The sequence below is a fragment of the Dissulfurirhabdus thermomarina genome, assembly GCF_012979235.1.
Lineage (GTDB): Bacteria > Desulfobacterota > Dissulfuribacteria > Dissulfuribacterales > Dissulfurirhabdaceae > Dissulfurirhabdus > Dissulfurirhabdus thermomarina.
On the sequence record NZ_JAATWC010000004.1, the window covers coordinates 1 to 115,343 of the forward strand.

The 115,343-nt window shown below is 67.8% G+C and carries 92 protein-coding genes, 4 pseudogenes and 1 riboswitch (1 of these 97 running past the window's edge); of the genes and pseudogenes, 44 read left to right on the plus strand and 52 right to left on the minus strand.

Annotation, left to right across the window (positions count from 1 at the left end; all coding sequences use genetic code 11):
- The 10 genes and pseudogenes from HCU62_RS12560 to HCU62_RS05990 all read left to right on the plus strand — a co-directional run.
- The coding region (locus tag HCU62_RS12560) for an RHS repeat domain-containing protein (RefSeq protein WP_169755502.1) at positions 1-492 on the plus strand (492 nt) is incomplete at its 5' end.
- Positions 493-976: 484 nt separating this feature from the next.
- Positions 977-1,109 (plus strand): annotated as a pseudogene (locus HCU62_RS12905) (RHS repeat-associated core domain-containing protein); the annotation flags it as partial.
- Between the two features lie 396 nt (positions 1,110-1,505).
- Positions 1,506-1,793 (plus strand): hypothetical protein, encoded by a 288-nt coding sequence (locus HCU62_RS05955; RefSeq protein ID WP_163299422.1) that lies wholly within the window; start codon positions 1,506-1,508, stop codon positions 1,791-1,793.
- A gap of 52 nt (positions 1,794-1,845) precedes the next feature.
- Positions 1,846-2,442: pseudogene (locus tag HCU62_RS05960) on the plus strand (transposase); the annotation flags it as partial.
- 147 nt (positions 2,443-2,589) lie between these two features.
- Complete coding sequence (locus HCU62_RS12835; protein ID WP_484482062.1) at positions 2,590-3,264, plus strand: RHS repeat domain-containing protein; 675 nt, start codon at positions 2,590-2,592, stop codon at positions 3,262-3,264.
- Positions 3,264-3,725: a hypothetical protein gene (locus tag HCU62_RS05970; RefSeq protein WP_163299425.1), complete on the plus strand. Its 462-nt coding sequence runs from the start codon at positions 3,264-3,266 to the stop codon at positions 3,723-3,725. Before HCU62_RS12835 ends, HCU62_RS05970 begins: the two co-directional genes overlap by 1 nt.
- Positions 3,726-4,094: 369 nt before the next feature.
- Complete coding sequence (locus HCU62_RS12910) at positions 4,095-4,598, plus strand: RHS repeat-associated core domain-containing protein (protein ID WP_163299426.1); 504 nt, start codon at positions 4,095-4,097, stop codon at positions 4,596-4,598.
- Between the two features lie 101 nt (positions 4,599-4,699).
- A complete protein-coding gene (locus HCU62_RS12915) occupies positions 4,700-5,311 on the plus strand; it encodes a CPBP family intramembrane glutamic endopeptidase (RefSeq protein WP_374001949.1) in 612 nt (203 codons plus the stop codon).
- An 86-nt stretch (positions 5,312-5,397) separates the two neighbouring features.
- Positions 5,398-5,955, plus strand: coding sequence for an RHS repeat-associated core domain-containing protein (locus tag HCU62_RS05985; protein ID WP_246325325.1), 558 nt, complete (start codon positions 5,398-5,400; stop codon positions 5,953-5,955).
- Between the two features lie 436 nt (positions 5,956-6,391).
- On the plus strand, positions 6,392-7,081 hold the full coding sequence (locus HCU62_RS05990) for an RHS repeat-associated core domain-containing protein (protein ID WP_169755520.1): 690 nt from the start codon (positions 6,392-6,394) through the stop codon (positions 7,079-7,081).
- 390 nt (positions 7,082-7,471) lie between these two features.
- On the opposite strand, the gene HCU62_RS05995 is transcribed toward HCU62_RS05990, so the two are convergent.
- Positions 7,472-8,422 carry an IS30 family transposase gene (locus tag HCU62_RS05995; RefSeq protein ID WP_163298507.1) on the minus strand — a complete coding sequence of 317 codons (951 nt, stop codon included), beginning with the start codon at positions 8,420-8,422 and terminating at the stop codon, positions 7,472-7,474.
- Positions 8,423-8,582: 160 nt separating this feature from the next.
- Here HCU62_RS05995 and HCU62_RS06000 point away from each other — a divergent pair, with 160 nt between their 5' ends.
- Entirely contained in the window at positions 8,583-9,056 is a 474-nt protein-coding gene (locus HCU62_RS06000) for a hypothetical protein (RefSeq protein ID WP_163298508.1), read from the plus strand.
- Here the strand turns inward: HCU62_RS06000 and HCU62_RS12925 are convergent.
- The gene (locus tag HCU62_RS12925; protein ID WP_220096259.1) at positions 8,982-9,332 is read right to left on the minus strand and encodes a transposase; all 351 of its coding nucleotides are present in this window, start codon (positions 9,330-9,332) and stop codon (positions 8,982-8,984) included. The two genes, HCU62_RS06000 and HCU62_RS12925, sit on opposite strands and share 75 nt — an antisense overlap.
- A 53-nt stretch (positions 9,333-9,385) precedes the next feature.
- Between HCU62_RS12925 and HCU62_RS06010 the strand changes: the two genes are divergently transcribed.
- Positions 9,386-9,598, plus strand: a complete 213-nt coding sequence (locus HCU62_RS06010; protein ID WP_258539254.1) for a helix-turn-helix domain-containing protein — start codon at positions 9,386-9,388, stop codon at positions 9,596-9,598.
- 777 nt (positions 9,599-10,375) lie between these two features.
- Here the strand turns inward: HCU62_RS06010 and HCU62_RS12570 are convergent.
- The 4 genes from HCU62_RS12570 to polX all read right to left on the minus strand — a co-directional run bounded on the left by HCU62_RS12570 (position 10,376) and on the right by polX (position 16,893).
- On the minus strand, positions 10,376-11,941 hold the full coding sequence (locus HCU62_RS12570) for a methyl-accepting chemotaxis protein (protein WP_163298510.1): 1,566 nt from the start codon (positions 11,939-11,941) through the stop codon (positions 10,376-10,378).
- 186 nt (positions 11,942-12,127) lie between these two features.
- The gene (locus tag HCU62_RS06020) at positions 12,128-13,396 is read right to left on the minus strand and encodes a glucose-1-phosphate adenylyltransferase family protein (protein ID WP_163298511.1); all 1,269 of its coding nucleotides are present in this window, start codon (positions 13,394-13,396) and stop codon (positions 12,128-12,130) included.
- Between the two features lie 118 nt (positions 13,397-13,514).
- Positions 13,515-14,591 carry a DHH family phosphoesterase gene (locus HCU62_RS06025; RefSeq protein ID WP_220096260.1) on the minus strand — a complete coding sequence of 359 codons (1,077 nt, stop codon included), beginning with the start codon at positions 14,589-14,591 and terminating at the stop codon, positions 13,515-13,517.
- A gap of 571 nt (positions 14,592-15,162) precedes the next feature.
- Positions 15,163-16,893, minus strand: coding sequence for a DNA polymerase/3'-5' exonuclease PolX (gene polX / locus HCU62_RS06030; RefSeq protein ID WP_163298512.1), 1,731 nt, complete (start codon positions 16,891-16,893; stop codon positions 15,163-15,165).
- A gap of 159 nt (positions 16,894-17,052) precedes the next feature.
- Between polX and HCU62_RS06035 the strand changes: the two genes are divergently transcribed.
- From HCU62_RS06035 to HCU62_RS06085, 11 genes are all read left to right on the plus strand, one after another.
- A complete protein-coding gene (locus tag HCU62_RS06035; protein ID WP_163298513.1) occupies positions 17,053-17,481 on the plus strand; it encodes an NIL domain-containing protein in 429 nt (142 codons plus the stop codon).
- Between the two features lie 28 nt (positions 17,482-17,509).
- Positions 17,510-18,547 carry a tRNA 2-thiouridine(34) synthase MnmA gene (gene mnmA / locus HCU62_RS06040; RefSeq protein WP_163298514.1) on the plus strand — a complete coding sequence of 346 codons (1,038 nt, stop codon included), beginning with the start codon at positions 17,510-17,512 and terminating at the stop codon, positions 18,545-18,547.
- A complete protein-coding gene (mtaB, locus tag HCU62_RS06045; RefSeq protein WP_163298515.1) occupies positions 18,538-19,845 on the plus strand; it encodes a tRNA (N(6)-L-threonylcarbamoyladenosine(37)-C(2))-methylthiotransferase MtaB in 1,308 nt (435 codons plus the stop codon). The genes mnmA and mtaB overlap by 10 nt, the downstream gene beginning before the upstream one ends.
- Positions 19,846-19,901: 56 nt before the next feature.
- Positions 19,902-20,915 (plus strand): tRNA (adenosine(37)-N6)-threonylcarbamoyltransferase complex transferase subunit TsaD, encoded by a 1,014-nt coding sequence (gene tsaD, locus HCU62_RS06050; protein ID WP_163298516.1) that lies wholly within the window; start codon positions 19,902-19,904, stop codon positions 20,913-20,915.
- A 169-nt stretch (positions 20,916-21,084) separates the two neighbouring features.
- Positions 21,085-21,666 (plus strand): DUF2062 domain-containing protein, encoded by a 582-nt coding sequence (locus tag HCU62_RS06055; RefSeq protein WP_169755504.1) that lies wholly within the window; start codon positions 21,085-21,087, stop codon positions 21,664-21,666.
- Positions 21,663-22,475: a 16S rRNA (adenine(1518)-N(6)/adenine(1519)-N(6))-dimethyltransferase RsmA gene (rsmA, locus tag HCU62_RS06060; protein ID WP_169755505.1), complete on the plus strand. Its 813-nt coding sequence runs from the start codon at positions 21,663-21,665 to the stop codon at positions 22,473-22,475. The genes HCU62_RS06055 and rsmA overlap by 4 nt, the downstream gene beginning before the upstream one ends.
- 249 nt (positions 22,476-22,724) lie before the next feature.
- Positions 22,725-23,273, plus strand: coding sequence for a hypothetical protein (locus tag HCU62_RS06065; protein WP_163299883.1), 549 nt, complete (start codon positions 22,725-22,727; stop codon positions 23,271-23,273).
- A gap of 103 nt (positions 23,274-23,376) precedes the next feature.
- A complete protein-coding gene (gene mfd / locus HCU62_RS06070) occupies positions 23,377-26,880 on the plus strand; it encodes a transcription-repair coupling factor (protein ID WP_169755506.1) in 3,504 nt (1,167 codons plus the stop codon).
- A gap of 17 nt (positions 26,881-26,897) precedes the next feature.
- The gene (locus HCU62_RS06075; RefSeq protein WP_163298982.1) at positions 26,898-27,875 is read left to right on the plus strand and encodes a peptidylprolyl isomerase; all 978 of its coding nucleotides are present in this window, start codon (positions 26,898-26,900) and stop codon (positions 27,873-27,875) included.
- A 33-nt stretch (positions 27,876-27,908) separates the two neighbouring features.
- On the plus strand, positions 27,909-28,700 hold the full coding sequence (recO, locus tag HCU62_RS06080) for a DNA repair protein RecO (RefSeq protein WP_163298983.1): 792 nt from the start codon (positions 27,909-27,911) through the stop codon (positions 28,698-28,700).
- Entirely contained in the window at positions 28,697-29,389 is a 693-nt protein-coding gene (locus HCU62_RS06085) for an LOG family protein (protein WP_163298984.1), read from the plus strand. The genes recO and HCU62_RS06085 overlap by 4 nt, the downstream gene beginning before the upstream one ends.
- 10 nt (positions 29,390-29,399) lie before the next feature.
- Here the strand turns inward: HCU62_RS06085 and cobI are convergent, their stop codons facing one another.
- The 3 genes from cobI to HCU62_RS06100 form a co-directional block, all read right to left on the minus strand.
- On the minus strand, positions 29,400-30,143 hold the full coding sequence (gene cobI / locus HCU62_RS06090; protein ID WP_163298985.1) for a precorrin-2 C(20)-methyltransferase: 744 nt from the start codon (positions 30,141-30,143) through the stop codon (positions 29,400-29,402).
- Positions 30,140-31,081 carry an ABC transporter substrate-binding protein gene (locus tag HCU62_RS06095; RefSeq protein ID WP_169755507.1) on the minus strand — a complete coding sequence of 314 codons (942 nt, stop codon included), beginning with the start codon at positions 31,079-31,081 and terminating at the stop codon, positions 30,140-30,142. The genes cobI and HCU62_RS06095 overlap by 4 nt, the downstream gene beginning before the upstream one ends.
- A gap of 106 nt (positions 31,082-31,187) precedes the next feature.
- Positions 31,188-31,399: riboswitch (cobalamin riboswitch) on the minus strand.
- Positions 31,400-31,416: 17 nt separating this feature from the next.
- The gene (locus tag HCU62_RS06100) at positions 31,417-33,210 is read right to left on the minus strand and encodes a DUF6178 family protein (protein WP_163298987.1); all 1,794 of its coding nucleotides are present in this window, start codon (positions 33,208-33,210) and stop codon (positions 31,417-31,419) included.
- 371 nt (positions 33,211-33,581) lie between these two features.
- Between HCU62_RS06100 and HCU62_RS06105 the strand changes: the two genes are divergently transcribed.
- The 3 genes from HCU62_RS06105 (at position 33,582) to HCU62_RS06115 (ending at position 36,709) form a co-directional block, all read left to right on the plus strand.
- A complete protein-coding gene (locus HCU62_RS06105) occupies positions 33,582-34,259 on the plus strand; it encodes a response regulator (RefSeq protein ID WP_163298988.1) in 678 nt (225 codons plus the stop codon).
- 80 nt (positions 34,260-34,339) lie between these two features.
- Positions 34,340-35,914: an HD domain-containing phosphohydrolase gene (locus HCU62_RS06110; RefSeq protein ID WP_169755508.1), complete on the plus strand. Its 1,575-nt coding sequence runs from the start codon at positions 34,340-34,342 to the stop codon at positions 35,912-35,914.
- Between the two features lie 24 nt (positions 35,915-35,938).
- Entirely contained in the window at positions 35,939-36,709 is a 771-nt protein-coding gene (locus tag HCU62_RS06115) for an ATP-binding protein (RefSeq protein WP_163299416.1), read from the plus strand.
- Between the two features lie 189 nt (positions 36,710-36,898).
- Here HCU62_RS06115 and HCU62_RS06120 read toward each other — a convergent pair whose 3' ends face one another.
- The 17 genes and pseudogenes from HCU62_RS06120 to HCU62_RS06200 form a co-directional block, all read right to left on the minus strand.
- The gene (locus HCU62_RS06120; RefSeq protein WP_163299417.1) at positions 36,899-37,081 is read right to left on the minus strand and encodes a hypothetical protein; all 183 of its coding nucleotides are present in this window, start codon (positions 37,079-37,081) and stop codon (positions 36,899-36,901) included.
- A 242-nt stretch (positions 37,082-37,323) separates the two neighbouring features.
- Complete coding sequence (gene fdhF / locus HCU62_RS12575) at positions 37,324-39,864, minus strand: formate dehydrogenase subunit alpha (RefSeq protein ID WP_343066725.1); 2,541 nt, start codon at positions 39,862-39,864, stop codon at positions 37,324-37,326.
- Positions 39,865-39,981: 117 nt separating this feature from the next.
- Positions 39,982-41,445: pseudogene (locus HCU62_RS12580) on the minus strand (FAD-dependent oxidoreductase); the annotation flags it as partial.
- Between the two features lie 69 nt (positions 41,446-41,514).
- The gene (locus HCU62_RS06135; RefSeq protein ID WP_163299406.1) at positions 41,515-42,405 is read right to left on the minus strand and encodes a dihydropteroate synthase; all 891 of its coding nucleotides are present in this window, start codon (positions 42,403-42,405) and stop codon (positions 41,515-41,517) included.
- 29 nt (positions 42,406-42,434) lie between these two features.
- On the minus strand, positions 42,435-43,784 hold the full coding sequence (gene acsC / locus HCU62_RS06140) for an acetyl-CoA decarbonylase/synthase complex subunit gamma (RefSeq protein WP_163299407.1): 1,350 nt from the start codon (positions 43,782-43,784) through the stop codon (positions 42,435-42,437).
- Between the two features lie 62 nt (positions 43,785-43,846).
- Entirely contained in the window at positions 43,847-46,051 is a 2,205-nt protein-coding gene (gene acsB, locus HCU62_RS06145; RefSeq protein ID WP_163299408.1) for an acetyl-CoA decarbonylase/synthase complex subunit alpha/beta, read from the minus strand.
- A 41-nt stretch (positions 46,052-46,092) separates the two neighbouring features.
- A complete protein-coding gene (locus HCU62_RS12585; protein WP_169755510.1) occupies positions 46,093-48,972 on the minus strand; it encodes an acetyl-CoA decarbonylase/synthase complex subunit delta in 2,880 nt (959 codons plus the stop codon).
- The gene (locus HCU62_RS12050) at positions 48,969-49,637 is read right to left on the minus strand and encodes a methylenetetrahydrofolate reductase C-terminal domain-containing protein (RefSeq protein ID WP_163298663.1); all 669 of its coding nucleotides are present in this window, start codon (positions 49,635-49,637) and stop codon (positions 48,969-48,971) included. The genes HCU62_RS12585 and HCU62_RS12050 overlap by 4 nt, the downstream gene beginning before the upstream one ends.
- On the minus strand, positions 49,634-50,239 hold the full coding sequence (locus HCU62_RS06160) for a hydrogenase iron-sulfur subunit (RefSeq protein ID WP_163298664.1): 606 nt from the start codon (positions 50,237-50,239) through the stop codon (positions 49,634-49,636). Before HCU62_RS06160 ends, HCU62_RS12050 begins: the two co-directional genes overlap by 4 nt.
- Entirely contained in the window at positions 50,229-50,798 is a 570-nt protein-coding gene (locus HCU62_RS06165; protein WP_163298665.1) for a 4Fe-4S binding protein, read from the minus strand. Before HCU62_RS06165 ends, HCU62_RS06160 begins: the two co-directional genes overlap by 11 nt.
- Before the next feature lie 385 nt (positions 50,799-51,183).
- Positions 51,184-51,582, minus strand: a pseudogene (locus HCU62_RS12840) (hydrogenase iron-sulfur subunit); the annotation flags it as partial.
- The gene (locus HCU62_RS06175; protein ID WP_163298667.1) at positions 51,579-54,644 is read right to left on the minus strand and encodes an FAD-dependent oxidoreductase; all 3,066 of its coding nucleotides are present in this window, start codon (positions 54,642-54,644) and stop codon (positions 51,579-51,581) included. The pseudogene HCU62_RS12840 and the gene HCU62_RS06175, both read right to left, overlap by 4 nt.
- A 49-nt stretch (positions 54,645-54,693) precedes the next feature.
- Positions 54,694-56,688 carry an anaerobic carbon-monoxide dehydrogenase catalytic subunit gene (cooS, locus tag HCU62_RS06180; RefSeq protein ID WP_163298668.1) on the minus strand — a complete coding sequence of 665 codons (1,995 nt, stop codon included), beginning with the start codon at positions 56,686-56,688 and terminating at the stop codon, positions 54,694-54,696.
- 51 nt (positions 56,689-56,739) lie between these two features.
- Positions 56,740-57,627, minus strand: coding sequence for a bifunctional methylenetetrahydrofolate dehydrogenase/methenyltetrahydrofolate cyclohydrolase FolD (folD, locus tag HCU62_RS06185; RefSeq protein WP_163298669.1), 888 nt, complete (start codon positions 57,625-57,627; stop codon positions 56,740-56,742).
- Between the two features lie 365 nt (positions 57,628-57,992).
- Positions 57,993-59,756 carry a formate--tetrahydrofolate ligase gene (locus HCU62_RS06190; RefSeq protein ID WP_163298670.1) on the minus strand — a complete coding sequence of 588 codons (1,764 nt, stop codon included), beginning with the start codon at positions 59,754-59,756 and terminating at the stop codon, positions 57,993-57,995.
- 115 nt (positions 59,757-59,871) lie between these two features.
- Complete coding sequence (locus HCU62_RS12055; protein ID WP_169755511.1) at positions 59,872-60,915, minus strand: PAS domain S-box protein; 1,044 nt, start codon at positions 60,913-60,915, stop codon at positions 59,872-59,874.
- Positions 60,912-61,244: a hypothetical protein gene (locus tag HCU62_RS06200; protein ID WP_169755512.1), complete on the minus strand. Its 333-nt coding sequence runs from the start codon at positions 61,242-61,244 to the stop codon at positions 60,912-60,914. The genes HCU62_RS12055 and HCU62_RS06200 overlap by 4 nt, the downstream gene beginning before the upstream one ends.
- A gap of 64 nt (positions 61,245-61,308) precedes the next feature.
- On the opposite strand from HCU62_RS06200, the gene HCU62_RS06205 reads away from it, so the two are divergent.
- The 3 genes from HCU62_RS06205 to hisC all read left to right on the plus strand — a co-directional run bounded on the left by HCU62_RS06205 (position 61,309) and on the right by hisC (position 64,970).
- Entirely contained in the window at positions 61,309-62,259 is a 951-nt protein-coding gene (locus HCU62_RS06205; RefSeq protein ID WP_163299617.1) for a radical SAM protein, read from the plus strand.
- A gap of 64 nt (positions 62,260-62,323) precedes the next feature.
- Positions 62,324-63,844 carry an Rne/Rng family ribonuclease gene (locus HCU62_RS06210; protein WP_163299619.1) on the plus strand — a complete coding sequence of 507 codons (1,521 nt, stop codon included), beginning with the start codon at positions 62,324-62,326 and terminating at the stop codon, positions 63,842-63,844.
- Between the two features lie 28 nt (positions 63,845-63,872).
- A complete protein-coding gene (gene hisC / locus HCU62_RS06215; RefSeq protein ID WP_163299621.1) occupies positions 63,873-64,970 on the plus strand; it encodes a histidinol-phosphate transaminase in 1,098 nt (365 codons plus the stop codon).
- A 79-nt stretch (positions 64,971-65,049) separates the two neighbouring features.
- On the opposite strand, the gene HCU62_RS06220 is transcribed toward hisC, so the two are convergent.
- The 4 genes from HCU62_RS06220 to HCU62_RS12590 all read right to left on the minus strand — a co-directional run bounded on the left by HCU62_RS06220 (position 65,050) and on the right by HCU62_RS12590 (position 68,485).
- On the minus strand, positions 65,050-66,438 hold the full coding sequence (locus HCU62_RS06220; RefSeq protein ID WP_163299589.1) for a sugar transferase: 1,389 nt from the start codon (positions 66,436-66,438) through the stop codon (positions 65,050-65,052).
- A 200-nt stretch (positions 66,439-66,638) separates the two neighbouring features.
- Entirely contained in the window at positions 66,639-66,992 is a 354-nt protein-coding gene (locus HCU62_RS06225; protein WP_163299590.1) for a hypothetical protein, read from the minus strand.
- A gap of 17 nt (positions 66,993-67,009) precedes the next feature.
- Positions 67,010-67,381 carry a hypothetical protein gene (locus tag HCU62_RS06230; protein WP_163299592.1) on the minus strand — a complete coding sequence of 124 codons (372 nt, stop codon included), beginning with the start codon at positions 67,379-67,381 and terminating at the stop codon, positions 67,010-67,012.
- 348 nt (positions 67,382-67,729) lie between these two features.
- Positions 67,730-68,485 (minus strand): helix-turn-helix transcriptional regulator, encoded by a 756-nt coding sequence (locus HCU62_RS12590; RefSeq protein ID WP_163299594.1) that lies wholly within the window; start codon positions 68,483-68,485, stop codon positions 67,730-67,732.
- A gap of 486 nt (positions 68,486-68,971) precedes the next feature.
- On the opposite strand from HCU62_RS12590, the gene HCU62_RS06240 reads away from it, so the two are divergent.
- A complete protein-coding gene (locus HCU62_RS06240) occupies positions 68,972-70,525 on the plus strand; it encodes a phosphomannomutase (protein WP_246325328.1) in 1,554 nt (517 codons plus the stop codon).
- On the opposite strand, the gene HCU62_RS06245 is transcribed toward HCU62_RS06240, so the two are convergent.
- From HCU62_RS06245 to HCU62_RS06320, 16 genes are all read right to left on the minus strand, one after another.
- Complete coding sequence (locus HCU62_RS06245) at positions 70,492-71,919, minus strand: mannose-1-phosphate guanylyltransferase/mannose-6-phosphate isomerase (protein WP_167522313.1); 1,428 nt, start codon at positions 71,917-71,919, stop codon at positions 70,492-70,494. The two genes, HCU62_RS06240 and HCU62_RS06245, sit on opposite strands and share 34 nt — an antisense overlap.
- A 13-nt stretch (positions 71,920-71,932) precedes the next feature.
- Positions 71,933-72,874, minus strand: coding sequence for a GDP-L-fucose synthase (gene fcl, locus HCU62_RS06250; RefSeq protein ID WP_163299681.1), 942 nt, complete (start codon positions 72,872-72,874; stop codon positions 71,933-71,935).
- A 37-nt stretch (positions 72,875-72,911) separates the two neighbouring features.
- Entirely contained in the window at positions 72,912-74,042 is a 1,131-nt protein-coding gene (gene gmd / locus HCU62_RS06255) for a GDP-mannose 4,6-dehydratase (RefSeq protein WP_169755513.1), read from the minus strand.
- The gene (locus tag HCU62_RS06260) at positions 74,039-74,851 is read right to left on the minus strand and encodes a transposase (protein ID WP_163298681.1); all 813 of its coding nucleotides are present in this window, start codon (positions 74,849-74,851) and stop codon (positions 74,039-74,041) included. Before HCU62_RS06260 ends, gmd begins: the two co-directional genes overlap by 4 nt.
- 107 nt (positions 74,852-74,958) lie before the next feature.
- The gene (locus HCU62_RS06265; protein WP_163298680.1) at positions 74,959-75,738 is read right to left on the minus strand and encodes a WecB/TagA/CpsF family glycosyltransferase; all 780 of its coding nucleotides are present in this window, start codon (positions 75,736-75,738) and stop codon (positions 74,959-74,961) included.
- Positions 75,728-76,951 (minus strand): glycosyltransferase, encoded by a 1,224-nt coding sequence (locus tag HCU62_RS06270; protein ID WP_163298679.1) that lies wholly within the window; start codon positions 76,949-76,951, stop codon positions 75,728-75,730. The genes HCU62_RS06265 and HCU62_RS06270 overlap by 11 nt, the downstream gene beginning before the upstream one ends.
- Positions 76,923-78,218, minus strand: a complete 1,296-nt coding sequence (locus HCU62_RS06275) for a hypothetical protein (protein WP_163298678.1) — start codon at positions 78,216-78,218, stop codon at positions 76,923-76,925. Before HCU62_RS06275 ends, HCU62_RS06270 begins: the two co-directional genes overlap by 29 nt.
- Positions 78,219-78,237: 19 nt before the next feature.
- A complete protein-coding gene (locus HCU62_RS06280) occupies positions 78,238-79,134 on the minus strand; it encodes a hypothetical protein (RefSeq protein WP_163298677.1) in 897 nt (298 codons plus the stop codon).
- A gap of 260 nt (positions 79,135-79,394) precedes the next feature.
- Complete coding sequence (locus HCU62_RS12075; protein ID WP_163298676.1) at positions 79,395-80,117, minus strand: class I SAM-dependent methyltransferase; 723 nt, start codon at positions 80,115-80,117, stop codon at positions 79,395-79,397.
- Between the two features lie 282 nt (positions 80,118-80,399).
- Complete coding sequence (locus tag HCU62_RS06290) at positions 80,400-81,737, minus strand: flippase (RefSeq protein ID WP_163298675.1); 1,338 nt, start codon at positions 81,735-81,737, stop codon at positions 80,400-80,402.
- Positions 81,734-82,906 carry an acyltransferase family protein gene (locus HCU62_RS06295; RefSeq protein WP_163298674.1) on the minus strand — a complete coding sequence of 391 codons (1,173 nt, stop codon included), beginning with the start codon at positions 82,904-82,906 and terminating at the stop codon, positions 81,734-81,736. The genes HCU62_RS06290 and HCU62_RS06295 overlap by 4 nt, the downstream gene beginning before the upstream one ends.
- 18 nt (positions 82,907-82,924) lie before the next feature.
- A complete protein-coding gene (locus HCU62_RS06300) occupies positions 82,925-83,881 on the minus strand; it encodes a Wzz/FepE/Etk N-terminal domain-containing protein (protein WP_163298673.1) in 957 nt (318 codons plus the stop codon).
- 10 nt (positions 83,882-83,891) lie between these two features.
- Positions 83,892-86,423 carry an SLBB domain-containing protein gene (locus tag HCU62_RS06305; RefSeq protein WP_169755514.1) on the minus strand — a complete coding sequence of 844 codons (2,532 nt, stop codon included), beginning with the start codon at positions 86,421-86,423 and terminating at the stop codon, positions 83,892-83,894.
- A gap of 104 nt (positions 86,424-86,527) precedes the next feature.
- On the minus strand, positions 86,528-87,283 hold the full coding sequence (locus HCU62_RS06310; protein WP_163298559.1) for a methyltransferase family protein: 756 nt from the start codon (positions 87,281-87,283) through the stop codon (positions 86,528-86,530).
- A gap of 94 nt (positions 87,284-87,377) precedes the next feature.
- A complete protein-coding gene (gene cmoA, locus HCU62_RS06315) occupies positions 87,378-88,106 on the minus strand; it encodes a carboxy-S-adenosyl-L-methionine synthase CmoA (RefSeq protein WP_163298560.1) in 729 nt (242 codons plus the stop codon).
- A gap of 498 nt (positions 88,107-88,604) precedes the next feature.
- Positions 88,605-90,239, minus strand: coding sequence for a capsule assembly Wzi family protein (locus tag HCU62_RS06320; RefSeq protein WP_163298561.1), 1,635 nt, complete (start codon positions 90,237-90,239; stop codon positions 88,605-88,607).
- A 113-nt stretch (positions 90,240-90,352) separates the two neighbouring features.
- Between HCU62_RS06320 and HCU62_RS06325 the strand changes: the two genes are divergently transcribed.
- The 14 genes from HCU62_RS06325 (at position 90,353) to lpxB (ending at position 110,321) form a co-directional block, all read left to right on the plus strand.
- Entirely contained in the window at positions 90,353-90,751 is a 399-nt protein-coding gene (locus HCU62_RS06325; RefSeq protein WP_163298562.1) for a POTRA domain-containing protein, read from the plus strand.
- Between the two features lie 622 nt (positions 90,752-91,373).
- Positions 91,374-94,412, plus strand: coding sequence for an FAD-dependent oxidoreductase (locus HCU62_RS06330; protein WP_163298567.1), 3,039 nt, complete (start codon positions 91,374-91,376; stop codon positions 94,410-94,412).
- An 11-nt stretch (positions 94,413-94,423) separates the two neighbouring features.
- Positions 94,424-95,038 (plus strand): hydrogenase iron-sulfur subunit, encoded by a 615-nt coding sequence (locus HCU62_RS06335; RefSeq protein WP_163298563.1) that lies wholly within the window; start codon positions 94,424-94,426, stop codon positions 95,036-95,038.
- Entirely contained in the window at positions 95,035-99,174 is a 4,140-nt protein-coding gene (gene fdhF / locus HCU62_RS06340; RefSeq protein WP_163298564.1) for a formate dehydrogenase subunit alpha, read from the plus strand. The genes HCU62_RS06335 and fdhF (HCU62_RS06340) overlap by 4 nt, the downstream gene beginning before the upstream one ends.
- Positions 99,164-100,213, plus strand: a complete 1,050-nt coding sequence (gene selD, locus HCU62_RS06345; RefSeq protein ID WP_163298565.1) for a selenide, water dikinase SelD — start codon at positions 99,164-99,166, stop codon at positions 100,211-100,213. The genes fdhF (HCU62_RS06340) and selD overlap by 11 nt, the downstream gene beginning before the upstream one ends.
- Before the next feature lie 25 nt (positions 100,214-100,238).
- Positions 100,239-100,844, plus strand: coding sequence for a sulfurtransferase-like selenium metabolism protein YedF (gene yedF, locus HCU62_RS06350; RefSeq protein ID WP_163298566.1), 606 nt, complete (start codon positions 100,239-100,241; stop codon positions 100,842-100,844).
- Positions 100,845-101,273: 429 nt separating this feature from the next.
- Entirely contained in the window at positions 101,274-102,041 is a 768-nt protein-coding gene (locus HCU62_RS06355) for an ABC transporter ATP-binding protein (RefSeq protein ID WP_425484842.1), read from the plus strand.
- A gap of 5 nt (positions 102,042-102,046) precedes the next feature.
- The gene (gene bamA / locus HCU62_RS06360) at positions 102,047-104,692 is read left to right on the plus strand and encodes an outer membrane protein assembly factor BamA (RefSeq protein WP_163298913.1); all 2,646 of its coding nucleotides are present in this window, start codon (positions 102,047-102,049) and stop codon (positions 104,690-104,692) included.
- A gap of 122 nt (positions 104,693-104,814) precedes the next feature.
- Entirely contained in the window at positions 104,815-105,861 is a 1,047-nt protein-coding gene (gene lpxD / locus HCU62_RS06365) for a UDP-3-O-(3-hydroxymyristoyl)glucosamine N-acyltransferase (RefSeq protein ID WP_163298914.1), read from the plus strand.
- Between the two features lie 95 nt (positions 105,862-105,956).
- The gene (gene fabZ / locus HCU62_RS06370; protein ID WP_163298915.1) at positions 105,957-106,427 is read left to right on the plus strand and encodes a 3-hydroxyacyl-ACP dehydratase FabZ; all 471 of its coding nucleotides are present in this window, start codon (positions 105,957-105,959) and stop codon (positions 106,425-106,427) included.
- 46 nt (positions 106,428-106,473) lie between these two features.
- A complete protein-coding gene (gene lpxA / locus HCU62_RS06375) occupies positions 106,474-107,283 on the plus strand; it encodes an acyl-ACP--UDP-N-acetylglucosamine O-acyltransferase (protein WP_163298916.1) in 810 nt (269 codons plus the stop codon).
- Complete coding sequence (locus tag HCU62_RS06380; protein ID WP_163298917.1) at positions 107,264-108,142, plus strand: LpxI family protein; 879 nt, start codon at positions 107,264-107,266, stop codon at positions 108,140-108,142. Before lpxA ends, HCU62_RS06380 begins: the two co-directional genes overlap by 20 nt.
- On the plus strand, positions 108,142-109,119 hold the full coding sequence (locus tag HCU62_RS06385; protein ID WP_309474813.1) for a Gfo/Idh/MocA family protein: 978 nt from the start codon (positions 108,142-108,144) through the stop codon (positions 109,117-109,119). The genes HCU62_RS06380 and HCU62_RS06385 overlap by 1 nt, the downstream gene beginning before the upstream one ends.
- Positions 109,120-109,139: 20 nt before the next feature.
- Positions 109,140-110,321 carry a lipid-A-disaccharide synthase gene (gene lpxB, locus HCU62_RS06390; RefSeq protein WP_163298919.1) on the plus strand — a complete coding sequence of 394 codons (1,182 nt, stop codon included), beginning with the start codon at positions 109,140-109,142 and terminating at the stop codon, positions 110,319-110,321.
- Between the two features lie 17 nt (positions 110,322-110,338).
- On the opposite strand, the gene tsaB is transcribed toward lpxB, so the two are convergent.
- The 6 genes from tsaB to frr all read right to left on the minus strand — a co-directional run.
- A complete protein-coding gene (tsaB, locus tag HCU62_RS06395; RefSeq protein WP_163298920.1) occupies positions 110,339-111,037 on the minus strand; it encodes a tRNA (adenosine(37)-N6)-threonylcarbamoyltransferase complex dimerization subunit type 1 TsaB in 699 nt (232 codons plus the stop codon).
- Between the two features lie 11 nt (positions 111,038-111,048).
- Positions 111,049-112,134, minus strand: a complete 1,086-nt coding sequence (rseP, locus tag HCU62_RS06400) for an RIP metalloprotease RseP (RefSeq protein WP_163298921.1) — start codon at positions 112,132-112,134, stop codon at positions 111,049-111,051.
- A 61-nt stretch (positions 112,135-112,195) separates the two neighbouring features.
- Complete coding sequence (locus HCU62_RS06405) at positions 112,196-113,362, minus strand: 1-deoxy-D-xylulose-5-phosphate reductoisomerase (protein ID WP_163299240.1); 1,167 nt, start codon at positions 113,360-113,362, stop codon at positions 112,196-112,198.
- Between the two features lie 20 nt (positions 113,363-113,382).
- Positions 113,383-114,213 (minus strand): phosphatidate cytidylyltransferase, encoded by an 831-nt coding sequence (locus HCU62_RS06410; protein WP_163299241.1) that lies wholly within the window; start codon positions 114,211-114,213, stop codon positions 113,383-113,385.
- On the minus strand, positions 114,192-114,980 hold the full coding sequence (uppS, locus tag HCU62_RS06415) for an undecaprenyl pyrophosphate synthase (protein WP_309474828.1): 789 nt from the start codon (positions 114,978-114,980) through the stop codon (positions 114,192-114,194). Before uppS ends, HCU62_RS06410 begins: the two co-directional genes overlap by 22 nt.
- Positions 114,974-115,343, minus strand: partial view of a ribosome recycling factor gene (gene frr / locus HCU62_RS06420; RefSeq protein ID WP_163299242.1) — the 3' portion only. Its footprint extends 188 nt past the window's final position; the window shows 370 of its 558 coding nt (coding positions 189-558); its start codon lies beyond the right edge, outside the window; its stop codon occupies positions 114,974-114,976. Before frr ends, uppS begins: the two co-directional genes overlap by 7 nt.

The window sequence follows — 115,343 nt, forward strand, 5'->3', positions numbered from 1 at the left end:
TACGACCCGGCGGCGGGGCGGTACCTGACGCCGGATCCGATTGGACTGGCTGGGGGGATCAATCGGTATGCGTATGTCCAGAATGATCCTTTACGGTTTATCGATCCATTAGGCCTGGCGTATTTCGCAAAACGACCGCTTTCTGGAATGTCTTGGATGGGTCCGGGTTCGTGTAATTCGATCGATGATTTCTTCAATACTGAGATTTCACACGAACAGCTATTTTTTGAGGACGGAAAAAGCCCATCGAATATCGGCTTCTTTGACGATGGCACTTTGAAGTCGGAACCTAACCCAACTGGTTACCGCTGCCGCTCCGGGAAATACAACGATTGCATTATGCGCAAGGCGTTTGCTAATGTGGGACCACTTCCGTCGTATTGCCTTATCGGGAGAAACTGCCAGACGTGGGCGGAACGTGTGAGAGAGGAATACGCGCGCCTCGCACAAGACCCGCAAGTTCAGAAGGAATGCCAGGAGTGTAAACAATGATTGTCTCGTATATTATTTTTTTCGCTCTTGGCGTTGTTGCGTTTTTTTTGATGGCGAAATTTGGTCTGAAGATAAGGCTCGCGGTTGCTCTTGCTGTTTTTTTGATCCCATCAGTTGTTCTGACGGTATGGGTTGTTAGGACGGGGGACAAGTCACCGCCAGATGCGGTGACGATCGTTCCAAAACATTCCGAGTCATCTGGCGAGACTGATTCGAAGGATTAAAATCAGCGAGCTGTCGGCGCCCCCCTATATTGGGGCCTTAGGGGACGCGTAGTTTTACGATCTTGACACAGCGGGAGGCATGGCATCAGGAACCTGTGAGCGGTTGAAAATCCATTCACAGGAGGTCGCCCGGGATGCCATGCCGCCTGCAGAAGGAGGAGATCGTGACACTGCAAGTCCTTGACGCAAAAGGGAAATCCAAGGCGGAGTACGAGGCCTTCGGCCGGGCGCACGTGGCCCCGGCCGCCCGGGCAACTTGCAACCTGCGCTTTCCCGGCCAGTACTTTGACCAGGAGACGGGCCTCCACTACAACTGGCACAGGTATTATGATCCGAGTACGGGGAGGTACCTCACACCCGACCCTATCGGCTTAAACGGAGGTATGAATTTATTCCTCTATGCAGAGGCCAACCCGATTAACTTCACCGATCCAGAATGGTTAAGAAAATTTGAGCCTCAAAATCCTTCAGGCTGTGAGTATTACAAGAAGCGTTGTGAAGAGGGAGACGATTGCTCAAGAGACGAATACGCTTGTAAAGCATATGACTGTTGTAAGTCTTTTGGAGAGAACCCAACTTCTAACTGTATAAGAGGATGCTTGATTGCTTTTGACAAAAGAAACTGTGCCCACCTTGAAGGAGAGGCGAGGAAGCGATGCCGAAGGCTTGCGCACTGGGACTGTTATGATAGGTGCTTAGGTCATGGAAAAGGCTTAAAAGGTCTAATAACAGGCCCCCCGACACAATGTCTTGATGCCATGGATGAAGTAGGGGGCATGGGTTTCTGATATGAAAAGTATTTTACTCATTGTTACCATCCTTTTGGTTTGTGGCTTCGTATTTCTTTGTAATCGCGCTCAAAAATCTGACTTAAAAATAGGAGCCTTCTCATTCCTTGTCATTGGCATGTTGATTGGCCTTCTTGGTGGTTTTCAGATTTTTTGGGGGTTAGACAATACTAAAGGCTGGAATCCATATGGATGGTGGCTACTTGCATCATTCGCCACGACAGTCATAGGTGGGCTTGTAGGAGTTGTAATTTTTGGGAAAATAGCGAAGAAAAAAGCAATTAAATAGTGCAGCTGTTCGGTTTTGATGTTTTAGGCGGTCGAGGAATTTTTCTTCAACCGCCTTGCAGTATCTCAAGTACACCTACAACCTCAGCGATGACGATGTGGTTGTAGGATGGGTGGAAAATCCCTACTGGCAGTATTTGAGCGGCATGCAGTATTTCGAATACGAAGCGCCGATACACCCCTCGAGCATGAGCCGCTGGCGCAAACGCATTGGTGAGGCAGGTGCAGAACAGCTGCTGAAGGAAACCATCGCGGCCGGGCTTAAGCTCAAAGTCGTAAGACCCCATCAGCTCAAACGTGTCAACGTGGACACGACGGTGCAGGAAAAGGACATCCGTTTTCCCACCGATGCCAGGCTGTATCACCGTGCCCGGCGGCGCCTGGTCGATGCAGCCAAGAAGCGGAAGATTCCCCTACGCCAAAACTACAACCGAATTGGCAGAGGTCTTTTTTTTCAGCAAAGCCGTTATGCCCATGCCCGCCAGATGAAACGGGCCGCAAAGTGCATCCGCAAACTGAGAACAATCCTGGGACGTGTCATTCGAGATATCGAAAGAAAATGTTCGCATCCGGATGAACAGCTTCGGTTACTGTTGGACATTGCCAGAAGGATTTTTAACCAGCAGCGGAATGACAAAAACAAGATCTACCTGAAGGAGAAGCGCAAGGCCGGGCTCGTCACCAAACCCCTCACCCCTCCCGAGGCCAAAGGAGGCAAGTGACCCGATTCACCGGCCTGGTCAGCCGAGCGAAGAACCATCGTTGGAAACCGGACATCTCAAATCGGCGTTGACACGATTCCGCTTTACTTCCGGGAGGGCGGGGCGTATCATTTCATCCAGGCGGACCAGCTTGGGACGCCGCGGATGCTGGTGGATGCCACGGGGGTGGTGACGTGGCGGGCGGAGTACGAGGCCTTCGGCCTGGCGCAGATTGAGATTGAGGTGGTCGGGAATAATCTTCGGTTTCCGGGCCAGTACTTTGACCAGGAGACGGGCCTCCACTACAACTGGCACCGCTACTACGACCCGGCGGCGGGGCGGTACCTGACGCCGGATCCGATTGGACTGGCTGGGGGCATTAACCTCTTTGCTTACGTCCAAAATAATCCGGTTAATTTTACTGATCCTTATGGGTTGTGGCCTTTCGGTTTGCCTGGCAAAAGCGATGCCTTAAAAAATGGTTCATCTTGGGTAGATTACTATCTGCCTGGAATGGATAAGACACAGCAACAAAAAATCGTTAATGAAGTGGTGGATGAACTTGGCTGGAAGGATGTTAAAAATGGATTGAATAAATTTGGTAAAGACTTTCAACCACCGACACCAGACCAACTGAAAGATTTAACATCTGATCAGAAGAAAATCATAGACGATTTTTTTAATAGAATCGATGTGCCTGGCGATATCAAAAATCGTATTCATGATTTACTTTATCCAGAAATTAACGACCAAGGAACTTGTCCGAACTGATGAAACACAATCTGAAAGTATTATTATTGATGTTTATGGCAACGTTCATTGTTGGGTGTGCCATTAGTGAAGATGGAACTTTGCGTGATAGCAAAGGTGTTATTGTGTCCTCTTCTAAAGAGGAGATATCGCAAACGCAAAGAACGCTACTGAATGAGGAGATACCAAACAATCTTCCTGCATCGGCAGAAGGTGGCGTGATCTTTGATGGAAAAGTCATATCTGTTGACATAAATCCTTCGGGCTTATATACGACCTTGTTTGAAGTTGATAGGGTTTTATTCGGTGATTTAAAGGGAGAAAAAAAAGTTGTTGTTCGCTCTCCTTCACCTAATAAGACGGGTATTGACTTCAAAAAAGGTGAAACCTATAGGGTCTTCGCTGTTTATCTTGATGGCTCTTATAGAACATGGGATTGGCTAGGTTCTGTCAAAATTGATAATGGAAATCTGGCTAAATAAAACGTGATGTTTTGGGTTCATCTGGCGGCTAAGATTTCCCATCTTAACCGCCTTTTCTGTTTGGGGAGCCCTTGAGGGCGGAAGGGTTGGTCGGGCGGGTGCTGTAATCAGATAGTGGTTGGCGGATTTTGTGCTTCGCTATGTTGCATAAAATTCCTTATGCTTGAATGCGGCGGCGGTAGCCGTACCGAGCTTACTATCGCATTAAACATATTTTGTGCGCCCGACAGGGGCGGCATCCGATGCGCAGCCGCCGGACATAGCCTGCATAAAAGGATGCCCCAGCTTGATCGGGAGGACATCTCAAATCGGTGTTTTGGGGACAAATAGCATCGGTGCTGACACACGGACGCGGAGGGGAGGCAGGCGGTGCGGTACGACTACGCGGCCTTCGGCGCCCGCCGCCGGCACGGGGGCCGGGTGCGCCAGGCCCTGGTCTTTCCGGGGCAGTACCTGGACGAGGAGACGGGCCTCCACTACAACTGGCACCGCTACTACGACCCGGCGGCGGGGCGGTACCTGACGCCGGATCCGCTGGGGCTGGCCGGGGGGATCAACCTGTATGCGTATGCCCAGAATAATCCGGTCAACTTTGTGGATCCAAGCGGTGAATTCATCGCCACCGGAACAGTAGCTTTTCTTTATTATGTGGCCGTGCCAGTCGCTGTAAGATATGGGCCAACACTATATCGTGTGGCCCAAAGCGCTTACTTGCAATATGCTCCTAACATAAATTTGTTTGCAAAACGTTTATATGACTTAGAAGGTCCAGAAGGACCATCATTCCTTTCTCGATCTTATGAATTAATCAAGGAAGCTGAAGAAAAAGTAAACAAATGGATATCAAGCGAATCGGAATGCTCCCAAAAATAATAGCCTAAAAATATCCCATGCAAAATAATGTAAAAAAGCAAAAGAAACCAGGGAAAGTGATTGTTGATATATTACTGGCATTATTGATTTATTTTTTTTGTATGTTCGGTTTGGTTGTAACGACTATAAAGATTGTACAGCAATGTATTGTTTTGGAACCTATTTATCAAAGGTTGGTTGATTCTCTAAGCTTAAGTCTAGCATCATTTTTTCTAATTAAGCGTTATCCTTTAGAAGAAAAAATTTGTCTATTCGACAAATATCGGATCAAAATATTGATTAAATATGGACTACCTTTTGGTTTGTCGGTGGCAGTTTTAAATTTCCCATATTCATATGTCTACAATGGTGGCACAATTAGTCCTAAAGCGTTTATTGATCCTCAGCAGCATTATGTTTTTATTTTATTTTTCTTGTTTTTTGCTGTTTTTGTGAGTCCCATCATGGAGGAATTATTTATTAGGGGCTGCCTTTTTCGTATATTAAGAACAAAATTTAGCTTTTTTGTGTCTACGCTTGCTTCTACGTGTCTATTTGTTTTTCTGCATAATATATCAAGCCAATATCAATTTATTAGATTGTTTATAATTTCCTTGATGCTTACTTTTTGTTACGAATTTTCCAAAACACTTACGGCAAGCATGATAGCTCATTCTATTGGAAATGGAATTTGGTATGTAATGATATATGGTCATATGTACGGCATAATTTAGATATCTGTTCCTGTTCAATTGATCAGACCAAGCATGTCCATAGAATAGAACTCAAACTGTTCGGTCCCGGATGATTGCGCGCATTTTTGACAAAGATATCGGGCAGTTTCGTCTGGCACCGGTACTACGACCCGCAGACGGGGCGGTACCTGACGCCGGATCCGCTGGGGCTGGCCGGGGGGATCAATCGGTATGCGTATGTCCAGAATGATCCGGTTAACGTCATTGATCCACTGGGACTATGGACATTTACATATAGTGCAGACGGTCATGCTCCGACTGGCCCTTGGCCAGTTGCAGCAGGTGGGACCGCAAGTTCTAAGTTGGTGAATCCGTTAGACGCCTCAGGCAAACTTGAAAGCAGAGGAGTCACTCCAGAGGCGACTGCTGGAGTTTGGGCGGACATCGGTGTTAGTGCCGGTGTGGGAGATTTGAGTGGCACCGGAAATCAAGCTGGACCAACTGTAGGAATAGGTGCTGGCCGATATGGAGGTATTCAATTCACGTTGAGACGGGAATTTGATGAATCAAGATCATGGTATGATCCGTTGAGATATCTTGATGGGGTAAGTGTCGGTCTTGGCATCGGCTTAGGGCTGCCTGTTAACGTTACTGTACCACTTGAATCTAATTGCCTCAAGTAAGGATAAAACAATGGGCGAACAATCAGGAGGCTTTTTCGTTATCAACATTGTATTTTCTTTTGCTCTTGTCGTGGTAGGATTGATGTTCCTTGAAGGAATTTGGCAAGGTAAGGGGTCAGTTGTAAAGTCTTTTTTCAACATTGATAATTGGTTGTTTTCGAAAATTAGTGACAAGAGAATCTTGAAAGCAGGAGATCGGCTAGCATTTATAGTTTGTGTCTTAATGGCTTTGTTTACATTTGCTAACGGTTTGCTATCCATATTTTTGCCTCAAGTCCCTAATGTCAGTGTCGTCTTTCTTTTTATAGGGATCCTGTTAAGCTGGCCAATAAGAATATTTTTTGTCTCCTTGTACAAAAACAAAGAGTACGGGGAAGTCCCGAGAATCTGGCCATTCCCTAAAAAATAAAAAGGGGGCCGGGCGTATTTCTACCACCTGGACGGTCTCGGGACGCCGCTGGCGCTCACGGACGCGGAGGGGAGGCAGGCGGTGCGGTACGACTACGCGGCCTTCGGCGCCCGCCGCCGGCACGGGGGCCGGGTGCGCCAGGCCCTGGTCTTTCCGGGGCAGTACCTGGACGAGGAGACGGGCCTCCACTACAACTGGCACCGGTACTACGACCCGGCGACGGGGCGGTACCTGACCCCGGATCCGGTGGGGCTGGCCGGGGGGATCAACCTGTATGCGTATGTCCAGAATGATCCGGTTAATGCGGTTGATCCGATGGGATTGGCAACATGGACGGGATATTTACACGTAGTCGCTGGTGGTGAAGTTTTTGGTGGGGGACTATTGACGGGTGGTCTGAAATCCGTGTCTCCGGATGGCAAGGTAACAACTGTAGCTATAATTGCGCCCTTGGTTGGTGTCACGGCTGGGCTTCCTGCATCAACTACAGGAGGGAAGGTTACATTTGAGACTCCGGGTACAGCAAATCCAAATGATTTTTCTGGATATGTATCTTTCCTATCAGCAAATGCGGGTTTGGTAACTACAGGTGGCATGTCCTCAATCATGATTGGCAATGCAATTAGTGATGGACCATTTTCGTTTCAATTTGGGTTTGATGCCAGCACTAGTGGCTTTATGGGCTGGTCTTTCCCAATTAGTGGAGGTTGTAAATGAAGCTTGGTTTAGCTCAGGCATTAATGCCATTATTAGTTGGTATTTTCTTTGTAGTTAGTTATTTCCTTTCGGATAAACATTTCTTCTTCGAGTTTATCGCATACCTTCCAATGAAGAGAAAAGGTAGTGTCAAAATAGGATCATTAATTTTCGGTATTATATTTATTCTTATTTCAATTTATAATTTTTATAAATGGTCAAAGTAAGTCTGAGGAAAACCTACAAAGGTTGCCTGGCTTAACAAATGGGTATTTTGAGGCGGTTGAAATTTTTCTCTTTAACCGCCTTTACTTTACGGTTGCGATTCTGCGACCAATAGACGAAAAACAAACCTTTTGCGGCCAGAATTCAACCAATAAGTGCAACACCACCTAGTTTGGTGTCCTGCCACTATGCACTATCACAGAACACCTCAATGGGTGCCTGATAGCCGAGGCACTTCCTGGGGCGCATGTTCAGCTTCCGTTCCACCTCGGCAACCTCCTCATCTGTCACCTGATCGAAATTGGTTCCCTTCGGGAAGTACTGCCGGATCAGGCCGTTCATGTTCTCGTTCGCTCCCCGCTCCCAACTGTGGTAAGGACGGGCAAAGTACACCTTGCAATCCAGCGCCTCAGCAACCCGGGCGTGATAGGCGAACTCCTTGCCATTGTCGAAGGTGATCGTCTCGACCTGGCTGGCCACCGCTGACAGTCGGTCGATGATAGCGGCTGCCGTCTGCTCCGCCGTCGCCCGATTCACTTTCTGGATCACCACCTGACGGCTTTTGCGTTCCACCAGCGTTACCAGGGATGATTGCCTCTTGCCACGGACTGTATCGCCCTCCCAGTCGCCAATACGAGCTCGCTCCTCGACGACCGCTGGCCGTTCCTCAATGCCGACCCGGTCAATGATCCGTCCACGTCGCTCCGGGCTGCCATAGCGCTTGCGGTAGCGTTTGCGCTGGTGCCGAAGGTGCTTGTACAGGTCGCCTCCCGCCTCTTGGTCGCGCTGAATATGACGATAGATCCATTCATGGCTGACCAACGGATAGCCCGCTGCTCTGGCGTATCCTGCGATCTGCTCTGGACTCCAGTCTTCTCTCAGCCGAGCCTCGATCCACGCGATCAGTTCCGGTATCCGCTTGTGGCGCTTGCGCGCCTCCTGTCGCCTTTGATCGGACAGCCGCTGTGCCGCCTCGGCCTGATAACCGTCGAGCCCTTGATTGCGCCTCAGCTCACGGCTGATGGTACTCGGGGATCGACCGACCTCCCGGGCTATCTGCCCCTGCGTGTAGCCTAGCTGCTTCAAAGCCGAAATCTGGTATCGTTCCTCTTGAGTCAGTTGCCTGTAGTGCCTCATGTGCATGCCTGTCTGGTCTAGGGGTCAGAGCCGGCCATTCTAGGCGGCAACTGACTCCTCTTCGAGTCCAAGCGTTGCACTTATTCTATGAATTCGCGCGGTTAAAAGAAAAAGCTGATAACCTCTTGAACTAACAACTGAAACGACCTGATATCGGGAAGTGCTCAACCGGATTGATGTCCAAAATAATCCGGTTGATTTTGTTGATCCGTTGGGGCTTCGCACCTGGAGCCTTGGAATTAGTCTGACAGGAGGTCTTGGCTTAGGCGGTGGAGGGGGGATCTTCTTGAATATCGGCCATAATCCGAACAAAGGATTACTGGAAGGCTGGTCTGCGTCACTAACTGGAACCGCAGAAGCTGGCGCTTTTGGTGGTATTGGCGGAGGAACTCAATTTCAATTCACCACAACTGACGCCTGTGATGTCTCGCAACTAACAGGAGAAGGGATGGCCTTCGGACAGGCTGCTGGTGCCGGTATTCAAGGTGGTGTGGAGTATGTAACAAATATGGGCGGCTCAGTAAAAGGGGCAAGCTATTATTTGGGCTTTTGTATGAAGTCAACTGTGACGGTTGACCGAGAAAACCGAAAAACTGGGTTCGAGCAGGGGGAAAACGCCCATGATCAGCGCTAAAAGTTGCAAAAACATCCGGCCAAGGGCGTCGGCCAGCCCTTTCGGGATTCCGTGGCCGAAAAGCGAACGTATTACCAGACCAAGGTTGTAGGCAGCGGCATGGATCAGATAACGTTTGGTGACATTTTCCAGGCCCCGCAAGGTCATCCTCGCCAGGTTGCCGCTGCGCTTGAACAATGCGAAACTCCGCTCGACCAGTTCGGCCCGCAACCGCCCCAGCCGTTTGCCTTCATTGCTTCGGGTGTGACGTGTACAGCTAACCTTCTTTCCAAACAAAAGGATATGGGATAGATTGACCCTGTAGAGAACATTTGGAAAGGAGGCATTTCATGAACGAAGCAGCTGAGGTTAAACTGGCGAAACAGCGGTTAAGCGCCCTGCAACTTGCCGAGGCCCTGGGGAACGTTTCCGAGGCATGCAGACGGCGTGGCATATCCAGGACCCAATTCTACGAGTACAAGCGACGCTTTCAAACCCATGGCCTGGAGGGGCTCAAAGACCTTCCGCAGAGGAGATATCGCAAACGCAAAGAACGCTACTGAATGAGAAGATACCAGACAATCTTCCTACATCGGCAGAAGGTGGCGTGCTCTTTGATGGAAAAGTCATATCTGTTGACATAAATCCTTCGGGCTTATATACGACCTTGTTTGAAGTTGATAGGGTTTTATTCGGTGATTTAAAGGGAGAAAAAAAGTTGTTGTTCGCTCTCCTTCACCTAATAAGACGGGTATTGACTTCAAAAAAGGTGAAACCTATAGGGTCTTCGCTGTTTATCTTGATGGCTCTTATAGAACATGGGATTGGCTAGGTTCTGTCAAAATTGATAATGGAAATCTGGCTAAATAAAACGTGATGTTTTGGGTTCATCTGGCGGCTAAGATTTCCCATCTTAACCGCCTTTTCTGTTTGGGGAGCCCTTGAGGGCGGAAGGGTTGGTCGGGCGGGTGCTGTAATCAGATAGTGGTTGGCGGATTTTGTGCTTCGCTATGTTGCATAAAATTCCTTATGCTTGAATGCGGCGGCGGTAGCCGTACCGAGCTTACTATCGCATTAAACATATTTCGTGCGCCCGACAGAGGCGGCATCCGATGCGCAGCCGCCAGGCATAGCCTGCATAAAAGGATGCCCCAGCTTGATCGGGAGGACATCTCAAATCGGTGTTTTGGGGACAAATAGCATCGGTGCTGACAGCTGTCAACGCCGATTTGAGATGTCCGGTTTCCAACGATGATTCCTCGCTCGGCTGACCGGAGAGAGAAATCCAGGCCTTCGCCGCCCTCGATGGCGTTGCAATAAAGCCGCCCGTGGAGCAGGGGTCAGGCCCCCTCGGGCAACCGGAAGACCTCGAGTTCCGCCTCGAGCCGCTCCGAGACCCCGCGGAGGGTGGCGGCCACCTCGCGCATCGCCTCCGCGTTCCGGGTCATCCTCGCGCTGGCCTCCGCGATGGATTCCGTCATCCTGGCCATCTCCTGGACCTCCCCGTCCGCCTCCTGGGTCCGCCGGCTCACTTCCTGGACCGTGGCCGTCTGTTCCTCCACGGCCGCAGCCACGCTGCCGGCGAGTTCGGCCACGTGGCGCACCTCGCCCACGATCCTTTCCACCGCCTCGGTGCTGGCCCGGGAGTCGGCCTGCAGCTCGTCGACCACCGTCTCGATCTCCTCCACGGATCGGCCGGTCTGCTTGGCGAGTTCCTTCACCTCGTTGGCCACCACGGCGAACCCCTTGCCCATTTCCCCGGCACGTGCCGCCTCGATGGTGGCGTTCAGGGCCAGGAGGTTCGTCTGCTCGGCGATGGCGCCGATGAGTGTGCTCGCCTCCCCGATCTTGACGGCCGACCGGGCCAGTTTCCGGATGATGGCCTCGGCCTCTTCGGCGCCCTGGTCGGCCCGCTGCGAGGCGTCCCGGACCTCTTGGGTATGCCGGGCGATCTCCGTCACCGTGGCGGTCATCTCTTCCATGGCGGCGGCCACCCCGGAGACGCTGGCGCTGGCTTGCTCCGAGGACCCGCGCACCTGCCGGGCCTGGTCCGCAGCCTCGGCGGCGGCCGCCGCCACCTCGGCCGCCGCGTCATGGACACCGCCTCCCTGCCGGGCCACGTCACCGGATGCGGCCTTGATGGCCGAGAAGAAGCGCCGGAGGGACTCCAGTGCATGGTTGACGGCCCGTGCCACCTGGGCCATCTCGTCACGGCCGCCCGCGGGGAGGTCCCGGCTGAAATCCCCCTCGGCGACCTGCTCCAGGCCGACCAGGATGTCGTGAATGGGCCGGGAGACCGCCCGCGCCACCCAGAGACCGAAGGCCACCGCCATCACCAGGGCCGCGCCGTTGGCTGCCAGGCCGAAGGCCTTCAGGTGGGATACCTGCCGGCGGGCGTCGCCCTGGAGGGCCAGGGCCCGGCGCGAGTAGAAGTCGTCCAGGCGGCCGAGGCGGGCCAGCACCTCCCTGGAGGGCCGGTGCACCGCCTCGTTGTAAACCTCGGCCACGTCGTCGGCATCCACTTCTCCGCCGCCGGCGAAGAGCCGTCGCAGTCCGGCGGCCCCCCGGTGCATGGCCGCGTGGTGCCGCCGGATGCCGTCCAGGAGCTCACGTTCCTCTCCGTCCCGGGCCTGGACAGAGGCGAGGAAACGGCCCAGCGGGCACGCCGCCGGGTCGAGCTCCACCTCCGGCGCGGACTCGTTCAACAAGTCCGCCAGGACGTTCACCTTCCAGCGGATGAGGGCCGAGACGGCCTCCTTCTCCGCCTCCAGCAGGCGCCGCGCCGTCGCGGCCCGCTCGCCGTAGGCGTCGGCACGGTGCTGGAGGACATACATGACACCGAGGTTCAGGAGGTTGACGAGGCTGACCGCCGCAAACCCGATGCCGATCTTCTGCCAGATCTTCATGCCGCCGCCCTCCTCTGGTCTTGTCCCGGAACGAAACGGGCCCGGGCGGGACCCGAGAACACGGTCCCCGGCGCCGTACCCGCCCCGTCCCGTTCTCTTTTCGGCAGCCGGCGGAATAAAGTTAACTAGATGAAATCTTGCAAATTTTTTCTTCCAGAAAGAAGAGCGGCCAGGCGACGGGCGGCCTCACCCGGCCCCGTGCCGCGCCTGGCCGGACGAGGCCACCACGGCGGCATCGGCAACCTCCGGGCCGGGGAAGTCCTGCTCGGCGGCCTGGGGATGCACCTCGCACCCCGCCCCCACGCGGCAGCCCTTCGGGATCCTCGCCCTCGCGCCCACCACGGTGAGTGCTCCGCCGGTGCGACCCGCCACGGACCCCGGCCCGAAGACGGCCGCCTTGTCCGCGATGACCCTTTCGAGGCGGGCGCCCTCCCCCACCCGCACGTCGAAGAAGAGGATGGAGTCCCGAACGATGGCTCCCTTCTCCACGTGGACCCCCGGGAAAAGCACGGAACCTTCCACCCGCCCCTCCACCCGGACCCCGTTGTGGAGCACGGCGGAGGCGACCTCGGCCCCCGGGCCGAGGAAGGCCGGCCCGCGTTCGGCGATCCGTTCGTGCTGGAGGTTGGTGCGGACCTCCCAGTCCTCCAGGGGAGGCGCCGGTTCCGGGCCGAGGAGCGCCATGTTGGCCCGCCAGTACTCCTCGAGGGTCCGCAGGTAGCCCCAGTACCCGGCATGCCGGTAGCCGAAGACCCGGTACCGGCCGATCATGCCCGGCAGGATGTCCCGTCCGAACTCGTGGGAGGAGGCCTTCGCGTTCTCGTCGAGCACGGCCTCCAGGACCTCCCGGCGGAAGAGGTAGATCGTCATGGAGGCCCAGTTGGAGATGGGACGGGCCGGCTTCTCCCGGTAGGCCTCGAGGGGCCCGCCCCGGGGGTCCGACCCGCCGATCCGGCCGAGCCCGAATCGGGAGGCCTCTCCGGGCGGCACCTCCACGAAGGCCGCGGTCATGTCGGCGCCCGCCTCCCTGTGGAAGGCGACGAGTTCGCCGTAGTCCATCCGGTAGACGTGGTCACCGGAGAGCACCAGCACCAGGTCCGGGTCGTGGGCGGCGATGAAGTCGAGGTTCTGGTGCACGGCGTTGGCCGTCCCCCGGTACCAGTCCCAGGCGTGAAGCCCCTGGAAGGGCGGAAGAAGCGCGATGCCCCGGCGCCGGCCCGCGAGGTCCCAGGAGGCGCCGTCGCCGATGTGCGAGATGAGGGAGGCGGACCGGTACTGGCCCAGGACTCCCACCCGCTCGATCCCCGAGTGCATGATGTTGCTCAGGGGGAAGTCGATCACCCGGTAGAGCCCCCCGAAGGGGACGGTGGACTTCGGCCGCCGGTGGGTGAGGACGCCCAGCTCGTCCACCCGTCCCCCGGCCAGCACCATGGCGAGCACGCCCCGCACGGCCATGCCTCCTTTCGCGGCGAGGCGGGGGCCGTCTCCTTGCCGGTGGCCCGCCGCCTATGACGAGGTTACGCCGCGGCGCCGCACCGGGCAACAGAAAAGAGGGGGCCGGGATCGGGCCCGGTCACGAGGAGATGTGCTTGACCGTGAGGCGCTGGAGGACCTGGGACGAAAAGTTCTCCACCAGTGCGGGGTCCAGGTTCTGGAGCGGGACCTCGGCCCGGGCGCTCTGGCGGTGTCCGCCGGCGGAGCCCACCTTGCCGAAGGACTTCACCGCCAGGCGCCCCGCGTTCTTCTTGTAGCCGTCGCAGCGGAAGATGACCACCAGGCGCTCCCCGTAGAAGCCGGAGACGATGACCCAGCCGATGTCGTGGATGTGGGTGAAGAAGTCGGCCACCACCACCAGGATGTCGGGGTTGGCCACCTTCCCCACGTGGGTGTAGATGCGCTTCTTGCTGATGATCATCTGCTCGAAGGCGGCCCGGAAGAACTTCAGCTCGGAGCGCCGGATGTCGGAGGTCTCGATCTTGCGGAGGAGGTTCTGGTTGATGCGCTTGAAGAGGTACTGGAAGCTCAGGACGTCCCCGTAGGAGGCCTTCTTGGCGAAGTTGTGGGTGTCGGTCTTGATGCCGTAGAAAAGGGCCGTGGCGAGCGCCACCGAGGGCTTGATCCCCGCCGCGCGGAGATACTCCGTCATCTGGGTGGAGACCGCCCCGTAGTCCTCCCGGATGTCCACGAAGGGGGCGTCCCAGCCCTTGGTGAGCGGGTGGTGGTCGATCACGGCGTCGTAGGAGATCCGCTCGAGGTCCGGGTGGTGGGACGGCTGGGAATCCACCAGGACGAACTTGGTATAATCGTCCTTCTTGAAGGTCCGCAGCCGCTGGATGGGGATCTTGAGCAGCTCCACCATGGCGAGGTTGTTCACCCGCTTGATCTCGTTGGGATGGGCGATGGTCACCTCCTCGACCCGCCGGGCCAACAGGCGGCGCACGGCCAGGGCGCTGGCCAGGGCGTCGGGATCGGCCACGATGAGGACCAGTACGCGGTCCTCCCGCTTGAAGAGGTCGAGGAAGGCCTTGAGCCGCTCCCGGTTGGAGAGCCGGCGGCTGGCCTTGGCGGAACCGGCGGCGGAGACACTGGGGTCCAGTGCCGGGTGGACCACCTTTCCATTGCGGGCCTTGGTGTTCTTCACCGTTCCCATGCGCACCCTTGACGGTCTCCATGGATCCGTGGGCGCTCGAGAACGGGCCAGATGCAAGGCGGCGACGATGTCGACAATACGTGGAGTATATCGACGAATCGCCAAAACGCCGCAGGTGGCCCGTTATCGGGCGCCCCGAAGGGCGGCGTGTCCGCCGCCGGGGGGGACCATGCTCCGTCCATGGCTTGAGGGCCTCGTTCGCAAAAGGTCTCTGGAGCGACGATGGGATGGGACGCAACGCCGCCAAGCGTCCCGCTCGGTGATCTCCGCGACGCCATCATAACCTGAAGTTCCATGCGACTCGCGGCCCGATGCCTCCTGAAAGCCGCCACGGATCCAGGGGCTCGCGAACAGGCCCCCGAAAGGACCGGCATCGGCCGAAACAGGATATGGGAGGCTGGGGACGTCATGGGGAGGAAGGGATGGCGTTTCCGGGGAGGGCCGCCGTGGGCCGTGTCGCCATGGATGCCCCGCCTTCACGGCGGGATGCGCCCCGCCGGCCTGCAGGCGGGTCGCCGGCCCGGTCCATTTTGGCGCCACCTTAGCAAATGATGCCGGGCGGGACAAGACCTCAGGCGCCCTTCCCCTTCCGGGCGGCCCAGGCCTCGAGGGCCTCGGCCGAAAGGGTGTTGAGGCATTGGTCGGGCCCCAGCCAGGCCCGCCGCGCGATCCCCACCCCCCACTCCATCTGGTCCATCTGCTCCAGGGCATGGGCGTCGGTTCCCAGCATGAGGCGGCAGCCGGCGGCGGCCGCCGCCCGGGCCTGGAGGTCGTCGAGGTCGAGCCGGCGCCAGGAGGCGTTGATCTCGAGGGCCGTTCCGTGGCGTGCCGCCGCCTCGAAGACCGCCGGGGCGTCATAGGGCATGGGATCCCGTTCCCCGAGGAGCCGGCCGCTCGGGTGAGCCAGGCAGTGGACCCGGGGATGGGACACGGCGGCGATCATGCGGTCCGTGACCCTGGCCCGGTCCTGCCCGAATCCGGTGTGCACCGCGGCCAGGACCCAGTCCACCTCGTCCAGGACGGGGTCGGGGTAGTCCAGGCCCCCGTCCGGCAGGATCTCCACCTCCACCCCGCAGAAGAGCACCGGGTCGCCGGGGGACCGTGACCGGTTGAGGCGGCGGATCTCGGCGGTCTTCTCCCGGAGCCGCTCCTCGCTGAGTCCGCCGGCGATCCGGAGGGACCGGGAGTGGTCGCAGACGATCACCCACTCGAGCCCCCGGGCCGCGGCCGCCGCCCGGATCTCCTCGAGGGTGGCGGCCCCGTCGCTGTAGCGGGAGTGGACGTGCCCGTCGCCCCGGATGTCGGCCGGCGTCACCAGCCTTGGAAGCCGGTGCGCCTGGGCCGCCTCGATCTCCCCCCGGTCCTCCCGGAGTTCGGGAGGGATCCAGTCGAGCCCCAGGGCGGCGTAGACATCCTCCTCCCGCTCGCCTCCCAGCGTGACCCCCGCCCGGCTCACCCCGTACTCGTTGACCTTGAGCCCCTTTCGGACCGCCAGCTCCCGCAGGCGGACGTTGTGGGCCTGGGACCCGGTGAAATAGCAGAGGGCCGCGCCGTAGGACGCCCGCGGGACGAAGCGGAGGTCCACCTGGAGCCCGTCCTCCAGGCGGATGCTGGTCCGGGTGGGGCCGGAGAGCAGCACCTCCGCGACCCCGGGCAACCTCGCCAGGGCCGCCGAGACCGCCTCGGGCGCCTCCGCCTCGGCCAGGAGGTCGACGTCCTTCACCGTCTCGCGGCAGCGGCGGAGGCTTCCGGCGACGGTCACCCGGTGCACCCCCGGAACGGCCCGGAGGGCGCCGGCCAGGGCCCGGGCCACGGGCATGACCGTGCCGATGGGCCGCCGTGCCATGCCGGCCCGGACCAGGGCGATCCCCTTCAGGATCCGCTCCTCGGTCCGCGCCCCCACCCCCGGCAGCTCCCGGAGCCGCCCCTCCCGGGCGGCCGCCTCCAGGGCCTCGAGGGAGGCCACCCCCAGGCGATCGAAGAAGAGCCGCGCCTTCCTGGGGCCGACCCCCGGGACGGCCAGCACCTGGAGAAGTCCTGCGGGCACCCGCCGGGCGAGCTCGTCGTATTCCCGGATCCGCCCCGTCTCGAGCGCCTCCCGGACCTTGGCGGCCAGGTCCCGCCCGATGCCGGGGATCTCGGTGAGGCCGCCCGCCTCGACCACCCGGGGAAGGTCGGGGCCCAGTTCCTCCAGGGCGTCCGCGGCCCGCTGGTAGGCCCGGACGCGGAAGGGGTTGGCGCCCTCCACCTCGAGGAGCCGGGCCATGTCCCGGAAGGTCTTGGCGATGTCTCGGCTATCCATGGCGGCCTCCTGACACCTTCAGGATAGGACGGCCGGGCGGAAACCGCCACGGGGCCCGGGCACCGGGTGCAGGATCCCGGAAAAGGGTTTAATTTAAAAATATGTTGACCACGCGGCCGGTTTGACATCGGGGGCGCCGGTCCGGAACGGAGGTTCGCCATGTACACGCGGATGCTGGTGCTTCGCTTCCCCAGGGAGATCACGGACCAGCCCCTGGTCTGCAACCTGAGCCGGGACTACGATCTCTGTTTCAACATCCTCAAGGCCACCGTCCTGCCCGGCCAGGACGGCCTCATGGTCATCGAGATCTCCGGCCACAAGAAGAACGTCAGCCAGGGCCTCAAGTACCTCCGCTCCCGCGGGGTGAACGTGAAGTCCGTGGCCCAGCAGATCCGGCGCCGCACCGAGACCTGCATCCAGTGCGGGGCCTGCACGGGCATCTGCCCCACCCATGCCCTCTTTCTCGACCCGGCCACCATGGAGGTCGGCTTCGATCCCAAGCGGTGCTCAGGGTGCGAGCTCTGCGTGAGCGTCTGCCCCGTCCGCGCCATGGAGATCCGCCTGGACAAGGAGTCCGTCCTGGCCTGAGCGCCGCCCTCCCTTCGTCGAGGTGTCCGTGCCCGAACCCGAGAGCGTCCTCGTCGCCCTGAGCGGCGGGGTGGACAGCGCGGTGGCCGCCTGGCGGCTCCTCGAGGCCGGCCGACGGGTGGAGGGGTTCCACCTCCGGCTCGCGGACACGCCCGCCGCCCGGGCGTCGCGCGAAGCGGCCCGGGCCGTGGCGGCCCGCCTCGGCATCCCCCTCCACGAAAGCGACCTCACCGAGCGCTTCGCCCGCGAGGTGATCGATCCCTTCGTGGCGGCCTACCGCTCCGGCCGCACCCCGAACCCCTGCGTGCTGTGCAACCCGAGGATCAAGGTGGCCGCGGGCCTCGAGGCCGCGGACCGGCTGGGCCTCGGCGCCTTCGCCACCGGGCACTACGCCCGGGTCGAACGCCGCGAAGGCGTCTCCCGGCTCCTCGAGGGCCGGGACCGGGCCAAGGACCAGTCCTACTTCCTCCACGCCGTCGCCCCGGGCGCCCTCCCGCGCCTGTGCCTTCCCCTCGGCGACCTCGCCAAGACCGAGGTCCGGGCCCTCGCCCGCCGGGCCGGCCTCGCCCGTTACACCGCCCCCGAGAGCCAGGAGATCTGCTTCCTCCGGGGCGACTACCGGGACTTCCTCCGGGAACGGGTCCCGGACATCGCCCGCCCCGGCCCCGTGGTGGACGTGCGGGGCCGGGTGCTCGGGCGCCACGACGGCCTCTACCGCTTCACCGTGGGCCAGCGGCGGGGGATCGGCCTCCCGGACGCCACCCCCTACTACGTGGTCCGCCTGGAGCCGGCGGCGCACCGACTGGTGGTGGGAAAGGCCGAGGACCTCCTGTGCCGGGAGCTCACGGCCCGGGGCGTGAACTGGCTCGCACCGCCCCGGCCCGGGGCCCCGGCCCGGGTCCGGATCCGCTCCCGGCACGGGGGGCTGCCCGCGCGGCTCCACCCGGAGGCGGGGGGGCGCGTCCGGGTCCGGTTCCTCGCTCCGGCGCGGGCTGTCACGCCCGGCCAGTTTGCGGTATTTTACGAGGACGACATGGTGCTCGGCGGCGGTGAAATATGCGGGTAGCGATCTTCACCCTAGGTTGCAAGGTGAACCAGTACGAGTCCGCCGCCATCGCGGAGGCCTTCGAAGACCGGGGTGCCCTCGTGGTCCCCTTCCGGGAGGCCGCCGATCTCTACGTGGTCAACACCTGCGCGGTCACGGCCAGGGCCGCCGCCCAGGGACGCCAGGCCCTTCGAGCGGCCCGGCGCCGGAACCCCGCGGCCCGGGTGGTGGCCACGGGCTGCCAGGTCCAGGTGGACGCCCAGCGGATCCTCGACGAGGTCCCGGGGGCCATCTGCCTCGTGGGCAACGACTTCAAGGCCCAGCTCGCCGAGCTGGCCTCGGCCTCCGAGGACTGCCTCGAGTTCTACGTGGGGGAGATCGGCCGGATCCGCGAGATTCCCCGGCGCCTCCTCCGGCGCCCGCCCGCGCGGACCCGGGCCTTCGTCCGCGTCCAGGACGGTTGCGACGCCTTCTGCTCCTACTGCATCGTCCCCTTCGCCCGCGGACACAGCCGGAGTCTCCCGCCGGAACTGGTCCACCGCCAGGTGGAGAGCTTCGCCCGGGCCGGGGTACGGGAGGTGGTCCTCACCGGCATCCACCTGGGGGCCTACGGCCAGGACCTCTCCCCCCGCCGGGTCCTCCTGGATCTCCTCCGGGAGCTGGCGCCGGCCTTCCCGGAGGTCCTCTTCCGCCTGAGCAGCCTGGAACCCCTGGAGATCACCGACACCCTGGTCCACTGGGCCGCCGGGACCCCGAACCTGGCCCCCCACTGGCACGTCCCGCTCCAGAGCGGCAGCGCCCGGATCCTGGCTCGGATGAACCGGCGCTACACCCCCGGGGAATACGCCGAGCGCCTCCACCGCCTCCGGGAGGCCATGCCCCGGGCGGCCATCGGCGCCGACGTCCTGGTGGGGTTCCCCGGCGAAGAGGACGCCGACTTTCTGGAGACCCTCTCCTTCCTCGAGGGGCTGCCCGTCACCTACGTGCACGCCTTCCCCTACTCGGCCCGCCCGGGCACCCTGGCGGCCGCTCTGCCGGGGCAGGTCCCGTCGGCGGTCAAGAAGGCCCGGGTCCGGGCGGTCCGGGCCCTGGGCGAGACGAAGCGGACCGCCTTCCACGAGGCCCAGGTGGGCCGCACCACCTCCTGCCTGGTGGAGGACGTGGACCCCGCCACGGGCCTCTGGCGCGGGACGACACCCAACTACGTCCGGGTGCACCTTTCCGGGCTCGCCGCCGGCACGGACCACGGCGGGCGCCGTCTCCGGGTACGCATCACCGGTCAGTCCGGCGGGCGGGTCTTCGCCGAGGCCGTCTCCTGAAGCCCTCCCGCCCCCTCTGCTTGCACCGCCCGGCGCCACCCGGCAATATGGGCGCCATGGCCCCTCCCCCGGAACACCTCATTCTCGCCCTCGAAAGCTCCTGTGACGAGACCGCCGCCGCGGTCCTCCTCGAGGGCCGGCGGCTGCTCGCCTCCGTGGTGGCCTCCCAGGTGGAGGTCCACCGGCCCTACGGCGGGATCGTCCCGGAGCTCGCCTCGCGGCGTCACCTCGAGGCCCTGGTCCCGGTGGTCTCGGAGACCCTCCGGGGCGCCGGGGTGGACATCGGCGACATCACGGGCCTCGCGGTCACCCAGGGCCCCGGCCTCATCGGCTCCCTGGTGGTGACCCTCTCCTTCGCCAAGGCCCTCGCCCGTGCCCGGCGCCTGCCCCTCGTGGGCGTCAACCACGTCCAGGGCCACCTGGCCGCCGTCCACCTCGGGGATCCCCGGCCCGGATGGCCCCACGTGGGCCTCGTGGTCTCGGGGGGCCACACCAGCCTCTACCTGGTCCGGGGCCCGGCCTCGGCGGAGCTGCTGGGCCACACCCGGGACGACGCCGCCGGCGAGGCCTTCGACAAGGTGGCCAAGCTCCTCGGGCTCGGCTATCCCGGCGGCCCCGAGATCGCGAAACGGGCCGAGGGGGGCGACCCGGCCGCCTTCGACTTCCCCCGGGCGCGCCTCCCCGAAAGCCCCTTCGACTTCAGCTTCAGCGGCCTGAAGACGGCGGTCCGGACCCGGGTGGAGGGCCTCCGGGACCGGGCGGCCGCCGTGGCCGACGTCTGCGCCTCCTTCCAGGAGGCCGTGGTGGACGTCCTGGTGGAGAAGACCCTGGCCGCCGCCCGTCGCCACGGTGTGAAAAATCTGGTAGTCTGCGGGGGCGTGGCCGCCAACCGGAGGCTCCGGGCGGCCTTCCGCGAGCGGGCCGCCCCGGAGGGGTTCACCGTCTTCTTCCCGCCGGAGGCCCTGTGTACAGACAACGCCGCCATGATCGCCATGGCCGGATACCACCGGTTCCGGGAGGGCCCGGCGCCGGAGGCCGACATCGACGCCTTCTCTCGGTTGCCTCGGTGACGGCCTCGCAACGCCTTCGGACAGCGTGGATGGCGAAACGAAAATCGCCCGTTCAGGGCGCGAGCACCGCAGGAAACGCAGCGTACCCGAAATCCGCCGCGGAGAGGGGGACATCCGGCGCCTGCGGTCCTTCGTGACGCCATCGCCGCTGAGACCCGGCTCCGCGCACATGGATCACCCGGACGACACCCCGCCGAAGCCAACGCCGCCTCCCACCCGGCTGGCACCGACCCGATTCCTCCGTTACTACTGGCTCCGCCTGCTCCGGCTCCAGGGCGACCCGTGTTTCCTGGCCCGGGGGGTCGCCGTGGGCATCGCCGTGGCCCTCACCCCCACCATCCCCTTCCACACCGTGCTGATCGTGGTGCTCTGCGGCCTCCTGGGCGGCAACCTCATCGCCGCGGTCATCGCCAGCTGGCTGGTGAGCAACCCGGTGACCATCCCCTTCCAGTACCTGGCCGCCTGGAAGATCGGCGCCGTGCTCACCGGGGCCCGGTTCGACGCCTCGGAGGCCCGGCTCCTGGCGGCGGCCGTGGAATCCGCCGACGTCGTGACCGCCGCCTCGGCCTTCTTCCACGCCGGCGGCACCCTGATCCGCTGCATGATGGTCGGGGGCGTGGCCATGGCGCTGCCGGGCGGTGCGGTGGGCTACGCGGGCTTCCTCTGGGTCTACCGGGCCTACCGGAGGCACCGGAACCGGCGGGTCTCCGGCGCCGGGCCGCCCTCCCTCCCGCCCGGCCGCCGCGGATGACTTCCCCCCGTCCGCCGCTTCCGCGCCGCGCCCTGGGCCAGAACTTCCTGGTCCACGGCCACACCGTCCGGGCCATCGTGGAGCGCTCCGGGCTCCGGCCCGGGGAGACCGTGGTGGAGATCGGGGTGGGCCTCGGGGCGCTGACCCGGGAACTGGCCCGGGTGGCCGGGCGTGTCGTGGGAATCGAGGTGGACCGCCGGCTCGTGGAGTGGCTCGCGGCCGAGGGCGATCTTCCCGCCAACGTGGAGGTCCGCCACGCCGACATCCTCGAGGCGGACCTCCCCGGCCTGGCCGAAGAACTCGGCGGGCCCCTCCGCCTCTTCGGCAACCTCCCCTACAACATCTCCACACAGGTGCTGTTCCGGCTCTGGGAATCGCGCCGGGTGGTCCGGCGGGCCACCCTCATGTTCCAGAAGGAGGTGGCCGACCGCCTCCTCGCCGCCCCGGGAGGCAAGGACTACGGCATCCTCACCGTGCTGCTCGGTCTCTCCTGCCGCCTCGCCCGGCTCATGGAACTGCCGCCGGAGGCCTTCCGGCCCCGCCCGAAGGTCCGCTCCACGGTCCTGGACATCGACTTCCGGGATCCGCCCTTCCAGGTCCGCCACCCCGACCGCCTCCGGCGTCTCGTCCGGGCGGCCTTCCAGAAGCGGCGAAAGACCCTCCGGAACGCCCTCGCCGGCATCGACGGGATCCCGGGGGACAGGCTCGAGCGCTGCCTCGCCGCCTGCGGCCTCGACCCGGGCCAGCGCCCGGAAACGGTGCCGCCGGAGGGGTACCTGTGCCTCTGCGAGGCCATGGCGGCCCTGTGAACGCCCCGCGGCCGTCCCCGCCTAAGCCGTTGCCAAAACGTGACAAACTTGGCATGATGCGCCGGAGGCTCGGGGCATCGCGGCGGGCCGCCGCCGCGGAGGCCCCGACGCCGCCCGGGGCCGGCGGCCCCGGAGAATCCACATCGTCCGAGGTCGCTTCCATGATCCAAGGCTCCCACCGCGCCGCCCCCCGGAAGGCACCCTGCCCGGCCCCGGGGGCCGCCGCTGCGGCGGCCCGCCGCCGTTCCCATGGCGCGTAAGGGCGACATCACCGGCGGCGGCCCCCGGCCCGCCGCCGGCCTCGGGCCCGACCTGGCATCGGAAGATCCCAACCGGCTGGCCGAAACGGTCTTCCGCACGGCCGCCGGTTGCACGGAAGCCGTCCTCGCCGCCGCGGACCCCTTCCCCGAACCCCTCCGCCAACGCCTGCTCCTGGCCCTGGTCCACGCGGCCCTCCACCTCGTCCACCGGCGCCTCGCCCTCCAAATGACCATGGAGGCGGCCGACGACCGGGTACTGGAGATAGGTTCTTACCTTGCAAGGCTGAGTTATAGAAAATTCTTCAAGCAAGACATCATACCTGCCCCCGCCCACGAGTACTTCTCGACCCACTTCATGACCAACTACGAGCTCTTCCGGGACCACTTCGGCCTCTTCCCGCTCCCCGGGCCGGCGCCGGGCGCCCCCATGGAGACCGGGCTGGCCGATTGGCTCGCCGAGGCCCTCGACGACCGGTCCCTGGCCCAGCGCGCCGCCGCCGCCTTCTTCGAGGCCTGGCGGGAGATCTGTCCCGGGTAGGGCCCCGGCGGCCGCCTCGCAATCTCCGCCGGGCCGCGGTATCATGCCCGACCCGGCCGGGCCGCTTCCCCTGCACCTTCCCGCGCCCGGCATCACGCCGACCGTGAACACCGATCGCCTCCTGGACCACCTGCTCGCCGGCCCCTCGCCGCCCTCCCGGGCGGTGGACGTCACCGGCCTGGCCGGCTCGGCCCCGGCATGGATCCTCTCGCGCCTGGCGGGCCGCCTCCGCCGCCCCGTGCTCTGGGTGACGGCCGACCCCGCCCGGGCCGAACAGGCGGCGGCGGATCTGGCCTTCTTCACATCGGCCCCGGTCCTGCCCTTCCCCGCGCCCGAGGCCCTGCCCTTCGTCCCCATGATGCCGGCCCCGGAGATCGCGGCCCGGCGGGTGGGGACCCTCTACCAGGCCGCGACCGGCGAGGGCTTCCGGGTGGTGATCGCGCCGGTCCAGGCCCTGCTCCGCCGCACCCTGCCACCGGAGGTCCTCCTCGCCGAGGTGGAATACGTGGCCGCCGGCGAGGAAGCGGACCGCGACGGGCTCACCGCCTGGTTGGTGGCCCGGGGCTACCAGCGCACCCGCCTGGTCCAGGCCCCGGGCGAGTTCAGCGTGCGCGGCAGCCTCCTGGACCTCTTCCCGCCCCTCCACGACCGGCCCATCCGGCTGGACTTCTTCGGGGACCAGGTGGAAGAGATCCGGGCCTTCGATCCCCTCACGCAGCGGACCCTCCACCACCTCCCGGAGGCGGTGATCCTCCCCGCCGCGGAGGTCTTCCTGCCGGGCTGCCGCGAGGCGGACCTCCAGGCCGTTCAAGACCGGGTGGTCCGGGTCGCGGGCGACCGCGGCTGGCCGGCCCGGAAGGTCCACGAGCTCCTGCAGCGGATCGAGTCCTGCCGCCTCGCGGAGGGCTCGGAAATCCTCCTCCCCCTGCTGCACCCCGACCCGCCGCCGCCCCTGGCCTACCTCCCCCCCGGGACCCCCGTCCTCCTGGACGAGCCCGAGGCGGTGGCGGCCGCCGCCGAGGCCTTCTGGGAGCGGGCCTCCCGGAACCACGACCTGGCGGCGGCGGAGCACCGGGTCCTCTCGGACCTGGAGGCGCTCTTCCTCTCCCCGGCCCAGCTCCACCGAGCCCTGGAGGCGTCTCCCCGCTGGCGCCTCTCCGGGCTCGGCCCCCGAAGCCGGGAAGACGGCGTCATCGAGATCCGCTCCAGGCTCCCCGAGCCACCCGCGCCGCCGCCCGCCGGGGCGGCGGCCGACCCGGCGGGCCCGGCCTTCGACCGCCTCCGGTCCTGGATCGAGGCCGGCGACCGGGTGGTGCTGGTGACCCCGGGGGAGCGGCAGCGGCAGCGGCTGGCGCGGCTCCTGGCCCACCACGGGCTCTCCCCCGCCCCGGAGACGGCGGAGGTGGTGCCGGCCGCCCCAGGACTCCACCTGCGCTCGGGCCCCCTCACCTGCGGGTTCATGCTGCCGGGCGAGGCCCTGGTGGTCCTCACCGAGGACGAACTCCTCGGCGGCCGGCGGCCGCGCCGGGCCCGCCGGCGCGCCGAGGCCGGGGGCGAGACCCTCGCCTTCGAGGACCTCAGGCCCGGCGAGTACGTGGTCCACAGGGACCACGGTATCGCGCGCTTCCAGGGCCTGGTGCACCTCGAGGCCGGGGGCGTGCCGGGGGAATACCTCCTCCTCGAGTTCCGGGACGAGGACAAGCTCTACCTCCCGGTGGATCGCCTCGCCCTCATCCAAAAGTACGTCGGCGTGGAGGGACGGGAACCGAGGCTCGACCGCCTCGGCGGCACCCGGTGGCCCGCCGCCCGCGGCCGGGTCCGAAAGGCCGTCCGCGAGATCGCCCACGAACTGGTGGAGCTCTACGCCGCCCGCCGGGTCCGGAGCGGGACCGCCTTCTCCCCGCCGGACACCCTCTTCCGCCAGTTCGAGGCCGCCTTCCCCTACGAGGAGACCCCGCACCAGGCGGCCGCCATCGAGGACGTCCTCTCGGACATGACCTCCGAGCGCCCCATGGACCGCCTGGTCTGCGGCGACGTGGGCTACGGCAAGACCGAGGTGGCCCTCCGGGCCGTGATGAAGGCCGTGGTGGACGGCCGGCAGGCGGCGGTCCTCGTGCCCACCACTCTCCTGGCCGAGCAGCACGAGCGCACCTTCCGGGACAGGTTCCGCGCCTTCCCGGTGAAGGTGGGCGCCCTCTCCCGGCTCAAGCCCCCCGCCGAACAGCGGCGGGTCCTGGCGGGCGTGGCCTCGGGCGAGATCGACGTGGTCATCGGAACCCACCGTCTCCTCCAGCCCGATGTCCGGTTCGCCGATCTCGGCCTCGTGGTCATCGACGAGGAGCACCGCTTCGGCGTCCGCCACAAGGAGCGGCTCAAGCGCCTGCGCGAGACCGTGGACTGCCTCACCCTCACGGCCACCCCCATCCCCCGGACCCTCCAGCTCTCCTTCCTCGGGCTCCGGGACCTCTCGGTCATCGACACCCCGCCGCGGGACCGGCTCCCGGTGAAGACCTTCCTCGCCGAGGCCGACGACGCCGTCCTCCGGGAAGCCCTCACCCGGGAACTCGACCGCGGCGGCCAGGTCTACTTCGTCCACAACCGGATCCAGGGCCTGGAACGCCTGGCGGAGCACCTGGGGCGCCTCGTCCCCGGGGCCCGGATCCGCACCGCCCACGGACGCATGCCCGCCACGCAGCTCGAAGACATCATGCTCGCCTTCCTGAAGGGCGAGATCGACTGCCTGGTCTGCACCACCATCATCGAGTCGGGCATCGACATCCCCTCGGCCAACACCATCGTCATCAACCGGGCCGACCGCATCGGCCTCGCCGACCTCTACCAGCTGCGGGGACGGGTGGGCCGCGCCCGGGAGCAGGCCTACGCCTACCTCCTGGTCCCCCGACTGGGAGACCTGGCACCCGAGGCCCGAAAGCGCCTCCGGGCCATCATGGAACTGTCGGAGCTCGGCGGCGGCTACCGCCTGGCCATGCGCGACCTCCAGATCCGGGGCGCGGGCAACATCCTGGGCGTCTCGCAATCGGGCCACGTGGCCGAGGTCGGCTACGAGATGTTCCTGGAGCTTCTCCAGCAGGCGGTGGAAGAGATCCGCGGCGAACCCGCCGGGGAGCGGATCGACCCGGAGGTGCACCTCCCGGTCCCGGCCTTCATCCCGGAGGACTACGTCCCGGACGTGGAACAGCGCCTGGCCCTCTACCGCCGGATGGCCCGGCTGGCGGACGAGGCCGACTTCGCGGACCTCGCCGACGAACTGGAGGATCGCTTCGGCGCCCCCCCGCCCGAGGTGACGGCCATGCTCCGGGTCATGGCCCTCAAGCGGGACCTCGCCGCACGGAACGTGGCGCGCCTCGACTGCACCGAGCCCCGGGACCGGGCCACGCGGCAGCGATGGTCCCACCAGCTCGTCCTCGCCTTCACCCCGGCGGGCCCACCCGACCCCGACGGGCTCCTCCGGCGGGTCCGCTCCGACGCCTCCCTCCGGCCGCTCCCGGACGGCCGGCTCAAGGTCTTCTTCCGCCCCGCGCCGGGGGAGGACCTCCTGGCGGCCGCCGCCCGCGCCTTGCAGGCCGTGCCCGAAAAAGCTACATAGTGCGGATGATCCCTCGCATGCGCCTGCCCGCCCTCCCGACCGGAACCCTCCGCCTCCTGGGCGCCGTCCTCCTCCTGGCCCTGGCCCCGGCCTCCGCCGCCCGCGCCGGCCATACCGTGGACCGCATCGTGGCCGTGGTGAACGACCAGGCCATCACCCTCTCGGAGCTGGAGGAGAAGGCCCGGCCCGCCCTGGCGGCCGCCGGCCGCACCGACCGCCGTCGGGTCCTCGCCGAGGTCCTCGACCGCATGGTGGACGACATCCTGGTGACCGAGGAGGCCAAGCGGCTCCACATCGAGGTCTCCGACGCCGAGGTCCGGGACACCATGGCCCGGATCGCCAAGAGCAACGGGACCACGGTGGAGGCCATGCTGCAGGAGCTGGCCCGCCAGGGCATCGACCGGGAGCGCTACGAATCGGAGTTGAAGAACCAGATCCTGCGGGCGCGGGTGGTCAACTTCCGGGTCCGGTCCCAGGTGGTGGTCACCCCCGCCGACGTGGAGGCCGCCATCCGGGAGCTGCCGCCGGAAAAGACCCCGAAGGCCCCGAAAGGGCCCCAGTACGTGCTGCGCCACATCCTCTTCATGCCCCGGGGCCAAGGACCGGAAGCCGAGGCCGAGGCCCGCCGCCGCGCCGAGGCGGCCCTGAAGGCCCTGGATGCGGGCGAAGACTTCGCGGCGCTGGCCGCCCGCTACTCCGACGCCCCCACCGGGCAGGACGGAGGCTATCTCGGAGCCTTTTCCCCGGAGGACCTCTCCCCGGAGATCCGCCGGGTGGTGGAACACCTCCCGGCGGGGGGCCACAGCCCGGTGGTGCTGACCCCGTCCGGGTTCCAGATCTTCCAGCTCCAGGAGGTCCTGCGCGGCCCGGAGGCCGCCCGGCGGCTTTTGGAGGAGAAGGTTCGTGCCCGGCTCTACCAGCGCCAGTTCGAGAGGCGGCTGGAGGAATGGGTCCGGGAGCTTCGAAAGAAGGCGGCCATCCGGATCCTCCTGTGACCCCCCGGCCGGGCCCGACCCCGCCACCGTGCCATGCCTGATCTCCTCGTGCTGTCCGCCATCGTGATCGGGGGCCGCGACCTCGGCGAATCCGACCGCCTGGTCACCCTCTTCACCCTGGAAGCGGGCAAGACCCGGGTGGTGGCCAAGGGCGCCAAGCGGAGCCGGCGCCGCTTCCTGAACGCCCTGGAGCCCTTCACCCGGATCTGCGCCCGGGTGGCCCCGCCGCGGACCTCGGGGCTCGGCCGCCTCGACGGGGCCGACGTCCTGGCCTCGCCGCCGGACTTCGCCGCCCGGTTCGAGGCCTACCCCCACGCGGCCCTCTGCGGCGAGTTGGCGGACCTGTGGTTCCGGGAGGGCGACCCGCAGCCGGGAGCCTACCGGCTCCTGGACGACCTCGTCCGGGCCCTGGCGGCCCCCGGCGCCGACCCGGCCCGCCTCTCCCTCTGGTTCCAGGCCAGGGTCCTCGCCCTGGCGGGCTACGGTCCCACGTGGGACCGGTGCCCCCGGTGCGGCCGGCCGGCCGCCGGGGTGGACCTCCCCTTCAGCCTCGAAGGCGGAGGGCCCGTCTGCTGCCGCCCCGGGGAGGACCCGGCCCTCCGGGTGAGCGCCGGCACCCTTCGGACCTTATCCCATCTGGCCGCCAAGCCGATGGAGAGACTGGACCGCCTGCGCATCTCGCCGGCCACCCTCGAGGAAGGCCTGCGACTGCTCCGGCGGCTCCATTGCCATCATCTCCAGCGGATGCCGGCCTCCTACCGGGTCTTGGCGGAGTTCGCCCGCCCGCCCGCCGGCCGGCCCGCCGGGAACGACGACGCACCATGAGCACCGAGCACGACAACCAGCAGAACCAGTACGTCCTGAACGGATTGAGCGCCACGGAGAGCTGGCGGCTCTTCCGGATCCTGGCGGAGTTCGTGGACGGTTTCGAGGCCCTCTGCCGGATCTACCCCGCGGTCTCCATCTTCGGCTCGGCCCGGGCCAAGCCCGACAGCACCTGCTACCAGACGGCGGAAACCATCGCGCGGGAGTTGGCCAAGGCGGGCTACTCGGTGGTCACCGGGGGCGGCCCCGGCGTCATGGAGGCCGCCAACAAGGGGGCCGCCGAGGCCGGGGGCCGCTCCATCGGCCTCAACATCCGGCTCCCCCACGAGCAGCGGCCCAACCCCTACGCCACCATGCACCTGGACTTCCGCTACTTCTTCGTGCGCAAGGTCATGCTGGTGAAGTACGCCGTGGCCTTCGTCTGCCTGCCGGGCGGATTCGGCACCCTGGACGAGTTCTTCGAGGCGGTCACCCTGGTCCAGACGCGGAAGATCAAGCCCTTCCCCATCATCCTCGTGGGCAGCGACTACTGGAAGGGCCTCCTGAAGTGGATGGAAACGGAGATGCGGGCGCGGGGCATGATCTCCCCGGGAGACCTGTCGCTCTTCCAGATCCTGGACGACCCCGGGCAGATCGTGGAGACCATCCGCCGGGAGGCCCCGAGGCAGGCCGAGTCCTGCCCCATCTAGCCCCGCCCCCTCAGGCCAGCGGCCACTCCCGCCGGCGCCGGTTCTTGGCGATGACCAGGGTATAGTAGGAATCGCTTCCGGCGGTCAGGGCATCGAGGCCCCGGTGCACCCGCTCCCCCGGGAGCCCGCACCGGCTCACCACCACCCCCTCGAGTTCGCTCCCCTCCCGGAGCGCCCGGGCGACCTCCTCGGCCCGCCGGTAGACCTTGAGGACCACGAGGTTGTCGGCCAGGGCCCGGAAGCGCTCCACCTGGGCCCCGCCCTTGGCGCCGGAGACGATCACCAGGGATTCCTCCCCCTCGGCCAGGGGCTCGCCGGCCTGGGCGGCGGCGGCCTGGTAGGAGGTGATCCCCGGCACCACCTCCGCCTCGAGACCCGGTGCCAGGGCCGAAAGGCGCCGCCACAGGTAGGTGAATGTGGAAAAGGTGCTGGGATCGCCCAGGGTGATGAAGGCGGCGTCGGCCGGGGCCTCGAGGACGCCGAGCACCCGGCGGGCGTTTTCGTCCCAGGCCGCCTCCACCTCGCGCCGGTTCCGGGTCATGGGAAAATGGAGCGGCACCACCCGGGCGGAGGGCGCCAGGTACGGCTCGGCGATCCGCCGGGCCAGGCTCTCGCCGTCCCCGTGAGCGCAGGCGCTGAAGACCACGTCCACCCGGCCCAGGACCCGGGCGGCCCGGACGGTGATGAGCTCGGGGTCGCCGGGGCCCACGCCCACCCCGTAGAAGCGGCCGTATCCCGCGGGGCCTGGGCTCACGGCGCCACCTCGGCCGCCCGGGGGTAGAGGAAGGCGTGGAGGAGCTCCACGGCCTGCACGGACCGGGGCCCCGGCCGCGAGAAGAGGGCCTCGTCCACCCGGAGGATCCGGCCGGCCCGGACCGCAGGCAGGAGGGCGAAGTTCGGCCGCCGCCGGGGATCCGACGGAGCCGGGTTCATGACCCCCTCCTGGATCACGTAGACGTCCGGCGCCGCGGCCAGCAGGAACTCGAGGTCGCACCGCACCAGGCGCTTGGGGACGCGGACCACGTTCCGCCCGCCCGCCTGCTCGATGACGGCGTCCACGATGCTCCGGGCCCCCGCGGCGATGAGGGAGGTCTCGTTGACCTCGAAGAAGACCTTCGGGCGCGGGGCGCCCCGGGGCACCAAGGCCCGGACCGCCTGGAGCCGCCGCTCCATGTCGGCCACCAGGCGCCGGGCGGCGGCCGGCCGGCCGGTGAGCACGCCGATGCGCCGGATGGTGGAGAAGAGGCCCTCGAAGTCGGCCGGGTTGAAGACGGCCGCCGGGATCCCCCGGGCCCGGAGCCGGGCCACGGTCACGGCGGCCTCGGCCCGGCCGCCGCCCTGGAGCACGAGGTCGGGCGCCAGCCCCAGGATCAGCTCGAGGTTGGGCCGCAGGTGGGTGCCGACCCGGGGCTTCGCCCGGACCGAGGGCGGGTAGGTCTCGCCCCGGGTGCAGCCGACCAAGGCCCCGTCGAGGCCGAGGGCGCAGACGATCTCGGTGAGCCCGCCGTAGAGGCACACGATGCGCCCGGCGGGCCGCTCGAGGACCACATCGGTGCCGAGGTCGTCCACCACCCGAACCGCCGCGGCGGACCCGGCCGCCGGGGCGAGCCCGGCCAGGCATGCCAGGCATGCCAGGCATGCCTGGACGCCCCACGGCAGGCGCCGTCTCCCCATGCGCAGCCACCGTCCCATGATCGTTCACCCCCAGGAACAAAAAAAGGGCCCTTGGTGCCCCGGCCAAGCGCCCGCGTTCTGTCCAGGCGGCCCCGTTCCGGGACCACGCGGAACGGAACCCATATGTCGGTTTCGGCTCCCCGGGGTCTCCTGGCTCGTGGATCGTCCTCCGGCTGCGCCTTCCCGCCCCGCCGGCCGGCCGGGCAGTGGCTCGAGGCAGCCTTCGTCCCCACATACAGTGGCGGGCCCGCTCCGGCTTCGCACCGGATTCCCCCGGGAAGCGGCCCGTCGGTCCGTCTGGAGCTCCATGGCGGACCAGAGATTCGAACAGTTACCGGAAAACGCCGTTCCTGTCAATCGGCCTCGAGGCCCACGAGGAGGGCGGTGACGAAGCGGCCGTCCGGGGCCGTCTCCCAGGCGAGGCCCTCCCAGTCCGAAGCGAGGCGGCCCATGGCCTCGGCCACCATCTCCGGGAGCGGGATCCCTTCCGGAACCGCCCCTCCGGCGGCGACCCGGAAGCGACCGGCCAGATCCGCCGCCAGCCCGGGTCGGAGACGCACCGGCCCCGCGGGCGCGGATTCGAACCAGGCCCGCCGCAGCTCGGCCAGCCGTTCCTCGGGCACGGGGCGGACCTCGGCGATGCCCTCCAGTTCCAGGACGGCCAGGGCGGTGAGGAGGCCCCGCGGCCAGGTCAGCTCCCGGAGCCCCGCCAGGTTCACCCCTGCGGCGGGCAGGACCTCCGGCCATCGGCGCCAGTGGGGGGAGAGGACCTCCGCGAGCCCGAACCAGGCCGCCGCTCGGTCGGAGGCCCGAGCGGCGGCGGAGACCTCGGCGAGGTCCTGGAAGGGGCGGTGCGTCCCGGCCCCGGCGTCGTAGTAGAGGGGCGGCGTGCGGAAGAGACCCGACACCGCCTGGGCCAGATCGTCCTCGAGGAGGCGCAATCCCTCCGGGAAGACCCCGGCCTGGTGCAGGCGCCGGACTCCCGCCACGGCCTCCCGGACCCGGGTGAGGGCCACGCGGATCACGTCCTCCACCGTGGCCGAGGCCAGGACCTCCGGGGGGGCCTGGCCCCAAGCCTCGGAGAGGATCTCGAGACCCAGGTTCACGTGGGCGGTGACGCGCCGCAGAGCCTCCTCCAGGGCGGCCGGGTCGTCGAGGTCCACGTCGTCCACCACGAGGAGCTTGTTGGCCGCCCATACCCACTCGTGGAGCACCCGCTCCATGGCCGGCGTACCGGCGATCCCCTCCACGGCCCGGCGCACCGCCTCCATGGGCCCGAGGTAGAGGGTGGGGACGAAGGACGGCACGGCGGGGGTCCCGGACGCCGCGGCCCGCGCCTCGAGGGCGGTCAGGCGGTGGACCCGGGCGGGAGACAGGCGCGCGTAGATGTCCAGGGCCTCGCCGTGCTCGGGCACGCCGAAGTCCACGAGGCGGGCAGCCCGCCACCGGTAGGCCGCCTCGAGGTTCTCCGTGGGGAGCCCCGAGACCAGCTCTTCCATCACCGCCCGGTAGGCGGGCGGGTCGAACTGGAGGAGCAGGTCCAGGTAACGGGCCAGGAGCGGCTGCCACTCCTGGCGGTGGAAGGCCACGAAGTAGAGGTCGTCCAGGGTGAAGGGCGGGAGCCGATCGCGGGCCTCCATGAAGTCCATGTCGTCCGGCCGGCGTTCCACGCGGGCGAAGAGGCGGAAAAGCGCCGCCAGCAGCTCCAGGTCCCGCGCCGCGATCCACCTCAGCCAGGCCGCCGCCGCATCCTCCCCGGCCTCCAGGAGGAGGATCAGCCAGGCCGCCACCTTCTCGGGCCGAAGCGTGTCCTTGTGCCACCAGTCGAGGTCGAAGATGAACTGGAGCTGGGCCGGGGCGGCCAGGCGCAGGAGCGGCAGCGCGTCCCTCGGCCCCACGGCCTTCACGGTCCAGAAGAACTCCTCCACCGGAAGGCCCGGGACCAGTTCCCCCGATCTGGCGGAGAGGAGGAGGAGTTCCTGCCGCCTCGACCAGGGAGCCAGCAACACCAGGCTGGCCTGGTCCTCCGGGGAGAGCGCGTTCATGAGCCGCTCCGCCTCGGCCGGGGGCAGCCGGAGGAGCCGCTCCGGATCCGCGGCAAGCCGTTCGAGGGTGGGCTCGGGAGAGGTCGAGGGAGAACGCGTCATGGTCGTCGGCCGCCGCCGGGTGCCGGGAAGGTCGGCCGGCGCGGGGCCTCCGGCCCCGGGTGTCTTTTCGTCAAGTTCCGGCCCCCCGGGGCCGATAGGTATGGAGAGAAACCGGTCATCGGACGCCCCGGCGCCGCGAAAGGAACATAACCATTCCACCCGTCGAGCACAACCTGGATCCGTGACGAAACCCGGCCACCATGATACCCTGATGGACCTCGACGAGCCGGAGACGAGGCTGCGCGCCCCGGTCCCGGCCATCCGGGCGGGATCGCCTCCCCTTAGTGCATTCGTGGAGACTCGTGGATAAAGACCGTCTGTCCACCGGGCCCGCCGCGGCCCATGGAACCGGGCCCCAGGAAGACCGCCCCATGAACAAGGCCCCCACCGACCTCCCCGCCGGCGAGATCCGCATCCTCATCGCGGAGGACGACAAGAACATCGGGGATCTCATCACCGAGCTCCTCTCCGGGGAGGGCCGCGAACTCACGGTGGTCCACGACGGGGCCGAGGCCCTGCGCCTCCTCAAGCAGCGGCCCTACGACCTCCTCATCACAGACCTCATGATGCCCGGGGTGGACGGCATGGAGGTGCTGCACCAGGCCCGCCGGCTCCATCCCCAGATCCTGGTGATCATCATCACGGGCTACGCCTCCCTGGAGACCGCCATCCAGGCCGTGAAGGAGGGGGCCTACGACTACCTCCGCAAGCCCTTCCGCCTGGACGAGCTCAAGATCAGCGTGGACAACGCCTGCGAGCGCATCCAGCTGCTCCGGGAGAACCGCTACCTCCTGGAACGCCTCCGGGGGGCCCCGGAGACCCCCGGCGAGCCCGGCGGCGGAAAGGCCCCGGAGGCGGGCCGGCACCCCGCGCCGCCGAGCTACTTCGGCACCGAGTGGCTCCCGCCCGCCTACTTCCAGGCGGAAAAGATCGCCCCGGACGAGGCCCTGTCCGAGCTCGAACGGCTGGGACGGCTCCTCCAGCAGGGGCTCATCGACGAAAACGAGTTCGCCGCCCTGAAGAAGCGGCTCATCGGGCGGCTGGTCTGAACGACGCCACGGGCCCCCGCCCTTGAAGGGGAGGGACCCCGCGGTTATTTTGCACGCCGGTACGAGGTCGACTCCATCCCGTGAAGGACGCCCGCGACAACCGGGAAACACAACCTCCGATCGCCACCGGCGCCGGGGGGCCCCTGCGCCTCCTGGTGGTGGACGACGACGAGGCCGTCCGCGCCAGCCTCGGCTCGTGCCTCCGTTCCATGGGGTGCGAGGTGATCGAGGCCGCCGACGGTCACCAGGGCCTCGAGCGGCTGCGCTCTATCCCCGGGATCGATGCCATTCTCTCCGACGTGATGATGCCCGGCATGAACGGCGTTGAGTTCGTCCGCCGGGTCAAGGAATTGGATCGCTCCATCGTGGCGGTGGTCATCACGGCCTACCCCTCGGTGGGCGTCACCGTGGAGGCCATGCGGGCCGGGGCCTCGGACTTCCTCACCAAGCCCTTCCGCCTGGACCAGCTCCGCCTCGCCGTCCAGAGGGCGGCCCTCGAGCGCCGGGTCCTCCTGGAGCAGAAGAGCCTCCGGGCCGAGGTGGAGATGCACAAGGCCCTCGAGCACGTCAACCGCCAGCTCGAGCTCACCCTCAAGGAACAGGCCGTCCTCTTCACCATCAGCGAGACCCTGGGCAAGGTCCAGCACCTGGAGGAACTCTACCGCGAGGTGACCAACCTCGCTTGCGCGGCCACCGGCAGCGACCGGGCGCGGCTGTGGACCCTCGACGAGGCGGGCACCCACCTCGACATGGTGGCCGCCCGGGGGGACTTCCGCCCGGAGCTGGTCCGGGTCGACCTGGCCAGCTCCATGGCGCCCTGCGCCAGCGTGGCCCGGTTCGGCCACCCCGTGGCCCTCCAAGACACCGGCCCCGGCCGGTCCCCGTCCCTGTCCGAGTGGGACGACCGCCTCATCGTGCCCCTCAGGTGCCGGCAAAAGGTGGCCGGGGTCCTCTCGGTGGCGGCGCCCACCCACCCGGAACCCTTCCCCGAGGGGGCGCTGGCCACCCTCCAGTTCCTGGCCGAGCGGGCGAGCCTGGCCTACGAGAACCTGGTCCTCTACCAGAACCTCCACCTCAACCACCACGCCACCCTCGAGGCCCTCATCCGCTCCCTCGAAGCCCGGGACCCGTACACCAAGAGCCACTCCCAGCGGGTCACCCGGATGGCGGTGCGCCTGGCGGAGCTCATGGGAAGCTCCAGCCAGCGGTGCAACGCCATCCTCTACGCCGGGCACCTCCACGACATCGGAAAGATCGGGATCCGGGACAGCATCCTCACCAAGCCCGGGAAGCTGACCCCGGAGGAATACCGGGTCATCCAGCGCCACCCCGTCATCGGCGAGCAGATCGTGGCCCGGCTCGATCTCGAACCCGAGGGCCTGGCCCTCATCCGGCACCACCACGAGCGCTGGGACGGGACGGGCTACCCGGATCGCCTGGGCGGACGGGAGATCCCCGCCGCGGCGCGGATCCTCTCGGTGGCCGACGCCTACGACGCGGTGACATCCGACCGGCCCTACCACCGGGCCCTCGAGTCGGAGGACGCCCTGGCGGAGATCCGGGCCAACGCCGGAACGCAGTTCGACCCCCGGGTGGTGGAGGCCCTGGGGGACCTCCTGGCCGCCGGCCCGGCCGCGGGGGGACCGGATGCCTGAGGAGTCAAGGGGAGGGAGACGCCCGTGAACAGGCCCAGCCGCGCCGACGAGAGGGATTTCTTCTGCCAGCGGTTCCAGGATCTGCTGACCGGCCGGTTCGTCAAGGGGATCGTCCACAACATGAACGGCCCCATGCAGATCCTGTCCATGCAGATCGAGCTCTTCAAGCGGGACGCCGGCCAGGAGCTGGCGGCCATCGAGGCCCTGGCCGAATCGGAGGACCCGGCCGGGGCCATCCGGGCCCTGGTCGACCGCGCCAAGGGCCGAATGGCCAAGCTGGCCCAGATGGAGGAATCCCTCCGGCGGCTCGAGGACATGATCAACGTCATCGGGAAGCGGAGCCAGGACATGGAAGACGGCGTCCGCCCCTCCCTCCTGAACCAGATCCTCCAGGACGAGCTCCTCTTCTGGCAAGGGGACCTCTTCTTCAAGCACCAGGTGGAGAAGGAAGTGGTGCTCGGCCCGGACGTGCCGGCGGTGGTGGCCGAGGAGCGGGCCATACGGAACCTCGTGGACGCACTCCTGGCCTGCTGCGCCGAGCTCCTCCGGGAGGCCCAGGAGCGGAAGCTCCACCTCGAGAGCGCCTGCGACGGGGGCTGCACCCACCTCACCGTCCGCCACACCGGCCCCCCCTTCCCCGCCGGGGACGAGGCGGAGGCCGAAGACGGGGACGAGCCGCCCTCCATCCCGTCCATGGCCATCCGCCTGGCCCGGCGCTGGGCGGAGCTGGCCGGGGCCACCCTGGAGATCACCCCCCGGGAGATCCGCTGCACCTTCCCCCCGGCGGAGGGCTGAACCGCCGCCGGCCGCCCTCGGCCCGGCTCCCGCCCACGGACCCGCCCGGCCCGGACAGGGTTCCCCCCGATCTCCGGATCGCCCTACGGCGGACCTACCGCCACAGCCACCACAGGATGCCGAGCCCGACGAGCACGGCCACGGCCAGGGGGATTCAGCGGCAGGACCCGCGCGTCCCCGAGTCCCGGTTCACTCGGTCTTCCCGGCGCAGCAGTCGGCCAGCTGCCGCATCTTGTCGAGGATGGGCTGGCAGTGCTCGTGGGCGCGCCTGGGGCCGAGGAAGATCCCGAAGACGATGAGGCAGAGGATGTAGGCCAGCACGAGGAAGGCCGCGGTGAGCCACCAAACCAGGCAACAAAGAAATCGTTTCATGGGACCACCTCCTGCCGTGGAAACCTCTCGAGGGAGCGGCCCCATCCGGGGGCGGGGCCGACGAAAAAGGGCGCCGATCACGCGATCGACGCCCCTCTTTCTCCGGCGCAGGGCCGGGAGCTTCCTGGCGAATGGACACCGGACACCTCCTCCATCTCCAATGATCAGAGCCTAGGGGAGACGTCCCCGGATGTCAACGCCTTTCCGCGAGGCACGAAGCGATCGTGCCCTCTTCCTTTCCCTCACGCCCCCGGTTCCAGGCGGACCGCGCAGACCTTGTATTCCGGCGTCAGCGTCTTCGGATCCAACCCGGGGCTGGTGACGAGGTTCGTCAGGCTGTCCTGGAAGTGGAAGGACATGAAGACCGACCCCGGCCGGCTCCGCCGCGTGACCGACACCACGGCGGGCACCTCGCCCCGCCGCGAGACCACCCGCACCTCGGCGCCGTCCGTGAGGCCCAGGCGCCCGGCGTCCTCGGGGTGCACCTCCACGGTCTCGCGGGCCGCGAGGCGATCGAAGCCCTCGCACCGGCGGGTCATGGAGCCGTTGTTGTAGTGGACGAGCCGCCGCCCGGTGACCAGGACCAGGGGATAGTCGTCGTCCGCGTCCTCCTCCGGGAGGACGTAGGACACCACGGCGAATCGGCCCTTGCCCCGGGGGAAGGACTCCGAGTGGAGGAGCGGCGTCCCCGGGTGATCCGGCGCGGGGCACGGCCAGACCTGGCCCGCCGCCCCGAGCCGGTCGTAGGAGATCCCCGCGTAGGACGGCGTGAGGGAGGCGATCTCCCGCATGATGTCCGCAGGATGGTCGTAGTGCATGGGGAAGCCCATGGCGGTGGCCACGGCGCAGACGATCTCCCAGTCGGCCCGGGCCTCACCGGGCGGCTCCACGGCCTTTCGGACCCGGCGCACGCGCCGCTCCCCGCTGGTGAAGGTGCCGTCCTTCTCGTAGAAGCAGGCGGCGGGGAGCACCACGTGGGCGAAGCGGGCCGTCTCGGTGAGGAAGAGGTCCTGCACCACCACGAACTCCATGGCCTGGAGCGCCCGGTGCACGTGCCCCACGTTGGCCTGCGTCTGGGCCGGATCGTAGCCCACCACGTAAAGCCCCTTGAAACGGCCCTCGATGGCCGCCTCGTACATCTGGGGCTCGAGGAGCCCGTCCTGGGCGGGGAGCGTCTTCACGCCCCAGGCCTTGGCGAAGCGTTCCAGCACCTCGGCGTCGTCGGCGGGCTGGTAGCCGGGGTACGCGTAGGGCAGGGTCCCCATGTCGCAGGCGCCCTGGACGTTGTTCTGCCCCCGGAGGGGATTGATCCCGGTGTGGGGCCGGCCGACGTGACCGGTGGCGAGGACGAGGTTCGCCAGGGCCATGACGCCGGCCGTCCCGCCCTTGTGCTCGGCCACGCCGAGCCCGTAGAGGATGAGCGCCTTTTCGGCCCCGGCGTAGAGACGGGCCGCCGCCCGGATGTCGTCGGCCGGCACCCCGGTGATCTCGGCGACCTTCTCCGGCGGGTAGTCCGCCACGTGGGCGCGGACCGCCTCGAGGTTCTCCGTTCGGGCCTCCACGAAGGCGGTGTCGAGGAGGCCTTCCTCGAGGATGCAGTGGAGCAGCCCGTTCAGGAGCGGGATGTTGGTGCCCGGCCGCAGCCGCAGCCACAGGCCCCCTTCCTGCGCCTCGGCGATGGCGGCCACCTCCGTGCGCCGGGGGTCGATGACCACGAGGCGCGTCCCGCGGGCCGCCGCCTCGCGCACCTTGAGGCCCACGATGGGATGGGCCTCCGTGGTGTTGGACCCGCAGACGAGGAGGACGTCCGTCCCGAGGATCTGCTCGAAGGGGGTGGTGGCCGCCCCGCTTCCCAGTGTGGCCAGCAGACCGCTGACCGAGGGGGCGTGTCAGACCCGGGCGCAGTTGTCGACGTTGTTGGTGCCCCAGGCCCCCCTCGCCAGTTTCTGGAGGAGGTAGTTCTCCTCGTTGGTGCAGCGGGACGAGGAGAGCACCCCGAGGGCGTCGGCGCCGTGGCGACGGCGGATCTCCCCGAACCGCTCGGCCACCAGCGCCAGGGCCTCGTCCCAGCCGGTCTCCCGGAAGGGCTCGTCGATGCCGTCCCGCACCAGGGGCCGCGTCAGCCGGTCCGGGTGGCGATAGAAGGTATAGCCGAACCGCCCCTTGACGCAGAGCTGCCCCCAGTTGGGCGGCCCGGCGGCATCCGATCGCACCTCGACCAGGGCACCCTGCCGCACCACGAGGTCCAGGTTGCACCCGGTGCCGCAGTAGGTGCAGACGCTCTTGACCACGGAGACCTGGTCCGGGGTCTGCGGCACCACGGCGGCCTTCTTGTAGAGGGCGCCGGTGGGGCAGGCGTCCACGCAGGCCCCGCAGGAGACGCAGCGCTCGTTGAGCCGGATGGAGACCTCGGCGAGGGCCTGGGTCTCCGGGTCCTCCTTCACGGCGAGATCGAGGGCCCCGTAGCGGCAGCTCCGGGCGCAGCGCCCGCAGGCCACGCACTTGTTGGGATCCACGGTGATGAAGGGGTGATCCGTGTCCACGGGGAAGCGCAGCCGGTCCGGCGCCTTCGCGGTGTTCACCCGGTAGGTGTCGGCCAGCTCCCGGAAGGTGCACTTGGAAAGCCCCAGGCACCCGCACTGGAGGCACCGCCTGGCCTCGCGGCGGGCCATCTCCTCGGAGAAGCCGAGCTCCGCCTCGTCGAAGTCCGCCACCCGGCGCTCGGCGGGGCGCGCCGGCATGCTCTCGCTGAGCCGGACGGCGTACCCGTCGAAGTTGTGCATGTCGACGTCCTCGAAGCGCTTGCCGCGGGAGAAGTTGAAGCGGCTCTCGGCCGGCACGGCCTTCTCGCCGGTGAGGTACTCGTGGATGGCCTCGGCGGCCCGCCGCCCGCCCGCCACGGCCTGGATCACCGTCCGCGGCCCGGTGGCGACGTCGCCGCCGGCGAAGATGCCGTCCACGCTGGTCTTCATGGTGGAGGGATTGGCCTTGATGGTCTTGCGGGGGGTGAGCTTGAGCTCCGCCTCGATCTCCCCGAAACTCCGGAAGGCGTCGTCCCCCTCCTGGCCCAGGGCGGCGATGACGGCGTCGCCCTCCCAGATGAGGCGGGAGCCGGGCATGGGGACGGGATGCCGGACGCCCCTTTCGTCCGGCTCGTCCAGGATGGTCCGGGCCATCTCCACCACCACCTTGCCGCCCTGCTTCGATATGGACAGCGGGGTCGCCATGAGGAAGAACTGGACCCCCTCCTTCTCGGCCTCCTCGATGTCACGCTGGTGGGCGGGGAGTTCCACCCGCGAGCGGGGGTAGATCACGGTCACGTCCTCGGCCCCGCTCCGGCGGGCGCTTCTGGCCGCGTCCACGGCGATGTCCCCGCCGCCCACCACCAGCACCCGCTCGCCCACGGGGGCGGGTTCCCCGCCGGCCACCCGCCGGAGATAGGCGAGGCCGTCGATGGCGTGCTCCGCCCCGGCCACCTGGAGCGGCCGCTGCCGGGGAAGCCCCGTGGCGATGAAGACGGCCTCGAACCCGCGCCCCCGGAGATCGGCCAGGGTGAAGTCGCGGCCCCAGGCCCGGCCGGTCTTGACGTGGACCCCCATGTTCACGATGCCCTGGATCTCCTTCTGGAGGGGCTTTATGGGGAGCTTGTACCGCGGCATGGCCCAGCGGAGCAGGCCGCCGAGTTCCCGCTCGGCCTCGAAGAGGGTGACGTCGTGGCCCAGCTTTCGGAGGTAGTAGGCCGCGGAGAGGCCCGCCGGCCCACCGCCGATGACCGCCACGCGGCGCCCGGTGTCGGGGCCCGGGGCATCCGGTCGGAACCCGTGCTCGAGGGCGTAGTCCGCGAGAAACCGCTTGAGGTGGTTGATGGCGATGGGCTCGTCGAGGAGGACCCGGCGGCACCGGGTCTCGCAGAAGCGCGGGCACACCCGGCCCACGGTGACCGGCAGGGGGTTCTTTTCCTTGATGAGCCGGAGCGCCGCCTCGTACTCCCCCCGGGCCACCAGGTTCACGTACCCCTGGACGTTGATCCCGCCGGGGCACGTGAGGTTGCAGGGGGCCTTGCAGTCCCCGTAGTGGGTCCCGGCCAGGAGCTGGAGGCGGGCCTTGCGGTGCGCCTCGAGCTCCGGGGTCCGGGAGGCCACCACCAGCCCCTCTTCCACGGGCGTCCGGCAGGCCCGCACCCGCCCCTTCCCCTCCACCTCCACGAGGCAGAGGAGACACGGGCGGTCCGGCTCATCCGCCCCCGGCAGGTGGCAGAGGGAGGGGATGGGACGCCCCGCCTCCCGGGCCGCCTCGAGCACGGAACGCCCCGGCGCCGAGGCGACCGGCGTTCCGTCCAGTGTCCAGTTGACTTTCTCGGTCATGGTATCGCCATGTGTCCATAGCAAGGGAGGCCCGATCCGGGCCTCCCGGGTGAGACCGGGGCGGCCGGCTCAGAGCTCCAGCCACGACTCGGAGAAGATGGTCTTCCCCATGAGCACCCGGGTGGTCTTGTAGTACTCGAGCTCCTTCGGGGAAAGGCCCGCGGGATCGGGGTCCTTGTCGTCCATGATGTCGTGGACGAGCTGGACCAGCTCGGGCCGCTCCCCGTGGGCGAGCTCCATGAGCTCCCGGTCGTAGGCGTCCACGATGGCGGACCAGATCCCCACCTTCATGAGCATGGCCAGGTAGGCCCGGTTGAGGTAGGGCCGCTTCTCGGTGGAGACGCCGTTGGAGACGTTGGAGAGCCCCACGGTGGACTTCACCCCGGGGGCGATCTCGGGGAGCATGGCCATGAACTCCAGCCCGCTCATCACCTGGTCGGACCCCAGGGTGATGGGGGTCGCGATGGGGTCGATGAGGATCCGCTCGTTGGGGATGCCGGCCTCGTTCATGGCCATGGTGAGGTCCACGGTCATGGCCGCCCGCTCGTTGGAGTCCCGCGGCATGCCGTCGACGCCCCAGAGGAGCCCCACCACGTAGCAGCCGGCCTCGGCGGCCACGGGGATGAGCTTCTGCATCCGCTCCGGCTGGAGCGAGATGGAGTTCATGATGTGCCGGCCGGGCTCCTTGGCCGCCCGGATCCCGGCGATGAGGGCGTCGGCGTTGGTGGTGTCGAGGGAGAGCGGACAGTCGGTCACCTCCTCGGTGACGCGGACGATCCACGGCATGAGCTCCGGGCCGTCCTTTCGGGCGGGCCCGATGTTGAGGTCGAGGAAGTCGGCCCCGTTGGCCACCTCCTCGTTGGCCATGAGCTGGATGGGACCGGGATCCCGTTCCCGCATGGCCTTGCCGGTACGGGTCCCCATGATGTTGATGCTTTCGGCGATGCAGCGAACGTACATGTTCTCCCCTCTCGTGGCGTGTCAAGCCGTCAGTTGGGCTGCCATTCCCGGAGGAAGGCCGGAAGATGGCTGGCCTCCCGGGGCCCGATCTGGATGTTCCAGTCCGGCAGTTCCTCCTCCAGCTCGCCCTTGATGGAGGCGAGGTAACCCGGGATGATGAGGTTCCGGTGCTTGACCTTGTCGGCGATGGCGCTCTTCTTGACGAAGCCGGCGATGAGGTCGGCGCTGAACTTCCCGGCCGCCCAGGCCGTGAGCACCGAGAGCCCCTCCGTGTCCTTGATGAGGAGCCAGGAGGGCACCTTGCTGCCCTCCACCTCGCCCGAGACGATGAAGTAGGTGAGGGAGAAGTTGCAGGTGACCAGGACCGGCGAGTTCTCGTCCGGGCCGTTGATGGGATAGACGTCCTCCTGGACCACCATGGGCCGCTGGGGGTCGGTGAAGAGGTTGAGCCGCTCGAGGAGGAGCGGGAAGAGCGTGTCGCCCTGGAGGTCCGAGAGCACCACGATCCCCGCGTACTTGGCCACGAGCACGCTGGCCACCATGGCCTCGACCTCGGGGTCGTCGGTCATCTCGCAGGGGAAGGTGATGGTGGGGAACCCGAGGGGCCGGTACTTGGTCCGGATGGCCGAGCGGCGGGCCGCCACCTGGTCCTCGAAGGCGGCCCGCAGCGTCCGGGCGCCGGTGTCCAGCACCAGGTCCTTCACCTCCGCGGCGAGGCGCTCGGCCAGGGCCGCCGTCTCGCCGATGGTGGCCCCGCGGACCGCCAGGGGGCAGCCGGCGGCCTTGGCCGTCTCGAGCATCTGGTCGGCGTTTTCGGGGGTGGCCGCGTAGAGGAGCGGGACATGGTCGCCGCAGGCCTTGGCCCCGGCGGCGAGCACCGCGGGCGAATCGCTCATGAGGACGAGGGCCGCGTCGGGGCACTCGGAGCGGACCCGCTCCACCAGGGCCGTGAAGGCCGCTTCGTCGCCCCCCGCGTCCTGGACGGCCACGAGGTCGGCCTTGAGCAGCACCCCCACCCGGTCGTAGCGGAGGGTGCGGAAGCGCTCCAGGCGGCCGGCGATGTCGGCGTCGTCCATGTCGGTGGCGATGCGCACGGCGATCCCCGTGGGGTGCTCGAAGCGCTTCTCGTGCCGGTACAGGCAGGTCTCGCCCCCCACCTGGAAGACGTGGTCCCCGGAGCCGAGCTTCACGGTGCGGATGGGCGGCGCCGAGGCCTCCCCCACCTTCTCCTTCACCTCGTCGGAGACGTACGGGCAGTCGCCGATGTCCGCCTGGCCCGCCGCCACCTTCATGGCAAAGGCCAGACAGGTGGGAACGTTGCACTCCCCGCAGTTCTTCTTGGGGAGCATCTTCATGATCTGGATGCCTGTCAGTGCCATGGATCGTTCCTCTCTTTGTCGTCGTCAGTCCCTGCGGCCGGCGTGCCGGCCCGGCGCCGCCGCTAGACCGCGGCCTCCATGGAGAGGGCCGGATGGCCCTTCTCCTGGAGGAAGGCCAGCACCTCCTCCTCGGTGGTACCCACCTCCTCGTCCGCGATCATGTCGAGCAGGTCGGGGATGCCCTCCTCCTTGGCCCGTTCCTCGAGCCGCTCCCGCAGTTCCTCCTTGAGGGACTTGGGCATCCAGACCACCCGCTTGAGGCCGCCCTCGGCCTTCAGGAACTTCCGGCTCCCGATGTAGTGCTTCGAGACGCCGAGGAAGCCGGGGGTGACGTTGCCGCCGCCCACCATGCCGGCCAGGGTGGTGAACTTCATGCCGCTGGGGGTCATACCCATGTAGTCGCGGTTGACGATCATAATGCCGTTGCACATGGGGAGCATGGTGGCAATGCACTCGAAGCAGCCGCAGGCCGTCATGGGGTCCACCATGAGGCTGTAGGCGCTCACCTGCGAGACCTTGCCCCGGGAGGCCTTCTGCACGAACTCGTTGATCCCCTTCCACTGGCCGAGGTTCTCGTCGATGCACTCGCCCTTCTCGATGGGCTGGTTGGGGCCGGTGGGGTTGATCTCGTAGGAGGCCTTGCCGTCGAGCCAGTTGTAGGCGCCGCACATCCCCACCCGCTCGGGAGTGATGACGCAGACGTGGCTCGGGGCGAAGGACTGGCAGAGGGTGCAGGAGTAGAAGATGTCCTCGGACTCGTCGGTCATGCTGCCCAGCCGCTCGTCGCGGGCGGCGTAGGTGGCCTTGGCGAGCTCCAGGACCTCCTTCACCTTGTCCTCCACCGTGTAGATCTTCACCTGGACCTTGTCGAGGATGGCTCCGAAGTCCTGGTGGAGCTTGCCGTGGAGGATCCGGCCGATGTGCTCGAACTTGAAGCCCTTCTCGATGGCGGCCTTGCCCACGCGGAGCCACATGATGTTCCGCTGCCCGATGTGCATGATGCCCTGGGCGTAGTTGATGAGGTGGTGGAACTGGCGCTCCAGGATGGGCTCGAAGTCGGACTGCATCTGGCGTCCCGCCACCTCCACCAGGATGGCCAGGGGGAGCTTCGCCCCCTCCTCCACGTCGGTCATCTCGGGCCCTTCCACGGTGACGAGGCCGTCCTGGACCTCCTCCATCTCCTTCGAGACCAGGAGCTCCACGCCGAGGGTCCGGCCGCCGCCGCACTCCAGGAAGAGGTCGTCCTTCCGGACGCGCTCCCCCTCGAAGGCGGGCCCGTAGGCCACGGGGATGTCGATCTTGGAGACCGTGACCTTGAGCCCCCGCACCTCGATGGACTTCTGGACGATCTCGTCGTGGGGTACGCGGCTGACCACGTGCTCGTAGGTGCAGATCCCGGTGGGGAGCACCTCGGGGATGTCCCAGTCGGAGATGGTGGGGAAGCCCCAGTTGATGGCGCCGGCGGCGTTGGCGTACCACTCGTCGGAGACCGGGCCGAAGGCCATGACGAAGGCGAAGGTCCGGTCCTTGTTGTAGAGGAGGTTCCCCTTGTAGTCGCCCGGCTTGATGCCGCCGAAGGCCAGCGCCACGCGGCAGGCGAAGCCGATGGCGAAGACCGCCGAGGTGTAGGTGGGCCCGAAGGGAACGAGCCGGGTGGACCAGCCGATCTGGTTCCCCTGCTTGAGGAGCTGCTCCGGCATGTTGAGGCCGTCGGTCTGGTCGTGCATGAAGATGTAGAGGTTCTTTTCCTGGAGCTCCAGGGCGATCTTGCTCGCCGTCTCGGGGTCGGCGGGTGTCCCCAGGATGGCGGCGAAGCCCGGGGCCGTGCCGTCCACGAACTCCACGCCGCGCTTGCGGAAGATGACGTCGTCGGCGGCCCCCAGCCAGAACCGGTCGTCGGTGGGATCCTCGGTCTTGGTGTAGAAGTCCGGGTCCTCGATGTAGCGGATGGCCTCGAACATCTCCTCGGCGAAGAAGGTGGCCATGCCGGCGTCCAGGGCCGGTGCGAGGTAGGGCAGCCAGACGTTCTCGCTCACCGGGGGCGGCAACAGGCGGCGGCACTCCTGGAAGATCTCCTTCATGTCGCCGAGCTGCTTCACCGGCGCCCCCAGCATGCTGTAGATGATGGGAAGGTAGTAGGCCGTGTTGGGGAAGGCGACCTCGTGCTCCGGGCCGTACTTCTTGAGGGCCTCCTCGTACTTCTCCTCGGCCATGTCCACGATCTTGTGGGCCCCGCGGATGGCGGCGGAACAGATAATCTTCGACATAGTCAGTCCCTCTTCTTGGAAGAATTTGTCGTCGGTCGGTGCTACATGAGGCCCCGGGCCACTGCCTCGGCGAGGGCCACGGCCTTCGGGTGCCGCATCACCATGAGGTCGCCGCCGGCCAGCATGAGACAGACGGCGGTCATGGCCTCCATGAGGACCCCCCGGCGCTCCTGGTCACCGAGCATCTCGTCGGAGGGCAGCCGGGTCTCCTTGGCCTTCCAGACCTCGCGCCCGAGGTGGCAGATGAAGGGTGCCTGGAGCTTGTCGTCCTGCTGGGTGAGCGCGGCGAGACGGATCCGCTCCATCACGGAGTAGGTGTACTCCAGGCCGTAGCCCAGGGCGCCGATGGACGGGTCCATCAGGACGTGGTCCAGGGAGAGGCCGAGGTTCTCGAGCAGGATGTTGAGCTGCTTGGCCAGGTTGACGTCGATGGGGGTCGAGGCCACCACCGGCAGCTGGAAGGCCATGGCCGTGGCGCCGATGTTGCGGTAGTTGGCGTCGGTCAGCGGCGCCAGGCACACCTTCCGGTCGCCGATGAGGCTGGTGACCTCCCGGAGGGTCTCGGTGTCCTTCTCGGCGTTGCCGCAGCCCCAGAGGATGACGGGCACGTCCAGGGCCTCCACCACGGCCTTGGCGGTCTGGGCGGCCTCCGCGGAGGCACGGTTGGTGCCGTTGGGATCGGTGCTCACCAGGGAGAGGCAGACGGCCCGGGCGCCGTAGTCCTGGACGCACTTCCTGGCCCAGGCCACGGGGTCCGACAGGACGTCGGCGTAGTGCCGCGCCAGGGACTCCGGCCACTCCTCCGGGGCCTCGTCCAGGACCTCGAGGGCGGTGGCCGGCGGCCGCGACATCTCCCCCTCGAAGAGGTGGAAGGGCAGGGTCGAGACACCGCCCACGGCCACGGCCTTGTCCCCCTCCCCGAGCACCACCTCGCGGATGGTCCCGGTGGCCGGGTCCTTGTAGCCGTCGGCCGGGATGGCCCCGGCGCGCTCCTCCAGGGAGGCCGTCTCGGAGGCGAGCGGCGGCACCTCGAGCCCGGCGGCCCCGGCCGGCGCGGGGGCGGCGGCGGGCGCCTTCTTGGGAGCCGGCTTGGGCTTCTCGGCGGCCGGCTTGGGCGGCTCGGGCTTGGGCGTGGGCTCCGCCGGGGCCGGCTCGACCTCCTTGGCCGCCGGCGCCTCCGGCTTCGGGGGCGCGGCTTCGGGGGCCTTCGGGACCTCGGCCGCCGGCGCGGCCTCGGGCCCCGGCCCCACCTCCCCGGCCTCGGCGCGGGCGAGCCCGGCCTTGGCCTTGGCGTCGGCGGGATCCAGCTCCAGGGCGCGGCGGAAGGCCGCCTCGGCCGCCGCGGCGTCCCCGTTGTGGAGCGCCACGTTGCCCTGGGCGACCAGCCGGATCACCCACTTGCGCCGCCATTCGTCCTCGGTGAACTCCGGGGGGCACGGGGGCAGCCCGGCGGGCGCCGCCGCGGGGGCCGGTTCGGGTCTTTCGGCCGCCGCCGGCGCGGGGGCGGGGGCGGGGGCCCCGGCGGGCGCCGCCGCGGCTGCCGGCAGCGTTCCGGCGGCGATCCCCGTGGAGAGGTAGAACTCCGCCTCGATGAAGCGCCGGAGCGCCTCGAACTGTTCCTCGCTGAGTCCCATGACCTTCCGGAGCGCCTGGAGCCCCTGGCTGAGCGAGGTCAGGGCCCGGCGTTCACGATCCATCTTCTCTGCCATTGATTCGCCTCCCTCGGGGGTCATCGTTGCCGCTCCGGCCAAAGCGGGAGCCGCCCCGCCGGCCGCCAGGGCCGCCTTGGCGGCCTCCAGCTCCGCGAGCAGCCGGCGTACCTCGGCCTCGCCCTTCTCGGCCCGACCGCGGGCCGCCTCCAGCTCGGACCGGAGCCCGGAGACCTCCGCGGCGAGCCGGTCCTTTTCCCGCAGGACGTGGACGGAGGCGGCCTCGGCCTCCTGCCGGGCCTTCTCCGCCGCCTCGAGGGCGGCGGCGCCGCCCAGGACGGCCTCCACCCCCTTGGGCGCCGGCCGGGGATCGAGCCCGGCCCGCTTCACGATCTCGGGCACGGCCTGCTCCCACTCGATGGCCATGATGTGGACCCCGGCCACCCCGGGGATCTCCCGGACCTGGCGGATGATGTCCACGCAGATGTCGATGCCCTCTTCCTGCTTGTCCCGGGCCGCCCGCATCCGCTGGATCACCTCGTCGGTGACGTCGAGCCCGGGGACGAACTTCTTCATGTAGTTGGCCATGCCCACGGACTTGGGCGGGGTCACCCCGGCCAGGATGTAGACCTTCTCGTGGAGGCCGAGGTCCCGGACCCGTTCCATGAAGCGGGCGAACTTCTCCACGTTGTAGATGATCTGGGTCTGGATGAAATCGGCGCCGGCGGCCACCTTCTTTCCCAGCCGGATGGGCCGGTACTCGAAGGGGTCGGCGAAGGGGTTGGCGGCCGCCCCCAGGAAGAGGCGGGGCTCACCCCCCTTGATCTCCTCCCCGCACTGGAACCGGCGCTCGTCGCGCATCCGGCGGACCATCCCGAGGAGCTGGATGGAGTCCATGTCGAAGACGCCCTTGGCCTGGGGATGGTTGCCGAACTTCTGGTGGTCGCCCGTCAGGCACAGGAGGTTCCGGATCCCGAGGGCCGCGGCCCCGAGGATGTCGGACTGCATGCCGATGCGGTTGCGGTCGCGGCAGGTCATCTGCATCACGGGCTCGACGCCCTCGGAGAGGGCGATGAGGCCCGCCGTGAGGCTGGACATGCGGACGATGGCCGTCTGGCAGTCCGTGATGTTCACCGCGTCCACGTGGCCCTTGAGGATCCGGGCCTTCTGCCGGACCACCTCGGGATCGCCGTTCTTGGGGGGGCCCAGCTCGCCGGTCACCGCGAACTGGCCGGAGGCCAGGACCTGCTCGAGGTTGCTTCCTGCGATCACGGTTTCAAATCCTCCCTCACTCGCCGGCGCGGCCCGCCGTGGCCCGCCGGCACCCAGTCGCGGATGGGCATGATCTCTTCCATGCGCCGGGACTGGCCGAGCTCCCCGAGTTTCTCGTGGATCTGGTGCCAGACGCAGGGGACGTCCGGGTGGATCTCGCACCGCCCGCCCACGGAGCCGCCGCAGGGGCCGTTGGAGAGGCTCTTGGCGCACCGGGCCACGGGGCAGAGGCCCCCGGTGAGATGCAGCACGCAGGCGCCGCAGCCGGCGCACTTTTCCACCCACTCGCCGCTGCTCAGGTTCGCCCCGTAGAAGGTGGTGTTGAGGCCCGGCAGCACCCGGACCCCCGGGCAGCAATCGGCGATGAAGTTCACCCCCACCCCGCAGGCGATGGAGAGCACCGCGTCGTAGTCCTTCCCGGCGGTCTTCAACGGCTCGAGGTACTCGGGGTCGCACTGGCGGACGTAGGTCTCCTCCGCCACGGTGATGGTGCCGCCCCGGAGCTTGCGCCCCAGGCGGAGCGCCGCGGCGAGGACCGCCACTTCCTTGTCCCCCCCGGCGGAGCAGACCGCCACGCAGCCCCGGCAGCCGAGGACGAGGACCTTGGCGGCCCCCTCCAGCATGTCCAGGATCTCGGACAGGGGTTTACGCTCGGCGATGATCATTTGGTCGACTCCTTGGCCTTGGCCTTGCCGGCGGCCTTCTTCGCCCCCGCCTTCCCGGACGCGGCCTTCTTGGGGGCGGCCTTCTTGGTGGTGGCCTTCCTGGCGGCGGGCTTCTTGGCGGCCGCCTTCTTGGCGGCAGGCTTTTTCGCAGTCGCCTTCCCGGCGGCCGCCTGCTGGGGCTCGGACGCCTCCGGCCCGGCGGCCGGCGGGAGCACCGGTCCGAGCCGCGCCGCCCGGGCGGCCATCTCCCGGGCGGCCGCCACCACGGGCTCGTTCTCGCCGCGGCCCACGAAGAACATCTCGAGACGGTCGGGGCTGATCCCCAGCTCGGAGAGGAGGACCTTCGCCTCCTTCACCCGGCGGGCGGCCCGCTCGCTGCCGGTCTTGTTGTGGCACTGGTCCAGCCGGCACCCCGCCACGAAGACGGCCTCGGCCCCCGCCTCGAAGGCGGCGAGGATCGCCGGGACCTCGAGCCGGCCGGTGCAGGGCAGGCGCTCCAGCACTGCGCCGGTGGGAAGGAGCCCCGCATCCCGCAGGGCCTCGCCCGAGACGGAGGCCGTGTAGTTGCAGCAGAAACCCTGGATCCTACGGTCAGCCGGCATGACCCGCACCTCCCTTCATGCCCCGCATCTCCTGCGACGGGGCCAGCTCGATGGCCGTCGCCGGACACTCGAGGACGCAGATCCCGCAGGCCCGGCACCGGTCCGGGTCGATGAAGGCGTAACCCTCCGGGAGGATCCGCGGGGCGCCGAAGGGACACAGCCGCACGCAGGTGAGGCAGGCGACGCACTTGCCGCCGTCCACCCGGGCCAGCAGCCCCAGCTCGGCCATGCGGTCGACGTCCACCAGGCCGCGGGCGAGGGCCTCCTCTCGGAGGCCCCGGATGACGTCGGCCGGGCGGACCTCCTGCGGGCAGACCGGGATGCAGCTCTGGCACTGGGAGCAGGCCCAGATGACGTCCGAGGCCACGAGTTCCTCCTCCATGCCGAGGGCCACCATGTGCACGATCTTCCTGGGGTCGAACTCCGGCACCACCTTCTCCACCGGGCAGACCCCGCTGCAGGAGCCGCAGGCGTAGCAGCGGGCCAGGCTGGCACAACCCTCGCGGGCGGCCACCGCGGCGGCGAAGGACGGGTTCAGCTTTGTCTCCTGGATGGTCATCTCTGCGGTCCTCCGGCGCTCAAGCGGCCGTCCACTTGGCGCCCTTCTCCTTCACGCGGCCCAGCTTCGCCAGAGCCGCCAGCCCCTTCTCGATCTCCTCGGCGGCGGCCCCGGTCTTCTGGACCAGGTGCTTCACGTTGGCCGGCCCCTCGCCGGAGAGCGCCAGCCAGATCTCCTGGGTGACCCGCTCCTGGCGGAAGGCCGGCGCCACCTTCTGGGCCACCGCCTCCCGGATCCGGTCCGGGGCGTAGTCGCCTTCCTTGTGGAAGGACCGGGCCAGCGTCCCGATGGCCGTCCGGACGCGCCGGTCGTCGGCGGCCTTCACCGCCGCCGCCAGCCGCCGGACGAGGACATCCTTCGGCGGCTCGCCCTCCGCGCCCCCGAGGGGGCCGAGGCCCTTCACCCGGGAGACGAACCCGGTGACGAGCTCCACGAACCGGGGCGCCTCCGCCGCGGAGGCCCAGTCGAGGCCGAACCTGTCGGGGTTCACCCCGGCGTCGGCCAGTGCCTGCCGTACCGCTTCCGCCATGATCATCGCCTCGTAATTACCAGACTGGTAATGGCATTCCCCGAGGTGTCACCCGCCGGTGAAGACCCCGTCGGCCCCGCACCGGAAGGCCTCGAGGACGAACCGGCCGTCGATGCGCCCCGTGCACATCACCCGGATCACCCGCACGTTGGGCGGGTACTGGTACCGGGACACCCCGGCGGAGTCCGCCGCGGCGTAGCAACACCAGTGGCAGAAGAAGCCCAGAATGCGTGGATCGAAGCTCTCCCGGGTCATTTGTCGTCTCCCTTGCCGGCCTCGGCCGGGGCGCCGCCTTCCGGCACCTCGGCGAAGGCGTGGATCTGGGCCATGATGGCCTCGTCCGAGAAGCCTCCCATGGAGATGGCCAGCACCGGGCAGTGGGAGGCGCAGATGCCGCACCCCTTGCAGGAGGCCGTGATGGTCTCGGCCTTGCGCTTGCCGTCCACCTTTCGGACCTCGATGGCCTTGAAGGGGCAGAGGCTGGCGCAGATGCCGCAGCCGATGCAGGCCTCCGGGTTCACCCGGGAGACGATGGACGCGGCGGCCACCTTCCCCTTGGCCAGGGGGATGGCCGCCTTGCCGGCGGCGGCCCGGGCCTGGGCGATGCTCTCGTCGAGGGTCTTGGGCCCGTGGGCGAGGCCGCACACGTAGACGCCGTCCACCGCCACCTCCACGGGGCGAAGCTTGGCATGGGCCTCGAGGAAGAAGCCGTCGGCGGTGAGCGGCGCCTTGAGGATCCGGGAAAGGGTCTCGTTCTCGCCGGGACGGATCCCCACGGAGAGGGCGAGGAGGTCCGCCGAAAGCTCGATGTCCTCGCCGAGGAGCCGGTCGAAGACCCGGACCTTGAGCCCCTTGCCCTTCCGGGTGACCTCGGGCTTGCGGTCGAGCTCGTAGCGCAGGAAGACGACCCCCCGCTCCCGGGCCTCCCGGTAGAGGTCCTCGGCGAAGCCGTAGGTCCGCATGTCGCGGTAGAGGACGGTGACCCGCGCCTCGGGGGCGAACTCCTTCACCCGGAGGGCGTTGCGGACCGCCTGGCTGCAGCAGAGCCGGCTGCAATGGCCCATGTCGTCGCCGCGGGAGCCCACGCACTGGATCATGACCACGGACTTCACCCCCCGGAGGCCGGCCTTGCCCTTGGCGAGCCGGGCCTCCAGCTCGAGCTGGGTCAGCACCCGGTCGCTCTCCCCGTAGAGGTAGGACGAGGGCCGGTACTCCTGGCCGCCCGTGGCGACGACCAGGACGCCGTGGTTGACGATCTCCGTGTGGCCGCCCTTGGCGATGGAGGAGGTGAAGTTGCCCACGTAGCCGCTCGTCCCCTCCAGGGTGGCATCGGTCATCACCTTGATCTTCTTGTGTTTCTTGACCCGAGCGGTGAGATCCTTCACGAGGTCCGCGGCCCGGGTCCCGTCCGGCAGCCGGTTGAGGCGGAGAAGGTTCCCGCCCAGGCGGTCGGAGCGTTCCACCAGGACCACCTGGAAGCCCTGGTCGGCGATGCTCAGCGCCGCGCTCATCCCCGCCGCCCCGCCGCCGAGCACCAGGGCGGCCGGGGTGACGTCCACCGTGGGCTGGTCCAGGGGCCGCAGGAGCCGCGCCTTGGCCACCGCCATCCGCACCAGGTCCTTGGCCTTCTCGGTGGCGGCCGCCGGCTCCTGGGCGTGGACCCAGGCGCACTGGTCGCGGATGTTGGCCATCTCCACCAGGGCCGGGTTCACCCCCACGGACTTCAGCGTCTCCTGGAAGAGGGGCTCGTGGGTCCGGGGGGAACAGGCCGCGATCACCACCCGGTTGAGCCGGTGGCGGTGGATCTTCTCGGCCAGGGTCCGGAGCGCGTCCTGGGAGCACGAGTACATGTTGTCCTCGTAGAGGACCACGTTGGGGAGCGTGGCCGCGTAGTCCCGGACGGCGTGGACGTCCACCACGCCGGCGATGTTGACGCCGCAGTGGCAGACGAAGACGCCCACGCGGGGCTCCTCCTCGGCCAGGGCCCGGTCCTCCTCCGGGTAGGTCACGGTGACGGTCCGGGAGCCGCGGCCGGCGGCGAGCATCTCGGAGGCCCGGGCCGCGGCGCCGGAGGCCTGGGTCACGCTCTCCGGGATGTCCTTCGGCCCCTGGAAGGCGCCGGCCACGAAGATGCCGGGCCGCGTGGTGTCCAGCGGCAGCGCCGAGCCCGTCTTCGCGAAGGCGTAACGGTTGAGCTCGATGCCCGTGGTCTCGGCGATCACGTGGGCGTCCTCCGGGGAGTCGAGCCCCACGGAGAGGACCACCATGTCGAAGAGCTCGGAGTGGGAGGCGCCGTCCTCGGTGGTCCAGGAGAGGGCGAGCTTGCCGTCCACCTGGTCCACCCGGGGCACCCGGGCCCGGACGATGCGGAAACCGTACTTCTTCTCCGCGCGCATCCGCGCCTCGTCGAAGCCCTTCCCCTGGGTCCGGACGTCCATGAAGAAGAGGGCGATGTCGAGGTCCGGGTCGTGCTCCTTGGCCACCGAGGCCTCCTTGAGGGCATACATGCAGCAGACCGAGGAGCAGTAGCCGTTGCCGCAGGTCTCGTCGCGGGAGCCCACGCACTGGAGGAAGGCGATCTTCTTCGGGTGCGCCTGGTCGGAGGGCCGGACGATCTCGCCCTCGGACGGCCCCGAGGCGCAGGTGAGGCGCTCGAACTCGAGGCTCGTCACCACGTCGGGGAACCGGCCGTAGCCGTAGCGCTCGAGCACGGCGGGGTCGATCCGCCCGAAGCCGGGAGCCAGCACCACGGCCCCCACCTCGAGCTCGTGGTCCTTGGGCCGCTGGCTGAAGTCGATGGCCTGCGCCGTGCACGTCTGGGCGCAGACGTTGCAGGTGTCGTAGTTGACCCGGAGGCAGGCCTTCGGGTCGATGGCGTAGCTGGAGGGGATGGCCTGGGCGTAGTCGATGTGGGGGGCCCGGGTCACGTCCAGCCGCTCGTTGTAGGTGTCGGGTATCACCCGTGGGCAGTACATGGTGCAGGTCCCGCAGGCGGTACACTTGTCCTCGTCGATGTAGCGGGGCTCCTGGTGCACCCGGGCCACGAACCGGCCGGGCTCGCCATCAAGGGCCTCGAGCCGCGCGTTGGTCAGGATTTCGATGTTTGGAGACCGACCGGCCTCAACCAGCTTCGGTGCGAGAATTCACAACGAGCAGTCGTTGGTCGGAAAGGTCTTGTCGAGCTGGGCCATCACGCCGCCGATGGAGGCGTTCTTCTCCACCAGGTAGACGTAGAAGCCGAGCTCGGCGAGGTCCAGGGCCGCCTGCACGCCGGCGATCCCGCCCCCCAGCACCATCACTGCACCTGTCTGTTTCATGGTGTCACCTCGAAAAAAGGTCGCCCGTTGGTCGTCATGCCGCCCGGCCTCAGGCCCCGGGGCCGTGGCAGCCCACGTCCTGGAGCCCGGTCTGGAGCTCGCGCCGCATGGCCATGTCGAAGAGGACCCGCTCCTTCTTCTTGTCGAGGCCCAGGGCCTTGCGCTTGGCGTTGATGTGGTCGAGCATCTTGTTGGCGAACTCGTTGGAGGTCTGGGCCACGTCCCAGTGCGCGCCGTAGAGGTTCTCCATCTCCCGGAAGCAGTAGTCCGTCACCACCTTGGAGCCGGTGGTGGGGAAGCTGGGCCCGAAGATCACCGAGGCCCCGCTCGAGACGAAGTACTGCCCGATGGCCACCGCCTTCTCGCTCATCCACTGGGGCGCGCACCCCACGGCGGGAAGATCGCTGATGTCGTTGCCGAGGCCGCCGGTGAGGACCATCTCGGTGGCGGCGATGAGGATCCGGCTGTTGTCCACGCAGGAACCCATGTGGAGCACCGGGGGGCACCCCACGGCCTCGAGGACCTCCTTGAGCCCGTCGCCCGCCATGGAGAGGGCCTCGGGGGTGAGCAGCCCGGCCCGGCCCATGCCCGTGGCGGCGCACCCGGTCACCAGCACCAGGACGTCGTTGGCGATGAGCTCCTTGGCCAGCTCGATGTGGACCTCCTCGAGGACCCGGTAGTTGTCGCAGCCCACGATGGCGGCCACGCCCCGGATACGGCCGTTGGCGATGTTGTCGTTCAGGGGCTTGTAGCTGCCGCGGAAGCGCCCGCCGAGCATGTAGGTGATGGTCTCGTGGCTGAAGCCGGCCACCACGTCCATCTGGTGGACGGGGATGTAGTGCTTGCCCCGCTCCGGGTAGGCCGCGATGGCCTGGCGGAGGATCTCCTTGGCGGAATCCAGGGCGCGGTGCTCGTCGAAGGCGATGTGCCGGGCCCCGGGGATCTTGGCCTTCTCGGAGGTGGTGACGAGCCGGGTGTGGAACTGCCCCGCGGCGGGGGAGACGCCCTGCATGATGCACTGGACGTCCACCACCATGGCCTCCACGGCCCCCGTGGCCAGGACCACCTCCTGCTGCACGAAGCTGCCCGCGATGGGGAGTCCGCGGCGCATGAGGATCTCGTTCCCGGTGCAGCAGACCCCGGCGAGGTTGACGCCCTTGGCGCCCACCTTCTTCGCCTCGGCGACGATCTCGGGGTCGTTGGCCGCCATGGCCAGGGCCTCGGCCACCACGGGCTCGTGCCCGTGCACCGTGACGTTGACCTCGTCCTCCTTGAGGACCCCGATGTTCACCTTGGTGCGGATGGGCACCGGGGTCCCGAACATGACGTCGGAGAGCTCGGTGGCGATCATGGAGGCCCCCCAGCCGTCGGCCAAGGCGCACCGGGCGGCCTGGAAGAGGAGGTTGGCGGCGTCCTGGTCCACCCCCATGTGGGTCCGGTGCATGAGCTCCACCACCTCGCGGTCGATGCCCCGGGGCGCCACCCCGAGCTTGGCCCACACCTCCTGGCGGGCCTTGGGGGCGCGCTTCATGAGGGCGAGCCCGCCCTCCTGCTGGCCGAACTGGTTCACCAGCAGGGTCCCCACCTCGATGGCGAGGTCGGTGGTCGCCTTGTCGGCCGGGTCGATGCCGAGCCGCTGCGCCGTGGCGCGGAGCTTGGCGGCGTCCTTGATCTCGTAGGGGGTCTCGCCCCGGGCGGTGGCCAGGAAGGCCAGCGCCATGCCCCGGCCGTGGTCCATGTGGGCGGAAGAGCCCCCGGCCACGATCCGGGCGAAGTTGCGGGCGGCCACCGTGGCGGCGTCGGCGCCGCAGACCCCGATCATCTGGTCCACGCCCTCGATGATCTGGCAGGGCCCCATGTTGCAGTTCCGGCAGCAGGTGCCGCCCTTGCCGAAGAGGCAGGGCTCGGCCGCCCGCTGCGCGACCCGGTGGGCGGCGGTCACCACCCCGGAGGCGCAGGACTGGCAGAGCACGTCCTGGTTCGTCTCGCACTGGATGCTCGGGCACCCGCCGTTTCCCTTCTCGAAGCGCTTGCTGGTATCCATCTGGTTCTGTCCCCCTGGCGTCGGATTGCTCCCCTCGAGCCCCCGCCCCGATCAGGCCAGGCCCGCGAACTGCTTGGCGGCCTGGACCGTGTTCTTCATGAGCATGGTGATGGTCATGGGCCCCACGCCCCCGGGCACGGGGGTGATGGCCGCGGCCTTCTCCTTGACGGCCTCGAAGTCCACGTCGCCGCACAGGATGGCCTTCCCTTCCGGGGTCTTGCCGATGCGGTTGACCCCGACGTCGATGACCACCGCCCCCTCCTTCACCATGTCGGCGGTGATGACCTTGGGCCGACCGGCGGCCACCACGAGGATGTCGGCCCGGCGGGTGTGGAAGGCCATGTCCCGGGTCCGGGTGTGGCAGACGGTGACCGTGGCGTTGCCCGCCGCCCGCTTCTGGAGCATGAGATTGGCGATGGGCTTGCCCACGATGTTGCTCCGGCCCACCACCACCGCCTCGGCGCCGCTGGTCTCCACCCCGGAGCGCTCCAGCATCTCGAGGATGCCGTGGGGCGTGCAGGGCAGGAAGCACTGTTCCCCGATGACCATCTTGCCCACGTTGACCGGGTGGAAGCCGTCCACGTCCTTGTCGGGGTCGATGGCGTAGAGGACCTTGGTCTCGTTGATGTGCTTCGGCAGCGGCAGCTGGACCAGGATGCCGTGGATGGCCGGGTCCTTGTTGTACTTGTCGATGAGCGCCAGGAGGGCCTCCTCGGTGATATCCTCGGGCTGGTTGTCCTGCACCGAGTGAAAGCCGAGCTCGTGGGCCGTCTTCTGCTTGGCCGTCACGTAGGAGACCGAGGCCGGGTTCTCGCCCACCAGGATGGTCACGAGCCCCGGGGTGACGCCGTGCTGCTCCTTGAGCCCGGCCACCTCGGCCTTGAGTTCCTCCCGGATCTGCTTGGCGATCTCGACGCCGCTGATGATCTTTGCCGTCATTGTCCCTGTCTCCTTCCCCTGATGATGGCGTCCCAACAATGCGCCGACTGCTCGAGTTGCCTCGGATGTGCCCCGGCATTCGGCGCTTGCCGCGCCATCCGATCCGAGGCCCCCTGCCCCCGGCGGGGCCGCCCGTCCTCATCATCGCCGGCCGCCCCCGGGCGGCCGCCACGCGTGACCCTCCCTGTTGTGCCAGAACCGTGCCGGACCGGGTCGGCGGGGGCGTCCCGAGAAATATTTTCTTCAGTTAACCGTTTTTCCGTATTTTTTCAAACCCGACAAGGTGCCACGTTTTTACATTCGGTGGCAACAAAAAGCCCCTGGGGCGTTTCTCCCCAGGGGCGGGGTATTCCGCACCAGCGAGGCTAGAAGAGGCCCTTGACCTTGCCGGTTTCCACATCGACGTCGATCCGCCGGTAGGCCGGGTCGGAGCCCGTCCCGGGCATGAGGCTGATGGCCCCGGCCACGGGCACCACGAAGCCGGCGCCCTTGTAGGTCAGGATGTCGCGCACGTGGAGGGTCCAGTCCTTGGGCACGCCCTTGAGGTTCGGGTTGTCCGAGAGGCTGAGGTGGGTCTTCACCATGCAGGTGCCGAGCTTGGCGAGCTCCGGATCCTTCTCCATGGCCTCGGCCTTGGCGGCGGCCTCCGGGCTGTAGGTGACCCCGGCGCCGCCGTAGACCTCCCGGGTGATCATCTCGATCCGCTTCCGGAGCGGCACGTCCAGCTCGTAGAGGTAGCGGAAGTCGTTGGGCTCCTCGCAGGCATCCACCACGGCGTCGGCGAACTCGAGGGCGCCGTCGCCGCCCTTGAGCCAATGCTCCGAGACGGCCACGCGGGCCCCGGCGGCCTCGCAGAGCCGCCGCACGGCGGCGATCTCGTCCTTGGTGTCGGTGTAGAAGGCGTTGATGCAGACCACGGGGTTGATGCCCGCCTTCTTCACGGTCTCGATGTGGTGAAGGAGGTTGGCCGTCCCCTTCTCCACCCACTCCACGTTCTCGCGGGCGTACTCCTCGGGCATGGGGCGGCCGGGCCGCGGGATGGGGGCCCCGCCGTGGCACTTGAGGGCCCGGATGGTGGCCACCACCACGGCGCAGTTGGGCTTGAGTCCGCTGAACCGGCACTTCAAGTTCCAGAACTTCTCGAACCCGATGTCCGCGCCGAAGCCGCTCTCGGTGACGAGGTAGTCGCCCAGCTTGAGGCCGATGCGGTCGGCGATGACCGAGGACTGCCCGATGGCGATGTTGGCGAAAGGCCCGGCGTGGATGAGGCAGGGCTGGCCCTCGATGGTCTGCATGAGGTTGGGGTTGACGGCCTCCACCATCCAGGCGGTCATGGCCCCGGCCACCTCGAGGTCCTCGGTGGTGACGGGCTTTCCGGTCTTGTCGTAGGCCACCACGATGCGGCCGATGCGCTCGCGGAGGTCCTTGAGGTCCGTGGCCACGGCCAGGATGGCCATGATCTCGGAACTCACCGCGATGTTGAAGCCGCTCTGCATGGTGAAGCCGTCCATGCGCCCGCCGAGGCCCAGGGTGATGTTGCGCAGGGCCTGGGCGCAGAAGTCGATGATCCAGCGGAACTCCACGCTCTTCGGGTGGATGTCGAGACGCTTGAGCCCCCGCTGGGCCAGCTGCTCGTCGGTGTAGTTGGCCTCGTGCTGCATCCGGGCGGTGAGCGCCACCATCCCCAGGTTGTGGGCGTTCATGATGGCGTTGATGTCGCCGGTGAGCCCCAGGGAGAACTTGGAGAGCGGGATCACCTGGGCCAGGCCGCCGCCCGCGGCGCTCCCCTTGATGTTGAAGGTGGGGCCGCCGGAGGGCTGCCGGAGGGCGCCCACCACGTTCTTGCCGCGCTTTCCGAGCCCCTCCATGAGACCCACGGCGCAGGTGCTCTTGCCCTCCCCGAGGGGAGTCGGGGTGATGGCCGTGACGTCGATGTACTTCCCGTCCGGGCGGTCCTTCAGCCGCTCGAGGGCCTTGGCGTAGTCGATCTTCGCCACGTAGTGGCCGTAGGGCAGGAGTTCCTCCTTGTCGAGGCCCAGCTCGTCACCGAGCTGGTAGACGGTCTTCATGTGTTCCTCCGCCGCCTCGGCGATCTGCCAGTCCTTCATCTTGGTGGGGTCGAGCTGCATGCGATGTCCTCCCTCCGGATCGAGATTGACGGGAACGCGGACGCCCCCCGCCTGGATCGGCCGCGGGCCGGGTGAATCGGGATTCAGAATTCCTAACCGACCGGGCGCGGGCTTGTCAATCCCCGGCCCCCCCGGTCGGGGCCCCGCCGGGGCCGCCCGAGGCCCCGTCGATGTCCACGATGCGGGTGCGGCCCACGTAGGGCTTGACCTGGTAGCGGCTGATGCCGGCGATGCGGCGGCCGATCTCCGCCATGCGTTCCACCTCGGCCTCCAGCTTGTCCACCAGGGCCTGGGCGGGGTGATCCGGTGGGACCTTCCGGCGGAGGAACCAGGCCAGGCCCACGATGACCTGGATGGGTTGGTTCATCTCGTGGGCCGCGGCGCCGGCCATCTCGAGGACCCCGGCGAGGCGCTCCCGCTCGAGCCGCTCGGCCTCGGCCCGCCGCTGTTCCGTGACGTCGAGCAGGACGGCCACGGCGTGCCGGGGCCCGCCATCCCGCCCCGGCGGACACGAGACGTGCCAGGCCACGTCCCGGGCCCGCCCGAGCCCGTCGGCCATGCGCACCACGAAGTGGGTGCCCGCGGCCCCCAGCCGGAGGCGGTCGATCTCCTCCCGGAGCGCGGCGAGGTCCGCCTCGATCACCCCCGTCTCCACGGAGCGGCCCACGAACTCGGCGCGGGCCCGCCCCACCAGGGCCAGGGCCGCCCGGTTGGCGTCCGTCCACTCCCCCGCCTCCACCGAAAAACGCGCGATCCCGATCCCGGGCGGTCCCTCGGCGAGGAAGCGGTACCGGCCGTAGCCCTCCCGCTGGAGGGCCGCCGCACGGGTGAGGAAGGGAAGCAGCCTCCGGAGCCGGAAAAGCAGCACGAGCAGGAGGACCGTGGAGACCGCCGTGCCGGCGCCGGCGGCGGCGAGCAGCCCGGAAAGGCGCCGCAGCGTCTCCACCCGGACCGGGACGGCCGCCCCAGCGGCGGGCCCGGCCGGAACCGCCTCCCCCCCGGCGGCCACGGATCGGGCCACCCTCGCCCGCTCCTCCCCCACCGCCCGCCGGAGCCCGTGGACCTCCACGAGGATCCAGCCCTCCAGGAGGGAGACGGCCGCCAGGACCAGCACCGCCCAGGCCCAGAAGCGGTCCGCCTTGGAACGGGGGCGCTTCACCTCGGCAACTGGCCGGTCAAGTGGAGGAACCCCTCGTGGAGGAACTGGCTGACGGCGAAGAAGGCGGCCAGCCACGCGGCCCACTTCGCCATCCGGGGCGGGGTCACCTCGTACTTGAACATCTTCCGTGTCAGGCCCACCAGGAGGAACATGGTCCCGACCCCATAGAAGAGGCAGAGGAAGAGGTTCCAGAGGGTCTGCCGCACGGCGCCGGCCGGCTCCCCGCCCCTCGCCACGAAGAGCAGGGTCAGGCCGACGGTCGCCGCCAGCTGGCGGATGTCCCGCCGGGTCCAGCCGGCGGGGGGATCGGTGGGGATCTCGGGGCGCACACGGACCTCCCGGGGACGCGGGGCGTCCTTGGATTTTGCGGAAACCGCGCTAGAGTAGCTTGCCATGGAATACTGCTTCGGTCCAGTCCGGTCCCGCCGCCTGGGGCGGTCCCTGGGGGTCGACATCCTCCCGGCCAAGACCTGCAACCTGAACTGCGTCTACTGCGAGGTGGGCCCCACCACCCGGTTCACCCTGGAGCGGGCCGAGTACCACCCCACCGCCGCCATCCTCGCCGAGCTCGAGGCGGTGCTCCGCGACCCGCCCGCTCCCTTCGACACCCTCACCTTCACCGCCTCGGGCGAGCCCACCCTCCACTCGGGCCTCGGGGAGCTGGTGGCCCGCGCCAAGGCCCTCACCGACCGGCCCGTGGCGCTGCTCACCAACGGGGTCCTCTTCTCCGACCCCGGGGTCCGGCGGGCGGTGCGCGATGTGGACATCCTCATGCCCTCCCTGGACGCCGCCCGGGCCGAGGCCTTCCGCGCCGTCAACCGGCCCCCGGCCGCCGTCCGGGTGGAGGACGTGGTGGAAGGCCTGGTCGCCCTCCGGCGGGAACACCCGGGGCGGATCTTCCTGGAGGTCCTCCTGGTCGGCGGCATGAACGACGGCCCGGCGGACGTCCAGGCCCTGGCCCGCGCCGTGGACCGGATCCGGCCCGACCGGGTGCAACTCAACACCGTGGCCCGGCCGCCGGCGGAGGCCGACGCGCGCCCCGTCCCCCGCGCCCGCCTCGAGGCCGTCCGGGCCGAGCTGGGGGACGCGGCCGAGATCATCGCCCCCGGCGAGCTCGTGGCCGAGGGCCGGGGCCGGCCCGTGGCCGTTCGGGAGCTGCTCCGCATCCTGCGGCGCCGGCCCTCCACCCCGGAAGACCTCGCCGTGGCCCTGGACCTCGAGCCGGCCGGGGTGCGGGACCTCCTCCACCGGCTGGAGGCCTCCGGGGAGGTGGCCGCGGAACGCCTCTCCGGCGTGCTCTTCTACCGGGCGGCGGGGGACACCGGCGGGCCGCCCCGCCATTGACAGCCCCGCCGCGGCCGGGGTAAAGGACCCCCTGGCACCGGCGCCGCACCGGGCCCCGACACCCATGACGCACCCCACCGCCGCCAAGACCGCCCGCGATCCCGCCGCCGGGGAGCGGGGCCGCCGCCTCATCCTCGTCAACACCGAGGCCCCGGAGGAACACCGCGTGGCCCTCGTGGAGGCCGGGCGCCTCGAGGCCTTCGACGTGGAGACCCCGGCCCAGGTCCAGCTCCGGGGCAACATCTACAAGGGCCGCATCGCCAACGTGGAGCCGAGCCTCCGGGCCGCCTTCGTGGAGATGGGCCTCGAGCGCCACGGCTACCTCCCCTTCCAGGACATCCACCCCGACTACCTGGGGAACCCGGAAAACGGCCGGCCCGTCCACGAGCTCCTCTCCCGGGGGCAGGAGGTCCTGGTGCAGGTGGTGAAGGAACCCACACACCTCAAGGGGGCGGCCGTCACCACCTACCTCTCCATCCCCGGCCGCTTCCTGGTGCTCATGCCCGGCACCGCCCACGTGGGCGTCTCGCGCCGCATCGAAGACGAGGCGGAGCGCCGGCGCCTCAAGGAGATCCTCGCCGGGGCCGCCCTCCCCGAGGGAACCGGCCTCATCGCCCGGACCGCCTCCGCCGGGGTGCCCAAGCGCGAGATCCTCAAGGACGGCAAGTACCTCCTCCGCCTCTGGCGGGCCATCCGGCAGAAGGCCCAGAAGGCCAAGGTCCCCGCCCTGGTCCACCGGGAGCGGGACCTCATCACCCGCTTCCTCCGCGACCACCTGGACGCCGACGTGCAGGAGATCCTGGTGGACCAGCGGGCCACCTTCGACGCGGTCCGGGGCTTCCTCCGCGTCATCGCCCCCCGCCAGGCCCGGGCCGTCCGCCTCTACCAGGAGAGCGAGCCCCTCTTCTCGCGCTTCCACCTGGAACACCAGATCGAGCAGATCTACCAGCCGCGGGTGGAGCTCCCCTCCGGCGGGTTCCTGGTCATCGAGCCCACCGAGGCCCTGGTGGCCGTGGACGTGAACTCGGGCCGCAACGTCCAGGGGAAGGACCTGGAGGAGACGGCCCTGGTCACCAACCTCGAGGCCGCCGACGAGGCCGCCCGCCAGCTCCGGCTCCGGGACCTCGGGGGGCTCGTGGTCATCGACTTCATCGACATGAAGGGCCGGGCCAACCGGGCCCGGGTGGAACGCCGCCTCCGGGAGGGCCTCCGCAAGGACCGCGCCCGCACCGACGTGGGCCGCATCTCCCGCTTCGGCCTCCTCGAGATGGTCCGCCAGAAGATCCGGGCCCCCCTGGAACTCGGGACGTACCGGCCCTGCCCCACCTGCCGGGGCCGGGGCCTGGTCCGGTCCGTGGAGACCCTGGCCCTGGTGTATCTTCGCCGGATCCGCTCCCGCCTGGCGGGCATGAAGCCCGGGGAGGTCACCCGGGTGGCCCTCGAGGTGCCGGGCGCGGTGGCGGGCTACCTCCTCAACCGGAAACGGGCGGAACTCCTCCGCCTCGAGGAGGCCTTCGGCGTCCAGGTCGAGGTGACCGGAAGCGCCGCCCTCGGACCCGAGGAACACCGGCTGGAGCTGCGCTGACCCGGCCGAAACGGAAAGGACCCCCGTCATGAAGGAACTCCGCCTCCACGTCCCGGCCCACATCGCCGACCTCGTCCCCTACCCGCCCGGGAAACCCCTGGAGGAGCTGGAACGGGAATACGGCATCACGGGCGCCGTCAAGCTCGCCTCCAACGAGAACCCCCTCGGGCCCTCGCCCAAGGCCGTGGCCGCCGTCCGCGAGGCGGCGGCGAACCTCCACCGCTACCCCGACGGAAGCGGCTACTACCTCAAGCACCGGCTGGCCGAACGCCTCGGCGTGGACCTCGCCGGGATCGTCCTCGGCAACGGCTCCAACGAGCTCATCGACCTCCTGGTGCGGGTCTTCGTGGCCCCGGGGGACGAGGTCGCGAGCAGCGACCCGGCCTTCCTCGTGTACCGGAAGATGGTCCAGGCCGCCGCGGGCCGGAACGTCCTGGTCCCCCTGCGCGGCCACCGGCACGACCTCCCGGCCATGGCGCGCCGGGTGACGGACCGGACCCGGCTCGTCTTCCTCGACAACCCCCACAACCCCACGGGCTCCATCCTGGCCCGGCCCGACTTCGAGGCCTTCCTGGCCGACCTCCCGGAGACGGTCCTCGTGGTCCTGGACGAGGCCTACGCGGAGTTCGTCCGGGGGGAGACGCCCCGCGCCCTCGACTACCTGGGCCGCGACCGGCGGGTGGTGGGCCTGAGGACCTTTTCCAAGGCCCACGGCCTGGCCGGGCTCCGGGTGGGCTACGGGGTCATGGACCCGGAGGTGGCCGGCTACCTCGAGCGGGTCCGCCAGCCCTTCAACGTGAACGCCGCGGCCCAGGCCGGCGCCCTGGCCGCCCTCGACGACGAGGCCCACCTGCGCCGCACCCTCGAGGTCACCTGGTCGGGCATGGACCGGCTGCGGGAGGGGCTTTCCGCCCTCGGCTGCCGGGTGCTCGAGAGCCACACCAACTTCCTCATGGCCGACATGGGCCGGGACGCCGGCGAGGTCTACGAGGCCGTGCTCCGGCGCGGGGTCATCCTCCGTTCCATGGCGGCCTACGGCTACCCGACGTGGATCCGGATCACCGTGGGCCGCCCGGAGGAGAACGAGCGGTGCCTGGCGGCCCTGGCCGAGGTGCTGACCGGCTAGGAAGCAAGGAGTCCGACGATTCGCCGAGCCGGCCGCTCCGGCACGTTCCGGGCCCGCTCCCCGGCCCCCGGCCCGCCCTTCAGCACCCCCCGTTGCGCCCCGGGACGAAGAGCACCCGGAGGGTCCGGAGGATCAGCCGGACGTCGAGCCAGAAGCTCCAGTTGGAGATGTAGTAAAGGTCCAGCCGGACGATCCGGTCGAAGTCGCGGATGCGGTTCCGCCCGCAGACCTGCCAGAGCCCGGTGATCCCGGGCCGTATGCTGATCCGCCGGTAGTGCCAGGCCGCATACTGGACGACCTCCTCGGGCGTGGGCGGCCGCGTCCCCACCAGCGACATCTCCCCCTTGAGGACGTTCCAGAACTGGGGCAGCTCGTCGAGGCTCGTCCGCCGGAGGAAGCGCCCCACCCGGGTCACCCGGGGGTCGTCGGGCACCTTGAAGATGGGGCCGTCGTGGTGGTTGCGGTCGAGGAGCTCCGCCTTGCGGCGTTCGGCGTCGGCGATCATGGTCCGGAACTTGAGGATGCGGAACCGCCGGCCGTTTCGCCCCACCCGGACCTGGCGGAAGAGAACCGGGCCGGGGGAATCGAGCTTGATGGCGAGGGCGATGGCGGGGAAGAGGACCGCCGTGGCGGCGAGGCCTACCAGGGCGCCGGTCACGTCGAGCCACCGCTTGAGGAGCAGGAGGTCCGGGTCGAGGGGCAGGGAATAGAGGCAGAGCGCCGGCCACTCCCCCAGCCGACAGGGCGCCATCCGGGCGTACCCGGTCTCCTCGTGCACGGCGGTGAGCACCCGGGTCACCTTTCCGAACTCTTCGCACAGCCGTAAGAAGGCCCGAACCTCCCGGGGACCCGGGGGGGTGCCCCGGTCCAGGGCCACGAAGACCTCGTCCACCACCCGCCGCCTGAAGAGGCGGCGCACCCGCTCCAGGACGTCGCCCTCCGCCCAGTCCACCGCCTCCACCACCCGGATCCCGAGCTGGGGCCGGGCCGCGATCCAGTCGAGGAGCCGCCGGAAACGCTCCCCCCGCCCCGCCACCAAGACGTGGCGGAGGTTCCGTCCCCGGCGCCGGAACGCCCCCTGGATCCACCGGATCAGGATCTTCTCCGCAACGAGGGCCCCGGCGGCGAGGAGCAGGAAGAGGCCGAAGAAGCTCCGGCTGAACCCCCCGGCGTGGGCGAGGTAGAGGGCGGCGCCCGAGAGCACCGCCGCCCAGGCGGCGGCGGAGAGCACGCGCCGCACCGTGGTCCAGGCGGGATCGTAGCGCTGGGAGCCGTAGAGCCCGTACCGGTGCAAGAGGAACAGGAAGAGCGCCGAGAAGGGGACCACGTACCAGAAGTAGCGCGGGTCGAGGGTGCGGCCGAGGAGCCGCCCCTGGAGGAGGCAGGCCGCGGCGAAGGCCGCGGCGATGACGAGCCCGTCCAGGGCAGCCGCCAGGAACACCAGGATGCGGGAATATTCCCGGAGCACGGCCCTTCCTCCCCTCGAGGCTTCCACCCGCCCGGCGGCGCCGCCCCCGGCGCGGCCGGCGGATCCAATCCACCCTTCTGTATGATTCTATATCAAAGGCGCCCGCTCATGGGGTGAGCGGGCGCCGGGGGGTGCACTTTTTTCCTGCCGGCGCCGCGACGATGGGACCGGGCCGGCGGCGGAGATACGCCTCGGGCCGGTCAGCGCCTCCGGGTCCGCACGGCGGTTCCCTCGACCCGCCACTCGGACTGCGCATAGAGAAAAGGAATGCAGAACCAGTTCCTGTGGACCACCGCATCGGTCAAGACATCACCGCCGGATCGATCCAGGGCGTCGTCGATGGCCTCCTCCAAGGTCGGCGGGCCGCCGATGGGAATGAACAGGATGGTCCGTTGCACGTCCCGTCCCACCGTCTTCTGCCGCCGGCCGTCGTTCAATGCGAAATCCTTCGTGTTCACCAACCGGTTCGAAAGCACGGTGAAGTCCCCCTGCCGTACCGAGCAGGCACAGAGAAGAACCGCCGCCGACAGGATCCCGATCCACGTGAATTTCATGCCGACCTCCGCCGAGCCTAGCGGGACGCCCCGGTGCCCAGGTGCCGGGTATCCACCACCGTTCCCTTGACCTTGACCACCTGCTGACCGATCACGACGGCGGACCATTCGTCCGTATAGACAACCGCATCGGTCATGAAATCTCCGCCGGCCCTGTCCAGGGCGTCGTCCACCGCCTCCTCGATCGTGGGCATGCCGAGCGGGATGAACAGGACGACGAACTTCTTGCTCACCCCCCAAACCCGCTTTCCGGGCGCACGATCCAGGTCGATGCCGTCGAGCTTCACATTCCGGGTGGAGATGGCGGTGAGGTCCGCCTGTCTCACCGCGCATCCCGACAACGCCACGAGACCCGCCAGCACTACGGAAAAAGGCACCAGGCGCCGCATCACGGCCTCCTTTCCTCCCCCGAAACCGGGAGACGTTTCGGGATCGGCCCCGCCGGCGCCCCTCCCCTGCGGGGGACACCCGCGGATCCCGTCCCATTCACGCGTCTATTTTCCAAGAAAGATCCGGCCTTGCCACCTGTCCAAAGGTACAGGTCGGGCGGATCCCGGGGCTGGACGGGAATTCGGGCATGCACGGCCCGCATCCACGGCGAGGGAGGGGCCGCGGGCGCGGCGGCAGCCCTCGCGGTGAGCGGCCTGGCCAAGTCCTTCGTGGCCGACGGCCACGAGCTGGAGGTGCTCCGCGGCCTCTCCTTCACGATCCGTCCCGGCGAGGCCTCCGTGCCGGGATCAGCCGAGGTCCAGGAAGCCTTCCTCCAGGGCCCGGGCCACGGCGTGGGCCCGGGTCTCCACGTCGAGCTTCCGGAGGATGTTCCCCACGTGGAACTTTACGGTTCGCTCGCTGATCCCCAGGATCACGGAAATTTCCCACGTCCCCTTTCCCTCCTTGATCCATCGGAGGACTTCCGTCTCCCTGCGGGTCAGGGGGGAGGCCCGCATCGGGACGCCCACCGCCCGGCGCAGGGCCTCATGGAGGTGGGGGACGACCAGGGAGAGGATCTCCTCGGTCCGGGGGCACCGGGGGAGGCCGTGGAAGCAGAAGAAACTGCCGACCCTGCCCCCGCGGTCCCGGGCGCCGTGGGCGTAGCCGACCCCCTCCCGGGTCCGGTGGAACCCGAAATCCTCGGCAAGGGAGGCGATCTCGAGCATCCGCGGGGAGGGGCGCCGCTGGATGGTATCCGCCCAGTACTGGAGGCGGAAGCTCCGGAAGTTCTCGACCAACACCGGGTCGTGGAACACGAGCCCGCGCTCCTGCAGCACTTCCAGGTAGGGCTCCGGGTAATCCACGTTGACGGGATGCAGGGCCTTGGCGGTCTTCCCGGGCGGCAGGACCGCCGCGCAGGACAGGGCCGCCTGGTAGGGCAGCAGGTCCGAGAGACGGCCGACGAGCCGCCGGAGATCCTCCTCCGTCGTGCAGGAGAGGCTTTCGTCGATCATCTCCAGGAGGAGAACGGCGTCCCGATGGGACAAGTGCTGGATCTTCATCTATCCAGGACGGCGTGACAAGAATACGCCAACCGCTGCGGTGCTTCGGATGCCCTCGTCATTGCGGCGTACCCAGCGGCGCCTCGTTCCTCGATGGCGTCAAAATGCGCGGGCTGCTGCGGTGCTTCAAGCTCCTCGCCCCTCCGCAGTCCCCGTGCGCCCCTCATCCGCCGACAGCCTCGCGCCGTGCATTTTGCGATTCGGGGTGCGCCACCCACCCCCTGAGGCCTCTTTGGATGAGACCATCGATCAAGACAGGCAAAAAATCCCTTTTTCACTAGATTAGGCCAATCTTCCTGCGTTTTCAAGACTCGTTCTGGTTCCATCGGCGGCGTCCCCTTTCCCCGCATGCGGCGGCAACGGACCGGGGGCAGGCCGGTGCACGTCGCGGTGGCCGGCCCCGCCCCGTTGGGGTACCCTGGAAGCGGTACCGGCCGGCCACCGGCCGGGGAGACGCCGGCGGCGGCATTCGCGCTGGAGGATTCCATGGACCTGCATCCCGAAACGGACCGGGTCGCCATCTCGGACCTCATGGCACAGAGCGGGGTCCGGTTCGGGACCAGCGGGGCCCGGGGCCCGGTCCGCCGGATGACCGACCTCGTCTGCTACGCCTACACCCGGGCCTTCCTGGAATACCAGCGCGAGACCGGCGCCCTGCCCCCGGCGGGCGGCGCGGTGGTCCTGGCCGGGGACCTCCGTCCCAGCACCCCGCGCATCCTGGCCGCCGCGGCCCAGGCCGCCCGGGACCTCGGCCTCGACATCGTCCACGCCGGCCGCGTCCCCTCCCCGGCCCTCGCCTGGGCCGCCATCCGCCGGGGCATCCCCGGCGTCATGGTCACGGGGAGCCACATCCCCGAGGACCGAAACGGCATCAAGTTCAACCGCCCGGACGGCGAGATCCTGAAGGCGGACGAGGCCGCCATCCGCCGCCGGTCCGTCCGCCTCCCGGCCGGCCGCTTCGACGCCGCCGGGGCCTTCCGCCCGCCCCCCGGCCCGCTCCCGCCGGCGGACCCCTCGCCCCTCGCCGACTACCTCTCCCGCTACCTCGCCTTCTTCCCGCCGGGATGCCTCGCCGGGCTCCGGGTGGGCCTCTACGAGCACTCCTGCGTGGGCCGGGAGGTCATCGGCGAGGCGCTGGCCGCGCTGGGGGCCGAGGTGATCCGGCTCGGCCGAACGGCGGCCTTCGTCCCGGTGGACACCGAGGCCATCCGGCCGGAAGACCGGGAACTGGCGCGGCGCTGGGCCCGGGAGGAGGAGCTGGCCGCCCTGGTCTCGGCGGACGGCGACGCGGACCGCCCCCTGATGGCCGACGAGGCGGGGCGTTGGCTGCGGGGCGACGTGGCGGGCATCCTGGCGGCCCGCTACCTCGAGGCCGACACCGTGGTGACCCCCGTCAGCTCCAACACCGCCCTGGAGCGATCGGGGCTCTTCCCGGAGGTGCGCCGGACCCGCATCGGCTCGCCCTACGTCATCGAGGGGATGCTGGCCGCCGCCCGGTCGGGCCGGGGCCGCGTGGTGGGCTACGAGGCCAACGGCGGCTTCCTCACCGCCTCGCCCATCGCCCTGGGCGGCCGGACCCTGGCCCCCCTCCCCACCCGCGACGCCCTCCTGGTGATCCTCTGTCTCCTCCACGAGGCGCGGCGGCGGCGGGTCCCCCTCTCGGCGCTGGCGGCGGAGCTGCCGCCCCGGTTCACCGCCAGCGACCGGCTCCGGGACTTCCCCCCGGAGCGGAGCCGCGCCGTTCTGGCGGCCCTGGCGCCGGAGGGCACGGCCGAGGCCGCGGCCGAGCGGGCCCTCGGGGACCTCTTCGGCCCCGTCCGCCGGGTGGACCTCACCGACGGCGTCCGCCTCACCTTCGCCAGCGGGGAGATCGTTCACCTGCGCCCGTCGGGGAACGCCCCGGAGTTCCGGTGCTACACCGAGGCGGACACGGAGGAGCGGGCGGCGGAGCTGCTCGGCCTCGCCCTGGGGCGCATGGAGGCCTGGCGCGGCGGGGAGGCGGGCCCTCAGGCGGGTTCGCCCTCCCCCTCCCGCCCGTAGGCGTCCTCGAGGCGGACGATGTCGTCCTCGCCGAGGTAGCTCCCGGTCTGGACCTCGATGATCTCGAGGGGGATCTTGCCGGGGTTCTCCAGGCGGTGGACCGTGCCCAGGGGGATGTAGGTGGACTGGTCCTCGGTGAGGACCAGGACCTCGTCGCCGCGGGTGATCCTGGCGGTGCCCCGGACCACCACCCAGTGCTCGGCCCGGTGGTGATGGCGCTGGAGGGAGAGCCGGGCCCCGGGCTTCACGGTGATGCGCTTGACCTGGAAGCGGTCGCCCGCGTCCACTTGCTCGTAGCTCCCCCAGGGGCGGAAGACCCGCCGGTGGGTCTCGGCCTCGCCGCGCCCCTCGGCGCGGAGCCGCGCCACCAGGGCCTTCACCTCCTGCACCCGGTCGCGGGGCGCCACGAGCACCGCGTCCGCCGTCTCCACCACCACGTGGTCCTCGAGGCCCACCGCCGCCACCAGCCGGTGCTCGGCCCTGAGGAGGCACCCCCGGACGTCCTCGGCCACGACGTCGCCCTCGAAGACGTTGCCCCGGCGGTCGGCACCGCCGGCCGCCCAGAGGGCCGACCAGGAGCCGAGGTCGCTCCAGCGGGCGGGCAGCGGCACCACCACGGCGTCGCCGGTGCGCTCCATCACGGCGTAGTCGATGGAATCGGAGGGGCAGGCCCCGAAGGCCTCCGGATCGAGCCGCAGGAAGTCGAGGTCCACCCGGGCCCGGGCGTGGGCCTCGCGGCAGGCGGCGAGGATCTCCGGGGCGAAGCGCTCGAGTTCCTCGAGGTAGCGCCGGGCGCGGAAGAGGAAGATCCCGCTGTTCCAGAGGCAGCCGGCGGCCACGTAGGCCTCGGCGGCCTCCCGGTCGGGCTTCTCCACGAACTCGGCCACCGGGACCGGTCCCGGCCCCTCGCCCCCGGGGCGGATGTAGCCGTAGCCCGTCTCGGGCCCGGCGGGAGTGACGCCGAAGGTGACCAGCGCCCCCGCCTCGGCGGCGGGGCGCCCGGCGGCCACGGCCCCGGCGAAGGCGGCCCGGTCTTCCAGCAGGTGGTCCGCCGGCGACACCAGGAGCAGGGCGTCGTCCCCCTCGGCCCGGAGCACCTCCAGGGCCGCGCAGGCCGCCGCCGGGGCCGTGTTCCGGCCCGCGGGCTCGAGGATGAGGGTGGCGTCCTCGACCCCCGCCCCGCGCAGCTCCTCGGCGGCCAGGAAGCGGTGCCGGTGGTGGCAGACCAGGACCGGCGCCCCCCGCCCCGGCAGCGCCGCCATCCGTTCCACCGTGTCGCGGAGGAGGCTCGGCCCCGCGCCGAGCCGCAGGAACTGCTTGGGGTGCGCCGCCCGGGAGAGCGGCCAGAGCCGCGTCCCGGACCCCCCGGAGAGGATCACCGGTACGAGCTTCACGCCGCGCCCCCCCTCACCGGCGGATCTCCGCCAGGTGCTCCAGGAACCACCGGTAGGTGTCCCGGAGCCCTTCTTCCAGGGGGATCCGCGCCGACCAGCCCAGGGCACCGAGCCGCGAGACATCGAGGAGCTTGCGGGGCGTCCCGTCGGGGCGGGAGGTGTCGAACTCGATCCGCCCCGGGTACCCCACCACCTTCCGCACCAGTTCGGCCGCCTCGCGGATGGTGACGTCCGACCCCACCCCGACGTTGACGATCTCCTCCCCGTCGTAGCGTTCCATGAGGAAGAGGGCCGCGTCGGCCAGGTCGTCCACGTGGAGGAACTCGCGCCGGGGCGTCCCCGAGCCCCAGACGGTGACCGACGGGGCGCCGGCCTCCTTGGCCTCGTGGAACCGGCGGATCAGGGCGGGCAGCACGTGGCCGTCCTCCAGGCTGAAGTTGTCCCCCGGGCCGTAGAGGTTGGTGGGCATGAGGGAGATGGCGCGGAAGCCGTACTGGCGCCGGTAGGCCTGGCACATCTTGATGCCCGCGATCTTGGCCACCGCGTACCACTGGTTGGTGGGCTCCAGGGGGCCGGCGAGGAGGCAGTCCTCCCGCATGGGTTGGGGGGCGAGGCGCGGGTAGATGCAGGAGGAACCCAGGAAGAGGAGCTTTTCCACGCCGGCCCGCCACGCCGCGTCGATGACGTTCACCTCGATGAGGAGGTTGTCGCGGATGAAGTCGGCGGGATAGGTGTCGTTGGCGTGGATGCCGCCCACCCGCGCGGCGGCGAGAAAGACGTAGCGGGGCCGCTCGCGGTCGAAGAAGGCCCGCACCGCCGCCTGGTCGGTGAGGTCCAGCTCGGCGTGGGTCCGGAGCAGGAGGTTCCGGAACCCGGCGGCCTCGAGGCGGCGGCGGATGGCCGCCCCCACGAGACCCCGGTGGCCGGCGACGTAGATGCGGGCGTCCCTTTCCATGGCCGGTGTCTCGATTCCCTTCCCCTGCCGGGCGCCGTCACTCGTTGTAGTCGAAGGTCCGGAAGCCCCGCCGCCGGCACAGCGCGTCGCGCCGGGCGTCGTGGAGGTCGGCGGCCACCATCTCGCGGACGAGCTCGTCGAAGGTCACCTCCGGCACCCAGCCCAGCCGCTCCCGGGCCTTGGTGGGGTCGCCGAGCAGGGTCTCCACCTCGGTGGGGCGGAAGTAGCGGGGATCGACCCGCACCACCACGTCGCCCGCCCGGGGCCCCCGGCCCTCGGCCCCCTCCACCGGGGCCGTCACCGCGTCCACCACCCCCGTCTCGTCGAGCCCCTCGCCCTCCCAGCGGAGGCGGATGCCCAGCTCGGCGAAGGCCCGCTCGCAGAACTCCCGCACCGAGTGCTGCTCGCCCGTGGCGATGACGTAGTCCTCGGGCTCGTCCTGCTGGAGCATGAGCCACTGCATGCGCACGTAGTCGCGGGCGTGGCCCCAGTCGCGCCGGGCGTCGAGGTTGCCCAGGTAGAGGCAGTCCTGGAGGCCCAGGGCGATCCGGGTGGCGGCCCGGGTGATCTTGCGGGTCACGAAGGTCTCGCCGCGGACGGGGGACTCGTGGTTGAAGAGGATGCCGTTACAGGCGTAGATCCCGTAGGCCTCCCGGTAGTTCACGCAGATCCAGAAGGAGTAGAGCTTGGCCACCGCGTAGGGGGAGCGGGGATAGAAGGGGGTCCGCTCGGTCTGCGGCGTCTCCCGGACCTTGCCGAAGAGCTCCGAGGTGGAGGCCTGGTAGAACCGGGTCCGCTTCTCGAGGCCGAGGATGCGGATGGCCTCCAGAAGGCGGAGCGTTCCCAGGGCGTCGGCGTTGGCCGTGTACTCCGGGGTCTCGAAGGAGACCTGGACGTGGCTCTGGGCCGCCAGGTTGTAGAGCTCGTCGGGCTGCACCTCCTGGATGATGCGGATCAAGTTGGTGGCGTCGGTGAGGTCGCCGTAGTGGAGGATGAAGCGCCGGTCGGGCTCGTGGGGGTCCTGGTAGAGGTGGTCGATGCGGTCGGTGTTGAAGAGGGAGGCCCGGCGCTTGATGCCGTGGACCTCGTAGCCCTTCCCGAGCAGGAACTCGGCCAGGTACGCCCCGTCCTGCCCGGTGATGCCGGTGATCAAGGCCTTCTTGGTCACGGTGTCCTCCTCCCCTGCCGGTATCGGGGCCGGCACCCGCGCGCCGGCTCCCGGTCCGCCCCAGGATAGCCGGGTTCGCGCCCGGCGTCCACCGCCGGCCGGGGCCGAAGCCGCAGGAGTTCCGCCTCGAGGCGGCCGAGCACGGCCTCGCGGTCGAGCCGGTCCACGGCGTAGGCGCGGGCCGCGGCCCCCAGGGCGTCTTCTTCCTCGACCTCCCGGGCCGCCGTCTCCAGCTCCGCCTTGGCCCGGCGGATCCACTCCAGGCGCCGCTCGGCCGTCGGCAGCTCCTCGGGAAACTCGTCTTCCCGGCGGCCCCCGTAACACGGGTCCTCGGCCCGGTCCGTCTCGTCGGCCTTGGCCAAAAGCGCTGTCACCTCCTTCCGAAGCGCTTTCGCCTCCATCCGAAGCTTCTTGTACCGGCGATTCCGACAAAGTGCCGCCCTGGCCCGGACCTTCGTTTCGTCCAGGACAATCACCCCGGGCCAGGCCCGCCCGCCGGCACAGCGGAAGTCCGGCAGGTTGCCGGCGGACAGCCACCGGAAGGCCACGTCGTTCACCAGCGCCGCCTCGATCTTCCGGCTCGAGGTGATCCCAACGCAGTAGGCATAAAGCAGGACCTTGACCCTCATCGCCGGATGATAGGCCGCCCGTCCCTGGCCGTTGGCCCGGTAGTAGCCGTAGATCTCCCGGAGGTCCATCACCTCCACCGTCTCGGAGATGAACCTGGCTAAGTGTCCCTCCGGGAGCCAGTCATCAATGGAGGGCGTAAGCAGAAAATTCGGGTGGTACGGAAGGAAGTTGTAGGACATGCCCCTCTACCCTGAACGTCATCAGGCCGGAATTATTGAAAATATACTATCCTGGCCTCCGGCGCCACCCGCGTGGCCCGAAAAATCAAAATGTCTGCTGGACAGGTTCAATCCACGTTTTTGGAGTTCGCGAGTTCATGTAGAAGTATTTTTACAAATTGCAAATCATCAAAAAGGTATCTCTTACTAAGTCTGCGAGGCTCTAGCATTAAACGGAAAAACCATTCTAGACCTAAGCGACGCATCAAGAGAGGGGCACGCCTTTTTAGACCTGTATAAAATTCAAATGCTGCCCCCAGCAACAGAAAAACGGGAACATATTTCCTTCTTTCCATCAATTTCAAAAAAATTAATTTCCCCAACCTTTCTTGTTTTGGGAATCCAAGGCCTATAAAGACGTATTTAGGCATCTCTCGCTCTATTACACCACTATATTTATTAGCAAGATTGCCAATCATCACTCTATCATCAGCATCGAAAAAAGGAGCAGCCTCCCAAATAATATTATCATATTCAGACATTAGCTTAAGACCAATTTTGTTTCTTGAAACGACAAAAAAACACCTCTCATTTTTAGCCTTTATTCTCTTGAATAAAACGCCAAAAAGGTCACTTCCAGTCAATCGTCCCGCCAATGGTTTACCAAGCAGCCGACTAACGACAATAACAGGAGCCCCATCAGGCAATATTAAAAATGACTTATCATAAAATGACCTCAATTCAAAATAATGATTAAATTTGACAATCTGATCAACATTAGGTGTAATAACAAAAGGAATCTTATTGTCATCTAGATCGAATATTTCGAAATTAATGATATATTCAGCTACGTGCTCGACACATTCACAAGTCACAAAATCAAATCCAAACAGTTTGTTACGCTCCATATTCATCCTCCAAAATATCATAGAAAGCTTCTGTAGAATACATATCCATAATTCTATCAAAACATGTGTAATTCATAGCCCCACACATCATGCGTTCTGCATCATTAATAATCAGCGACACAATATGCTGCGCAAATTCCTGAGGAGTTGCTCCGACCCTCACTCCCGCCGTATCTGGTATGCCTTCAGCTCCGACCGGAGTTGTCACAACCGGGAGCCCTCGCATCATTGCATCAAGGATTTTAATTTTTATACCACTTCCTGACAAAAGCGGAGCCACAAAAACATCTGCATTTTCATAATAACTATCTATTTCGTCAATATAGTCAAAAACTTGAATAAAATCTCCATCTCCATATTTCTTGATGCTATGAGGTGTTCCCTTCCCTATATGTATAAATCTAACATTTTTTATTTTCGCCCTAACTAGCGGCAAAACATGTCGCAGAAAGTATTTTAAACCAACAATATTAGGAGGCCAATGGCCAGTACCAATATGTAAAATAGTATTAGTACGCCTCAGCAAAGAAACTCTATGCCTTTTATGAAGTAAGCGTGACGGGAAAAAAAACTGAAATCGGCTGCTCTTTGGACAAAGCTTTCTAGCAATATTGTAATCATTAGAAGAAATAAATATTACTTTATTAGCAAAGCCCCAAAATTTTTTCTCCCACAATTGTATCAAAAAAAGCTCTCCAATAAGGAAAAACTTACCTAACTTTAGCATATTGTTAGCATAACGGCGCACAAGAACGCTTTCAATATTGTGTGACTGAATCAATATCTTGGCACCCTGTTGTTCTACAAATATACGTTTTAAAAATTTATTCAAAAAAACACGAGCACCGAAAATCTCATCTATAAATACAATATCATATTTATACCTTGAAGATAACATGTATATTCTCCGAATATAATCAATGTATGAATCTCTAAAAAAATAATAAGATTTGCAAAAAATATTATAAAACGGAAAGAGAAAAGATGGCAATCTCCGAATCCGCGCCAATTCAATATGGCAAACATTAGCGAGGCCTAATATCTCCTTGTCTTTAGCACTTATTTTTTGAGCACATAAATCATCTTTAAAAGCAACAACATCACAAATATATTTCTCACTTAACAACTGTAATGTTGACAGAGAAACTTTTTTCCCCCCACTTATTGCAGGAACAGGAAAGTTTCTACACAAAAACAAGACTCTTTTGGCCATACCATCTCCTCCAAATAATATGTTTTGTGTAAACTAAGCCAAGCAAGAAAAAGATATAACCACTTCCAATATAAGATATTGATGATTCGCTAAGACTTGCAACAACACACGTCGAAAAAGCTACGGCTAGTACAATTGAATGGAGCTTCCGCTGCTCAGATATAGAAAGATAATACAAATGAGATAACAACCAGAGATAAATTATAAATCCAACAATTCCAATCTGCCCAACAAAAGCTCCCAGATAACTCTCCCCTATTCCAATTTCAGTTTCTGGAGAAAATAGTTTGGCAAAGTTCCCAGATCGTCCCAGACCACAACCCAACGGGAACTTAAACATCAGCAAAAAATTGTATAACAAACCTGCCACATGGTTCCTGACAGATTGGCTATGTTCCATAAAGAAAAATACAATTACCACAAACAAAAAAAACGAACATAGGATAAAAATAAATCGGAAAAATAGACTTTTGTTGCTTAAGGCAAATATGCCAAGAGAAATAAAGACAACAACCAACCCCCCCTTACTAAATGTCAACAAAAGAGCTACAAAACACAGAACAAAGATAATCCAGTTGCGTGTCAAAAAAGATAAAACAACAACATAGGACAGAAAATGACCCGACAATGTAGGCTCAACAAGAAGTGTCACATTTCTCCGTAATGGCCTGCCAACCCATTCCACAAAATCATATGTATAGAAATTCCCGGGAAGACCTCCAGGCCCATATGCCCATTGTCCCATTCTTTTCTGCATCATGTAACTATTTATTCCGAATTTTTGCCAAAAGGTATCTCCTAAAAATATCATCTCAAAAAATCCAAATAGCACAACAAGAAGCGAGATGGCTAAAACTACCTTGTTCAAACTCCACAATTCGACTTTGCCCATTAGTCGGCCAACGAAGAAAAAAGACGGAACTATAAGAAGTTGCCTTGCTGAAATAATTTTCGAAGTCAAATTTGAAGCATCAGGGTAAAAAATATAGACGCATATTACAAGAATCCATAAAATCATGCATATATCTAAATAACCAAAGATATTATTGATCCTGGAAAACATGAATGTGAACAAAAACGAAACAGCAAACAACATTAATAAAAAAATAATAAGAAAATCTTTTATAAAAATAATAGGAACGATACTAATAAATGGAGACAAAATAACTGACACAATATTTTGAAAAGCAAGCAACAAAAATAAGACTATTATGAGAAAATTTCTAAGCATTATTAAGCCCAAGTTTCTTGTATCTAAATATTCCATGTGGCGATTCTAGAATTTTTTAAAATATAACTCTGCTTAATATATGTAGTGACTCTTCATATAAACCAATACTTTTCGCTATAGATAAAAATCTTTGCTCTTCATCAAATGTCATAAAACTATTTCTATTAGCTGGACGCAACTTTCCTGCATAGTCAAAATGTACACCGAAACTTTCAAAAACAGATTTACTTTTCCCTGGATTACGCACGATCTCCTCATAGCACAATACATTTCCGCCCACTTTTTGAATTTTCTTCAGTGCGACAAAATTTGAAACGATCCAGACTCCAAAAAATCGATTCATTGCCTTAAATCGCCACAAAATTCTATCTAAGATCCCCAAATCATAAGGCGAACAGCCATACCTCATTTCTATATATTTATACATTTCATCAATGTAAAAAAAACGCCCCCTAATGAAAGGCCCAAGTCCAATGCGCAGTATTTTCTTCAGAAACGAGCCAAACCTAAAACTACTTCTTATAATAGATCTATATACATCAAAAGGATTTCGAACTATATGGACGACCCCGCAACCATAGGATGCTGCTATTTTGTCAAGAAAAAAATGCCATCTATTGCTTTGCAGAATAATTGGCGTGTCTGAATCGTGAAACAATTTGACATATGAAAGTAATTCATCACAGGAAGTAGGGAAAACAATTCCAACGTTCGGGTGATGCCAGCGAAGAGCGTCAAGAAAGTCCATATCTAATAAATATTCATCAAACAATACCGTTTCATGGAGAGGATCAGCTTCCCTATTGAGCCAATAATCACGTACCAACAAAAATAAGCGCTCGTGACATGGCTCATAGTATACTCTATAATAAGGGTTGCTTTCTTTTAATATTCTCCATACAATTGTTGTGCCACTCCTAAAGAAACCATTTACAAGAAGTCGAAGAGGCATCTATTCTCTCCTTAGGAATCGAACGCAGAAACATTCCAAAATCGGACTCCAAAGTAATATTAGTCGCCCATAGTCTTGGCTTCAAGACCTTTGAACGTGCCCGCCTTGCACTGACACCCACTTGCTCTTGTAATCTGGACTACACTTGTTTTGTGCCGAACAATAGGCTCAAAGATTGTCCATAATTTTTGCACTAATATCGACCCATCTAAACAGGGCCATTCCGCGCAACAGTCCATTTAATGGAGCATATTTATAGATTAACCTTGTTTTATAAGATAAAGCTTTCTTCCAAGAGCGCCATGACGATTTAAGTCTGCCAAAACTGAAAACTCTCTATTCTCACTTAAAAAGTGATTAGTACCCTTGGTAACACCTGGCCATTGACTATTATAGTAATCATCCACGGCAATAATACCATTCTCGATAATATGTTTGCTGCAAAGATTAAGATCAAAATACACCTGATCCATAGAATGACCGCCATCTATATGGGCAAAGCGAAATATTTCTCTGCCAAGTTTCAATTTATTACTTAAACACTTATGAATAATGATACGCTCATTCTCGACATTAGGGTTCAATCGTTTAATATTAGAAACTAGCCTTTCAGGAGAAGGCTTATCCGAATACTTGTCATCCGTATCGATCTCAAAGGCGTCACATATAACAATCTTCTCATCTGGCTGAAGACATTTTGCCATTAATGCTGTGGACCGTCCATGATAGCTGCCTATCTCTAGCAAATCTCCTTTTAGCCCTATTGCTGACTGATACGATAATATTAGAAAAAAGTGAGCGCAGTCGTCAATGTTAAACCAACCAGGAATGTCTTTTATTTTATCGAATACGCACCTAATTAATGGCCCTGCCTCTCCAATATAAGCATATTTTGTTGATTCTCTAAGGTAAGCTGAATGCTGATGGCTCTTAAGTTTTCTTTTTAATGGCTCTGGAATGATTTTTTTCAGAATGTGTAGCACTTAAGTATCCTCCACGCAATCCAACTAGTTCTTCTGACTTGCGTGCTTAAGAGCCTGTCCTCAAACTTCAGAGGATACGCCGCACGACAAGAGTATCCGAAGCACTGCGGCGATCGGCTATTTTTTTGTGACGCCATCAAGCCTGGACCGTCCACCATCATCCAGGCGACACCGGCCGAGCAATAAATAAGATGTTGGCTTGCCTCTTCACCGACACGTCTCCCTCCTCTACTCCCGAGATAGAACAACGGCGCTCATGCCCATGCCACCTTGTGGTCCGCCTCACCTCCCCCCTCCCTTCCAAAACACCGTCCACACCCCCAGGTTCCGCCGGATATAGACTACCATGGCGGCGTTCCAGAAGACCATGCACGCCGCGCTGGCCGCGGCGGCGCCGTTCATCCCGAAGAAGGGGATGAGCACCGCGTTGAGCCCCACGTTCATCACCGTGGCTGCTGCCACGATGTTCCGCGCCGCCACGTGGTGCCCCGTCATCTGGAGGATGTAGCCCACCGAACCGCAGGAGGCGTTCACGAACTGGGCGAGGGTGAGGATCACCAGGGCCGCGGCCCCGGCCTCGAACCCCGCTCCGAAGAGGCCGAGCAGGGGCCCGGGCGCCGCCAGGAAGACCGCGAGCACCGGGGCCGACCACCAGAAGATCATCCGGGTGGACTGCCGGGCCACCCGGCCCAGGCCCGCCACGTCGCCCCGGCCCCAGAACTCCGAGAACTTCGGCGCGGCGATGCTGTTCACCGCCACCAGGGCGAGGCTCGTCACCGTGGCGAGCCGGACCGCCACGTTGTAGATCCCCACCTCGGCCTCCGCCCGGAAGACGCCCAGCATCAGGATGTCGGTCCAGTTCATCACCATGCCCAGCGAGGTGGTGACCATCATGGGGAAGGAGACCCCCACGAGCTCCCGGATCGGGAGGAAGGGCTCGCGCCGCACCCGGAGGAGGCCGGAGCGGGCCGTCCAGGAGACCAACGCCGCGGCCAGGGCCGCGAGCATCCCCTGGACGTAGACCCAGAGGGCGTAGCGCGGGGAGAGGCCGGCCCCGGCGGCGAGGTAGAAGGCCGCCGCCGCCCACAGGAAGGGAAGCGCCAGCTGGTAGAACCCGTATTCCGCGGTCCGCTTGAGGCCCCGGAGCGACTCGGTGACGAGGTAGAGCGCCACGTAGGGCGGAAGGGCCCAGGCGGCCAGCTCGAGAAGCGGAGCGAGGCCGGGCTTCCGGAAGACGGCGTCCGCAAGCCACCCGGCGGCGGCGTGGATCACCAAGGCGAGCCCCGCGGCGGCGGGGAGCCCCAGCCCCAAGGCCTTCAGGAAGACGTCCTTCACCCGCCCCGGCCGCCCGGCCGAGGCCCCGGCCGCCACGAAGCGAAGGAGCGCGAGATCCAGCCCCAGACGCCCGGCCATCCCCGCCACCTGGAGCACGGTGAAGGCCAGGGCGAAGAGGCCCCACGCCTCGGCCCCCAGCCGGCGGGTCACCAGCAGGGTGAACCCGTAGGCGGCGGCCATGCCCAGGACGCGGAGGACGAGAAACACCCCGCTCCCCCGGACCAGCTCGGCCAGGTCCCGGTCGCCGGCGACCCGCTCCCGCAGGCGGCTCAACCGCCGGATCACGGCCCGGCGCCCCCGCCATCACCGCTCCCCCTTTCCCCGTGCCGAAACGCACGCTGTTCCACCTGCCATTCCGGCCACCCCGCCCGGAAAAACGGCCGGCCCGCCGCCGCCCAGGCGGCGCCGCGGGCGAAGAGGGCGTCGGCCGACCGCCGGAGGCGCCGCAAGAGAGGCCGCTCGACGTGGCGGTGCAGCAGGAGCCCGGCCCCCACGGCGCTCGCCGCGAGGAAAAAGAGCACCAGGGCGGCGCCGGGCTGGGAGCCGATCGCCCCGCCCCAGAGCGGGTCCAGGGCCGTGACCAGCTTGAAGGCCAGCCGCTCCACCTGGCCGTGCACCAGATAGATGGCGTAGGAGGCGTCCCCCACCAGGGAGAGGAGGCGCCGCCGCGCGAAGAAGCCCTCCACCGCCGGGGAGGCGGAGCCCAAGACCAGGAGGAGGCTCCCGGCGCCGAGGCCCAGGATGGAGGGAAGGTCCCTCGGCCAGGTCGCGACGGACGCCGGCCTCGCAAAGAGGGCGGCCGCCGTGGCCGCGAAGAGGATGCCGCCGGCCGCCAGGCAGGCCGCCCCCACCCTCCCCCCGGCCGCCGGCCGGAGCCGCCGGAGCCCGAACCAGAGACCGCCGGCCGCGAGACCGAAGAGGAACAATAGGTTGAAGGGATGGAGCAGGATGCCGCCCCGCCAGGGGCCGGCCAGGAGCAGGCCGAGCCAGGCCGCCGCCACCGCGGCCCCGAGCCGCCGGTCCAGGACCAGGGCGGAGAAGAGGGCATAGAAGAGCACCTCGTAGCGGAGCGTCCAGCTCACCGGGATCACCAGCACGTTCTCCTTCATGAAGAAGAGGGCGTTCAGCCAGAACTCCCGGAGGTCCGGGCCGTGGACGAGGAACCGCCACCCCCCGGAGGCGAGCAGGATGATCCAGTAGAACGGGTAGATCCGGACCAGGCGCCGCGTCCAGTACCACGGCAGGCGCCGGGGCCGGCCCACGTCGCCGGCGTGGGCGAAGAGGATGATGAACCCGCTGATCACGAAGAAGAGGTGGACGCCGCAGAAGCCCACGCGGAAGGCCCCCCAGAGGGGCGCCACCCCGTAGTGGCCGGCCACCCGGAGCGTCCCGTGGAAGAGGACCACCAGGAGGACCGCCAGGGCCCGCCAGGCCTGGATGGTTTCAAGTTTCACACCGTCGCTCTCGCCAGGTCACGGCCCGGCGCCCCCGTCCTTCTCATCCGCCCGCTCCCGCTGCCGGTCCAGGAACTCCAGGAAGAAGGCCAGGAAGAGGGCGAGGAGCCCCCCGCCCAGGGTCCCCCCCACCACGATGAGGGCCCGGCGCGGGCGTTCCTTCTCGCGGGGCGGGGCCGCCGGGTCGATGACCCGGAAGGCGTACTCCTCCCGGACGTTGGCCAGCATGATGGTCTTGATCTGCCCCTCGATGAGCCGGTAGATGGCCTGCTGGAGCTCCACCACGTCGGTCTTCCTGAGCTCCCGCTCGAGGTAGTCGATGCTGCGGCGCGCCTCGGCCACCGCCCGCTCCCGGAGGCGCGCGTTCACCCGCCGGACCAGCTCGTTGGCCCACCGGGCGGCCAGCTCCGGGTCGGTCCACTCCACGGCCAGGGTGACGAGCCCGGTCTTGCGGTCCTCCTCCACGAAGCGGACGTCCTCGTCGAATCGGCGCCAGGCGTCCCACAGGGTGGGCCGGTCCTCCGGGTCCGCCGCCTTCCAGCGCCGTTTTTCGGTGTCCCACTCGTCGGCGAAGAGGACGGGAAGCAGCTTCTCCTCCTTGATGAAGGCCTCGGTGAAGGAACGCGAGGTGAGGGTGGCCACCGCCTCCGCCTTGCTGCTCTCCGTGCCCCCGATGTCCACCCCGGCCATGGCGGCCAGCCCCCCGAACCGGGAGGCCAGGCTCGAAAGGCGCGCATCCTGGTCCTGGTCCGTCACCGGGGCCAGGAGCACCTCGGCCCGGTAGACCGGCGGGAGAAGAAGGGCCGCCAGGAGGGCCGCCGCGGCGGCCAGGAGCGTCACCCCGGCCAGCAGCCGCCGGCGGCGGCAGAGCACTCCCCAGAGGGCCGCGAGATCCACCTCCTCCTCTTCCAGGGCCCCGGAGACCGGGACGAAGTAACCCTGGAGCGCGGGCCGCCGAGGTTCCCGAGGTTCCACGTCCCCTCCCCTAGAAGGCGCCCACGGCGTTGGCCGCGGCGGCGGCCAGCGCCAGGCGGTAGATGATCTCCGTCACGTCGCCGAAGAGGGCGAGCGGCCGGATCCGTTCCGCGTCGAGGGGCACCACGATGGTGTCGCCGGGCTCGATGCGCCGGTCGTAGGTGTGGATGAACCAGAGCGTGGTGCTGCTGCCGAGGACCGAGCCGTCGGCCCGCACCACGTACACCCGACCCGGGTCGGCCTTCTGGGTGAAGCCGCCGCTCTTCTGGATGTAGTCGTTCCGGGAGAGCGCCGGGTCGTAGAGGTGCGAGGTGGGGTAGAAGACCTCCCCGATGACGCTCACCTCCTGCGGCCGCCGCGGCACGAGGAGCCGGTCCCCGTTCTCGAGGACCACGTCCTTGTCCGCCCGGCCGGCGAGGATCCCCGGCAGGTCGATCACCATGCGCCCCGTGGCGTTGGTGCTCTCGAGCTCCTCGGCCAGGGAGCGGGCGAGATCCAGGGCCTGGGCCTTCTTGGGGTCTTCCTGGACCTGGCGAAGCGAGATGGAAGACAGGTCCGCCCGGAGCCGCCGGGCCATCCGGTCCATCTGCTCCTGCTCCTTGGCCCGGAGAGAGGCCCGGAGGAAGACCGCCCCCCGCGGGTAGGCGAGGTCGGTGAGCCCGCCGGCCCGGCGGATCACCGACGAGAGGGTCTCGCCCCGGCGGATGGCGTAGCTGCCGGGAAAGCGCACCTCGCCCCCCACCTCCACCCGCTCCTGCTTCCGCCAGCGGGGGATCTCCTTGACGTTCAGGTAGTCGTGGGGCCGGAGCGCCAGGTCCGCCGCCGGGTCACCCCGGAGCACGGCGGCGAGATCCACCGGGACGTGCGCCGTCTGCCGGTAGGCGCCCTTGACCACCTCGTACCGGGTCAGCTCCGCCTCCAGGGCATAGGCGGCCTCCTGGAGATCGCCCCCCGCCCGGATGAGGTCGCTCACCCGCATCCCGGGCTCCAGGGGGTAGCGCCCGGGCGCCCGCACCCGGCCCCCCACCGCCACCTCCGGAAGCGGCGCCCCGTGCCGGGCCTGGGCGGCGAGCTCTCCTAGCAGCCGGTCCACCACCGGGGCCCGGTCCCCCGCCGAGGCAAAGACGTAGAGCGTGTCCCGCGGCCGGAGGGGGACGTCCGCCGGGCCGCCCCTCTCGGCGAAGGCCCGGCGAAGATCCACGGAGAAGACCTCGACGAACCGCTCCGGCTGCCGCTCCCGCCGGACGAGCACGTAGCCGAGGTCCGCCCGGGGCTTCAGGGCGTAAGCCGAGGGGACGAGGTCCGTGACCCGCATCCCCTCCTGCCACTGGTACCCCCCGGGCCGCTGGACGTGGCCGGCGAGCCACACCACGTCCTCCATCTCCGCCAGCACGGACGGGACCCGCACCCGGTCGCCGTCCTGGACCGGCACCGCCCGCCCCGCCTCGGCGGCGAGGTCCACGTCGATCAGGGTCCGCTCGCGCCGATCGCTGATCCGCTCCACCCGGACGGCCGACGGGTCCGCCGTGGGAAGGAGCCCGCCCGCCAGGGCCACGGCCTCGCCCACGGTCCGCTCGCCCCGGAGCTCGTAGACGGCGGGCCGCTTCACCTCCCCCGCCACCCACACCCGGGCCCCCACGGGGGGGACGAAGATGACGTCGCCGGGCTGAAGCCGCGCATCCGAGCTGGTGTCGCCCCGCAGCAGCAGGTCGTAGAGGTCGATCCGGCCCACCACCTTGCCCTGCCGCTTGAGCTGGATGTCGCGCAGCGAGCCGGTGAGCGCCACCCCGCCACCGACGAAGAGGGCGTTGGTCATGGTGGAGAGGGCGCTCACCGTGTAGGAGCCCGGCCGGAAGGCCTCGCCCAGGAGGAAGACCCGGATGGACCGGAGCGGCCCCATGGTGACCCCCGCCTTGACGCCGATCATCTGGCGGGCGATCCGGTCCCGGACGAGGCGGCGCAGCTCCTCGAACCGGAGCCCCGCCACCGGGACCGGCCCGATGCCCGGCAGGTGCAGCAGCCCCTCCCGGGTCACCACCAGGGTGTAGTCCGCGTTCTCCTTGCCGAAGAGCTGGACCTGGACCGTGTCGCCCGGCCCCACCACGTAGTCGGCGGGCACGGGGATGTCCGTGGCCGGGGCGAAGGTGCTGGGGACCCCGGCGAAGAGGTCGTAGCCGAAGTAGCGGAGCCCCCCCGGGCCCCGCCCGGCGGTGGCGTTCGCGGCGCCGGTGGCGTTGTCCCCTTCCTCGCGCAGCCAGGGGGGCAGCACGGGGCCGGGCGCGGGGGCCGGGGGGACCCGGCGCGGGGTCACCAGCTCCGGCTCGGCCAGCGGGGCCTCGGCACCGCCGGCCCCCTCCCGCCGCTTGAGCTCCTCGAGGAGGGCCGCCCGCTGGTCCGGGGTGAGGCCCCGGAGGAGTTCGAGGCCGGCGGCACCCGGCGTCGCGCCCCCGGCCGCCCGGGCCGGTCCCGCCGGCACGAAGGCGCCCGCGGCCAGCACCGCCGCCGCCAGCACCGCCGCCATGAGCCACCGCCTCGGTCGCATCCCTCCTCCTTCTCCGGCGGGCCCGCCCCGCCGCCACCCCCTCTCCGCGGCCCGCCCCGGCGCCCCCACGCCGGCCCGGCGGCCGCCCCCGGCCGGGCGGAGGGTCACACCCGGCCGGTCTTCTTCATCCAGCGCGCCACGCCGAAGAACGCGAGGAAGGCCAGGAAGGGGACGGCCAGCAGCCCGGGCCGCTCCGGGACCGGCGACGGCGCGTAGAGCCGGTAGTACTTGTAGAGGAGAAGGACGTAGAGCCCCGAAGAGAGCTGGAACAGGGTCCCGTACTCCTTGTTCACCACCCGCTTCCAATCGAACCGGTGCTGCGCCAGGGTCCGCCCCAGGCCCCGGAGGCGGGGCCAGAAACGGTTCACGTCCCGGCAATAGGCCTCGTAGCCCGGGCCGAACCGGCCCCGGAGGTAGTGCTCCTCCGCCCGGGTGATGCTGAGGTAGACCAGGAGGAAGAAGGGAAACGCCCCCAGGATCACCCAGGGCGAGCCGTAGGCCAGGCACGCGCCCGCGGCGATGAGGAGGTTTCCGAGGTACATGGGGTTCCGGGTGTGGGCGTAGATCCCCTCGGTCACCAGGTCGGCGGCGTAGATGCGCCGCTTCTTCCCGCCCCGCTTGATGTAGACCAGGCCGATGGTGGCGCACCGGACCACCTCGCCCGCCAGGGCCAGCAGGACGCCGGCCGTCACCCCGGCCAGGTCCAGGCGGGGATCGCCGCCGAGCCGCGCCGGCGGCACCGTCACCGCCAGGACCACGAACAGCACCGGGAACAACCCGTTGCGGTAGCGGAAGAAGAAGTTCCCCAGCCGGACGGAAAGGGGGACGCGGGAGGCGGAAGCGTCGGCGGTCTCGTTCATGGCACCTCGTGGAAACCCAGAGGGCGCGGGCGGTCATGCGGGGACCACCCGGCGCGGCGCGGTGTCGATGCGGTGGACGGCGGCACCATTATCATCACTTGATGGCCAGGATGCCGCAGAAGTTGTACCAGCGGAAGAAGTTGTCCACCTGGCGGAAGCCGCTCTCCAGGAGCAGCTCCCGGTTCTCCACGTAGTGGTAGGGGATGAGCACGTTCTCGAGGGCCTCCCGCTTCTGGGCGATCTCCAGCTCGGAATACCCGTTCCGCCGCTTCATCTCGTGGTAGTACTTGATGAAGAGCCGGTTGATGGTGGAGTCCGGGCTCAGGACCTTCTCCACCAGGATCAGGCACCCGTTCGGGAGGATGCCGTCGGCCACGGACCGCATGAGCCGGTTCCGGTAGAGGGGCCGGACGAACTGCAGCGTGAGGTTCAGGATGACCACCGAGGCGTTCTCCACCTCGACGCCCTTGTTGAGGTCCCCCTGGACCAACCGGCACGGGCGGGTGACCCCGGCGCGTTCCAGCTTCTCCCTCGCCCGGTCGAGCATGGCCTGGGAGGAGTCCACCCCCACGAATGTGACCTCGGGGGAGACCACGCGGTCGATCTGGAGGAAGGTGTTGCCGGTGGAGCAGCCCAGGTCGTAGAGGTTCGTCCCGGGCACGGCGAAATCCGCGGACATCTCGCCGATCATGCGCTGGATCTCGGCGTAGAAGGGGACCGAGCGGTCCAGCATGTCGTCGAAGACCTCGGCGACGTTCGTGCCGAAGTCGAAGTCCTCGATGAAATCCTTCGGGTCGCGGAAGACCTTGTCGGACTTGGTCATGGAAGACTGCCTCCTGCATGCGGCGGGCGTCCGCCCCGGCTCCGGGGCCGCGCCCACCGGCCTCGTCAATTCATAGTCGCCCGTCCCCCCGGGTGTCAAGGAAGGGGGGGCGGCGCCTCGTTTCCCGATGGCATCGCGAGAAGCACCAATGACGGCGTTGCTGCGGCGCACCCTATACGCCTCATCCCTCGACATCCTCGCGCCTTGCACCCGGCGATCTGGGGTGCGCCATCTACCCTGAGGCCTTTTCGGCCCATTGCCGGCTCCCGCCCTCTGTGGAGCCGAAGGCGCCGAGGGGACGGGGCTCCACAGAGGGCCGCCCTTTTAAAGTAACGCCCGCCGCAGGCGACAAGCGGTTTCGCTTCCATCGAGGCACCGAATTCCCACCCCGCCCCGTGCGAATTTGAACTCCAAGCACCCGAATCGATACGGGATGTCCCGGAATGAGACGTACTTTGGGCCCGTCGCGCAGCCGGCGATTCCTTCGCGACGCCATCGTCAGAAGGTCACCTCCCACGCCAGATACCCGAACCCCTCCCGGGCCGTGTGCCCGGAGGCCGTGGTGCGCCGCTCCCGGAGGCCGCCGCCCCAGAGGAACCGGTGCCGGCCGATGGGCACGGCGCCGCCGATCTCCGCCGTCCGCCGCCCCTCCTCCCGGGGCGCCGCGGGATTGAGGCCCGTGCCGTTTCGGTTCATCCGGACGCGGGCCGCCCGGAGCCGCCAGCTCCGCCCGCCGCGCTCCACCAGCAGGAGCTCCGCCGCGATCATCTCCCCGTCGTTGTCCATGGCGTGGCCCAGGGTCCGGTCGTAGTAGCGGTACCCGTCGCGGTAGATGGCGTGGTTGTAGGCATAGTCCCACTTGGGCTCCGAGAGGTAGAAGGCCGCCGTGGTGTCGGCGACCTCCACGTGGAGCCGCCAGGAGAGGCCCGCGCCCTCGAGGGCGCCCCAGGCCTCCAACCCGGCCAGCCCCACGAAACGGCTCGGCAGCATCCCGGCCTCGTCCTCGCCGATGAACTGCCCGTAGAGGGCGTAGGGAAGGTCCAGGACCGGGGAGACCAGCCGCAGGTCGTAGCCGGCCAGCTGGTTGCCGGGCTCGTTGGCGACGTCGATGTGGTCGTCGCCCCGGTTGTCGCGGCCGATGAGGAGCTTTCCGAAGGTCTCGAGGTCGGAGGGCCGCCCTTTCCCCCCCCACTGGGCGGCCCGGGAGAGCCCGATCTCGAGCTTCCGGAAGGGGCGGCAGGCAAAGCGCATCCCCAGGAACCGGGCGTGGGAGACCGCCCGGCCGTCCTCGAAGCGGCCGAGGACGGCCACGAAGGTCCAGGGACCGATCCAGGCGAGCCACGGCGTCTCGAAGGCGTCGGCGTAGTTCCGGCGAAGGGCCACCGAGGGGAGCGGGCGGGCGTTGGTGGAGAGGACGAGGCTTCCGTCCCAGCCCGGCCCCCACCAGCGCTCCACCTGCCCCACGGTGAGGGCCCAGTTGCCGAGGATGCCGGAGAGGTAGGAGCCGTCGAGGCGGACCCGCTTGTGGTCCGGGGGCGCCACCGCGCCGGTGACCCGCAGCCGGAAGGCCGCGTAGCGCCCCATCCAGTCGAGGCCGGCCCGGGTCTCCCCCTTCTCGCGGGGGACGTCCGTGAAGGTGCGGAGGTAGTGGCGGGCGGCGGCGAGCCCCCCCGCCGCGGCCTCGGACCGGAACCGGCCCGCCAGAGCCTCCTCCGCCACCCGCTCCCGGAGGCGCCGGAGCGAGAGGGCGGCCGCGCTCCCGGGTGGCGGGGCGGCGTCCAGGTCCACGAGGCGGCGGGAGATCTCGCCCCAGGAGAGGGGCCAGGTGGTGACGGGGCCCTCCACGAGCCCCGCGTCGGCCAGCACCTGGACGTCGTGGCGGAGGACCGGGTCGCCGGGGTCCGCCCAGGGCGCGGCGCGGGCCGGGGCGACGCCGAGGCAGGCGAGGAGACAGGCGAGCACGGCGAGCCGGGCGGGGAAACCGGGCCGGGGGGAAGAAGGTGCAGTGGTGGCGGGCCTTCCGGGACGAATCGTGGCGTCTCCTCTCCCCAGGGTGCAGGCACCGGCCGCCCGGGGGACCGGCGGCGCCCCCACGCCGCCCTTCCCCCGAAATCCCGGGGCCTTGCGGTCCATGGTAGCGGACGAACCCGGCGGCGGCAAGGGCGGGGCCGCCCTTCTTCTCGCCCAAGGCCCTCTCCGCCGACCTCAAGGCCGTCTTCGCCCTGGGCTACTTCGACGACGTCCGGGTGGAGGGCGAGCCGGGGCCGAAGGGCCACCTGGTCACCTTCGTGGTGAAGGAGAAGCCCGCCATCCGCAGCATCCTCTTCACCGGCAACAAGGCCCTCAAGGACAAGGACCTCAAGGCCGTGCTGGATCTCAAGCCCTTCACCGTGGTGCAGGAGAAGGCCCTGCGGGAGAACGCCGACAAGATCGAGGCCCTCTACCTCACCAAGGGCTACGTGCACACCACGGTGAAGCCGGTGGTGGTGAAGGTCTCGGACCGGTCGGCGGACGTCCGCTTCGAGATCGAGGAGGGCGAGCGGATCCTGGTCAAGCGGATCGAGATCGACGGCAACGAGGCCTTCCCGGACGACACCTTGAAGGACCTCATGGAGACCAAGGAGAAGGGCCCTCGATCTCACTGACGGCGACCGGCTCCTCGTGCGCTCCCGGAGCCGCCCGGAAGGGATCCCGGACTTCAGCAGCACCCGGGTCGAAGTCATCGCCATGGACCGGCCCCGGAGATCGAAGCCCCCGGGAAAGACGGCATGGTCCCCCCGCCGACGCCGGTTCGACCCCTGGGCCCCAACGGATCGGGATCCCGCGCCGGGCCGGCCGCCTCCCCCTCGAGGCCCGGATCCACACCGCCACCCGGATGGCAACAGCTTATCCGACCCCCATTTATTATTGGCATTTCCTATTTGACTGAAAGGTCCCTTCGCCCTTTTATTAGGCTCCGTGTCTCGGCATCCGGCGCCGTGCCGCCCGAGACGATACCGCGCCGGCGGGCAGGCTGGAGGCCCCCGGCCTGTCTCGCAACACCCCAAGGAGCGCAGATAAAGCAGATGAAGATCGTCTATCGGTCACACTGATCCCTGCGGCTGGGAGGCCGCCCGGTCCGGGCGGCACAGACGACAGGCGCAATGCCCCCACCGCCGCTCCGCTGCTAACGCCCACGCCTGATGAGGGCTTCGCCGCCGCGGGGACGGGACAGCGCGCCAACCCAAGCGTGCAGGAGGCATCCACCCCGTGCAGGAAGAGGCCCTCATGAACGCCCAGACTCCGAACCAGGCCCCCTCTCCCATTGGCGCCGTGATGGTCGTCGGCGGCGGCGTCGCCGGCGTCCAGGCGGCCCTCGACCTCTCCGCCCTCGGCTACAAGGTCTATCTCGTCGAGAAGAGCACCGCCATCGGCGGCATCATGGCCCGGCTCGACAAGACCTTCCCCACCAACGACTGTTCCCTGTGCATCCTCGCCCCAAAGCTGGTGGAGACGGGGCGCGACCCCAACATCGACATCCTCACGAAGGCCGAGTTGGTCTCCCTCCACGGCGAGCCGGGCCGCTTCACGGCCAGGGTCAGAAAACGGCCGCGCTACATCGACGAGACCGTCTGTAACGGCTGCGGCCAATGCACCCAGTACTGCATCCGGATCGTCAGGGACGGATACAACGAAAACCTGTGCACCACCCACGCCGCCCGCATCGACTTCTCGCAAGCGGTGCCCACCAGCTACCACATCGATCCCGAGGCCTGCCTGCGGCTCAACCACCAGACCTGCGGCCTCTGCGCCGTGGTCTGCCGGACCGGGGCCATCCGCTTCGACCAGCAGGAGGAGGTCCTCGATCTCGAGGTGGGGGCCGTGATCCTGGCGCCGGGATTCGGCCGGGTCGATACGGAGGTCTTGGGCGCCTATGGCTGGGGACGTTACGACGACGTCCTCACCGCCCTCGAGTTCGAAAGGCTGATGTGCGCCAGCGGGCCGACCGGGGGTGAGATCGTCCGGATCTCCAACGGCCGGCACCCGAAGAAGATCGCCTTCCTGCAATGTATCGGCTCCAGGGACAGCCGATGTCACAACGGCTATTGTTCCTCCGTCTGCTGCATGTACGCCATCAAACAGGCCACCCTGGCCCGCGAGCATGACCCGGAAGCCGCGATCACGCTCTTCTTCATGGATATCCGGACCCACGGCAAGGGATTCGATGCCGCCCGGGAACGTGCCATCGCCGAAAACGGCTTCCGGGTCGTCTATGCCCGGCCGCCGCGCGTCGAAGGCGCCGGCGACCGCCTGTTCCTCTCCTGGACGGACGAAGCCGGGGCCTCCCACTGCGAAGACTTCGACATAGTCGTGCTCTCGCAGGGGCTCGAGGCCCCGGACGACGCCGAACCACTGGCCGAGGCTGCGGGCATCGCCCTGAACCGGTACCACTTCGCCGCCACCGATCCCTATGCGCCCCTCGCCACCACCCGGCCCGGCGTCTACGTGGCCGGTGCCTTCCAGGGCCCCAAGGACATCCCCGATTCCGTCACCCAGGCCAGCGGGGCCGCCGGTATCGCAACCGCCCGCCTGGCCCCCGCCAGGGGCCGCCTGACCACCACCGCGACATTCCCGGCGGAGCGGGAGGTCGCCGGCGAGCCCCCCAGGGTGGGCGTCTTCGTCTGCCACTGCGGCATCAACATCGGCGGGGTGGTGGACGTACCGGCGGTGCGGGACTACGCCCGAACGCTCCCGAACGTGGTCCATGCCAGCGACAACCTGTACTCCTGTTCTCAGGACACCCAGCGCCACATGGCCGACGTCATCCGCAGACACGGTTTGAACCGCGTCGTCGTCGCGGCCTGCACCCCCAGGACCCACGAGCCCCTCTTCCAGGCCACCCTCCGAGAGGCCGGACTCAACCGCGCCCTCTTCGAGATGGCCAACATCCGGGACCAGTGCTCCTGGGTCCACATGCACGAGCGGGAGGCGGCAACGGAAAAAGCCAAGGACCTGGTCCGGATGGCGGTGGCCAAGGCCTGCCGGCTCACCCCGCTGGGAGAGCAGGAGTTGCCGGTGATCCCCAGGGCCCTGGTGATCGGCGGGGGGCTGGCCGGCCTGACCGCGGCCCTGACCATCGCCGAGCAGGGCTTCGTCTGCACCCTGGTGGAACGGGAGCAGCGCCTGGGCGGCCGGGCCCTCCTCCTGAGCCAGGACCGCTTCGGCACCGATCCCCGGAAGGCCATCCGAGAGCTGGCCCGCCGGGTGCGGCGCCACCCGCGGATCACCGTCCTCACCGGTGCGAAGGTCTCCGCCGTCTCGGGTCACGTGGGACGCTTCACCACCACCGTCGATACCCGCCGGGGCCAAGAGACCGTCGAGCACGGCGTCGTGGTCCTGGCCACCGGCGGCAGGCCCCATGTACCGAAGAGATTCGGCTACGGGGCCTCGCCCCGCATCCTGACCCAGATCGACCTGGAAAAACGGCTGGCCGGCTCGCGCCCCCTCCCCGCCCGGTGCCGGCAGGTCGTGATGATCCAGTGCGTCGGCTCCAGGGGGGACGACCTCCCCTACTGCAGCCGGGTCTGTTGCGGCCAGGCGGTCAAGAACGCCCTGCGTCTCAAGGCGTTGGCCCCGGAGATCCAGGTGACCATTCTCTACCGCGACATGCGCACCTACGGCTTCATGGAAGATGCCTACCGAACGGCCCGCGAACAGGGGGTGATCTTTACCCGCTACCAACCGGAACGCCCCCCGCAGGTCAGGGTGCTCGCACGGCCCACGGTGACCTACTTCGATCCGATCCTGGGCCGGGACGTAGAGCGGACCGCCGACCTGTTGGTCCTCTCCACCGGCATCGAGGCCGACGACCCGACCGGCCTGGCCAGGCTCTTCAAGGTCCCCCTCACCGCCGAGGGATTCTTCCTGGAGGCCCATGTCAAGTTGCGCCCGGTGGACCTGGCGGTGGACGGCGTCTTCGTCTGCGGCCTGGCACACGGCCCCAAGAACATGGAAGAAACCATCGCCCAGGCCCAGGCCGCCGGGGCCCGTGCCTGCCAGCCCCTGGCCGGGGGGCGCATCACCCCGGAACCCATCGTCTCGAGCGTCGATCCGGAAAGGTGCATCGGCTGTGGCGCCTGCGAATCTTTCTGCCCGTACAAGGCCATCGAACTCTACCGGGAGGACAAGGTCCGGAAGGCCCGCGTCATCGCCGCCGCCTGCAAGGGATGCGGCATCTGCGCCAGCCGCTGCCCCACCCTGGCCATCGACATGGGCCGTTTCACCTACGAGGGGATCATGGCCCAGATCCACGCCCTCCGTCCATGAGGAACCGCCCGATGAAGACCGAACACCAGCCCCGCATCCTGGGCTTCCTGTGCAACTGGTGCTGCTACACCGCCGCCGACTCCGCCGGGGTGGGCCGCTATCAATACCCGCCGAACCTGCGGGTCATCCGCCTCATGTGCACCGGCCGCCTCGACCCCTCCCTGCCCCTGGAAGGCCTGGCCGCCGGCGCGGACGCCGTCTTCGTCGGCGGGTGCCACCCGGGGGAATGTCACTACCAGGACGGCAACTTCCATGCCCTGGTCTCCGCCGCCCTGGTCCACGAGGTCTTGGCGCGGCTCGGCGTCGCCCGCGAGCGCTTCCTGATCGATTGGGCCTCGGCCGCCGAAGGCCCCCACTTCGTCCAGGTCATCACCGAATTCACCGAACGCGTCCGATCCCTCGGCCGCCTGGGAACGGCGGAGGGCACCGACGAAGAGACGCTGCGACACCGGCTGGCCGAGGCCGCCGAGATGGCGCGGGGTCGGCAGGTCCGGATCGGCCTGGTCCACGCCGCGCGGGAGATGATCCAACAGCGGGAGTACTCGCGGGACGGGATCGCCGCCCTTGTCCAGGCCCGATGTGCCAAGGCCCTGGCGGCCTGGCAACCGGAGGGGACCGCTCCATGACGGCCCGCCGGAGACACCACCGCTGCCGCATCGACGGCCGAGAGATCCGGGTCGCCCCCGGCACCACCATCCGGGCAGCGGCCGCCGACATCGGCATCGAGATCCCCGGCCTCTGCCACCTGGAAGGCCGCCCGGATGCCGATTTTCCATGCCTCATCTGTATGGTGGAGGCGGACGGCCGCCTGGTTCGTTCCTGCCAGACCCCCGTGGCCGACGGGATGGAGATCCGGACCGCCAGCCCGGCCGTCGAGTGCCACCGACGGCAGCGGCTCGAGTTCCTCTCCTCCTTCCACTACGGCGACTGCAAGCCCCCCTGCACCCTCGCCTGCCCGGCAGGCATCAACGTCCAGGGCTACATCCGCTACATCGCCCGCGGAGAATACGGCGCCGCCCTGGACCTCATCCGGGAGAAGAACCCCCTCCCCGGCATCGTCTGCCGCGTCTGCCCGCGTTTCTGCGAGAGCCGGTGCCGACGGACCCTGGTCGACGAGCCGATCGCCATCAACCACCTCAAGCGCTTCGCGGTGGAAAACGGCCGGGAGACGGCGCCTCCGATCGTCCCCGGTCCGCCCACCGGCTTCAGCGTGGCGGTGATCGGGGGCGGTCCGGCAGGGCTCTCCTGCGCCTGGTACCTGCGACGTTTCGGCCACGATGTCACCCTCTTCGAGGCAACGTCACGGCTCGGCGGCATGCCCGCCGCGGCCATCCCCACCTTCAAGCTCCCCGCCGCCGAGGTGACCCGCGAGGTGGAGCAGGTCATCGGCCTCGGGGTCCACGTGCGCCTCGGCAAGCGATGGGGCCGAGATTTTTCCCTCGCCGACCTCCTGGACGGCGGATTCCATGCCGTCTTCCTGGCCACCGGCATCCCCGGCCAAGGGCCCCTCGAGGTCCCGGGCGCAGCACACACCCGTGATGCCCTCGCCTTCCTGAAAGAGGTGCGCGCCGGTCGTCCCCCCGCCATCGGCGACAAGGTCCTGGTCCTGGGCGGCGGCCGCATCGCCGTGGAGACGGCCCGCTGTGCCCGACGGGCCGGTGCCGCCCAGGTCACGGTGGTCCATCCGAGGGCCCGAGTGGAGCTTGGGGCCCCGCAGCGGGACATCGCCGAGGCGGAACGGGAGGGGGTCCAGTTCTTCCTGATGGCCCAGCCGTTGCGCCTCACGCGAGACGGGGCCCGGATCCGGGTGGAACTGGCCCGCACCCTCCTGGGCCCTCCCGACCGCCGGGGCACCCGGCAGCCGGTCGTCCAGGAAGGGTCCTCCCTGTGGTGGGAGGGCGAGACGGTCTTTGCAGCACCCGGCCAGGCCAGCGACGGCGCCTTCACGTCCTACGGCCGGATCGAGGCCCGCCTGGCCCTCACCCCGCGCCAGACCCTCAAGGTGCACCCGGCCACCCTTCGGACCAATATCGACCGGGTCTACGCCGGCGGCGACCTGACCAGCGGCCCCCGAACCGTCATCCAGGCGGTGGCCGCCGGCAGGCGAGCCGCAGAGGCCATCCACGAAGACCTCACCGGCACCCCGGCGGCCAGGCCCCTGGACGGCCGGATCAACTTCAGCCGCGGCCGGCGATTCGAAGAGGTCGCCATGGTCAACTTCGCCGGCCGGGCCATCGCCCTGCAGGAATCCCCCCCGGTCCGCCCGCCGGAACGCCGCATCGGGGATTTCGACCCGGTGGACCTCGGCTATTCGGAGGAGATGGCCGTGCGGGAGGCAAAACGGTGCCTCCAGTGCGGCTGTATGGGTCTGGCCAAATGCGGTCTGCGGCCCCTGCTCAACACCTACGGCGTCCAACCGAAGGCCGCCCCGAGAAGGCCACGGGCCGACATCGACGACCGTCACCCCTTCATCCGGATCGATCCCAACCGGTGCATCGGCTGCCAGCGCTGCCAGCGGTCGTGCGAATTCGAGGCCCTCACCGTGAAGGTCCGGGAGGTTGAAGACGGCCTGCCGAACCCTTCCCTCTCCATTTCCCCCTCCTGCGTCGCTTGCGGGGCCTGCGTGGATGCCTGTCCCACCGGCGCCCTCACCAAGAAGGACCTGCCTGCGCCCTTCCTGCCGGGCGAGACGGCCACGGTCCGAAGCGTCTGCACCTACTGCGGCACGGGCTGCGCCGTCGATCTCCACGTCAAGAACGGTATCCTCCAAGAAGTCACGGCGGATCGATCCCAGCCCCCCAACCACGGAGATCTCTGCGTCAAGGGACGGTTCGGATTCGACTTTCACCGCCACCCGGACCGGCTGATCCAGCCCCTGGTGCGGGAGTCCGTCGAGGCGCCGTGGCGCCCGGCGACCTGGGACGAGGCCCTGGCCATGGCCGCCGCCGGTCTCAAAAAGGCCCTGGCGGAATACGGCCCGGAGGGCGTCGGGGTGCTGGCCTCGTCCCGATGCGAGAACGAAGCGGCCTACGTGGCCCAGAAGTTCGCTCGGGTCGTCCTCCGGACCAACAACGTCGACAACTGTGCGCGGGTCTGCCACGCCCCCTCCGTGAGCGGCCTGCGCATCGCGTTGGGGAGCGGCGCCGCCACCAATCCGCTGGAGAGCATCGAACTGGCCGAAGTCCTCCTCGTCTGCGGCTCCAACACCACCGAGGCCCACCCGGTGGTGGGCCTGAAGATCCGGCGGGCGATCCGACGCGGCGCCCGCCTGGTCGTCATCGATCCCCGCCGCACGGAGCTGGCGGACATGGCCGACATCTGGCTCTCGCCCCTCCCCGGCACCAACGTGCTCCTCCTCAATGCCCTTGTCCACGTCATCCTGGACGAGGGCCTGGAGAACAAGGAATTCATCGCCGCACGCACCGAAAACATCGAGCCGGTCCGCGCCCATGTCCGGTCCTTCTCTCCGGAGGCCACCGCGGCAGCCACCGGGGTGGACCCGGCCCGGGTCCGGCAGGCGGCCCGTCTCTATGGCGCCACACGCCGGGGAATGATCCTCTACGGCCTGGGGGTGACCGAACACCGAAACGGCACCCTGGGCGTGATGGCGCTGGCCAACCTCGCCCTGGCCACCGGCAACATCGGGCGGCCCGGTGCCGGCATCTGCCCGCTCCGAGGTCAAAACAACGTCCAGGGCTCGTGCGACATGGGGGCCCTGCCCTACGTCTATCCCGGCTACCAGGACGTGGCCGATCCGGCCGTTCGCCGACGTCTCGGCCGTGCCTGGGGGGTGGAGCTGCCCGCCACCGCCGGGATGACCGAACCCGAGATGTACGAGGCCGCCCGACGCGACCGCTTCAAGGCCCTCTATTGCATCGGCTACGACCCGTTACAGACCCAGGCGGATCTCCATGCCGTCCGAAAGGCCTTTGCCCGGATGGATCTGGTGGTGGTGCAGGACCTCTTCCTCACGAAGACCGCCGAGCTGGCCCACGTCGTGTTGCCCGCCGCCTGTTTCTATGAAAAGGACGGCACCTTCACCAATGCCGAGCGACGCATCCAGCGGATCCGGAAGGCGGTGGCACCCCCGGGGGCCGCGCTCCCCGACTGGCAGATCACCTGCCGACTGGCAGAGGCCATGGGCCATCCCATGCACTACGAGGGACCGGAAGAGATCTGGCGAGAGATCGCCCGCATCACCCCCTCCATGGGCGGCGTCCGCTACCGGCGGCTGGAAGGCGCCGGCCTGATCTGGCCCTGTCCCAACACACGGCATCCCGGCACGCCCATCCTCCATGCCGACACCTTCACCCGCGGCAGGGGCCGTTTCTCGGTGCTCACCGACGTCCCGCCCCTGGAGGCACCGGACGAGGCGTTCCCTTTCCGCTTGATCACCGGCCGCCGCCGGGCGCACTACAACAACGGGTCCATGACCCGGCGGTGCCGGGGCTTGTCGGCCCTGGTGCCCGAAGAGACCCTGGAGATCCATCCCGATGACGCCAAACGCCTGGGGATCACCAACGGGATGGAAGTAGAGGTCCGATCCCGCCGGGGCGCCGTGCGGCTGCCCGCCGCGATCACCGATCGCAGCCGGCCCGGCACCGTCTTCTGCAGCTTTCATTTCGACCGCCCCGAGATCAACACCCTCACCAGCCCGGGACTGGACGAGATCTCCCACACACCTGAATACAAGGTCTGCGCCGTGGCAGTCGCCCCGGCGCGCCCCGATGCAGGACCCCAGGAGGACGCCCATGACCGATGACGGGACAATCCGACTGACCCAGACCGTCAAGGCCGCCGGATGCGCCGCCAAGCTGCCGCCAGGCGATCTGGACCGGGCCCTGTGCGGCCTCGACCTCCCGGTGGACGACAACCTGATCGTCGGCCTGGAACGGGCCGACGACGCCGGGGTGTACCGGATCTCGGACGACCTCGCCCTCGTCCAGACCCTGGACTTCTTCCCGCCCATGGTCGACGACCCGTACACCTTCGGCCGGATCGCCGCGGCCAACGCCCTCTCCGACATCTACGCCATGGGCGGCACCCCACGAACGGCCATGAACATCGTGGCCTTTCCGGCCCGGAGGCTCGACCTCTCGATCCTCCGCCGCGTCATCGAGGGCGGTCTCCACACCCTGCGCCAGGCCGGAGTGGTCCTGGTGGGCGGACACAGCGTGGACGACCCGGAGCTCAAGTACGGCCTGGCGGTGACCGGCTTCATCCATCCGGGCCGGGTGCTCACCAAGCGGCGGCTGCGGGCCGGTGACCGGTTGATCCTCACCAAACCGCTGGGAACGGGGATCGTCTGCACCGCCCTCAAGGCGGGCCTGGCCGATGAGGCGACCGCGGAGCGGGTCATCGCCTCCATGTCCGCCCTGAACCGGACGGCGGCCGACCTCCTGCGCGATTTCCCGGTCAGCGCCTGTACCGATGTCACCGGCTTCGGCTTCCTGGGACACCTGGCCGAGATGGTGGTGGACTCCGGCACGGGCGTGCAGGTGCGGTGGGCGGCGGTTCCCGTCTTCCCCGAGGCCCTGGAGTGGGCCGACATGGGCCTCCTGCCGGCCGGGACCTATCACAACCGAGAATTCCGGGGGCCCTTCGTCACCTTCGCACCGGATGTCCCGAGAAACCGACGCGACGTCCTCTTCGACCCCCAGACCTCCGGCGGCCTCCTCGTGGCGGTGCCGGCGGCGGAAGCGGAGGCGCTGCAGGCGGCCCTCGTGGCCCGCGGTGTCACCGAAGCGGCCATCGTGGGAGAGGTCATCGCGGAACCCCGAGACCGGATCCTGGTGGGATGACACCCTCGATCAAGGAGGTGCCGGCATGGCACGCGAACTGGACTGCCGGGGGCTGACCTGCCCGGGGCCGGTGATGCAAGTCCGGGAGATCCTGGAGAAGGAGCACCCGGCGACCATCGTCGTATCCGTCGACAACGAGGCGGCCGGGGAGAACGTGAGCCGGTTCCTGGAACACCACCGCTATCAGGTCACGGTGGAGCAGGCGGACGACGCCATCCACGTGATCGGCCGTTACGGCGAGGACGGCCAGTGCGAACTCATGCCACCCTCGCAGCCCAAGGCCCTCTCGGGTGACCGAAAGATCCTGGTCATGGTGACGACGAACCGCATCGGCCACGGCGACGACGAGTTGGGGGAAGCCCTCCTTCGCAACTTCCTCGAGACCCTGCCGGAGATGGGACCCGATCTGTGGCGCCTGATCCTCGTCAACGGCGGCGTCAAGCTGGCCGTCCGGGGCTCCGCGGCCATCACCGCCCTCCGACGACTGGCCGATGCCGGCGTCAGTATCCTGGTCTGCGGTACCTGCCTCAATCACTTCCATCTCCTGGACCAAAAGGAGGTGGGAGAGACGACCAACATGCTGGACATCGTCACGTCCCTCCAGCTGGCCGACAGCGTCCTCAATGTCTGAATCCTGGATCCGGGATGGCATCGCAAAGATGCGCGGATCTCGGATGCTCTCGGTCATTGCGGCGAAGCTCAAGGACGCCTCATCTCTCGCATCCTCGCGCCTTGCACCTGGCGATTTTTGCTGAGCCCGCCACTCCGAGGCCTTTTTACGACGCCATCATCCGTGGGCATCCGAAAACGGCCAGATGCAAGGCAGCTCGCGCATCTTTCATGTGCGACACCATCAAAGGCCGGAACCCCTCTTCCCTTGAACCCCCCCGCCCTTTCTGGTATCTCTAGCACCCGGTGCCGGCGCTCCGGAGCGGCACCCGGGGGCCGGTCCCGGCGCCCCCAACGGATCCCGAGCGACGACCATGGCTCCCACCACCCACCCGCCCACATCCGCCGGGAAGCCGCGCCCCGGGCGGCACACCCGCCCCCCGGTCGAGGCGTGAGCACCGCCCCCTCCCCCACCCCCGGAGGGCCCGCGGGCGCGGCGGCCGCCCTCGCGGTGAGCGGCCTGGCCAAGTCCTTCGTGGCCGACGGCCACGAGCTGGAGGTGCTCCGCGGCCTCTCCTTCACGATCCATCCCGGCGAGGCCGTGGGCGTGGTGGGCGCCTCCGGCGTGGGCAAGACCACCCTCCTCCACATCCTCGGCACCCTGGAGCAACCCACCGCCGGCGAGGTCCGGCACTTCGGCGAGGACGTCTTCGCCTGGGACGACACCCGCCTCTCCCGGTTCCGCAACCGCCGGATCGGCTTCGTCTTCCAGTTCCACCACCTGCTGCCGGAGTTCACGGCCGTGGAAAACGTCATGATGCCCGGGCTCATCGCGGGTCTGCCCCGCGCCGAGATCCGGCGCCGGGCCGAGGCGGTCCTCGCCGCCATGGGCCTCGCCGGCCGCATGGACCACCGGGTGGGCCGCCTCTCCGGCGGCGAGCAGCAGCGGGTGGCCCTGGCCCGGGCCGTGGTCCTCGAGCCGCCGCTGCTGCTCGCCGACGAGCCCACGGGCAACCTCGACGAGCGCACGGGGCGCCAGGTGGAAGACCTCCTCTTCGCCTTGAACCGCGACCGCGGCGTCACCCTGGTGGTGGTGACCCACAACCTCTCCTTCGCCCGGCGCATGGACCGGTGCCTCGGCCTCACGGAAGGCCGCGCCGTGGAACTGGCGCCGGGGGAGCTCGCCGCCTTCGGCGTGGGCCGGGCGGAAGGCGCCTGAGCCGCATGGCCGCCCGAGTCGCCAGGCACCTCGGCCTCCTCCTCTGGGCGCTGGCCGCCGCCCTCTCCCCGGCGGCCGCCGGGGCGGCCCCGCCGGCCGTGGTGGCCCTCGCCCCCTTGGACTGGCACGGGCCGTCGGCACAGGCCGGCGAGGCGCCTCGGCTCGCCGCCGCCCTCTCCCGCCGCCTCGCCGAGGCCGGGATCCCCGTGAAATCCCTCCCCGGGGAGGCCGATCCGGCGGCCGCCCGCCGCCTCGGCGCAACACACCTCCTCTCCGGCAGCCTGAACGCCCTGGGGCCGGCGCGCTTCGCCGAGATGCACCTTGCGGCCCTCGACTCCGGGGCGGTCTTTCCCCTCTCCGCCGAGGCCGAGGCGGGCGCCGGATCGGCGGACCGCCTCGCCGCGGCCCTGGCCGGCGCCGTCCGGGAGGCCGTGGCCGCGCCGGACCGCGTCCTGAAGGTCCGCGTCACCGGCAACCGCCGCATCGACGCCGAGGTCGTGCTCGGCGCCGTAAAGACCCGACCCGGGGCCCCCTTCTCGCCCAAGGCCCTCTCCGCCGACCTCAAGGCCGTCTTCGCCCTGGGCTACTTCGACGACGTCCGGGTGGAAGACGAGCCGGGGCCGAAGGGCCACCTGGTCACCTTCGTGGTGAAGGAGAAGCCCGCCATCCGCAGCATCCTCTTCACCGGCAACAAGGCCCTCAAGGACAAGGACCTCAAGGCCGTGCTGGATCTCAAGCCCTTCACCGTGGTGCAGGAGAAGGCCCTGCGGGAGAACGCCGACAAGATCGAGGCCCTCTACCTCACCAAGGGCTACGTGCGCACCGCGGTGAAGCCGGTGGTGGTGAAGGTCTCGGACCGGTCGGCGGACGTCCGCTTCGAGATCGAGGAGGGCGAGCGGATCCTGGTCAAGCGGATCGAGATCGACGGCAACGAGGCCTTCCCGGACGACACCTTGAAGGACCTCATGGAGACCAAGGAGAAGGGCCCTCGATGGCTGCCCACGTGGCGGAACATCAAGGCCCTCTTCGGCGAGGAGGAGGCCGTGCTGCGCTGGGACACCCTCGAACGCGACGCCGGCCGGATCAACGCCTACTACCGGAACCACGGCTTCATCGACGCCCGGGTCGGAAAGCCCCGGGTCCGCCAGGAGGGCAAGTGGCTCTACGTCACCATCCCCGTGGAGGAAGGCCGGCGCTACCGGGTGGGCGAGGTCCGGATCGAGGAGTCCCACTTCCACGACACCTCCAAGATCCTGGACCGGCTCGAGACCCAACGGCAGGAGTACTTCAGCCAGGAGGTCCTCCGCAAGGACATCCTCACCCTCACCGACATCTACGCCGACGAGGGATTCGCCTCGGCCGAGGTGGACCCCCGCTTCCAAAAGGACCCCGCCAAGGGCACCGTGGACATCACCTTCCACGTGGAGACGGGGCCCAAGGTCCACTTCGGGCGCATCGAGATCACGGGCAACACCCGGACCCGCGACAAGGTCATCCGCCGGGAACTGCGGGTGACGGAACTCGAGCCCTTCACCGCCACCGGCCTCCGCAAGAGCACCGATCGCCTCCGGCGCCTGGGCTACTTCGACGACGTGGACCTCACCCCCTCCCAGGGTGCCCGGGAGGACGTCCTCGACCTCGCCGTGAAGGTCAAGGAGCGGCTCACCGGCACCTTCAGCGTGGGGGCGGGCTACAGCTCGGTGGACCGGCTGGTCTTCATGGCGGACATCACCCAGCGCAACCTCTTCGGGCGCGGCCAGAGCCTGTCGTTCAAGGGGCAGCTCGGCTCGGTCTCGAACCGCTACACCCTGAGCTTCACCGAGCCCTATTTCCTGGACACCCGGCTCTCCGCCGGCATCGACCTCTACAACTGGGAGAGCGACTACGACGACTACACCCGGAAGAGCACCGGCGGGGCGCTCCGGTTCGGTTACCCCCTCACCGACAACCTCGGCTTCTTCTGGGGCGGGCGCATCGACAACACCACCCTGAGCGACGTCTACGACACCTCGTCGGTGGTGATCCGCGACTCCCTCGACATCCACACCACCCGGGCGGTGAACCTGGGCCTCTCCTACGACACCCGAAACGACTACTACAACCCCACCCGGGGCTGGACCAACAGCGTCTCGGTGGAATACGCCGGGGACGTGCTCGGGGGAGACGCCGCCTACTTCAAGACCCAGGCCGTTCTGGGCTTCTACCACCCCATCTGGAAAAACCTCGTGGGCCACGTGAAGACCGGGGCCGGCTACGTCACCTTCGGCCGTACCGGGCGCCTGCCCGTCTACGAGCGCTTCTTCCTGGGGGGAATCGACAGCGTCCGGGGCTACAAGTACGGGCGAATCAGCCCCACCGACCCCACCACCGGGGAGTACATCGGCGGCAACCGGATGTTCTACGCCCAGTTGGAGGCCATCTTCCCCCTGGTGAAGGACATGGGCCTCAACGGCGTGGTCTTCTTCGACACGGGCGCCGTCTGGCAACACGGGGAGAAGAACGATCTGCGCGACCTTCGGAAATCCGTCGGCTTCGGCATCCGCTGGCTCTCGCCCATGGGCCCCATCCGCCTGGAGTGGGGCTTCAACATCGACAAGAAGCCCGGCGACGATCCCAACAACTGGGAGTTCCGCATGGGCGGGGCCTTCTAGGGCGACGCGCCCCGGGCGGTTGCCGGCCGGGCCCGGATCTGGGATAATCCCCCGCGGAACCGCCCGGCGGCGCCCGAGGGTCCCCGGCGCGCCCGCGGCCAGTTCATCCCCCGGAGACGGCCATGCACGAAACCCCGAAGACGATGCGGCTCGGCGACATCGCCGCCCTGGTGGGCGGAGAACTCCACGGCCCGGAGGGGCTCGAGGTCTCCGGCCTCCAGGCCCTCGACCGGGCGGGCCCGGACGAGCTGAGCTTCGTCGTGAGCGGCCGCTACCGAGAGGCCGCGGCGGCGAGCCGGGCGGCGGCCCTGGTCCTTCCGGCGGACTGGGCCGAGCCGCCGGACCGCCCGGCCGTCTTCGTGCGCGACCCGTACCTCGCCTACGCGAAGATCGCCCAGGCCTTCTTCGAGGCGCCCCGAGCCCACACCGGGGTCCACCCCGGGGCCCGCGTGGCCGAAGGGGCCCGGGTGGAAGAGCCCGTCACCGTACACGCCGGAGCCCACGTGGCCGACGGGGCGGTGATCCGCCGGGGCGCCGTGCTCCACCCCGGGGTGGTGGTGGGGGAAGGGGCCGAGATCGGCGAAGAGACCGAGCTCTTTCCCAACGTGGTGATCTACCCCGGCTGCCGGGTGGGCGCCCGGGTCCGCATCCACGCCGGGGCGGTGATCGGCGCCGACGGCTTCGGCTACGCCCAGGAGGAGGGCCGCCACGTCAAGATCCCCCAGGTGGGGATCGTGGTCATCGAGGACGACGTGGAGATCGGGGCCAACACCACCATCGACCGGGCGGCCTTCGGTGAAACGGTCATCGGCCGGGGCACCAAGATCGACAACCTGGTGCAGGTCGGCCACAACGTGCGCATCGGGCCCGACTGCATTATCGTGGCCCAGGTGGGCATCTCGGGCAGCTGCCGCCTCGGCCGGGGCGTGATGCTCGGAGGCCAGGCCGGGCTCTCCGGGCACATCACCCTGGGCGACGGGGTCCGGGTGGTGGCCCAGTCGGGGCTCCTCCAGCCCGTCCCGGCGGGAGAGACGGTGGCCGGGACACCGGCCGTCCGCCACCGGCTCTGGCTCCGGATCAGCCAGGCCCTGCGGCGGCTCCCCGACCTGGCGCGGGAGGTGCGGGACCTGGCCCGCCGCCTGGAGGCCCTGGAGCAGCGAAGGGACTGAACCCGGGGGCCGAGCCGCGACCGGCATCCTTCGAGGCGCCACGAAACGCCCGGGATCTCAACTCGATCATGGAATATCCAGCACCGGAGGTCGCCATGTGGAAACGAACGAAGGGCCCGGAGGAACCGGCCATCACCCTCGAGCCCCACGAGGTCCTCGAGATCCTGCCCCACCGGTACCCGTTCCTGCTCGTCGACCGCGTGACCGAGGTCATCCCGGGGGAATCCATCCGGGCCGTCAAGAACGTCACCGCCAACGAGCCCTTCTTCCAGGGACACTTCCCCGGCAACCCCATCATGCCCGGGGTCCTGATCCTGGAGGCCCTCGCCCAGGCCGGCATCATCTTCGCCAAGAAGAGCGACCCCGAGGGGCTCCGCGACAAGCTCTTCGTCTTCGCCGGGATGGACGAGGTGCGGTTCCGGAAGCCGGTCTTTCCCGGCGACCAGCTCGTCCTCGAGGCGACGCTCCTCAAGCGCAAGAAGCTCCTCTGGAAGATGGCAGCCAAGGCCTCGGTGGACGGCAAGGTCGCCGCCGAGGCCGTCCTCATGGCCGCCGTCCAGGCCTAGGCCACCGCGCCGCATTCCGCCAGGAGAGGAAGCCCTCCCCATGTCCATGCCCGCCGCATCCCGCATCCATCCCACCGCCGTGGTGGCCCCCGGGGCCGAGCTCGCGGCGGACGTCACCGTGGGCCCCTTCGCCGTGGTGGGCCCGGAGGTCCGGGTGGGCCCCGGCGCCGCCATCGGCCCCCACGCCGTGGTGGAGGGCCGCACCATCCTGGGCGCCGGCGTCCAGGTCTTCCAGTTCGCCTCCGTGGGGGCGGCCCCCCAGGACCTCAAGTACCGGGGCGAGCCCACCGAGACCGTGGTGGGCGAGGGAACCATCCTCCGCGAGTTCGTCACCGTGCACCGCGGAACCGCCCACGGGGACGGGGTCACCCGCATCGGGAACCGGTGCCTCCTCATGGCCTACTGCCACGTGGCCCACGATTGCCGGGTGGGCGACCAGGTGGTCATGGCCAACGGCGCCACCCTGGGCGGCCACGTCCAGGTGGGCGACCACGTGGTCATCGGGGGTCTCTCCGCCGTCCACCAGTTCTGCCGCATCGGGGACTACGCCTTCCTGGGCGGGATGTCGGGCGTGAACAAGGACGTGCCGCCCTACGTGAAGTACTGGGGGCAGCGGGGGCGCATCTACGGACTCAACCTGGTGGGGCTCCGGCGAAACGGCTTCCGCAAGGAGGTCCTCGACTCCCTCCGCGAGGCCTACCGGATGCTCTTCCAGGCGGGCGAGCCCGTCGGCGCCGCCCTCGAGAAGGCCCTGGACCGCTTCGGCGAGATCCCCGAGATCCGCCGCTTCCTCGACTTCATCGCCGAGTCACAGCGCGGCATCCCCCAGACGGGAGATGAAGAAGAACCGTTCTGAGACCGGCGCCGCCTGCGACGGGACACCGCCGGCCGCCGGGGCCGGCCCCCTGGGCCTGGTGGCCGGCGGCGGACAGTTCCCGCTCCTCTGCGCCCGGGCGGCCCGGGCCCGCGGCCGCGAGGTGGTGGCGGTGGCCCACCGGGGCGAGACCGACCCGGCCCTGGCCGACGAGGTGAGCCGCATCGAGTGGGTGCACCTCGGCCAGCTCGGGCGCCTCCTCCGGTTTCTCAGGGAGGCCGGGGCCCGCGAGGTCCAGTTCGCCGGCACCATCACCAAGAAGCGGATCTTCCGGGACGTGCGGCCGGATCTCCGGGCCCTCAACCTCTGGAACCGAATCGACCGGCGCCTGGACGACGGGATCCTCCGGGCCGTGGCGGACGAGCTGGCCGCCGAGGGCATCGAGGTGGTGCCCTCCACTCTCTACCTCGAAGATCTCCTGGCCCCGGCCGGGGTGCTCACCCGGCGCAGGCCCACCCGGGAGCAGTGGGACGACATCCGGTTCGGCTGGAACATCGCCAAGGAGATCGGCCGGTTGGACATCGGCCAGTGCCTCGTGGTAAAAGACCGGGCGGTGCTCGCCGTGGAGGCCATCGAGGGGACGGACGAGACCATCCGGAGGGGGGGGCGCCTCGCCCACGGGGGCGCCGTGGTGGTGAAGATCTTGAAGCCCGGCCAGGATACCCGGTTCGATCTCCCGGCCCTGGGCCTTCGCACCGTGGAGACCATGGCGGAGGTCAAGGCCGCGGTCCTCGCCCTCGAGGCAGGAAGGGCCCTCTTCTTCGACCGCCGGGCCGTAGTGCAACGGGCCGACCGGCTGGGCATCGTCATCGTCGGGCTGAAGGGAGACGAATGGACGTGATGCGGGTCGCGGTGATCGGGGTGGGCTACCTCGGGCGGTTCCACGCCCAGAAGTACGCCCGGATGGAAGGAGTGGAACTGGCCGGGGTGGTGGACGCCGACCTGGAGCGGGCCCGCCGCGTGGCGGAGGAGGTGGGCTGCCCGGCCTACGCCCACTGGCGCGAGATCCCGGGCCGGCTCGACGCCGTCTCCGTGGTGGTCCCCACCGTGCACCACCACGCGGTGGCCTCCGAGGTCCTCGGGGCCGGGATCCACTGCCTGCTCGAAAAGCCCATGACCACCACCGTGGAGGAGGCCGACGACCTCATCCGCATCGCCGCCGACAAGGGCCTGGTCCTTCAGGTGGGCCACCTCGAGCGCTTCAACCCCGCGGTCCGGGTCCTCGAGGAGCAGGTCTCCCACCCCCTCTTCATCGAGGCCCACCGCCTGAGCGGGTTCAAGGCGCGCTCCACCGACGTGGACGTGGTCCTCGACCTCATGATCCACGACCTCGACATCGTGCTCTCCCTGGTCCGGGCCCCCCTCGAGGAGATCCGCGCCGTGGGGGTCCCGGTGCTCACCCCCCTGGTGGACATCGCCAACGTCCGCCTGGTCTTCGCCTCCGGCTGCACCGCCAACCTCACGGCGAGCCGCATCTCCCTCCAGGACATGCGCCGGATAAGGGTCTTCCAACCCGGCACCTACCTCTCGGCGGACTGCATGGAACGCAAGAGCCTCGTGGTGCACCGCGAGGTGACCGGCGGAGAGACGCCCTCCATCCAGCCCCGGCTGACGTCCCACGAGGGCGGCGACATCCTCTACGACGAGCTGGCCCACTTCGTGGAGACGGTCCGGACCGGCGGAACCCCGAAGGTCTCGGGCCGGGACGGGAGGGCCGCCCTGGAGCTTGCCACCCGCATCAACGCCCTCATCGCCGAGGGTCTCAAAAAGGCCAAGGACTTCGGAAGCCCGGTGAACATGCCGGGCGGCACCTCCTGATCGCCGGGCCGGGAGACCCCATGCGCGAACCCCGCGTCATGATCGTGGCCGGAGAGGCCTCCGGCGACCTCCACGCCGCCGGCCTGGTGGAGGCCGCCCGGCGGCTCCGCCCGGGCATCCGGTTCACCGGCATCGGCGGCGGGCGCATGCGGGAAGCCGGGGTGGAGATCCTGGTGGACGCGGGGGAATTGGCCGTGGTGGGGCTCGTGGAGATCCTGGCGCACGCGGGACCCATCTGGCGGGCCTGGCGCACGGCGACCCGCCACCTCGAGACCCGGAGGCCCGACGTCCTCGTGCTGGTGGACTACCCGGGCTTCAACCTGCTCCTCGCCCGCCGGGCCCGGGCCCTGGGCATCCCGGTCTTCTACTACATCCTGCCCCAGGTCTGGGCCTGGCGCCGGAGCCGGGTCCGCAAGATCCGCCGCCGCGTCAGCCGGGCCGCGGTGATCCTCCCCTTCGAGGAGGACTTCTTCCGCGCCCACGGGGTGGAAGCGCGCTTCGTGGGACACCCCCTCCTGGATCACCTCCGGGTCCAGGCCCCGCGGGAAGAGCTCCGCCGCCGCTTCAACCTGCCCCCGGAGGCCCGGGTGGTGGGGCTGCTTCCGGGGAGCCGCTACGGCGAGCTCCGCCGCCTCCTCCCCGTCCTCGTGGACACGGCGGTGGAACTCCACCGGCGGCGGCCGGATCTTCGATTCCTGCTGCCGCTGGCCCCGGCCTTCCGCCCGGAGGCCATCCGCGCCCTCCCCGCCTTCCAGCGGGAGGGGGCGCGGGAGATCCCCCTCACCCTGGTCCACCGGCGCACCTACGAGGCCATGGCCGCCTGCGACGCCCTGGTGGCCGCCTCGGGAACGGTGACCCTCGAGGCCGCCATCCTCGGGGTCCCCATGGTGGTGGTGTACCGGATGGCCCCCACCTCCTACTGGCTGGCCCGGCGGGTGGTGAAGATCCCCTTCGCCTCCCTGGTGAACCTCATCGCCAAGCGCCAGGTGGTCCCGGAGATCTTCCAGGAGGACGTCAACCCCGACCGTCTCACCGCCGAGGTCCTGGATTTGCTGGAGAACGAGGAACGTCGGCGGCAGGTGACCTGGGGGCTCAAGGAAGTCCGGGCCGCCCTGGGAAACCCCGGGGCCTCGGACCGTGCCGCCGCCATGCTCCTCGACCTCCTCCCGCGGGAGGCGGCGGAGGAGACTCCCGCCGGCTGAGCCGCCCCGGGGGAGGCCTACGCCCCGGGAAGCCGTGCGTCGGAGGGCCGGACGTAGACGGGGGAGAGGGCCGCCGGGTCGTCCCCCTTCCCTGTCGCGCGCCAGCGTTCCAGGGCCGCGGCCCCCACCGCCGCCGCCCGGAAATGAAAGAGCCCTCCCGGGCACGGCCGGGCCCCCGGCCCCGCCGCCTCAAGGAGCCGGTCCCGGTAGAGGTCCAGGCCGTCGCCCAGGAGCCAGGCCCGCCCCGCCCCGGCCGGGAGAAGACGCGCCAGGTCCTCCGGGCGGAGGGCCTCGGGGCCGGCGACCCGGTCGAGTTCCCCCGTCCCGCCGGCCCGGTAGACCGCGGCGTAGACCTCGCGACGCCGGGCGTCCACCAGCGGGCAGACGAGGTCACCGGGCGCCGGGGTCACCAGCCGGGCCAGCGCGTCCAAGGTCGGCACGCCGAGGATGGGCCGGTCCAGGGCGAAGGCGAGGCCCTGGGCCGTGGCCACGCCCACCCGGAGCCCGGTGAACCGCCCCGGTCCGAGCCCCACGGCCACGAGGTCCACCGCCTCCCACGCCGTGCCCGTCCGCTCGAGCAGCCATGCCACCAGGGCCGCCAGCCCCCGGGAGAAGGTCTCGCGGGGTTCGATGACCACCTCGCCGAGGAGGCGGTCCCCTTCCAGCAGCGCCGCCCCGCCCAGCCGGCCGGAGGTCTCGATGGCCAGGACGCGCATCGCGCCCTCTCTCACCGCGGCAGGCCGGGGGAGAGGCCCAGGAGCCGGAGGATGTCGTTGTAGGTGACGAGCAGGACGAGGGCGCCCAGGAGGACGAGGCCCACCTGCTGGGCCACCGCCACCTGCCGCTCGCTGAGGGGCCGGCCCCGGAGCGCCTCCACGAGGTGGAAGAGGAGGTGCCCGCCGTCGAGGAGCGGGATGGGAAGCAGGTTCAGGAGCCCGAGGTTGATGCTGAGAAAGGCCATGAAGTAGAGGAGGCTCAAAAGGCCTTGCTCCGCCACCTGCCCGGAGAGCTGGGCGATCAGGATGGGCCCCCCCAGGGACGAGAGCGGCACCACCCGCTGGACGATCTTCCAGAACCCCTTCCCCACCAGGACGATCCCCTCCCAGGTCTTGGCGAGGGCCGCGCCCGCGGCCCGGGCGGGGGAGAGGCGCCGGATGCGGAGCTTGCCCGAGGCCACCACCCCGATCACCGGGTAGGTGATCCGCTCGCCGAAGATGTTGCGCCCCTCGTGGAGCCGGGGGGTGACCCGGGCGGTGAATTCCGTGCCATCCTCCCGGTGCAGTCGGACTCGGACCGGCGCCCCGTTGCCGGATCGGATCCGCTCCACCACCTCGGACCAGGTGGCCACGGGGTGCCCGTCCACGGCGACGATGGTGTCCCCCGGGCGGATGCCGGCGGCCTCGGCGGGGGAATCCTTCTGGACGTCCCCCACGTGGGGGAGCACCAGGGGCTGGCCCACGGAGAGGAAGACCCCGAGGTAGACAAGGCAGGCGAAGAGGAGGTTGGAAACCGGGCCGGCGGCCACCACCAGGGCCCGCTTCCACACGGGCTGGTGGGAGAAGGACCGGGGGCGGTCGGCCTCCGGGACGGGCTCCCCGGCCACCTCGCCGAGCATCTTGACGAAGCCGCCGAGGGGCACGGCGGAGATGCAGTAGTCCGTCCCGCCCCGGACCACGCCCCAGAGCCGGGGGCCGAAGCCGAGGGAGAACTTGAGGACGCGGATCCCGAAGGCCCGGGCCACCAGGAAGTGGCCGAACTCGTGGACGAAGATGAGGCCGCTCAGGACCAGCAGGAAGGACCAGAAGGTGGTCATGTCGTCAACTCCTAGGGAATGATGGCGCCGCACCCGAACACGGGCCTCGGGCCGCCCGGGTTCATCCGGCCGCCCCGAGCCGCTCCACCGCCGCCTCGGCCCGGACCCGGGCCAGGGCGTCGGCGGAGAGGACGTCCTCGAGCCGCTCGATTCGGCCCGCCGGGAAGTCTTCCAGGACCGCCCTCACCACCCGGGGGATGGCGAGGAAGGGGAGCCGTCCCCCGAGGAAGGCCTCCACGGCCACCTCGTTGGCGGCGTTCAGGGCCGTGGGCGCGGTGCCGCCCGCCCGGGCCGCCTCGTAGGCCAGGGCGAGGCACGGAAATCGTTCGAGGTCCGGCGGTTCGAAGGTGAGGGGCTCGGCCCGGGCGAGATCCAGCCGGGGAAGGTCCAGGGGCAGCCGTTCCGGCCAGGCCAGGGCGTAGGCGATGGGGATCCGCATGTCCGGGATCCCCATCTGGGCCACCACCGACCCGTCCACGTACTCCACCATGGAGTGGACGATGCTCTGGGGATGGACCAGGACGTCGATGCGGTCCACCGGCACATCGAAGAGCCACCGGGCCTCGATCACCTCGAGCCCCTTGTTCATGAGGGTGGCGGAATCCACGGAGATCTTGGCTCCCATGGACCAGTTGGGGTGGGCGACGGCCTCCTCCGGGGTGACCCCGGCGAGCTCCGAGCGGGGCCGCCCGCGGAAGGGCCCGCCCGAGGCCGTGAGCACCAGGCGGCGGACGTCGCACCGCCGGTGGCCCTCCATGGACTGGAAGAGGGCGGAGTGCTCGCTGTCCACAGGAAGGATCCGGCGCCCCCGCTCGGCCGCGATCCGGGTCACCAGGGGCCCGGCGGTGACGAGGGTCTCCTTGTTGGCGAGGGCCACGTCCCGCCCGGCCTCGAGGGCGGCCAGGGTGGGTTCGAGCCCGGCCGCCCCCACCATGGCCGAGACCACGAGGTCCACGCCGTCGGCTTCCGCCACGGCCTTGTAGCCCTCTTTCCCGTGGCGGATCTCCACCGCCGCGTCCCCGAGGCGCCCGGCCAGCTCGTCGGCGAGCCCCCGGGTCAGCACGGCCACCAGGCCCGGCCGGAATTCCCGGACCTGTTCCGCCGCGAGGGCCACGTTCCGCCCCGCGGCCAGGGCCGCGACCTGGAACCGGCCGGGGAAGCGCCGGACCACGTCCAGGACGCTCCGCCCGATGGAACCGGTGGATCCCAGGATGGAAAGCCGCTTCATGACGCCCCCGCGGCCCGGCCTCAGCCGGGCGCGAACCGGAAGGCCCCGGCGGCCTGCATCCAGGCCAAAAGCCAGTAGAAGGCCGGCAGGGCGAAGAGCACCGCGTCGATCCGGTCGAGCATGCCGCCGTGGCCGGGAAGCAGTTTCCCGGAGTCCTTGGCCCCCGCCGCCCGCTTGGCCATGGAGGCCACGAGGTCGCCCACCTGCCCGGCCGCTCCGGCCGCCACCATGGTGAGGATGATCATCCAGGGGTCTTCGCCGGGGAAGAGGAGGTACCAGAGGAGGAAGGCCGCCGCCGCATTGGCCGAAAGCCCCCCGAAGGCCCCCTCCACGGTCTTCCCCTTGCTGAGCGCGGGGGCGAGCTTGTGGCGGCCCAGGGAGCGGCCCACGTAGTAGGCCCCGGCGTCCCCGGCGAAGACACCCACGAGCAGGAGCACGATCCACCGCTTGCCCCCGGGCAATTCCCAGAGGAAGCAGGTGTGGGCGGCGCAGAAGCCGAGGTAGGTGGCAAGGAGCGTGAAGACGGCCCAGGCATGGAAGGCGCGCCCCTGCCAGCGGGCGTAGGTGGCCACGAAGCCCAGGGCCGAGAGCACCAGGACTGCGGCCAGGGCGGGCGCGAGCACCGCCGGGTCCGGCCGCACCACCGCGGCCGTCAAGGGGGCCAGCCCCGCGGCGACCCCGGCCCACCGGGCGGCGGGGGCATCCGGGAAGGCCAGCCGCCCGAACTCCAGGCAGGCGATCCCCGTGGAGAGGACCACCACCGGCCAGAAGACCGGCGGGCCGCCCCACCAGATCACGGCGAAGAGGACCGGGGAGGCCACGAAGGCCGTCAGGAGCCGCTGGCGGTGCATGGGTCTTGGACCTGCTCGTCGGTGCGGCCGAAGCGCCGCTGGCGCCGGCCGAAGTCATCGATGGCGGCGAGGAGTTCCGCCTCGCCGAAGTCCGGCCACAGGACCGGCGTCACGTAGAGCTCCGTGTAGGCGGCCTGGTAGAGGAGGAAGTTGCTCAGGCGCATCTCCCCACCGGTGCGGATCAGGAGGTCGGGGTCGGGGAGGTCCGCCGTGTAGAGCTCCGCGGCGAAACGGTCCTCGTCGATGGCCGCCGGGTCGAGCCGGCCGTCCCGGCAGGCCTCGGCCAGCCGCCGGGCGGCCCGGACGATCTCGTCCCGCCCGCCGTAGCTCAGGGCGAGGTTGAGGACGAGGCCGTGGTTGTCCCGGGTCCGGGCCATGGCGTCCTCCAGGGCCCCGCGGACACGCTCCGGCAGCCGGTCGATCTCCCCGATGGTCCGGAGCCGGATGCCGGTGGAGAGCATCTCGTCCAGCTCCCGCTGGAGGTAGTCGTGGAGGAGGTCCATGAGGGCCCGGACCTCTTCCGGGGGCCGCCGCCAGTTCTCGGTGGAGAAGGAATAGAGGGTGAGGACGGGGATCTCCAGGCGGCGGCAGGCACGTACCACGGTCCGGACCGCCTGGACTCCCTGCCGGTGTCCCATGAAGCGGGGAAGCCCCCGGCGCCGGGCCCACCGGCCGTTTCCGTCCATGATGACGGCGAGGTGCCGGATGGCCGAGGCGGCGGCGGGCGGCGCCCCGCCCGCGTCCCTTTCTGGCGCCCGGTTCAGAATTCCAGGATCTCCTTTTCCTTCGCGGCCAGGATCTCGTCCACCCGCTTCACGAAGGCGTCGGTGAGCTTCTGAATCTCGTCCTGGAGCCGGAACATGTCGTCCTCGGAGATCTCTTTCTCCTTCTTGCGGCGCTTGAGCCGCTCGATGGCGTCCCGGCGGATGTTCCGGACGGCCACCCGGGCCTCCTCCGCCATCTTCCGGACGAGCTTGACGAGATCCTTGCGCCGCTCCTCGGTCAGGGGCGGCACGCTCACCCGGATGACCTTGCCGTCGTTGTTGGGGGTGAGCCCCAGCTCCGAGCGGAGGATGGCCTTTTCGATCTCGCCGAGGACGTTCACGTCCCAGGGCTGGACGACGAGGAGC

Excerpts from the sequence above, each read along its gene's own strand:
- HCU62_RS06280 (WP_163298677.1), bottom strand. The coding sequence starts at position 79,134 with ATGCCTCTTCGACTTCTTGTAAATGGTTTCTTTAGGAGTGGCACAACA.
- HCU62_RS06385 (WP_309474813.1), top strand. The coding sequence starts at position 108,142 with ATGCGGGTCGCGGTGATCGGGGTGGGCTACCTCGGGCGGTTCCACGCC.
- rseP (WP_163298921.1), bottom strand. The coding sequence starts at position 112,134 with ATGACCACCTTCTGGTCCTTCCTGCTGGTCCTGAGCGGCCTCATCTTC.
- HCU62_RS06105 (WP_163298988.1), top strand. The coding sequence starts at position 33,582 with ATGAACAAGGCCCCCACCGACCTCCCCGCCGGCGAGATCCGCATCCTC.
- HCU62_RS06135 (WP_163299406.1), bottom strand. The coding sequence starts at position 42,405 with ATGTACGTTCGCTGCATCGCCGAAAGCATCAACATCATGGGGACCCGT.
- HCU62_RS06335 (WP_163298563.1), top strand. The coding sequence starts at position 94,424 with ATGAAGACCGAACACCAGCCCCGCATCCTGGGCTTCCTGTGCAACTGG.
- HCU62_RS06305 (WP_169755514.1), bottom strand. The coding sequence starts at position 86,423 with ATGCGACCGAGGCGGTGGCTCATGGCGGCGGTGCTGGCGGCGGCGGTG.
- acsB (WP_163299408.1), bottom strand. The coding sequence starts at position 46,051 with ATGTCGAAGATTATCTGTTCCGCCGCCATCCGCGGGGCCCACAAGATC.
- bamA (WP_163298913.1), top strand. The coding sequence starts at position 102,047 with ATGGCCGCCCGAGTCGCCAGGCACCTCGGCCTCCTCCTCTGGGCGCTG.
- HCU62_RS06275 (WP_163298678.1), bottom strand. The coding sequence starts at position 78,218 with ATGGAATATTTAGATACAAGAAACTTGGGCTTAATAATGCTTAGAAAT.
- HCU62_RS05995 (WP_163298507.1), bottom strand. The coding sequence starts at position 8,422 with ATGAGGCACTACAGGCAACTGACTCAAGAGGAACGATACCAGATTTCG.
- HCU62_RS06210 (WP_163299619.1), top strand. The coding sequence starts at position 62,324 with ATGACGCACCCCACCGCCGCCAAGACCGCCCGCGATCCCGCCGCCGGG.
- HCU62_RS06020 (WP_163298511.1), bottom strand. The coding sequence starts at position 13,396 with ATGGCCGTGCGGGGCGTGCTCGCCATGGTGCTGGCCGGGGGACGGGTG.
- fabZ (WP_163298915.1), top strand. The coding sequence starts at position 105,957 with ATGTGGAAACGAACGAAGGGCCCGGAGGAACCGGCCATCACCCTCGAG.
- HCU62_RS06270 (WP_163298679.1), bottom strand. The coding sequence starts at position 76,951 with ATGGCCAAAAGAGTCTTGTTTTTGTGTAGAAACTTTCCTGTTCCTGCA.
- HCU62_RS12915 (WP_374001949.1), top strand. The coding sequence starts at position 4,700 with ATGTTCGGTTTGGTTGTAACGACTATAAAGATTGTACAGCAATGTATT.
- HCU62_RS06165 (WP_163298665.1), bottom strand. The coding sequence starts at position 50,798 with ATGACCATCCAGGAGACAAAGCTGAACCCGTCCTTCGCCGCCGCGGTG.
- HCU62_RS06205 (WP_163299617.1), top strand. The coding sequence starts at position 61,309 with ATGGAATACTGCTTCGGTCCAGTCCGGTCCCGCCGCCTGGGGCGGTCC.
- HCU62_RS12570 (WP_163298510.1), bottom strand. The coding sequence starts at position 11,941 with ATGAAGATCTGGCAGAAGATCGGCATCGGGTTTGCGGCGGTCAGCCTC.
- HCU62_RS06320 (WP_163298561.1), bottom strand. The coding sequence starts at position 90,239 with ATGGACCGCAAGGCCCCGGGATTTCGGGGGAAGGGCGGCGTGGGGGCG.
- recO (WP_163298983.1), top strand. The coding sequence starts at position 27,909 with ATGCCTGATCTCCTCGTGCTGTCCGCCATCGTGATCGGGGGCCGCGAC.
- HCU62_RS06225 (WP_163299590.1), bottom strand. The coding sequence starts at position 66,992 with ATGAAATTCACGTGGATCGGGATCCTGTCGGCGGCGGTTCTTCTCTGT.
- HCU62_RS12050 (WP_163298663.1), bottom strand. The coding sequence starts at position 49,637 with ATGATCATCGCCGAGCGTAAACCCCTGTCCGAGATCCTGGACATGCTG.
- yedF (WP_163298566.1), top strand. The coding sequence starts at position 100,239 with ATGGCACGCGAACTGGACTGCCGGGGGCTGACCTGCCCGGGGCCGGTG.
- mtaB (WP_163298515.1), top strand. The coding sequence starts at position 18,538 with ATGCGGGTAGCGATCTTCACCCTAGGTTGCAAGGTGAACCAGTACGAG.
- HCU62_RS06330 (WP_163298567.1), top strand. The coding sequence starts at position 91,374 with ATGAACGCCCAGACTCCGAACCAGGCCCCCTCTCCCATTGGCGCCGTG.
- hisC (WP_163299621.1), top strand. The coding sequence starts at position 63,873 with ATGAAGGAACTCCGCCTCCACGTCCCGGCCCACATCGCCGACCTCGTC.
- HCU62_RS06085 (WP_163298984.1), top strand. The coding sequence starts at position 28,697 with ATGAGCACCGAGCACGACAACCAGCAGAACCAGTACGTCCTGAACGGA.
- HCU62_RS05970 (WP_163299425.1), top strand. The coding sequence starts at position 3,264 with ATGAAACACAATCTGAAAGTATTATTATTGATGTTTATGGCAACGTTC.
- HCU62_RS06190 (WP_163298670.1), bottom strand. The coding sequence starts at position 59,756 with ATGCAGCTCGACCCCACCAAGATGAAGGACTGGCAGATCGCCGAGGCG.
- selD (WP_163298565.1), top strand. The coding sequence starts at position 99,164 with ATGACCGATGACGGGACAATCCGACTGACCCAGACCGTCAAGGCCGCC.
- tsaD (WP_163298516.1), top strand. The coding sequence starts at position 19,902 with ATGGCCCCTCCCCCGGAACACCTCATTCTCGCCCTCGAAAGCTCCTGT.
- polX (WP_163298512.1), bottom strand. The coding sequence starts at position 16,893 with ATGGATAGCCGAGACATCGCCAAGACCTTCCGGGACATGGCCCGGCTC.
- HCU62_RS06120 (WP_163299417.1), bottom strand. The coding sequence starts at position 37,081 with ATGAAACGATTTCTTTGTTGCCTGGTTTGGTGGCTCACCGCGGCCTTC.
- acsC (WP_163299407.1), bottom strand. The coding sequence starts at position 43,784 with ATGGCACTGACAGGCATCCAGATCATGAAGATGCTCCCCAAGAAGAAC.
- fcl (WP_163299681.1), bottom strand. The coding sequence starts at position 72,874 with ATGGAAAGGGACGCCCGCATCTACGTCGCCGGCCACCGGGGTCTCGTG.
- HCU62_RS06260 (WP_163298681.1), bottom strand. The coding sequence starts at position 74,851 with ATGTCCTACAACTTCCTTCCGTACCACCCGAATTTTCTGCTTACGCCC.
- HCU62_RS06410 (WP_163299241.1), bottom strand. The coding sequence starts at position 114,213 with ATGCACCGCCAGCGGCTCCTGACGGCCTTCGTGGCCTCCCCGGTCCTC.
- HCU62_RS06010 (WP_258539254.1), top strand. The coding sequence starts at position 9,386 with ATGAACGAAGCAGCTGAGGTTAAACTGGCGAAACAGCGGTTAAGCGCC.
- HCU62_RS06265 (WP_163298680.1), bottom strand. The coding sequence starts at position 75,738 with ATGGAGCGTAACAAACTGTTTGGATTTGATTTTGTGACTTGTGAATGT.
- cooS (WP_163298668.1), bottom strand. The coding sequence starts at position 56,688 with ATGGATACCAGCAAGCGCTTCGAGAAGGGAAACGGCGGGTGCCCGAGC.
- HCU62_RS06095 (WP_169755507.1), bottom strand. The coding sequence starts at position 31,081 with ATGGGACGGTGGCTGCGCATGGGGAGACGGCGCCTGCCGTGGGGCGTC.
- HCU62_RS06240 (WP_246325328.1), top strand. The coding sequence starts at position 68,972 with ATGGACCTGCATCCCGAAACGGACCGGGTCGCCATCTCGGACCTCATG.
- lpxA (WP_163298916.1), top strand. The coding sequence starts at position 106,474 with ATGCCCGCCGCATCCCGCATCCATCCCACCGCCGTGGTGGCCCCCGGG.
- HCU62_RS05955 (WP_163299422.1), top strand. The coding sequence starts at position 1,506 with ATGAAAAGTATTTTACTCATTGTTACCATCCTTTTGGTTTGTGGCTTC.
- HCU62_RS06310 (WP_163298559.1), bottom strand. The coding sequence starts at position 87,283 with ATGAACGAGACCGCCGACGCTTCCGCCTCCCGCGTCCCCCTTTCCGTC.
- HCU62_RS06380 (WP_163298917.1), top strand. The coding sequence starts at position 107,264 with ATGAAGAAGAACCGTTCTGAGACCGGCGCCGCCTGCGACGGGACACCG.
- lpxB (WP_163298919.1), top strand. The coding sequence starts at position 109,140 with ATGCGCGAACCCCGCGTCATGATCGTGGCCGGAGAGGCCTCCGGCGAC.
- HCU62_RS06035 (WP_163298513.1), top strand. The coding sequence starts at position 17,053 with ATGTACACGCGGATGCTGGTGCTTCGCTTCCCCAGGGAGATCACGGAC.
- folD (WP_163298669.1), bottom strand. The coding sequence starts at position 57,627 with ATGACGGCAAAGATCATCAGCGGCGTCGAGATCGCCAAGCAGATCCGG.
- HCU62_RS06055 (WP_169755504.1), top strand. The coding sequence starts at position 21,085 with ATGGATCACCCGGACGACACCCCGCCGAAGCCAACGCCGCCTCCCACC.
- HCU62_RS06230 (WP_163299592.1), bottom strand. The coding sequence starts at position 67,381 with ATGCGGCGCCTGGTGCCTTTTTCCGTAGTGCTGGCGGGTCTCGTGGCG.
- lpxD (WP_163298914.1), top strand. The coding sequence starts at position 104,815 with ATGCACGAAACCCCGAAGACGATGCGGCTCGGCGACATCGCCGCCCTG.
- HCU62_RS06065 (WP_163299883.1), top strand. The coding sequence starts at position 22,725 with ATGGCGCGTAAGGGCGACATCACCGGCGGCGGCCCCCGGCCCGCCGCC.
- fdhF (WP_163298564.1), top strand. The coding sequence starts at position 95,035 with ATGACGGCCCGCCGGAGACACCACCGCTGCCGCATCGACGGCCGAGAG.
- HCU62_RS06025 (WP_220096260.1), bottom strand. The coding sequence starts at position 14,591 with ATGGGAACGGTGAAGAACACCAAGGCCCGCAATGGAAAGGTGGTCCAC.
- cmoA (WP_163298560.1), bottom strand. The coding sequence starts at position 88,106 with ATGACCAAGTCCGACAAGGTCTTCCGCGACCCGAAGGATTTCATCGAG.
- tsaB (WP_163298920.1), bottom strand. The coding sequence starts at position 111,037 with ATGCGCGTCCTGGCCATCGAGACCTCCGGCCGGCTGGGCGGGGCGGCG.
- HCU62_RS06160 (WP_163298664.1), bottom strand. The coding sequence starts at position 50,239 with ATGCCGGCTGACCGTAGGATCCAGGGTTTCTGCTGCAACTACACGGCC.
- rsmA (WP_169755505.1), top strand. The coding sequence starts at position 21,663 with ATGACTTCCCCCCGTCCGCCGCTTCCGCGCCGCGCCCTGGGCCAGAAC.
- HCU62_RS06405 (WP_163299240.1), bottom strand. The coding sequence starts at position 113,362 with ATGAAGCGGCTTTCCATCCTGGGATCCACCGGTTCCATCGGGCGGAGC.
- HCU62_RS12590 (WP_163299594.1), bottom strand. The coding sequence starts at position 68,485 with ATGAAGATCCAGCACTTGTCCCATCGGGACGCCGTTCTCCTCCTGGAG.
- HCU62_RS06075 (WP_163298982.1), top strand. The coding sequence starts at position 26,898 with ATGCGCCTGCCCGCCCTCCCGACCGGAACCCTCCGCCTCCTGGGCGCC.
- HCU62_RS06100 (WP_163298987.1), bottom strand. The coding sequence starts at position 33,210 with ATGACGCGTTCTCCCTCGACCTCTCCCGAGCCCACCCTCGAACGGCTT.